121 protein-coding genes, 3 tRNA genes and 14 pseudogenes (2 of these 138 running past the window's edge) are annotated in these 111085 nt (G+C 50.1%); 62 read left to right on the forward strand and 76 right to left on the reverse strand.

Annotation, left to right across the window (positions count from 1 at the left end; translation table 11 throughout):
• The 7 genes from MKQ70_RS18975 to MKQ70_RS19000 form a co-directional block, all read right to left on the reverse strand.
• Window positions 1–234 carry the 5' portion of a Rossmann-fold NAD(P)-binding domain-containing protein gene (locus MKQ70_RS18975; protein ID WP_248073441.1) on the reverse strand. 147 nt of this gene lie to the left of the window's left edge, so only the first 234 of its 381 coding nucleotides appear in the window; its start codon is at window positions 232–234; the stop codon falls past the left edge of the window.
• Window positions 231–809 (reverse strand): Rossmann-fold NAD(P)-binding domain-containing protein, encoded by a 579-nt coding sequence (locus MKQ70_RS18980; RefSeq protein ID WP_248073445.1) that lies wholly within the window; start codon window positions 807–809, stop codon window positions 231–233. The genes MKQ70_RS18975 and MKQ70_RS18980 overlap by 4 nt, the downstream gene beginning before the upstream one ends.
• 43 nt (window positions 810–852) lie before the next feature.
• The gene (locus MKQ70_RS38870) at window positions 853–1146 is read right to left on the reverse strand and encodes an aminotransferase class III-fold pyridoxal phosphate-dependent enzyme (protein WP_308199077.1); all 294 of its coding nucleotides are present in this window, start codon (window positions 1144–1146) and stop codon (window positions 853–855) included.
• On the reverse strand, window positions 1134–1976 hold the full coding sequence (locus tag MKQ70_RS18985; protein WP_282456601.1) for an aspartate aminotransferase family protein: 843 nt from the start codon (window positions 1974–1976) through the stop codon (window positions 1134–1136). Before MKQ70_RS18985 ends, MKQ70_RS38870 begins: the two co-directional genes overlap by 13 nt.
• Before the next feature lie 32 nt (window positions 1977–2008).
• The gene (gene argC, locus MKQ70_RS18990) at window positions 2009–2896 is read right to left on the reverse strand and encodes an N-acetyl-gamma-glutamyl-phosphate reductase (RefSeq protein WP_248073446.1); all 888 of its coding nucleotides are present in this window, start codon (window positions 2894–2896) and stop codon (window positions 2009–2011) included.
• A gap of 128 nt (window positions 2897–3024) precedes the next feature.
• Complete coding sequence (locus MKQ70_RS18995; protein ID WP_248073448.1) at window positions 3025–5028, reverse strand: argininosuccinate synthase; 2004 nt, start codon at window positions 5026–5028, stop codon at window positions 3025–3027.
• 448 nt (window positions 5029–5476) lie between these two features.
• On the reverse strand, window positions 5477–7435 hold the full coding sequence (locus MKQ70_RS19000; RefSeq protein ID WP_248073451.1) for an alpha-L-fucosidase: 1959 nt from the start codon (window positions 7433–7435) through the stop codon (window positions 5477–5479).
• Window positions 7436–7736: 301 nt separating this feature from the next.
• Here MKQ70_RS19000 and MKQ70_RS19005 point away from each other — a divergent pair, with 301 nt between their 5' ends.
• Together MKQ70_RS19005 and MKQ70_RS19010 are read left to right on the forward strand one after the other, a co-directional pair.
• Window positions 7737–7847 (forward strand): twin-arginine translocation signal domain-containing protein, encoded by a 111-nt coding sequence (locus MKQ70_RS19005; protein ID WP_248073455.1) that lies wholly within the window; start codon window positions 7737–7739, stop codon window positions 7845–7847.
• A gap of 58 nt (window positions 7848–7905) precedes the next feature.
• Window positions 7906–9131 (forward strand): annotated as a pseudogene (locus MKQ70_RS19010) (Gfo/Idh/MocA family protein).
• Window positions 9132–9194: 63 nt separating this feature from the next.
• Here the strand turns inward: MKQ70_RS19010 and MKQ70_RS19015 are convergent.
• The 4 genes from MKQ70_RS19015 to MKQ70_RS19030 all read right to left on the reverse strand — a co-directional run bounded on the left by MKQ70_RS19015 (window position 9195) and on the right by MKQ70_RS19030 (window position 12140).
• Window positions 9195–9821 (reverse strand): galactokinase, encoded by a 627-nt coding sequence (locus tag MKQ70_RS19015; RefSeq protein WP_248073459.1) that lies wholly within the window; start codon window positions 9819–9821, stop codon window positions 9195–9197.
• Entirely contained in the window at window positions 9821–10357 is a 537-nt protein-coding gene (locus MKQ70_RS19020) for a galactokinase (RefSeq protein WP_248073460.1), read from the reverse strand. The genes MKQ70_RS19015 and MKQ70_RS19020 overlap by 1 nt, the downstream gene beginning before the upstream one ends.
• Before the next feature lie 461 nt (window positions 10358–10818).
• Window positions 10819–11304, reverse strand: coding sequence for an MFS transporter (locus MKQ70_RS19025; RefSeq protein WP_248073462.1), 486 nt, complete (start codon window positions 11302–11304; stop codon window positions 10819–10821).
• Window positions 11305–11351: 47 nt separating this feature from the next.
• Entirely contained in the window at window positions 11352–12140 is a 789-nt protein-coding gene (locus tag MKQ70_RS19030; RefSeq protein WP_248073464.1) for an MFS transporter, read from the reverse strand.
• A gap of 212 nt (window positions 12141–12352) precedes the next feature.
• Here MKQ70_RS19030 and MKQ70_RS19035 point away from each other — a divergent pair, with 212 nt between their 5' ends.
• The 11 genes and pseudogenes from MKQ70_RS19035 to MKQ70_RS38895 all read left to right on the forward strand — a co-directional run bounded on the left by MKQ70_RS19035 (window position 12353) and on the right by MKQ70_RS38895 (window position 22995).
• Window positions 12353–13777 (forward strand): MFS transporter, encoded by a 1425-nt coding sequence (locus tag MKQ70_RS19035; protein WP_248073466.1) that lies wholly within the window; start codon window positions 12353–12355, stop codon window positions 13775–13777.
• On the forward strand, window positions 13749–14711 hold the full coding sequence (locus MKQ70_RS19040; protein WP_248073468.1) for an ROK family protein: 963 nt from the start codon (window positions 13749–13751) through the stop codon (window positions 14709–14711). The genes MKQ70_RS19035 and MKQ70_RS19040 overlap by 29 nt, the downstream gene beginning before the upstream one ends.
• A gap of 77 nt (window positions 14712–14788) precedes the next feature.
• Window positions 14789–15244 (forward strand): isoaspartyl peptidase/L-asparaginase, encoded by a 456-nt coding sequence (locus MKQ70_RS38875; RefSeq protein ID WP_282456602.1) that lies wholly within the window; start codon window positions 14789–14791, stop codon window positions 15242–15244.
• Window positions 15237–15557: an isoaspartyl peptidase/L-asparaginase gene (locus MKQ70_RS38880; protein ID WP_282456603.1), complete on the forward strand. Its 321-nt coding sequence runs from the start codon at window positions 15237–15239 to the stop codon at window positions 15555–15557. The genes MKQ70_RS38875 and MKQ70_RS38880 overlap by 8 nt, the downstream gene beginning before the upstream one ends.
• A complete protein-coding gene (locus tag MKQ70_RS38885; RefSeq protein WP_308199078.1) occupies window positions 15557–15790 on the forward strand; it encodes a hypothetical protein in 234 nt (77 codons plus the stop codon). The genes MKQ70_RS38880 and MKQ70_RS38885 overlap by 1 nt, the downstream gene beginning before the upstream one ends.
• A pseudogene (locus MKQ70_RS19050) lies at window positions 15787–16538 on the forward strand (copper homeostasis protein CutC). Before MKQ70_RS38885 ends, MKQ70_RS19050 begins: the two are co-directional and overlap by 4 nt.
• Before the next feature lie 147 nt (window positions 16539–16685).
• Entirely contained in the window at window positions 16686–17360 is a 675-nt protein-coding gene (locus MKQ70_RS19055; RefSeq protein ID WP_248073470.1) for an endonuclease/exonuclease/phosphatase family protein, read from the forward strand.
• Window positions 17361–17873: 513 nt separating this feature from the next.
• Window positions 17874–19821, forward strand: a pseudogene (locus tag MKQ70_RS19060) (GH92 family glycosyl hydrolase); the annotation flags it as partial.
• A gap of 87 nt (window positions 19822–19908) precedes the next feature.
• Window positions 19909–20652 carry an FN3 associated domain-containing protein gene (locus MKQ70_RS19065; RefSeq protein WP_282457452.1) on the forward strand — a complete coding sequence of 248 codons (744 nt, stop codon included), beginning with the start codon at window positions 19909–19911 and terminating at the stop codon, window positions 20650–20652.
• An 84-nt stretch (window positions 20653–20736) separates the two neighbouring features.
• Window positions 20737–21590: pseudogene (locus tag MKQ70_RS38890) on the forward strand (beta-N-acetylhexosaminidase).
• Complete coding sequence (locus MKQ70_RS38895; protein ID WP_282457453.1) at window positions 21520–22995, forward strand: glycoside hydrolase family 20 protein; 1476 nt, start codon at window positions 21520–21522, stop codon at window positions 22993–22995. Before MKQ70_RS38890 ends, MKQ70_RS38895 begins: the two are co-directional and overlap by 71 nt.
• A 148-nt stretch (window positions 22996–23143) precedes the next feature.
• Here MKQ70_RS38895 and MKQ70_RS19080 read toward each other — a convergent pair whose 3' ends face one another.
• Complete coding sequence (locus MKQ70_RS19080; protein ID WP_248073471.1) at window positions 23144–23548, reverse strand: hypothetical protein; 405 nt, start codon at window positions 23546–23548, stop codon at window positions 23144–23146.
• 371 nt (window positions 23549–23919) lie between these two features.
• Here MKQ70_RS19080 and nagB point away from each other — a divergent pair.
• From nagB to MKQ70_RS19105, 6 genes and pseudogenes are all read left to right on the forward strand, one after another.
• A pseudogene (gene nagB / locus MKQ70_RS19085) lies at window positions 23920–25844 on the forward strand (glucosamine-6-phosphate deaminase).
• A 159-nt stretch (window positions 25845–26003) separates the two neighbouring features.
• A complete protein-coding gene (locus tag MKQ70_RS19090) occupies window positions 26004–26321 on the forward strand; it encodes a hypothetical protein (protein ID WP_248073473.1) in 318 nt (105 codons plus the stop codon).
• A complete protein-coding gene (gene rmuC / locus MKQ70_RS38900) occupies window positions 26284–26814 on the forward strand; it encodes a DNA recombination protein RmuC (RefSeq protein WP_282456604.1) in 531 nt (176 codons plus the stop codon). Before MKQ70_RS19090 ends, rmuC begins: the two co-directional genes overlap by 38 nt.
• Window positions 26811–27413: a DNA recombination protein RmuC gene (locus MKQ70_RS38905; protein ID WP_308199080.1), complete on the forward strand. Its 603-nt coding sequence runs from the start codon at window positions 26811–26813 to the stop codon at window positions 27411–27413. Before rmuC ends, MKQ70_RS38905 begins: the two co-directional genes overlap by 4 nt.
• Window positions 27414–27415: 2 nt before the next feature.
• Window positions 27416–27712 carry a hypothetical protein gene (locus MKQ70_RS19100; protein WP_248073474.1) on the forward strand — a complete coding sequence of 99 codons (297 nt, stop codon included), beginning with the start codon at window positions 27416–27418 and terminating at the stop codon, window positions 27710–27712.
• Between the two features lie 6 nt (window positions 27713–27718).
• Entirely contained in the window at window positions 27719–28651 is a 933-nt protein-coding gene (locus MKQ70_RS19105) for an NAD-dependent epimerase/dehydratase family protein (RefSeq protein ID WP_248073477.1), read from the forward strand.
• Between the two features lie 21 nt (window positions 28652–28672).
• On the opposite strand, the gene MKQ70_RS19110 is transcribed toward MKQ70_RS19105, so the two are convergent.
• A complete protein-coding gene (locus MKQ70_RS19110) occupies window positions 28673–29752 on the reverse strand; it encodes a fatty acid desaturase family protein (RefSeq protein ID WP_248073479.1) in 1080 nt (359 codons plus the stop codon).
• A gap of 204 nt (window positions 29753–29956) precedes the next feature.
• Here MKQ70_RS19110 and MKQ70_RS19115 point away from each other — a divergent pair, with 204 nt between their 5' ends.
• The 4 genes from MKQ70_RS19115 to MKQ70_RS38910 are packed head-to-tail and all read left to right on the forward strand — an operon-like array spanning window position 29957 to window position 31615.
• Window positions 29957–30478 (forward strand): type 1 glutamine amidotransferase, encoded by a 522-nt coding sequence (locus MKQ70_RS19115; protein WP_248073481.1) that lies wholly within the window; start codon window positions 29957–29959, stop codon window positions 30476–30478.
• Window positions 30456–30644, forward strand: coding sequence for a hypothetical protein (locus MKQ70_RS19120; protein ID WP_248073483.1), 189 nt, complete (start codon window positions 30456–30458; stop codon window positions 30642–30644). Before MKQ70_RS19115 ends, MKQ70_RS19120 begins: the two co-directional genes overlap by 23 nt.
• A gap of 3 nt (window positions 30645–30647) precedes the next feature.
• Window positions 30648–31328 (forward strand): YpdA family putative bacillithiol disulfide reductase, encoded by a 681-nt coding sequence (locus MKQ70_RS19125; RefSeq protein WP_282456605.1) that lies wholly within the window; start codon window positions 30648–30650, stop codon window positions 31326–31328.
• 23 nt (window positions 31329–31351) lie between these two features.
• Entirely contained in the window at window positions 31352–31615 is a 264-nt protein-coding gene (locus MKQ70_RS38910; protein ID WP_308199081.1) for an NAD(P)-binding domain-containing protein, read from the forward strand.
• A 33-nt stretch (window positions 31616–31648) separates the two neighbouring features.
• Here MKQ70_RS38910 and MKQ70_RS41340 read toward each other — a convergent pair whose 3' ends face one another.
• Genes MKQ70_RS41340 through murB form a run of 3 tightly spaced genes read right to left on the reverse strand, consistent with a single transcriptional unit; the run spans window position 31649 to window position 32662 of the window.
• Complete coding sequence (locus tag MKQ70_RS41340) at window positions 31649–31711, reverse strand: hypothetical protein (protein WP_308199499.1); 63 nt, start codon at window positions 31709–31711, stop codon at window positions 31649–31651.
• A 13-nt stretch (window positions 31712–31724) separates the two neighbouring features.
• The gene (locus MKQ70_RS19130) at window positions 31725–32051 is read right to left on the reverse strand and encodes a hypothetical protein (RefSeq protein WP_308199082.1); all 327 of its coding nucleotides are present in this window, start codon (window positions 32049–32051) and stop codon (window positions 31725–31727) included.
• Window positions 32052–32068: 17 nt separating this feature from the next.
• On the reverse strand, window positions 32069–32662 hold the full coding sequence (murB, locus tag MKQ70_RS19135; RefSeq protein WP_248073485.1) for a UDP-N-acetylmuramate dehydrogenase: 594 nt from the start codon (window positions 32660–32662) through the stop codon (window positions 32069–32071).
• 58 nt (window positions 32663–32720) lie between these two features.
• Between murB and MKQ70_RS19140 the strand changes: the two genes are divergently transcribed.
• The 4 genes from MKQ70_RS19140 (at window position 32721) to MKQ70_RS19155 (ending at window position 35405) form a co-directional block, all read left to right on the forward strand.
• Window positions 32721–32984, forward strand: coding sequence for an NAD(P)H-binding protein (locus tag MKQ70_RS19140; RefSeq protein ID WP_248073487.1), 264 nt, complete (start codon window positions 32721–32723; stop codon window positions 32982–32984).
• A gap of 74 nt (window positions 32985–33058) precedes the next feature.
• Window positions 33059–33394 carry a Rossmann-fold NAD(P)-binding domain-containing protein gene (locus tag MKQ70_RS19145; protein WP_248073490.1) on the forward strand — a complete coding sequence of 112 codons (336 nt, stop codon included), beginning with the start codon at window positions 33059–33061 and terminating at the stop codon, window positions 33392–33394.
• A gap of 149 nt (window positions 33395–33543) precedes the next feature.
• Window positions 33544–34098: a DUF3857 domain-containing protein gene (locus MKQ70_RS19150; protein ID WP_248073492.1), complete on the forward strand. Its 555-nt coding sequence runs from the start codon at window positions 33544–33546 to the stop codon at window positions 34096–34098.
• Window positions 34095–35405 carry a hypothetical protein gene (locus MKQ70_RS19155; protein ID WP_248073493.1) on the forward strand — a complete coding sequence of 437 codons (1311 nt, stop codon included), beginning with the start codon at window positions 34095–34097 and terminating at the stop codon, window positions 35403–35405. The genes MKQ70_RS19150 and MKQ70_RS19155 overlap by 4 nt, the downstream gene beginning before the upstream one ends.
• Window positions 35406–35472: 67 nt before the next feature.
• Here MKQ70_RS19155 and priA read toward each other — a convergent pair whose 3' ends face one another.
• The 4 genes from priA to MKQ70_RS19175 are packed head-to-tail and all read right to left on the reverse strand — an operon-like array spanning window position 35473 to window position 38676.
• A complete protein-coding gene (gene priA / locus MKQ70_RS19160) occupies window positions 35473–37632 on the reverse strand; it encodes a replication restart helicase PriA (protein WP_248073495.1) in 2160 nt (719 codons plus the stop codon).
• A complete protein-coding gene (locus MKQ70_RS19165) occupies window positions 37596–37916 on the reverse strand; it encodes a primosomal protein N' family DNA-binding protein (protein WP_248073497.1) in 321 nt (106 codons plus the stop codon). The genes priA and MKQ70_RS19165 overlap by 37 nt, the downstream gene beginning before the upstream one ends.
• Window positions 37913–38353, reverse strand: a complete 441-nt coding sequence (locus MKQ70_RS19170; RefSeq protein WP_248073498.1) for a lysophospholipid acyltransferase family protein — start codon at window positions 38351–38353, stop codon at window positions 37913–37915. Before MKQ70_RS19170 ends, MKQ70_RS19165 begins: the two co-directional genes overlap by 4 nt.
• Entirely contained in the window at window positions 38347–38676 is a 330-nt protein-coding gene (locus MKQ70_RS19175; protein WP_248073500.1) for a lysophospholipid acyltransferase family protein, read from the reverse strand. The genes MKQ70_RS19170 and MKQ70_RS19175 overlap by 7 nt, the downstream gene beginning before the upstream one ends.
• A 114-nt stretch (window positions 38677–38790) precedes the next feature.
• Between MKQ70_RS19175 and MKQ70_RS38915 the strand changes: the two genes are divergently transcribed.
• The 4 genes from MKQ70_RS38915 to MKQ70_RS19190 all read left to right on the forward strand — a co-directional run bounded on the left by MKQ70_RS38915 (window position 38791) and on the right by MKQ70_RS19190 (window position 40423).
• Window positions 38791–39450: a radical SAM protein gene (locus tag MKQ70_RS38915; protein WP_282456606.1), complete on the forward strand. Its 660-nt coding sequence runs from the start codon at window positions 38791–38793 to the stop codon at window positions 39448–39450.
• Entirely contained in the window at window positions 39447–40067 is a 621-nt protein-coding gene (locus MKQ70_RS38920; protein WP_282456607.1) for a radical SAM protein, read from the forward strand. The genes MKQ70_RS38915 and MKQ70_RS38920 overlap by 4 nt, the downstream gene beginning before the upstream one ends.
• A gap of 159 nt (window positions 40068–40226) precedes the next feature.
• A tRNA-Val gene (locus MKQ70_RS19185) sits at window positions 40227–40301 on the forward strand.
• Window positions 40302–40348: 47 nt separating this feature from the next.
• Window positions 40349–40423: transfer RNA gene (locus MKQ70_RS19190), tRNA-Val, on the forward strand.
• A 208-nt stretch (window positions 40424–40631) separates the two neighbouring features.
• Here MKQ70_RS19190 and MKQ70_RS38925 read toward each other — a convergent pair.
• The 4 genes and pseudogenes from MKQ70_RS38925 to MKQ70_RS42405 form a co-directional block, all read right to left on the reverse strand.
• Entirely contained in the window at window positions 40632–41093 is a 462-nt protein-coding gene (locus MKQ70_RS38925) for an aconitase family protein (protein WP_308199083.1), read from the reverse strand.
• Complete coding sequence (locus tag MKQ70_RS38930) at window positions 41069–41962, reverse strand: aconitase family protein (protein WP_282456608.1); 894 nt, start codon at window positions 41960–41962, stop codon at window positions 41069–41071. Before MKQ70_RS38930 ends, MKQ70_RS38925 begins: the two co-directional genes overlap by 25 nt.
• On the reverse strand, window positions 41959–43017 hold the full coding sequence (locus MKQ70_RS19200; RefSeq protein WP_282457459.1) for a 3-isopropylmalate dehydratase large subunit: 1059 nt from the start codon (window positions 43015–43017) through the stop codon (window positions 41959–41961). Before MKQ70_RS19200 ends, MKQ70_RS38930 begins: the two co-directional genes overlap by 4 nt.
• A pseudogene (locus tag MKQ70_RS42405) lies at window positions 43003–43589 on the reverse strand (aconitate B); the annotation flags it as partial. The pseudogene MKQ70_RS42405 and the gene MKQ70_RS19200, both read right to left, overlap by 15 nt.
• On the opposite strand from MKQ70_RS42405, the gene MKQ70_RS19210 reads away from it, so the two are divergent.
• Window positions 43568–43975: a MauE/DoxX family redox-associated membrane protein gene (locus tag MKQ70_RS19210; RefSeq protein ID WP_248073503.1), complete on the forward strand. Its 408-nt coding sequence runs from the start codon at window positions 43568–43570 to the stop codon at window positions 43973–43975. The pseudogene MKQ70_RS42405 and the gene MKQ70_RS19210 sit on opposite strands and share 22 nt — an antisense overlap.
• A gap of 111 nt (window positions 43976–44086) precedes the next feature.
• On the opposite strand, the gene MKQ70_RS19215 is transcribed toward MKQ70_RS19210, so the two are convergent.
• Window positions 44087–46219, reverse strand: a complete 2133-nt coding sequence (locus tag MKQ70_RS19215; RefSeq protein WP_248073506.1) for a cation:proton antiporter — start codon at window positions 46217–46219, stop codon at window positions 44087–44089.
• 154 nt (window positions 46220–46373) lie between these two features.
• On the opposite strand from MKQ70_RS19215, the gene MKQ70_RS19220 reads away from it, so the two are divergent.
• The 3 genes from MKQ70_RS19220 to MKQ70_RS19225 all read left to right on the forward strand — a co-directional run bounded on the left by MKQ70_RS19220 (window position 46374) and on the right by MKQ70_RS19225 (window position 47311).
• Window positions 46374–46682, forward strand: coding sequence for an ATP-dependent Clp protease adaptor ClpS (locus MKQ70_RS19220; protein ID WP_248073507.1), 309 nt, complete (start codon window positions 46374–46376; stop codon window positions 46680–46682).
• 108 nt (window positions 46683–46790) lie between these two features.
• Complete coding sequence (locus MKQ70_RS43815) at window positions 46791–46964, forward strand: hypothetical protein (protein WP_504909761.1); 174 nt, start codon at window positions 46791–46793, stop codon at window positions 46962–46964.
• Window positions 46964–47311: a leucyl/phenylalanyl-tRNA--protein transferase gene (locus MKQ70_RS19225; protein WP_504909763.1), complete on the forward strand. Its 348-nt coding sequence runs from the start codon at window positions 46964–46966 to the stop codon at window positions 47309–47311. Before MKQ70_RS43815 ends, MKQ70_RS19225 begins: the two co-directional genes overlap by 1 nt.
• An 81-nt stretch (window positions 47312–47392) precedes the next feature.
• Here the strand turns inward: MKQ70_RS19225 and MKQ70_RS43295 are convergent, their stop codons facing one another.
• The 3 genes and pseudogenes from MKQ70_RS43295 to icd form a co-directional block, all read right to left on the reverse strand.
• Window positions 47393–47602 (reverse strand): isocitrate/isopropylmalate dehydrogenase family protein, encoded by a 210-nt coding sequence (locus tag MKQ70_RS43295; RefSeq protein WP_248081886.1) that lies wholly within the window; start codon window positions 47600–47602, stop codon window positions 47393–47395.
• Window positions 47551–48603 carry an NADP-dependent isocitrate dehydrogenase gene (locus MKQ70_RS19235; RefSeq protein ID WP_248073509.1) on the reverse strand — a complete coding sequence of 351 codons (1053 nt, stop codon included), beginning with the start codon at window positions 48601–48603 and terminating at the stop codon, window positions 47551–47553. Before MKQ70_RS19235 ends, MKQ70_RS43295 begins: the two co-directional genes overlap by 52 nt.
• Before the next feature lie 151 nt (window positions 48604–48754).
• A pseudogene (gene icd / locus MKQ70_RS19240) lies at window positions 48755–50019 on the reverse strand (NADP-dependent isocitrate dehydrogenase).
• A 149-nt stretch (window positions 50020–50168) separates the two neighbouring features.
• Between icd and MKQ70_RS43820 the strand changes: the two are divergent.
• The 6 genes and pseudogenes from MKQ70_RS43820 (at window position 50169) to MKQ70_RS19275 (ending at window position 54147) form a co-directional block, all read left to right on the forward strand.
• Window positions 50169–50746: pseudogene (locus MKQ70_RS43820) on the forward strand (SGNH/GDSL hydrolase family protein).
• 490 nt (window positions 50747–51236) lie between these two features.
• On the forward strand, window positions 51237–51743 hold the full coding sequence (locus MKQ70_RS42410; RefSeq protein WP_372489997.1) for a LiaF transmembrane domain-containing protein: 507 nt from the start codon (window positions 51237–51239) through the stop codon (window positions 51741–51743).
• A complete protein-coding gene (locus tag MKQ70_RS19260) occupies window positions 51650–51937 on the forward strand; it encodes a LiaF domain-containing protein (protein ID WP_248073521.1) in 288 nt (95 codons plus the stop codon). The genes MKQ70_RS42410 and MKQ70_RS19260 overlap by 94 nt, the downstream gene beginning before the upstream one ends.
• Window positions 51938–51986: 49 nt before the next feature.
• Window positions 51987–52340, forward strand: coding sequence for a DUF4288 domain-containing protein (locus MKQ70_RS19265; protein WP_248073524.1), 354 nt, complete (start codon window positions 51987–51989; stop codon window positions 52338–52340).
• 17 nt (window positions 52341–52357) lie between these two features.
• Complete coding sequence (locus MKQ70_RS19270; RefSeq protein WP_248073528.1) at window positions 52358–53401, forward strand: sensor histidine kinase; 1044 nt, start codon at window positions 52358–52360, stop codon at window positions 53399–53401.
• Entirely contained in the window at window positions 53398–54147 is a 750-nt protein-coding gene (locus tag MKQ70_RS19275; protein WP_248073530.1) for a LytR/AlgR family response regulator transcription factor, read from the forward strand. The genes MKQ70_RS19270 and MKQ70_RS19275 overlap by 4 nt, the downstream gene beginning before the upstream one ends.
• Before the next feature lie 46 nt (window positions 54148–54193).
• Here MKQ70_RS19275 and MKQ70_RS42415 read toward each other — a convergent pair.
• From MKQ70_RS42415 to MKQ70_RS19305, 6 genes and pseudogenes are all read right to left on the reverse strand, one after another.
• Window positions 54194–54538, reverse strand: a pseudogene (locus tag MKQ70_RS42415) (thioesterase family protein); the annotation flags it as partial.
• A 6-nt stretch (window positions 54539–54544) separates the two neighbouring features.
• Entirely contained in the window at window positions 54545–54928 is a 384-nt protein-coding gene (locus MKQ70_RS19280; protein WP_248073532.1) for a universal stress protein, read from the reverse strand.
• Window positions 54850–55146 (reverse strand): hypothetical protein, encoded by a 297-nt coding sequence (locus MKQ70_RS19285; RefSeq protein WP_248073534.1) that lies wholly within the window; start codon window positions 55144–55146, stop codon window positions 54850–54852. The genes MKQ70_RS19280 and MKQ70_RS19285 overlap by 79 nt, the downstream gene beginning before the upstream one ends.
• Before the next feature lie 11 nt (window positions 55147–55157).
• Window positions 55158–56419 (reverse strand): annotated as a pseudogene (locus tag MKQ70_RS42420) (Nramp family divalent metal transporter).
• Window positions 56420–56457: 38 nt separating this feature from the next.
• Window positions 56458–56649 carry a FeoA family protein gene (locus MKQ70_RS19300; protein ID WP_248073539.1) on the reverse strand — a complete coding sequence of 64 codons (192 nt, stop codon included), beginning with the start codon at window positions 56647–56649 and terminating at the stop codon, window positions 56458–56460.
• A complete protein-coding gene (locus MKQ70_RS19305; RefSeq protein ID WP_248073542.1) occupies window positions 56637–57116 on the reverse strand; it encodes a metal-dependent transcriptional regulator in 480 nt (159 codons plus the stop codon). Before MKQ70_RS19305 ends, MKQ70_RS19300 begins: the two co-directional genes overlap by 13 nt.
• A gap of 130 nt (window positions 57117–57246) precedes the next feature.
• On the opposite strand from MKQ70_RS19305, the gene MKQ70_RS19310 reads away from it, so the two are divergent.
• Complete coding sequence (locus MKQ70_RS19310; protein ID WP_248073545.1) at window positions 57247–58299, forward strand: hypothetical protein; 1053 nt, start codon at window positions 57247–57249, stop codon at window positions 58297–58299.
• Here MKQ70_RS19310 and MKQ70_RS19315 read toward each other — a convergent pair.
• The 10 genes and pseudogenes from MKQ70_RS19315 to MKQ70_RS19360 form a co-directional block, all read right to left on the reverse strand.
• Window positions 58234–58611, reverse strand: coding sequence for a L,D-transpeptidase family protein (locus MKQ70_RS19315; RefSeq protein WP_248073548.1), 378 nt, complete (start codon window positions 58609–58611; stop codon window positions 58234–58236). The genes MKQ70_RS19310 and MKQ70_RS19315 overlap by 66 nt on opposite strands.
• A 74-nt stretch (window positions 58612–58685) precedes the next feature.
• Complete coding sequence (locus tag MKQ70_RS19320) at window positions 58686–59111, reverse strand: L,D-transpeptidase family protein (RefSeq protein ID WP_248073550.1); 426 nt, start codon at window positions 59109–59111, stop codon at window positions 58686–58688.
• Window positions 59105–59883 (reverse strand): annotated as a pseudogene (locus MKQ70_RS42425) (L,D-transpeptidase scaffold domain-containing protein). Before MKQ70_RS42425 ends, MKQ70_RS19320 begins: the two are co-directional and overlap by 7 nt.
• Before the next feature lie 230 nt (window positions 59884–60113).
• A complete protein-coding gene (locus MKQ70_RS19335) occupies window positions 60114–60974 on the reverse strand; it encodes a hypothetical protein (protein ID WP_248073554.1) in 861 nt (286 codons plus the stop codon).
• Between the two features lie 9 nt (window positions 60975–60983).
• The gene (locus tag MKQ70_RS19340; RefSeq protein ID WP_248073556.1) at window positions 60984–61523 is read right to left on the reverse strand and encodes a heavy-metal-associated domain-containing protein; all 540 of its coding nucleotides are present in this window, start codon (window positions 61521–61523) and stop codon (window positions 60984–60986) included.
• A gap of 91 nt (window positions 61524–61614) precedes the next feature.
• On the reverse strand, window positions 61615–61764 hold the full coding sequence (locus tag MKQ70_RS43825) for an HYC_CC_PP family protein (RefSeq protein ID WP_504909764.1): 150 nt from the start codon (window positions 61762–61764) through the stop codon (window positions 61615–61617).
• Window positions 61764–62012, reverse strand: a complete 249-nt coding sequence (locus tag MKQ70_RS19345; protein WP_248073557.1) for an HYC_CC_PP family protein — start codon at window positions 62010–62012, stop codon at window positions 61764–61766. The genes MKQ70_RS43825 and MKQ70_RS19345 overlap by 1 nt, the downstream gene beginning before the upstream one ends.
• Before the next feature lie 74 nt (window positions 62013–62086).
• On the reverse strand, window positions 62087–63637 hold the full coding sequence (locus tag MKQ70_RS19350) for a putative porin (protein WP_248073560.1): 1551 nt from the start codon (window positions 63635–63637) through the stop codon (window positions 62087–62089).
• A gap of 8 nt (window positions 63638–63645) precedes the next feature.
• Entirely contained in the window at window positions 63646–64008 is a 363-nt protein-coding gene (locus MKQ70_RS19355) for a hypothetical protein (RefSeq protein ID WP_248073563.1), read from the reverse strand.
• Window positions 64009–64059: 51 nt separating this feature from the next.
• Complete coding sequence (locus MKQ70_RS19360) at window positions 64060–64881, reverse strand: purine-nucleoside phosphorylase (RefSeq protein ID WP_248073566.1); 822 nt, start codon at window positions 64879–64881, stop codon at window positions 64060–64062.
• Window positions 64882–65040: 159 nt separating this feature from the next.
• Here MKQ70_RS19360 and MKQ70_RS38940 point away from each other — a divergent pair, with 159 nt between their 5' ends.
• The 4 genes from MKQ70_RS38940 to MKQ70_RS19375 all read left to right on the forward strand — a co-directional run bounded on the left by MKQ70_RS38940 (window position 65041) and on the right by MKQ70_RS19375 (window position 67425).
• On the forward strand, window positions 65041–65253 hold the full coding sequence (locus MKQ70_RS38940; RefSeq protein WP_282456609.1) for an ATP-grasp domain-containing protein: 213 nt from the start codon (window positions 65041–65043) through the stop codon (window positions 65251–65253).
• 61 nt (window positions 65254–65314) lie between these two features.
• On the forward strand, window positions 65315–65713 hold the full coding sequence (locus MKQ70_RS38945) for an ATP-grasp domain-containing protein (protein ID WP_308199084.1): 399 nt from the start codon (window positions 65315–65317) through the stop codon (window positions 65711–65713).
• Window positions 65710–66252, forward strand: coding sequence for a hypothetical protein (locus MKQ70_RS19370; RefSeq protein ID WP_248073568.1), 543 nt, complete (start codon window positions 65710–65712; stop codon window positions 66250–66252). The genes MKQ70_RS38945 and MKQ70_RS19370 overlap by 4 nt, the downstream gene beginning before the upstream one ends.
• Window positions 66253–66474: 222 nt before the next feature.
• Window positions 66475–67425 (forward strand): DUF4407 domain-containing protein, encoded by a 951-nt coding sequence (locus tag MKQ70_RS19375; protein ID WP_248081497.1) that lies wholly within the window; start codon window positions 66475–66477, stop codon window positions 67423–67425.
• 117 nt (window positions 67426–67542) lie between these two features.
• On the opposite strand, the gene MKQ70_RS19380 is transcribed toward MKQ70_RS19375, so the two are convergent.
• From MKQ70_RS19380 to MKQ70_RS19405, 7 genes are all read right to left on the reverse strand, one after another.
• A complete protein-coding gene (locus MKQ70_RS19380) occupies window positions 67543–68088 on the reverse strand; it encodes a tetratricopeptide repeat protein (protein ID WP_248073571.1) in 546 nt (181 codons plus the stop codon).
• 29 nt (window positions 68089–68117) lie between these two features.
• A complete protein-coding gene (locus tag MKQ70_RS19385; protein ID WP_248073573.1) occupies window positions 68118–68666 on the reverse strand; it encodes a hypothetical protein in 549 nt (182 codons plus the stop codon).
• A 59-nt stretch (window positions 68667–68725) separates the two neighbouring features.
• The gene (locus tag MKQ70_RS19390; protein WP_248073574.1) at window positions 68726–69352 is read right to left on the reverse strand and encodes a SprT-like domain-containing protein; all 627 of its coding nucleotides are present in this window, start codon (window positions 69350–69352) and stop codon (window positions 68726–68728) included.
• A 12-nt stretch (window positions 69353–69364) separates the two neighbouring features.
• Complete coding sequence (locus MKQ70_RS19395) at window positions 69365–69751, reverse strand: hypothetical protein (RefSeq protein WP_248073576.1); 387 nt, start codon at window positions 69749–69751, stop codon at window positions 69365–69367.
• Window positions 69751–69975 carry an AtpZ/AtpI family protein gene (locus tag MKQ70_RS42430; protein ID WP_372490000.1) on the reverse strand — a complete coding sequence of 75 codons (225 nt, stop codon included), beginning with the start codon at window positions 69973–69975 and terminating at the stop codon, window positions 69751–69753. Before MKQ70_RS42430 ends, MKQ70_RS19395 begins: the two co-directional genes overlap by 1 nt.
• On the reverse strand, window positions 69932–70363 hold the full coding sequence (locus tag MKQ70_RS19400) for a bactofilin family protein (RefSeq protein WP_248073578.1): 432 nt from the start codon (window positions 70361–70363) through the stop codon (window positions 69932–69934). The genes MKQ70_RS42430 and MKQ70_RS19400 overlap by 44 nt, the downstream gene beginning before the upstream one ends.
• 175 nt (window positions 70364–70538) lie before the next feature.
• A complete protein-coding gene (locus tag MKQ70_RS19405) occupies window positions 70539–70850 on the reverse strand; it encodes a hypothetical protein (RefSeq protein ID WP_248073580.1) in 312 nt (103 codons plus the stop codon).
• Between the two features lie 232 nt (window positions 70851–71082).
• On the opposite strand from MKQ70_RS19405, the gene MKQ70_RS19410 reads away from it, so the two are divergent.
• From MKQ70_RS19410 to MKQ70_RS38950, 5 genes are all read left to right on the forward strand, one after another.
• A complete protein-coding gene (locus MKQ70_RS19410) occupies window positions 71083–71331 on the forward strand; it encodes a hypothetical protein (RefSeq protein ID WP_248073582.1) in 249 nt (82 codons plus the stop codon).
• Between the two features lie 26 nt (window positions 71332–71357).
• Complete coding sequence (locus tag MKQ70_RS19415; protein ID WP_248073584.1) at window positions 71358–71573, forward strand: hypothetical protein; 216 nt, start codon at window positions 71358–71360, stop codon at window positions 71571–71573.
• Entirely contained in the window at window positions 71543–74023 is a 2481-nt protein-coding gene (gene porW, locus MKQ70_RS19420) for a type IX secretion system periplasmic lipoprotein PorW/SprE (protein ID WP_248073585.1), read from the forward strand. The genes MKQ70_RS19415 and porW overlap by 31 nt, the downstream gene beginning before the upstream one ends.
• A gap of 79 nt (window positions 74024–74102) precedes the next feature.
• Window positions 74103–76031: a transglycosylase domain-containing protein gene (locus MKQ70_RS19425; RefSeq protein ID WP_282456610.1), complete on the forward strand. Its 1929-nt coding sequence runs from the start codon at window positions 74103–74105 to the stop codon at window positions 76029–76031.
• Window positions 75934–76548, forward strand: coding sequence for a penicillin-binding transpeptidase domain-containing protein (locus MKQ70_RS38950; protein WP_308199085.1), 615 nt, complete (start codon window positions 75934–75936; stop codon window positions 76546–76548). The genes MKQ70_RS19425 and MKQ70_RS38950 overlap by 98 nt, the downstream gene beginning before the upstream one ends.
• Window positions 76549–76595: 47 nt before the next feature.
• Here MKQ70_RS38950 and MKQ70_RS19430 read toward each other — a convergent pair.
• The 3 genes and pseudogenes from MKQ70_RS19430 to pyrG all read right to left on the reverse strand — a co-directional run bounded on the left by MKQ70_RS19430 (window position 76596) and on the right by pyrG (window position 81308).
• Window positions 76596–77314, reverse strand: a pseudogene (locus MKQ70_RS19430) (M20/M25/M40 family metallo-hydrolase).
• A complete protein-coding gene (yidC, locus tag MKQ70_RS19440; RefSeq protein ID WP_248073588.1) occupies window positions 77280–79460 on the reverse strand; it encodes a membrane protein insertase YidC in 2181 nt (726 codons plus the stop codon). Before yidC ends, MKQ70_RS19430 begins: the two are co-directional and overlap by 35 nt.
• Before the next feature lie 208 nt (window positions 79461–79668).
• Window positions 79669–81308, reverse strand: a pseudogene (gene pyrG / locus MKQ70_RS19445) (CTP synthase).
• A gap of 332 nt (window positions 81309–81640) precedes the next feature.
• On the opposite strand from pyrG, the gene MKQ70_RS19450 reads away from it, so the two are divergent.
• Window positions 81641–82120 carry an acyl-CoA thioesterase gene (locus MKQ70_RS19450; protein WP_248073589.1) on the forward strand — a complete coding sequence of 160 codons (480 nt, stop codon included), beginning with the start codon at window positions 81641–81643 and terminating at the stop codon, window positions 82118–82120.
• Between the two features lie 69 nt (window positions 82121–82189).
• Here MKQ70_RS19450 and MKQ70_RS19455 read toward each other — a convergent pair whose 3' ends face one another.
• From MKQ70_RS19455 to MKQ70_RS19480, 6 genes are all read right to left on the reverse strand, one after another.
• The gene (locus MKQ70_RS19455) at window positions 82190–82828 is read right to left on the reverse strand and encodes an HD domain-containing protein (protein WP_248073590.1); all 639 of its coding nucleotides are present in this window, start codon (window positions 82826–82828) and stop codon (window positions 82190–82192) included.
• A gap of 129 nt (window positions 82829–82957) precedes the next feature.
• Window positions 82958–83395, reverse strand: coding sequence for a precorrin-2 dehydrogenase/sirohydrochlorin ferrochelatase family protein (locus MKQ70_RS19460; RefSeq protein WP_248073591.1), 438 nt, complete (start codon window positions 83393–83395; stop codon window positions 82958–82960).
• 96 nt (window positions 83396–83491) lie between these two features.
• Window positions 83492–84268 carry a uroporphyrinogen-III C-methyltransferase gene (cobA, locus tag MKQ70_RS19465; RefSeq protein ID WP_248073593.1) on the reverse strand — a complete coding sequence of 259 codons (777 nt, stop codon included), beginning with the start codon at window positions 84266–84268 and terminating at the stop codon, window positions 83492–83494.
• Window positions 84269–84305: 37 nt separating this feature from the next.
• Window positions 84306–85415: a hypothetical protein gene (locus MKQ70_RS19470; protein ID WP_248073595.1), complete on the reverse strand. Its 1110-nt coding sequence runs from the start codon at window positions 85413–85415 to the stop codon at window positions 84306–84308.
• Window positions 85388–85858, reverse strand: coding sequence for a hypothetical protein (locus tag MKQ70_RS19475; protein ID WP_248073599.1), 471 nt, complete (start codon window positions 85856–85858; stop codon window positions 85388–85390). Before MKQ70_RS19475 ends, MKQ70_RS19470 begins: the two co-directional genes overlap by 28 nt.
• Window positions 85855–86424: a ferredoxin-like domain-containing protein gene (locus MKQ70_RS19480; RefSeq protein ID WP_248073601.1), complete on the reverse strand. Its 570-nt coding sequence runs from the start codon at window positions 86422–86424 to the stop codon at window positions 85855–85857. Before MKQ70_RS19480 ends, MKQ70_RS19475 begins: the two co-directional genes overlap by 4 nt.
• A 375-nt stretch (window positions 86425–86799) precedes the next feature.
• Here MKQ70_RS19480 and hxpB point away from each other — a divergent pair, with 375 nt between their 5' ends.
• Window positions 86800–87456 (forward strand): hexitol phosphatase HxpB, encoded by a 657-nt coding sequence (gene hxpB, locus MKQ70_RS19485; protein WP_248073603.1) that lies wholly within the window; start codon window positions 86800–86802, stop codon window positions 87454–87456.
• Between the two features lie 144 nt (window positions 87457–87600).
• Here the strand turns inward: hxpB and rpsA are convergent, their stop codons facing one another.
• Window positions 87601–89490 carry a 30S ribosomal protein S1 gene (rpsA, locus tag MKQ70_RS19490; protein WP_248073605.1) on the reverse strand — a complete coding sequence of 630 codons (1890 nt, stop codon included), beginning with the start codon at window positions 89488–89490 and terminating at the stop codon, window positions 87601–87603.
• Window positions 89491–89710: 220 nt separating this feature from the next.
• Between rpsA and MKQ70_RS19495 the strand changes: the two genes are divergently transcribed.
• The 4 genes from MKQ70_RS19495 (at window position 89711) to MKQ70_RS19505 (ending at window position 93241) form a co-directional block, all read left to right on the forward strand.
• A complete protein-coding gene (locus MKQ70_RS19495) occupies window positions 89711–90619 on the forward strand; it encodes a rhomboid family protein (protein WP_248073608.1) in 909 nt (302 codons plus the stop codon).
• Window positions 90620–90717: 98 nt separating this feature from the next.
• On the forward strand, window positions 90718–91863 hold the full coding sequence (locus tag MKQ70_RS19500; protein WP_248073610.1) for a patatin-like phospholipase family protein: 1146 nt from the start codon (window positions 90718–90720) through the stop codon (window positions 91861–91863).
• A gap of 152 nt (window positions 91864–92015) precedes the next feature.
• Window positions 92016–92372, forward strand: coding sequence for a hypothetical protein (locus MKQ70_RS38960; protein ID WP_282456611.1), 357 nt, complete (start codon window positions 92016–92018; stop codon window positions 92370–92372).
• The gene (locus MKQ70_RS19505; RefSeq protein ID WP_308199086.1) at window positions 92369–93241 is read left to right on the forward strand and encodes a 4-hydroxy-3-methylbut-2-enyl diphosphate reductase; all 873 of its coding nucleotides are present in this window, start codon (window positions 92369–92371) and stop codon (window positions 93239–93241) included. Before MKQ70_RS38960 ends, MKQ70_RS19505 begins: the two co-directional genes overlap by 4 nt.
• 206 nt (window positions 93242–93447) lie before the next feature.
• Here MKQ70_RS19505 and MKQ70_RS19510 read toward each other — a convergent pair whose 3' ends face one another.
• The 12 genes from MKQ70_RS19510 to MKQ70_RS19560 all read right to left on the reverse strand — a co-directional run bounded on the left by MKQ70_RS19510 (window position 93448) and on the right by MKQ70_RS19560 (window position 105048).
• Window positions 93448–93732, reverse strand: coding sequence for a LytR/AlgR family response regulator transcription factor (locus MKQ70_RS19510; protein ID WP_248073613.1), 285 nt, complete (start codon window positions 93730–93732; stop codon window positions 93448–93450).
• Between the two features lie 29 nt (window positions 93733–93761).
• Window positions 93762–94037, reverse strand: coding sequence for a LytR/AlgR family response regulator transcription factor (locus tag MKQ70_RS19515; RefSeq protein ID WP_248073616.1), 276 nt, complete (start codon window positions 94035–94037; stop codon window positions 93762–93764).
• Complete coding sequence (locus MKQ70_RS19520; RefSeq protein WP_248073618.1) at window positions 94007–94213, reverse strand: response regulator; 207 nt, start codon at window positions 94211–94213, stop codon at window positions 94007–94009. The genes MKQ70_RS19515 and MKQ70_RS19520 overlap by 31 nt, the downstream gene beginning before the upstream one ends.
• A gap of 57 nt (window positions 94214–94270) precedes the next feature.
• The gene (locus MKQ70_RS19525; protein ID WP_248073620.1) at window positions 94271–94546 is read right to left on the reverse strand and encodes a hypothetical protein; all 276 of its coding nucleotides are present in this window, start codon (window positions 94544–94546) and stop codon (window positions 94271–94273) included.
• Between the two features lie 103 nt (window positions 94547–94649).
• The gene (locus MKQ70_RS19530; protein ID WP_248073622.1) at window positions 94650–96194 is read right to left on the reverse strand and encodes a tetratricopeptide repeat protein; all 1545 of its coding nucleotides are present in this window, start codon (window positions 96192–96194) and stop codon (window positions 94650–94652) included.
• 638 nt (window positions 96195–96832) lie between these two features.
• Window positions 96833–97414 (reverse strand): (d)CMP kinase, encoded by a 582-nt coding sequence (cmk, locus tag MKQ70_RS19535; RefSeq protein WP_248073624.1) that lies wholly within the window; start codon window positions 97412–97414, stop codon window positions 96833–96835.
• A 213-nt stretch (window positions 97415–97627) separates the two neighbouring features.
• Complete coding sequence (locus MKQ70_RS19540) at window positions 97628–99220, reverse strand: T9SS type A sorting domain-containing protein (RefSeq protein ID WP_248073626.1); 1593 nt, start codon at window positions 99218–99220, stop codon at window positions 97628–97630.
• A 26-nt stretch (window positions 99221–99246) separates the two neighbouring features.
• Window positions 99247–100359 carry a phage tail-like protein gene (locus tag MKQ70_RS19545; RefSeq protein WP_248073629.1) on the reverse strand — a complete coding sequence of 371 codons (1113 nt, stop codon included), beginning with the start codon at window positions 100357–100359 and terminating at the stop codon, window positions 99247–99249.
• Window positions 100360–100444: 85 nt separating this feature from the next.
• Window positions 100445–102184 (reverse strand): phage tail-like protein, encoded by a 1740-nt coding sequence (locus MKQ70_RS19550; RefSeq protein ID WP_248073632.1) that lies wholly within the window; start codon window positions 102182–102184, stop codon window positions 100445–100447.
• Between the two features lie 334 nt (window positions 102185–102518).
• Window positions 102519–102653 (reverse strand): hypothetical protein, encoded by a 135-nt coding sequence (locus MKQ70_RS38965; protein ID WP_282456612.1) that lies wholly within the window; start codon window positions 102651–102653, stop codon window positions 102519–102521.
• Entirely contained in the window at window positions 102635–104335 is a 1701-nt protein-coding gene (locus tag MKQ70_RS19555; RefSeq protein WP_248073635.1) for an ATP-dependent Clp protease ATP-binding subunit, read from the reverse strand. Before MKQ70_RS19555 ends, MKQ70_RS38965 begins: the two co-directional genes overlap by 19 nt.
• A 29-nt stretch (window positions 104336–104364) precedes the next feature.
• Window positions 104365–105048, reverse strand: a complete 684-nt coding sequence (locus MKQ70_RS19560) for a Clp protease N-terminal domain-containing protein (RefSeq protein WP_248073638.1) — start codon at window positions 105046–105048, stop codon at window positions 104365–104367.
• A 244-nt stretch (window positions 105049–105292) separates the two neighbouring features.
• Here MKQ70_RS19560 and MKQ70_RS19565 point away from each other — a divergent pair, with 244 nt between their 5' ends.
• From MKQ70_RS19565 to MKQ70_RS19575, 3 genes are all read left to right on the forward strand, one after another.
• Window positions 105293–105670 (forward strand): STAS domain-containing protein, encoded by a 378-nt coding sequence (locus tag MKQ70_RS19565; RefSeq protein ID WP_248073641.1) that lies wholly within the window; start codon window positions 105293–105295, stop codon window positions 105668–105670.
• A 41-nt stretch (window positions 105671–105711) separates the two neighbouring features.
• Window positions 105712–106620 (forward strand): ribonuclease Z, encoded by a 909-nt coding sequence (locus MKQ70_RS19570; RefSeq protein ID WP_248073643.1) that lies wholly within the window; start codon window positions 105712–105714, stop codon window positions 106618–106620.
• A 309-nt stretch (window positions 106621–106929) separates the two neighbouring features.
• Complete coding sequence (locus MKQ70_RS19575) at window positions 106930–107559, forward strand: hypothetical protein (protein WP_248073646.1); 630 nt, start codon at window positions 106930–106932, stop codon at window positions 107557–107559.
• Between the two features lie 439 nt (window positions 107560–107998).
• Here the strand turns inward: MKQ70_RS19575 and MKQ70_RS19580 are convergent, their stop codons facing one another.
• The 3 genes and pseudogenes from MKQ70_RS19580 to MKQ70_RS19590 form a co-directional block, all read right to left on the reverse strand.
• Entirely contained in the window at window positions 107999–108352 is a 354-nt protein-coding gene (locus MKQ70_RS19580) for a dihydrodipicolinate synthase family protein (RefSeq protein ID WP_248073648.1), read from the reverse strand.
• Window positions 108353–108443: 91 nt separating this feature from the next.
• Window positions 108444–108950: pseudogene (locus MKQ70_RS19585) on the reverse strand (dihydrodipicolinate synthase family protein); the annotation flags it as partial.
• 72 nt (window positions 108951–109022) lie between these two features.
• Window positions 109023–109976, reverse strand: a complete 954-nt coding sequence (locus MKQ70_RS19590) for an acetyl-CoA carboxylase carboxyltransferase subunit alpha (protein ID WP_248073650.1) — start codon at window positions 109974–109976, stop codon at window positions 109023–109025.
• A 138-nt stretch (window positions 109977–110114) separates the two neighbouring features.
• On the opposite strand from MKQ70_RS19590, the gene MKQ70_RS19595 reads away from it, so the two are divergent.
• Together MKQ70_RS19595 and MKQ70_RS19600 are read left to right on the forward strand one after the other, a co-directional pair.
• Window positions 110115–110188: transfer RNA gene (locus MKQ70_RS19595), tRNA-Asp, on the forward strand.
• Between the two features lie 179 nt (window positions 110189–110367).
• Window positions 110368–111085: the 5' portion of an endo-1,4-beta-xylanase gene (locus MKQ70_RS19600; RefSeq protein ID WP_308199087.1), read on the forward strand. 230 nt of this gene lie beyond the right edge of the window; only the first 718 of its 948 coding nucleotides appear in the window; its start codon is at window positions 110368–110370; the stop codon falls past the right edge of the window.

A 111085-nucleotide genomic window follows, 5' to 3' on the forward strand; every position in this document is an offset into this window, starting at 1 on the left:
CTTCGCTTCATTCGTGTTTTTCAGGCGCTCGTTGGTCACCATCCGGGAAGGATCGGAGTTGATGATCTTTCCATATTCTTTGTAGGATGACCAGTTCTTCACATACACGAAATCCGCACCCTCCATGGCCTTCTCCTGGTTGTACTCGATTTTCGCGTTACCGCTGAATTTCGGGTCCAGTTCATAACCTTCGGGATGAGTAATAGTAAAATCCACTTCTCCCCAGGCGTTCATCCACTGTGCAAAAGAGTTGGGAACAGCCTGTGGCAGCGCTTTAACGTGCGGTGCCCGGTCATTACCACCTTTGGTCTGCGGGGCTGCGTCCAGCGTTCTCTGATGGTGATCACATCGGTAAGGCTCTGCAAAGGATGCAGGGTAGCGCTTTCCAGGCTCACCACCGGAACACCGGCGTATTTAATGAACTGGTTGATATATTTTTCGGAATAGTCTTCCTCTTTGTCTTTCAGCCCGGGAAACGTACGGATCGCCATGATGTCGAAGTACTGCCCCATTACCGCTGCGGCCTCTTTCACGTGCTCCGAAGTGCTGCCATTCATGATCGCACCATCGTTCATTTCCAGCTGCCAGCCTTCTTTATCGATATTGAACACCACTACCTCCATGCCCGGGTTCCGCGCGGCGACCTGTGTGCTGAGACGGGTACGTAAACTGGGATTCAGGAAAATCATTCCCAGTGTTTTATTTTCACCTAAACCTTTATCCTTATGCGGATTCTTTTTGTAATCCAGGGCGATGTCCACTAACCGCGGGACACACGGAACATCTGCAGTTGAAATGAACTGTTTCATGCTGATTTCAATGTTAAGACCTTTCGGCCTGCGCGTTTGATAATTAAGCTAATTCTTGTTTCAATGCTGACAAAAACTGGTCGGCATGTTCCTGTGTAAGCGCCAGTGAAGGCAGCAGCCTGATAACATTAGGCTTTGCTTCCCCGGTAAATATTTTATGTTTCGCCAGCAGGTTTTTCCGCACGTGGCTCAGCTCTTCCGGCAAATCAATGCCGATCATCAATCCCCTGCCCCTTACTTCTTTAATTTTCGGGAGTGATTTTAATTCATTGATGAGGTAGTTGCCGATCTTCTCCGCGTTCGCGATCAGGTTATCTTGTTCGATCACTTCCAGCACGGCCAGTGCAGCCGCACAAGCAAGGTGATTACCACCGAAAGTGGTGCCCAGCAGGCCATACGATGCCGGAACTTAGGCGCGATGCTGATGCCGCCGATCGGGAAACCATTACCCATACCTTTTGCCATGGTGTAAATATCTGCGCTCACACCGGCCCAGTCGTGGGAATAGAATTTACCGCTCCTGCCGTAACCGCACTGCACGGAATCCGCGATGAATACCGCGTTGTTCGCATCACACAGCGTCCTTATCTTCTTGAGAAAGCTATCGCTGGCCACGTTAATGCCACCTACGCCCTGAATGCCTTCGATAATTACCGACGACACTTCATACTGCTGAAAAGCCTGTTCCAGCGCGGCTTCGTCTTCCCATGGAAGAAATACCACGTTATCGGTTTCGTTCACCGGCGCCACGATCTTCGGATTGTCCGTAGCCGCCACTGCCAGTGATGTTCTGCCGTGAAACGCTTTTTTAAAAGCAATGATTTTTTTCCTTCCGTTATAAAAAGAAGCAAGTTTCAGTGCATTCTCGTTCGCCTCGGCGCCGGAGTTGCAAAGAAACAGTTGATAATCGGTTTTGCCCGATACTTTACCCAGCTTCTCCGCCAGTTCTACCTGTAAAGGAATCTTAACAGAGTTGGAATAGAAGCCTACTTTATGCAGCTGCTCCGTGAGCCTTTTCACATAGTGCGGATGGGTATGACCGATGGAAATTACAGCGTGACCGCCGTACATATCGAGGTACTGAGTGCCTTTATCGTCCCAAACATTGGAGCCGAGGGCTTTTTCTATTGTTATATCGTTGATCGGATAAACGTCGAACAGTTTCATTGTGCTTTGTGATTACCGGTTTGCACCGTGATTTAAAATACGATGGATTTCAGTTTCAATCCTGCGGTTTCCTCCAGTCCAAACATCAGGTTCATGTTCTGCACCGCCTGTCCGGACGCGCCTTTCAGGAGATTGTCCTCAATCGAATGGATCACCAGTTTGTTACCGGTTTTTTCCAGTTGAATGAGCACTTTGTTGGTGTTCACTACCTGTTTCAGATCGATCTGCTTTTCGCTTACGTGTGTGAACGCGGCGTCGGCATAGTAATCTTTATACAGTTTGATGGCATCTTCCAGGGAAAGGTCGCAGGAAAGATAAGAGGTGATCCAGATGCCGCGCGGATAGTCGCCGCGAACGGGCACGAAATTGATCTCCCCGCCAAATGCAGGCTGTATGGCCTGCAGTGTTCGTCGTATTTCTTTCAGGTGCTGGTGGTTCAGCACTTTATACGTTGATACGTTATTCGCTCTCCAGGTAAAGTGGCTGGTCGACTGTAAACTCTGACCCGCGCCTGTAGAGCCGGTAATGCCCGTGGTATGCACTTCGTTCAGCAAACCGGCCTGCGCCAGCGGCAGCAAACCTAACTGAATGGCAGTGGCAAAACAACCGGGGTTGGCAATGTTACCTGCCTGTTTAATAGCTTCCCTGTTGGCTTCCGGCAAACCATACACGAATTCCCTTCCCGCCACGCTTTCGCCTAAACGAAAGTCCTGGCTGAGGTCGATGATTTTCGTGGTGGCCGCGATCGGCGTAGCCTCCGGGAACTTTTTAGATTCTCCATGGCCGAGGCAGAGGAACAATACGTCCGCTTCCTGCATTTCGCCTGTGAAGGTAAGTTCAGTTTCGCCCAGCAAATCGGCGTGTACCGCGTACAGCGGGTTGCCGGCGTTACTGCGGCTATGCACAAAGCTCAGTTCCACGTTCGGGTGGTTCAGTAATAACCGGATTGTTTCCCCCGGTATACCCTGCACCGCCAATGATGCCGGCCTTAACTTTGTTATGTTGAGTCTGTTCTTTCATCTTTATAAAAAGGGAACCTGTATTCCGCTTATTTGCCACCTTCCAGTGATTCCTTCACCTGGTGCCAGATCATTGTTTGGTTACCGAATATTTTGGTGAAGCCCCTTACGTCTTCGCCACTCCAGCCCTGGTTCATTTCACCATACTTGCCGAATTTGCTGCTCATCAGGTCGTAATCGGATTTGATACCGGTTACCTGGAAGCGGTATGGCAGCAGGCTTACGTATACCTCGCCCGTTACATTCTCCTGGCTGTGGGTCAGGAACGCTTCGATGTCGCGCATTACCGGATCGAGGATCTGACCTTCGTGCATCCAGTTTCCGTAGAACTGCGACAACTGGTCTTTCCAGCTCAGCTGCCATTTGGTGAGTACATGTTTTTCCAAAGCATGGTGCGCTTTGATGATCACCATCGGCGCAGCAGCTTCAAAACCTACGCGGCCTTTAATACCAATGATGGTATCGCCTACGTGGATGTCGCGGCCAATCGCGAACGGACCGGCAAGTGTTTGCAGGTAGGTGATCGCGTCGGTCGGGTGATCGAATGTTTTATCATTGATGCCGGTAAGTTCGCCTTTATTGAAAATGAGTTTTACCTGCTCGGGATCGTTCTTTGTTAATTGTGTAGGCCACGCTGCTTCCGGCAAAAAGCCGTCTGAAGTCAGGGTTTCTTTACCACCTACGGAAGTACCCCAGATGCCTTTGTTGATAGAGTACATCGCCTTGTCAAAGTTCATCTGCACACCTTTGCTTTTCAGGTAGCTGATTTCTTCTTCGCGGCTCAGCTTCATATCACGGATCGGGGTAATAATTTCCACACCCGGGATCAGGATGTTGAAGATCATATCGAAACGCACCTGGTCGTTACCGGCGCCGGTAGACCCGTGTGCCACCGCATCTGCTTTCAGCTCGCGGGCATATTCACCGATGGCGATGGCCTGGCTCATACGCTCTGCGCTTACGCTCAGCGGGTAAGTATTGTTTTTAAGAATGTTACCATATACCAGGTAACGGATCACCTTGTCGTAGTAAGATTTAACAGCGTCAACTGCTTTGTGGGTTTTTACGCCCAGGCTGTAAGCGCGTTTCTCGATCTCCTGCAGCTCTTCTGCAGAAAAACCACCGGTGTTAACAATAACAGAGTGTACTTCATATCCTTTCTCTTCCGTAAGATATTTTACGCAGTATGAAGTGTCCAATCCACCGCTAAAACCCAGAACTACTTTTTTCATGGTGATCCTATGTATGTTGTTTAAAAAATGATTGCAAAAATAATTACCAGCTGAACAGGAAAAAGCGTTTTTACTTACGACAGCACCGCCTTCTTTGCGGAATTTCAGCAACACAAATCTTTTGTAGCGTAACCAGCGCTCGAACAGCTTAAAGTTGGTCTTAAAACTTCTTTTCCGGCGCTGCCCCGCTGTTTCCGTTCCGTTAAATTTCACCATGTCGCCCACTTCCGATTCCGCCAGCTTCGGCTGCTCCTTTTCCTTATCGGCAGGATCGTACAGCATGGCTGTACACAGGCAGTTCTTACGGTTTTTGGCAGTGAGAATATCAAAGTTGATACAGCTGCGGCAACCTTTCCAGAACTCCTCGTCGTCGGTAAGCTCCGAGTACGTTACCGGCTCATACCCCAGTTCGGAGTTGATCTTCATAACGGCCAGACCGGTAGTCAGACCAAATATTTTGGCATCGGGGTATTTCTCCCGCGACAATTCGAATATTCTTTTCTTGATTGATTTGGCCACACCGTGCCCCCTGAACGCAGGATTAACGATGAGACCGGAGTTGGCGACAAACTTTTCGTGGCCCCAGGCTTCGATATAACAAAACCCTGCCCATTCGCCGGCTGCGCTCAGCGCTATAACTGCCTTTCCCTCATCCATCTTCAGCTTGATATAGTCGGGGGAACGTTTGGCAATGCCAGTACCCCTGGCCTTCGCGGAAGATTCCATTTCGTCCGTGATGGTTGTGGCATATTCGTGATCGTCAGCTGTTGCAACCCTGACGATAATCTCCTGATTTTCCAATTTCTTCTGAATTGAAAACGTTAACGATAAATAAATAAACTTGAGTGGTGTCCATTACTGGATTTACTTCCCCTCCATCAAAGGAGCGACAGAAGGGGGATAGCCAAAACACAAATCGCGCCAGCTATCAAATGCGGGGTCTTCGGGCAAGATATCTAAATACATTGTTCCCAATAGTATACAAGCCTTCTGAGAGAGAAGGATGGAAAGGTGAGATCTTATGGGACTCAAAGTTTTTCAACTTCAGTTAAGCATTAAATTGTGATAAATCTTGTGGCCTTTAGTTTTAGAATACCCGCAAAGTTATAACAATAATTATTATAAGGCACATTTTTTTATGTTAAAAATTCAGCGCTCCGCCCGGGCCCACAGGGGATTACATATTAAATAAAAAGAGAAGAGATGCTACCACCCCTTCTCTTTTTATCGTTCGTTTTTTTATTCAGAATCATTTGGTTATGACGCCTAACTCAGCGATTGCCGCCCATGGCTGCTGTTCGTTAGCGCCGCGCAGGGCTACGAAACGGATATACCGGGCGCCCGCTGTTTTAGGCAACAGCACGTCCTGCCGCACCGGGTTGTTGCGGATATTGGCGAAAGTGCCCTGTTGCTGCAGCTCCCAGTTTTTACCATCGGCGCTCGTGTAAAAGGCATATTCTTCAATCACCCCATTACCCGCCGGAATGTAGGTAAAGCCCTTCAGCTGCAGCGTTTCGCCAAGATCCACCTGTATTTCGTGCGGAAAAGTCCGGCCGCTGCCGGGTGTTGACCGGGAAGTGTGCAGGTTAACGTCGATCGCCATTTCGGCCCGCTGCCTTGCTGTATCGGCATAGGTTACACGCCATTTCGCAGGCGATACGTCATATTTCGCCGTGATGGTGGCCCCGGCGCGCTTTCCTTTGTCTACAAAAGCCTTTGCCTTTACCACACCGCCCGCTGCAAACGCCACAGGCGCCGTGTAACGCGGCGATTTGTAAGTCGGCTCACTGCCATCCAGCGTGTAGCGCAGTTCGGCATCTTCCGACGCAGAAGTGAGTATCACCTCGCCCTGCTTGTTGCGGTTGATTTCCGCGTCGGCCAGCAACTCCGGCGCCTTAAATAATGCAACCTCCGTGATCAGTGCAGGCGCCTTGGCGTCGATGATCGTCAGGCGCAGTTTGCTGGCGGTTACCGCCGGCAAACGCAGGATGCGCTTGTAACCAATGGTGGTTTCGTTCGCAATTTCTTTATACGCCCCGTTCTCGAACGCTTCTACTTTAAACTTGCGCACCCGTTGCCCGTAAGCAATCGCCTCCTGCACCTGGAAGCGGTTAAAGGTTACCGGTTTCTTAAAAGCCAGCTCCAGCACCGCATGCTGTGCGGTCGGCGCCGTCCAGAACGTAGTGGTTTTACCGTCGTTGGCAGCCGTGTTGCCCAGCGCCAGGTTGTTTTTGAACGTTGCATCCAGCTGTTTGCGCAACTCCATCAACCTTAAGGAATCATTTTTAGGAATAAGACCGCGGCGATCTACAGGTACGTTCAGCAACAGGTTGGCGTTACGGCCAACGGAACCGTAGTAGATGTCCAGCAGCTCGGCGAGCGATTTAACTTTATCGTCTGTAGCGGGACTGTAAAACCATCCCGGTCGGATAGACACATCCGCTTCACCCGGCACCCAATGCGTACCGTTTTCCTGTCCTTCATTCAATATCTTCTCAATACCGCCCATACCCGGACGAAATTCGTCGCGATTGAGGCCACTCCACATCGTGGTGCCTGCAATGCCGCGCTCATTACCGATCCAGCGGCAACCGGGGCCGGCGTCGCTGAAGATGATGGCATTGGGGTGGTATTTATATACAGTACCGTTGAACAGGTTCCAGTCATACACCTGCTTTTTGCCATTGGGCCCTTCGCCGTTCGCGCCATCGAACCACTGCTCAAACACGTCGCCGTATTTGGTGTGTACTTCGGTGAGTGTATTTACGAACGTCTGGTTGTATTTTTCGGTGCCATAGTCGGGATGGTTGCGGTCCCACGGCGACAGGTACACGCCGAATTTGAGGCCATACGCTTTACAGGCGGCCGATAACTCCGCCAGCACATCCCCCTTACCGTTTTTCCAGTTGCTTTCGCGCACGGTGTGTTTACTGTACGCGCTTGGCCATAAACAGAAGCCATCGTGGTGTTTGGCGGTGATGATGATCCCTTTCATCCCGGCAGCTTTGGCCGTACGCGCCCATTGGCGGGCATCGAGCTGCGTGGGATTAAAAACTTTCGGATCTTCGTCGCCATGCCCCCACTCCTTATCGGTAAACGTATTTACGCCAAAGTGAATGAACATATAGTATTCCATCTGCTGCCACGCCAGTTGCGCTTTGGACGGAATAGCGCCCACATGCGTCTGCGCTTTCGCGCTTCCCAGCATCAGGGAAAAAGAGAAAAGAGTAAGGTTGCTTTCTTCATAGTGCGGAAATCAATGACTTGGTATCAGCTAAAAGTAGTTCGTTCGCCCGTAATTTAGTGCGGCAGCTGAAAAAACGCACATGGTATGCTAAAATACTATGCTAACCGTTTATCCCCCGCTTTCCTTGTACTACCACCGATTACCAACCCAACTATCACATTAATGTCACAAAAAAAAAAGAAGGTTGTTGCATTTACCCTTTCTATTTAGCTATTTTTATTCCGTCTATGTTCAAATCTATCAATCATTTCTAACTATCATTATGAATAAGCATCTGCATCGCAGGAGTTTCCTGAAGAACACGGCAGCGGCAGGTATTGGCCTGTCATTGCTGAACACCCCGGCCCAATTGTTCGCAGCTCAAAAAAGATAAGGTACGCGTAGCCCTCATTGGCGTAGGTGCCCGCGGCTCCGGTCACCTCGATCTGTGCCTGAAGCGCAGCGACGTGGACGTAGTGGCCATTGCTGATCCGGACACCGAAAGGGCCATTCCACAATGCCGTAAGATGATCGAAAAAGCTTATGGTACTAAAAAGAAAGTAGCGGAGTACACCAAAGGCCCCGAAGATTACCTGAACATGCTGAAACGCGGCGACATCGACGCGGTGATCATTGCTACTCCCTGGGAATGGCATACACCGCAGGCGGTGGCCTGCATGAAAGCCGGCATTACGCCCGCGGTGGAGGTTTGTGGCGCCAGCGATGTACAGGAATGCTGGGACCTTGTAAACACCAGCGAAGCCACGCGCATCCCGGTATTTGCCATGGAGAACGTTTGTTACCGCCGCGATGTAATGGCGGTACTGAACATGGCGCGCCAAGGCCTGTTCGGCGAATTGCTGCACCTCCAGGGCGGCTACCAGCACGATCTGCGTAACGTGAAATTCAACGACGGCAAACAGATTTATGGCGGCGGTGTAGAATTCGGCGAGAAAGCTATTTCGGAAGCACGCTGGAGGACCAATCACTCCGTACACCGCAACGGTGACCTGTATCCTACGCACGGCCTCGGCCCTGTTGGCACCATGATCGACCTGAACCGCGGCAACCGCCTCGTATCACTAACCTCGGTGGCTACCAAAGCACGCGGTCTGCATAAATATATCGTGGAAGGCCCCAATGGCGGCGCCAACCATCCCAACGCCAAGGTAGAATTCAAACTGGGCGATATCGTCAGCTCACTGATCAAAACCACCAATGGTGAAACGATCATGCTCAGCCATGACACCAACCTGCCCCGCCCCTACTCGCTGAACTTCCGCGTGCAGGGCACCAACGGCCTGTGGATGGACGATTTCGATTCTATCCACATTGAAGGCAAAAGCAAGCCGCATACCTGGGAAAAAACAGGCGATCCGAAAGAAGCGGACAGCTACTTCGCAAAGTACGAACACCCGCTTTGGGCAAAGTACGCGAACGATGCTTCCGGCGCCGGTCATGGCGGCATGGACTGGTTCGTGATCAACTCATTTATAGAGTCGATCAAACGCGGCACCCCTACCAGCTGGACGTATACGATCTCGCTACCTGGTACGCAATCACTCCGCTGAGTGAGCAGTCGATCGCAGAAGGCGGCTCCGTACAGTACATCCCCGACTTTACCCGCGGCAATTGGATGAACCGTAAACCAATTTTTGCATTGAACGGCGATTATTAATCTTACTTATAAAAAAGCCCCGGCCACCTGGTGACCGGGGCTTTTTACATATATCCCAAAACGTTAGTGTACCGGTTCCTCCTGGAACACTGTAACACCCGCTTCAATACTCGTTACATACACTTCCATCACCTCATCGAACTTCTCGCTATACAACTTTTTCATGCTGGCGACAAACGCATCAACCTTTGCTGATTTCACGAGATTAATGGTGCAACCTCCAAAGCCGCCGCCCATCATACGCGCGCCGGCTACATCCGGATTATTGCGCACACAGTCCACCAGGAAATCCAGTTCGGGACAGCTTACCTCGTACAGCTTGCTCAAACCGTCGTGGGAGCCGTACATCAATTTGCCCAACCCTTCCAGGTCGCCGTCCTGCAACAGTTTAGTGGCTTTTACCACGCGCTCGTTTTCCTGTGTAACATACAGGCAGCGGTCGTAAATTTTACCGGGCAGGTGTTCTTTATATTGTTCTACCTGAGCGGCCGTAACGTCGCGCAGGCTGTTGATGCCGGGAATAAATGCTTTTAAAATTTCCACGCCTTTTTCACACTGCTCGCGGCGAACGTTGTACTCCGACGTTGCCAGGGAGTGATGCACCATGGAATTACACAGCACGATATTGTACGTATCCGAAAACTTAAACGGGAAATACTGGTACTCCAGGCTGCGGCAATCGAGCAGCATTACCGGTCTTTACGGCCGTGCAGGTTCGCGAACTGGTCCATGATACCGCATTTCACGCCAGGAAAGGTGTGTTCCGCGATCTGGCCTATTTTCGCCATTTCCATCCGCTCCAGACCAAAACCCAGTAACGTATCCAGGGATGCTACCAGCCCGCCTTCCACTGCTGCGGAAGAGGAAAGACCCGCGCCTACCGGGATATCGCCATGTACCACACAATCAAAACCTTTCACGTCGTATCCCCGCTGCTGCAGGTGGTATACAACGCCCATCAGGTAATTGATCCAGCCGGGTGAAGGCTTTATATTTTTCAGCGAAAAAGATTGCTTTTCGCCGGTGAAGGTGGCATAAGCATTTACCGTATCGGTGCCGTTAAGCGCAACCGCGTACACAATTTTTTTATCGATCGCGGCGGGCAACACATAGCCTTCGTTGTAGTCGGTATGCTCTCCAATCAGATTGATCCTGCCGGGTGAAGTGACGATGAGTGGCGTTTTTCCATATAATTCGTGGAACCGCAGTTTTGCTTCGTGGATCATAAAAACAGTAATAAACGTATTTTGTACACCTAAAAATAGGAAAAGAGTTTGAACTTTCATCCAAACCCAAAAAATTTTCCGGCATTTTAACAAAATTCCTTTGGGACCAACAGTTTTCCCCTCCTCAGCCCCTGTTGTGTCACATCCTTCGACTATAGTAGCGCTCTCTGCCATCGTTTAAGGATCCTTCGATGATCCTTCGTTGATCTTACGTTTAAGCTAGGTTCAAAATAGGTTCGTGAACCTAGCTCGAACCTAATTTGAACCTAGGATGAACCTAGGATGAACCTAGTATCGCTAAAAGATGGTCTAGTCCTGGAATAGGTTTGCACCATGTTAATAATCCGGGTTGAGGTTTACACCTGTTGTGGTTAATCCGTGTAAAGGTTTACAGGATAAAACAGCGCAATAAAAAAGGCCCTACCGTAAGGTAGAGCCTCCTATAATGGCAATAAATGTTGCTAAGCTTTTGCTTTTCCCACCCTGTATCCGGCAACTGCGTAATAAAGGATATACAGGTAACACGGCACCATACAATACAGGAATGCGTGGCGGAAGTCTACCGAATCAGCATGAAGGAAGGAAAATAGTGCGCCATGCTCAAACAGGCCGGTGTAAATCTGCGGCAGTACCGCGCCGCCAAAAATACCCATCACGAGCAAGGCGGAGGCCAACTTGGTATATTTACCCAATCCATCGATCGCGAGCGGGAAAATAGCAGGCCACATCAGTGCATTGGCGAGGCCAAGCAGCGCAATGAACGTCACTGCGCCGTATCCTTCCGAAAGGAAAGCGCCTATGGTAAATGCCACGCCCAACAGCGAAGAAATACGCAGCGCCAGCGACTGGCTGATGAATTTAGGAATCGTGAAAATGCCGATAATATAGCCCACGAGCATGGCAAGCATGGTGAAGGTGGTGAAGTATTTGGTCTGATCTAGGCTCATACCGAGCTTTTTGCCGTAAGTCCCGATTACGTCGCCTGCCATTACTTCTACGCCCACATACACGAACAGGCAAAGTACGCCCAGCCAGAGGTGCGGGTAAGCGCCCAGTCCTTTTTAGTACCGGTGCTGCCTGTGCCGGCTTCTTCCGGGGCGGTTTCGATGTTAGGCAGCGATGAGCGGCTGATGAACAGGGCGAAAGCCACGAGCAATACCGCGATAACAATGTAGGGGCCAATTACACGGGATGCCAGTGTATCGAGCAAACCGGCTTTGGTGGCAGCGTCGGTCGTGACAGCCACCTGTGCTTCCAGCGACTCCGCGTTCTTCAACACGATGGTGCTCAGGATCAGCGGACTGATAGCGCCCGCGGCTTTATTACAAATGCCCATGATACTGATGCGTTGCGCGGCGCTTTCGATGGGACCAATAATACTTACATATGGATTAACGGCGGCGGTTTGCAGCAATGCTAACCCCGCACCCTGTACGAAAAGACCGGTGAGGAACATGCCGAAACTGCGGGAATTAGCGGCCGGAATAAACACCAGCGAACCCAGCGCCATCACGCATAAACCTACAGCCATCCCGTTTTTGAATCCTGTCTTCTCCAGAATAAAAGAAGAAGGCAACGAGAGGAACAAGTACGCCATGTAAAATGCAAAAGTTACCAGCAGCGACTGCGAATCCGTAAGCTGGCAGGCTAATTTGAGGAAAGGAATAAGGGCGCCGTTTAACCAGGTAACGAAGCCGAAAATAAAATAGAACATCCCCATTATGAGCATAGCCTGCACAAATCCCGTCCGGGGAGCAGCCAGCGTGGCCGTTTTACTTGTCATAGATCCCAATTTGGTTAATAAAATGAAAAAATCACTGCAAGCTGCTAACTTACCTAACAAAAACTGATTTTCATAGTTATTTTCGCTAAAACGTTTTTGCATTAAGAAAATAAGGTATTACATTTGAGTTTTCCACTTTTTTCGTCAAAAGTTTTTATACATTTATTGCCACAAATTTCACTAATACTAACATTCACAGGACTATGTCTTCGATGCAACAAGCAAAACGGGGTACTTCTCCGTCTTTCTTTGTGCTGGTAATGGTGTTCTTCTTTTGGGGCTTCGTTGCCGCCTCAAACGACATCTTGATTCCACTGTTCAAAGAAAAATTCAACATCCACGGCTGGCAGGCGCAATTAGTTGGCTTTGCCTTTTATGTAGCGTACTTTGTAGGCGCAGTAATTTACTTCCTCGTTTCCAGTGCTATTAAACAGGATCCGCTTAACCGGATAGGGTACAAAAACGGGATTATTTACGGTCTCATATTCTCGGGCCTGGGTACCCTTATCTTTTATCCCGCAGCGGAACTGCATTCGTTTCCGCTGATGCTCACCGGCCTGTTCGTAGTGGCGCTCGGGTTCGCACTGCAACAAATCGCTGCAAACCCTTTCGCGATCGCGCTTGGCGATCCGGCAGATGGCGCCAAACGCCTGAACCTTGCGGGCGGTATTAATAACTTCGGCGCCACCCTTGGCCCTGTTGTCGTAAGTGCAGCCATCTTCGGTAGTATTGGTCCCGACGCAGCAAAAAATGCTTCCATTAACGATGTAAAAATACCTTACCTGGTACTGGGTGCGTTATTCGTACTGGTGGCCATCTTCTTCAAAATATCCAAACTGCCGGCTATCCGTAATAACGAGGCAGTGGAGAAAGGATTGGGCGCATTGAAGTATCCGCAGCTCACACTGGGCATGTTGGCCATCTTCACGTATGTGGGTGTGGAAGTAACCATCGCCGCTAACCTCGGCGACTACCTGCGACACACACAGCAGCTCGACTCCGCGAACATCTCACAATATGTTTCCCTCTTCTGGGGCAGTATGATGATTGGTCGCTGGACGGCTGGTTCAAGTGCATTTAATCCTTCTCCGAACCTGAAGAAAGTACTGACGGTGATTATTCCGTTCGTGGCATTCGCCGTGTTCCTGGGTATCAATATGGCGCGTGGCACCGATGTGTCCGACCTGTACATCTACGCTGTTTGCATCGTTGCATTGATCGTAGCGTTCTTCCTCAGCGAGGACAAACCTGCAAAACAACTGCTGATCTTCGCCAGCTTTGGGGTGATCGCTATGCTGATAGGCCTGTTTTCTACCGGAAAAGTAGCCCTGTTCGCCTTTATCAGCGGCGGTTTATTCTGCTCGGTAATGTGGCCTTGTATCTTCACGCTGGCAACTGCCGGTTTGGGTAAATACACCAGCCAGGGTTCAGCCTTCCTCGTTATGATGATTCTCGGCGGCGCCGTAATCCCTGTATTACAAAGCCTGCTTGGTGGTGTGGAATGGATCGGCATTCACCACTCTTACTGGTTACCGGTAGCATGTTTTGCTTACCTCGCATTCTTCGCAATTAAAGTTAAATCTATACTAAAATCTCAAGGCATCGATTATGAGTCAGCAATTAGCGGTGGGCATTGATATTGGCGGCACCAATACTAAATTCGGCATTGTAGATCGCCGCGGTAACATTATTTCTGATGGCAGGATGCTCACCGGTGCACACCCGGAAGTATCGATGTTTATAGATGAACTCTATGGCCACCTGACTAAACTCATAGATGAAGCAGGTGGTATGTCGCAGATCAAAGGCATTGGCGTGGGAGCACCCAATGGTAACTACTACACAGGCAATATTGAATATGCACCAAACCTTCGCTGGCACGGCGTTATTCCTTTGGCGAAATTACTCAGCGAAAAATTCGGTATTCCTACCCGGCTTACCAACGACGCCAACGCGGCGGCCATAGGTGAAATGCAATACGGCGCAGCCCGTGGTATGAAAGATATTATCATGATCACCCTGGGCACAGGCGTAGGCAGCGGTATCATCGCCAACGGGCAGATGATCTACGGCCACGACGGTTTTGCCGGTGAACTCGGTCACTGTATCGTAGTACCCGGCGGCAGACTGCACCCGGGAACAGGCATGCGCGGCTCCACGGAGTCTTACGCTTCTGCAACCGGCGTTACCAACACAGCGATCGAATTCCTGACAGAACGTACGGAAGACAGCCTGTTACGTAAATATGCCAAAGAAGAAATCAACTCAAAGATCATTTTTGATGCAGCCATGGCGGGCGACCACCTGGCGCAGGAAGTGTATGCTTTTACCGGTAAAATTCTCGGTGAAGCACTGGCTAATTTCGTGATGTTCTCCAGCCCTGAAGCGATCATCCTGTTCGGCGGTCTTACTAAAGCCGGCGACCTGATCATGAAACCGGTAAGGGAGCATATGGAGAAAAACCTGCTGCCTATTTTCCAGAATAAAGTGAAGCTGATGTTCTCTGAATTGAGAGAAAGTGATGCGGCAATTCTCGGAGCAAGCGGCCTGGTTTGGGAGATACATGAATAGAACCGATGTTAATATGCAAAACAGACGTAAATTTTTAAGCAGCGCCCCTGGTTGGCGCTGCTGCTTTTTCACTGGGTATGCCCGCAGCGGATGCGCAGGACAAAAAGAAAAAGAAACGCTCCGGTAAAGCATCCGGGCCAATTGTGATCTCCACCTGGGACTTCGGTCGCGCCGCTAACCGCGCCGCCTGGGATGTACTGAAAAACGGCGGTCGTGCGCTCGACGCGGTAGAAGCCGGTGTTAAGATACCAGAAGCTGATCCCAACAACCACACCGTGGGTTACAGCGGTTTCCCTGACCGCGACGGGCGTGTTACGCTCGATGCCTGCATCATGGATGAAAAGGGCAACTGCGGTTCCGTAGCCGCACTGGAACACATCGTGCACCCTATCTCCGTAGCCCGCAGGGTGATGGAAAAAACACCGCACGTAATGCTCGTCGGTGATGGCGCATTACAGTTCGCACTGTCGCAAGGGTTGAAAAAACAAACCTGCTTACACCGGAATCCGAAAAGGCCTGGAAAGAATGGCTGAAAACAGCGGAATACAACCGGTCATCAACATCGAAAACAAATCGTACGAAGATACTAAAGGTGCCACCGCGTTTAATCCACTGATGCTGCCGGGCAATGTGTACAACCACGACACCATCGGTATGGTGGCGCTGGACGCAAACGGCAACCTCTCCGGCGCCTGTACCACCAGCGGCATGGCATTTAAGATGCACGGCCGTGTGGGCGACTCGCCCATCATTGGCGCGGGTCTTTATGTAGATAACGAAGTAGGCGCAGCTACTTCCACCGGTCTCGGGGAAGAAGTGATCCGCGTGGTAGGTAGCTTCTGGTAGTGGAACTGATGCGCCAGGGGTACTCTCCCGAAGCGGCCTGCAAAGAAGCGGTTACCCGCATCGTGAAGAAAAACCCGGAGCGGGCGAAAGGCATCCAGATCGGCTTCCTCGCGCTCAACAAGCAAGGCGAACACGGAGCTTACTGCCTGCAGAAAGGCTTCAGCTACGCTGTTTGTACGGGCGATACCGAAGATAAAAACATCCTCATCAACGGGAAACAATACTTCTCATGAAGATCACACTTGAAATATGCGCTGCGTCCGTAGCTTCCTGCGTAGCCGCGCAGGAAGGCGGCGCGGCACGCATAGAACTGTGCGATAACCTGCTGGAAGGCGGCACCACCCCCAGTTATGCCACCATTTCCCTCGCCAGGGAAAAAGTAAACATCGCGCTGTACCCTATTATCCGTCCCCGTGGCGGCGATTTCCTGTACAGCGACCGGAGTTCGAGACCATGAAGCGCGACATCATCATGTGCAAACAATTGGGTTGCGATGGCGTGGTGATCGGGATTTTAACGCCGGAAGGCAAAGTAGATATTCCCCGTAACAAAGCGCTGGTGGAGCTGGCCTGGCCCATGGGCGTTACGTTTCACCGCGCGTTTGACATGACCGACGATCCTATCCAGGCATTGGAAGATGTGATCGCCACCGGCTGCGAACGCATCCTGACCTCCGGGCACCGCAATACCGCGGTGGAAGGCGCCGCACTGATCGCGGAGCTGGTACAAAAAGCAGGCGGCAGGATCGCTATCATGGCAGGTTCCGGCGTACGCAGCACTAACATTGCCAGCCTTATACAAGCCACCGGCGCACAGGAGTTTCATACCACCGCCAAAGCGTACACGGAAAGCGGTATGATTTACCGCAACCCGAACGTGAGCATGGGCGGCATTCCCGGCGTACCGGAATACGGCATTTCTCAAACGCAGGTAGCCGAAGTAAAACACATCCTCGAAATAGCCACGCAAACCGTGGTGTAACCCTACTGATGCTCACCCTTTTACGTAAATCCTGCCTGTTTGGTAAGGTAATTGCAACGTATACATTCACAAAGAAATAAAGTGGCGGGCCGGACGGATTGTTTAAATTTAGCGGACAGGCCCATCCGGCTATATAAAACCGACTATATGAAACAGCTGCTTCTGCTTTTCACTTTCGCTACCTCCGCGGCTCAGGCGCAACAACACATTAAGGTGCTCACGTACAATATCCATCACGGCGAAAACGTGAAAGGAGAACAACAACTGCAAGGCATCGCCAATGTAATATTAGCTACGGACCCCGACCTTGTCGCATTACAGGAAGTAGACAGCATGACACAGCGAACTGGAAAAACCGATCAGTTGAAAGAGCTGGCCGCACAAACCGGCATGTACATATACTTCGGCAAAGCCATGAACTACGATGGCGGCGGTTATGGCACCGGTATTCTTTCTAAATTCCCGATTAAAACGCAATACAGCATAGCCTTACCTCCCAACGGAGCCGGCAGCGAGCCCCGTGTAGCCGCCGTAGTAACAGTACGTGTACCCGGCCGCGACAGCATCCTGCAATTTGTGAGCACCCACCTCGACCACCTCGATGCGCCGGCAGGCCGCCTGCAACAGGTAAGCATGCTGTTACAGCAATTCCAGCCGCAATTCCCGGCCATTGTAGCAGGCGATTTTAACGCCGTTCCCGACACAAAAGAAATCGGGTTGATGACAGCCCATTTTATTGATGCCACGCAGTCGCTTGGCGCCACTGGCCTTCAGAAAAGCCGGAGAAAAACTGGATTACATCTTCTTATCCGGAAAACATAAATGGGAAGTGAAGAATGCGAGTGTTATCGGCGAAGCAGTGGCTTCAGACCACCGCCCGGTACTGACGGAACTGGAATTAAAGTAAATTATTTTGAAAAAAGACGGTGGCGCTATATTAACAAGCGGTAACATCCCGCTAAAAAACCTACCTTGCTTTAGCAGCTAAGATATAATTCATAATCAGGCAAATACAGTGAACAAATGCAAACTTGTGCAATTCCGCGTAAAAACGGGAATGGTACTATCTTCTCCCCGTGCGACTCGTCAAGGAAAACGCAGGCAGTCCACCGTTTTAGCTTGATTTATGTAACACATGCAATCTTTATCTTAGCCAAATTATTAATAACCAATAAGCTTCATTCGGGGTAAAACTTTGTTAAGATGAAAAAATGGCTGGTCGCGCTAACCCTCGGGTTAACGGCTGTTGCGCAGGCGCAGGAAAAAGATTATTCCACGATCGTAAATCCCTTTATCGGCACCGGTGGTCACGGGCACACCTATCCCGGTCCCAGCATGCCTTTCGGCATGGTTCAATTAAGTCCGGACACGCGCCTGAAAGGCTGGGACGGCTGTTCGGGTTATCACTACTCCGATTCCATTATCTATGGCTTTTCTCACACGCATTTAAGCGGCACCGGCATCGAGGATTATTGCGATATCCTTTTAATGCCGACCACCGGTAAATACGAGTGGAACAATGAAAAATACGCCTCTCCCTTTTCGCATAAAAATGAAAAAGCGCATGCCGGTTTTTACAGTGTAAAACTGGACAAATACAATGTGCTGGCGTCTTTAACGGCGACGAAACGCGTAGGCCTGCATAAATATGAATTTGCATCCGGCGCTAAAGAAGGCAACGTGTTGCTGGATTTATATCACCGCGACATCGTAAAAGATCCCGCTTGAAAATTCTGAACGACTCCACCATCGTGGGTATGCGCCGCTCTACCAGCTGGGCGCAGGACCAGGTGGTGTACTTCGCGCTGAAGTTTTCCAAACCGTTTAAGCAGCATGCAGTAGCGCTGAACGATGCGGAGAAAGGCGCGCTGAAAGAGGCGCAGGGACTGAATATTAAAAGCTATTTCACCTTTGCGCTGGATGGTGCACCACTGTATACAAAAGTGGCTATCTCCGGTGTGAGTGAAGAAGGCGCTATGCGCAACCTGGACGCGGAACTGCCAGACTACAACTTTAACAAAGTAGTAGCCGATGCTAAAACCGCCTGGAACGAAGAACTGGGTAAAATCGAGATCAAAGGCGGCACCGCCGATCAGCAGGTAATTTTCTACAGCGCATTGTACCACGCCTGCCTGAATCCTAACCTGTACATGGATGTTGACGGCCAGTACCTCGGCACCGATAAAAAAGTGCACAAGGCCGAAGGCTTCGAGAACTATAGTGTGTTCTCCCTCTGGGATACGCACCGCGGCTTGCATCCGCTGATGACTATTATTGATCCGAAACGTACGAACGACTGGATCAATACTTTCCTTGTACAATATAAATACGGCGGCATGCTGCCCGTATGGGAACTCTCTGCGAACGAAACGTTCTGCATGATCGGCTACCACGCCGTTCCTGTTATCGCAGACGCTTACCAGAAAGGCATTCGCGGTTATGATGTGAACTACGCACTGGAATCCATGCGCAGCTGGGCAGAGAGCGACCGCTTTGGTATACAGGATTACATCCGCCAGGGCTATTTAAATACAGAAACACAGGCGGAATCGGTATCGCGCACCCTGGAATACGCTTATGACGACTGGTGCATTGCACAGATGGCGAAAGGCATGGGGCAGCAGGATGTATACGAACGTTACATCCGCCGCGCGCAGTCTTACAAAAACCTGTTTGATAAGTCGACCGGCTTTATGCGTGGGAAGACAGGCGGCCGTTGGTATTCGCCCTTCAATCCTACTGAAGTAAATAACTTTTTCACAGAGGCAAACAGCTGGCAGTACAGCTTTGCAGTGCAGCAGGACGTGAGCGGCCTGATGAAACTGCAGGGGGCAAACTGCCATTCACCGCCAAACTGAATAAACTGTTTACCACCAACGAAAAACTATCCGGCCGCGAACAATCGGACATCACCGGTTTGATCGGCCAGTATGCACATGGCAACGAACCAAGCCACCACATCGCCTATTTGTTCAACTATGTAGGGCAGCCCTGGCGTACGCAGCAGCTGATACATGAAGTACTGACCACGCTGTACCATAACAATCCCGATGGCCTGAGCGGCAACGAGGACTGCGGACAAATGAGCGCATGGTACGTATTAAGCTCCATGGGCTTCTATTCCGTAACGCCGGGCAGCGGCATCTACGCGATCGGCACACCGCTATTCGACGAGGTGAAAATTCATCTTGAAAACGGGAAAACATTTACCGTAAAAGCGAACAACCGTACAGCGAATAACTACTACATCGCATCTGCCAAACTGAATGGCGCCAATCATAACAAGGGCTACTTCCAACATACCGATATCACGAACGGCGGCACACTGGAATTTAACATGAGCGCCACGCCGAACAAACTTTGGGGCGCCATGGATGTGCCGGTGAGCGCGATTACCGAGCACCTCATCGTGCCGGTGCCATACGTAACCGCTACCTCTGATCGTTTCAAAACCGCTATGCCGGTGATACTGACAGCACCGGAAGCAGGCAGCACCATCTACTACACGCTCGATGGCAGTCAGCCTACGAACGCATCGAAGAAATACAGCGCACCAATCGCTGTAACGCAATCCTGCACCCTGAAAACGGTGGCTTACAAAAACGGCCAGTACAGCCAGGTAACGGAGAACGAGTTTCATCGCATTCCGACCGATAAAAACATCACCATTTTAAGCAAAATCCACCCGCAATACACCGGTGGCGGCAACGATGCCCTGATCGACGGCATCCGCGGCAAAAGCGACTTCCGCCTGGGTGGCTGGCAGAGCCATTACCCGGGGAACCTGGAGGCCATCGTGGACTTGAAAGCACCGCGTAAAGTGAATAAAATAAGCCTGAGCGTGTTGCAGGACCTGGCCGTTTGGATTTGGTATCCTACGCAGGTAGAATTCTTCAGTTCTGCAGACGGTAAAAACTTTACCTCGTTAGGGGTGGTGAAAAATACCTTTTCCGACAAAGAATACGGATCGCACCTGCAGGTGTTAAGTTTGCCCGTAAACCTCAGCACCCGCTACATCAAAGTAGTGGCGCAGAACCACGGTATCATTCCCGACTGGCATCCTGGCAAAGGCGAGGCCGGGCACATATTTGCAGATGAAATCATTATAGAGTAGATTGTACATTCCACGTACATCAACCAAACAATAACAATACGTACTATGAAACTAAACACCATTTTTAAAGCCGGCATGCTGGCCATGGCGATCGGCGCAGCCGCCTGTAACACCGGCGGTGACAAAACGCCGAAAGGTACGCTGGCGGTCATTCCGCTGCCTGCCTCGCTGAAGGCTACAGCCGATTCTTTCCTGATTGACAAGCAAACCGTGATCGTAGCCACTACGGCGGAAGACAAGCAAACCGCCGCGCTCTTCAATTCCTGGTTGCATGAATTAACCGGCTATGATCTTAAAATAGCGGACAGTGGTGAGAAAAATGCCATCATCCTGAAAACCGGCAATGACACCACTGCTGCCGAAGGCTACAACCTGAGCGTGAAAAACGACCAGGTAGCTATTACCGGTAACAGCGCAGCCGGCACCTTTTATGGTATTCAGACGCTGATACAGCTGCTGCCCGTAGAAAAAGGCAGTTCGCTGCTGGTACCCGGCGCCGACATCAAAGACCAGCCCCGCTTCGCTTACCGCGGTATGCACCTGGACGTAGGCCGTCACTTTTTCCCGGTAGCATTCATCAAAAAATATATCGACCTGCTGGCGATGCATAAGATGAATACCTTCCACTGGCACCTCACAGATGACCAGGGCTGGCGCATTGAGATCAAAAGTATCCACGCCTGCAGGAGATCGCGTCCAAACGTAAAGAAACCATGGAAGGTCACTATAACGACCAGCAATATGATGGCAAACCTTACGGTGGCTTCTACACACAGGAAGAAGTGAAAGACGTGGTGAAATACGCGGCCGAACGTTTTGTAACCGTAATCCCGGAAATAGAAATGCCTGGTCACGCCCCTGGCGGCGCTGGCGGCTTATCCCAACCTGGGATGTACGGGCGGTCCGTACGAAGTAGGCACCCGCTGGGGTGTTTATGATGACGTGTTCTGCGCGGGAAACGACTCTGTATTTCTGCTGCTGCAGGACGTGATCGATGAAATACTGCCGTTGTTCCCGAGCAAATACATTCACGTAGGCGGCGACGAGAGCCCGAAAGTACGTTGGGAGAAATGCCCGAAATGCCAGAAGCGTATTAAGGACGAGCACCTGAAAGACGAACACGCGTTACAGAGCTACTTTATCCAGCGCATGGAAAAGTACATCAACAGTAAAGGCCGCCGCATTATCGGCTGGGACGAGATCCTGGAGGGCGGTCTGGCCCCGGATGCGACCGTAATGAGCTGGAGAGGCACCGAAGGCGGTATCGCAGCGGCGCAGCAGGACCACGATGTGATCATGACGCCGGGCAGTTTTGTTTACTTCGACTACTATCAGTCTAAAGGAAAAAATGAACCGGTAGCGATAGGCGGTTACCTGCCCGTGGAAAAAGTGTACAGCTTTGACCCGGTGCCCGACGCCAAACTGCTGGACCCTGCCAAAGCGAAATACATCATTGGCGCACAGGCAAACCTGTGGACGGAATATATCAAAACACCCGAGCACGTGGAATACATGGTGTATCCCCGCGCCTGCGCACTGGCGGAAGTACAGTGGACACAACCGGCTCAGAAGAATTATGAAGACTTCCTGAACAGGCTGAAAGTACACCTCAAGCGCACGGACCTTAAAAAAGTAAACTACGCGAAACATATTTTTATGGTAAAAGGCGAGGTGGAACACGATAACCAAGGCAATATGTCGGTGAAGCTGAGCAGCCAACTGGATGGCGGCAAACTGATATATACACTGGACAGCAGCGCCCCTACCGCTTCTTCACCTGAATATACCGGTCCGGTAGCCATTACGAAAAGCGGTACTTTCCGGGGTGTGGTATTGCAGGACGGTAAAGCCTTTGGCGACGAATTTGAGCAGACGTTCACATTTAACAAAGCCACCGGCAAAACCGTTACCCTGAAAACACCGCCGCACGAGAAATACAATCCGGGCAGCCCGTTCTCTCTTGTAAACGGCATCCGGGGCGTGGAGAAGTTTAATGATAACCAGTGGACCGCGTTCCAGGGCGACTTCGAAGCTACGGTAGACCTGGGCGACAGCATCGCCATCAACAAACTGGGCCTGAGCATCCTGAAATACAATGACCAGTGGATTTACGAACCGAAGGAAATCGTGTTCGCTGTTTCAAACGATGGTAAAACCTGGAAGGAAGTAGCGAAAACCAACACGTTCACGGCGAAAGGCATCAACAAGGTGCGTTTGAATGTAAGCAATGTATCGGCCCGTTACGTAAAAGTGGTGGCCAAACATTTCGGCAGGATCCCGAAAGGTGCACAGGGCGAGGGTAACCCGGCCTGGCTGTTCGTGGATGAAATCGTGGTGGAATAACTCCGTTGAGCAGTTAATATAAAGGGAGGCTGGCCATTGCGCCGGCCTTTTCTTTTCAGGTTGCTAACAAAAAGGCCGGCCCTTTCGGCCGGCCAATACCCACTTTGCGAATCAGTTAACGGGTACTATGAATCCACTCGTACAGTGACTATTTGTTTACCCACAGGGTCCATTTAGCGTCGAATTTATACCATTCGCCTTTAGGACCTTCCCATTTCCACTCGGGCACTTCGCTCCAGTTTTTACCCTGGTCGGCGCTCCACCACAGTTTACCATCGCCGATTTTCAGCCATTTGCCTTCTTTATCGGCCCACATGCCGTTTTCTACGGCTGCCCATTTCTTACCGTCGGTGCTCCACCACAGTTTCGCGCTCTTATCGAGTTTGTACCAGTAGGTTTTACCGTCCATTTTGCCTTCCCAGATACCGTTCGGGCTTTTCTTAAAATCCGCCACTGAAGCTGTTTTAACAATAGAAGTTACAGCGGCGCTGGTGGTTACATTTATAGCAAGGAGCATGCAGATCGCTGAAGCAGCGAAAAACAACTTTTTCATTGGATGCAGAATTTTAAAATAGATGAATAAAAATGATGCGTAGGAGTAACGGTGCAATCCGGAATATTGGAACGTTACAGCCTGAGTCTTTTCTCCGTAAACTGCCAGGTTTCCGGTCTGGCAGCCAGTACATGCATGTTTTCTGTGGGAGGTACTTTAATTAACGAATTATAAAAGAACTTGGATTTGCAAAACACTTCATCAATGTTTTAGCGCTGCGGTCGATCTTATTCAAACAATTGCCATTCTTGTTAATTATTTTCGAAGTATATCGATTGAAATTAAATAAAGTGAAATTTACTTAGAGAATAGCGGCAAATTCTTTAATTTTCCGGCTCGTTTTTTCAAACGCATATCAAAAATAATACGTCATGACCATCAATCACCAGGAAATTGAACTGATAGACAGTTTTGAACAGATTGCCGTGGAGATTCACCCTACCGCCAAAGAGGGCTCCAAAGCTGTTGCAGCTGAAATTGCGGCGCTGATCCGCCAAAAGCAGACAGCGGGCGAGCCTTGTGTACTGGGCCTCGCAACCGGCTCCACACCGAAGTACCTTTATGCTGAGCTGGTACGCCTGCATAAAGAAGAAGGACTCAGTTTTAAAAACGTTGTTACGTTTAACCTGGACGAGTATTACCCGATTGAGCCGGATGCGCTGCAAAGCTATAACCGCTTTATGAAAGAGCAGTTGTTCAATCACATCGACATTCCTGAGTCGCAATACCACATTCCGGACGGCACCCTGCCGAAGGAAAAGATGAAAGCCTATTGCGAAGAATACGAGCGCAAAATTGAAGCTGCCGGCGGTCTGGACGTCCAGATCCCGGGTATCGGTAACAATGGTCACATTGGCTTTAACGAGCCGGGATCGAGCATTAACTCGCACACCCGCCTCATTACGCTGGACAATTCCACCCGTTTGGCCAACGCCTACGACTTCCCGAACATGAGCCAGGTGCCACGTTTGGCTATCACCATGGGCATCAGCACCATTCTGAAGGCAAAGAAGGTAATCCTGCTGGCCTGGGGATCTCACAAAGCGAAAATCGTACGCCGTTCTGTAGAAGGCCATAGCTCCGACCAGGTGCCGGCTTCCCTGCTGCAACAGCACCCTAATACCAAGTTCGTGATTGACGAGCAGGCAGCCCACGACCTGACCAGGAACAAAGAACCCTGGCTTACAGGCGACTGCGAATGGACACCGGCCCTGATCCGCAAAGCGGTTACCGGCCTGGCCCTGAAGCTGAATAAGGCCATTCTCATGCTCACCGACAAGGATTATAATGAAAATGGCCTGAACGACTGGTAGTACAATATGGTTCGGCTTATGAACTGAACATCAAAGAATTTAACTCCATCCGCGATACCATTACCGGCTGGCCCGGCGGTAAACCCGGCGCACAGCTGCCGAACCACCCCGAACGCTCAGAACCGGCCCGCAAACGCGCGCTGATCTTCTCCCCGCACCCGGACGATGATATCATCTCCATGGGCGGCACCTTTATCCGCCTGCACGAACAAGGTCATGACGTGCACGTGGCGTACCAGACTTCCGGCAACATCGCGGTAACCGACGAGTTCGTGCTCCGCTTTATCGATTTCGCCGTAGGTTTTGAAGGGATGTTCGATATCAGCAACAAGAAAAGTAACGAGATACTGGAAGAGGCAAAAGCCTTCATCAGAAGCAAAAAAACCAGCCAGAAAGACACCCCGGAGATCCGCGCCATCAAAGGCCTGATCCGCCGTTGTGAAGCGAAAGCAACTTGCCGTTACGTAGGTTTGCCAGACGAAAACGCACACTTCATGAACCTGCCATTTTACGAAACCGGCCTGGTAGAGAAAAAACCAATGGGGCCAGAAGACGTGAAACTGACCGTAGAGCTGCTGCGCAAACTGAAACCGCAACAGATTTACTGTGCAGGCGACCTCGCCGATCCGCATGGCACCCACAAAGTTTGCCTGGACGTGATCTTTGCCGCACTGGAAGAGGTAAAACACGAAGATTGGGCGAAGGATTGTTGGGTATGGCTGTACAAAGGGGCATGGCAGGAATGGGATATCCACGAAATTGAAATGGCGGTGCCGATGAGCCCCGACCAGATCGTACAGAAACGCACGGGTATCTTCATTCACCAAAGCCAGAAGGACGTAGTACCTTTCCAGGGAACCGACCTGCGCGAGTTCTGGCAACGTGCGGAAGACCGCAACGCCAATACCGCGGATACTTACGACAGGCTCGGCCTGCAGAAATATGCAGCCATCGAGGCTTTTGTAAGATATCACTTCATGTAATCACCTTATTGGTATACAACACATCAACGCCGCTGCATCGCAGGGGCGTTTTTGTTTATCCCCACCCCGGCAATAATGTGCATTATTTCCGCGTTGCACTATCATCGCATTGGTTAACTTTGAAATGCTTATTACACCCGTTAAACACCACACAATACTATGGAAGTGAATCTCCTTACGACGCTTGTGGCCGGGCTGGTGGCCGGTGGCCTTGCCGGCTACTTCATTCTGCGCAATCTTTTACTGAAACATTATACCCCCAAATCGGAACTGGAACAACTGCGCCTCGCCATGGCCCAGCGCCTGACCCGGGAACAGGTGGAAGAACGATATGTGTCGCGCGAATTATACGGCAGCCTCCAGGCCGGCCTGCGCGAAAAAGAGAAGGAACTCTTTGATGTGAAAAACATCATCGCAGAAAGACAACCAGATACTGGAGTTGAGCCGCCAACAGACCGCCCTGGCCAAAACGAATGAACACCTCGAAGACAAGCTCGATAACGCGAAAAAGGAACTGGACACGCTGCTGCTCAATTCCCGCGAGCAGTTTAAAGTACTGGCGGAAGAAATCGTAAAGGAAAAAGGAAAGGATTTGTCCGACGCCAACCGCATTACGCTCGACGCATTGTTAAATCCCCTTAAATCCGATATCAACAACTTTAAAAAGACAATAGAAGACACGCGCAAGGAGGATATACAGGATATCACATCGCTTAAAAAAGAAATAGAAAACCTGCAGAAGATGAATACACGTTTGAGCGAAGACGCCCGCCAGCTGGCCGGCGCGCTGCGCTCCGACGTAAAGGTGCAGGGCAACTGGGGCGAAGATCGTTTAAAGTTGATATTGGAATCGGAAGGGCTGCAGAATTACATCGACTTCACCAACCAGGGTACGTACAGGGATGAGGAGGAAGACCGTAACCGTCGCCCCGACTGTATTTTAAGGCTGCCCGATGGCAAACACCGGTGATTGACAGCAAGGTGTCGCTGAACGCTTACGTGGAGTATTTTAACGCCGCGGACCCCGCGCAAAAAAAGGAGTCGCTGAAACAACTCGTGCGCAACATCAACGACCACATCGACCTGCTGGCGAATAAAAATTACCAGTCACTCGCTGGCTTACACACGCCGGATTTCGTATTCATGTTCATGCATTTTGAATCTGCGCTTACGTTGGCGATGAACGAAAATCCGGACATCTTTAACCGGGCATTGCAGCGCAAAATCGTGATCATTACGCCTACCACGCTGGTGGCCACGATGAAGGTGGTAAAACTGCTCTGGCAAAAAGAAAACCGCGTCAAAAACGTGGAGGAGATCTTCCGCCAGTGCGGCCTGTTATACGATAAATTCGTACTCTTCACCGAAGAAATGCAAAAGGTAGGTAAAAGCATTACAGATGCCGGCCGCGCCTATCACGATGCGATGAACCGCCTCCGCGACGGCGCCCGTAAAAGCGATACCATCATCGGCAAATTCCAGCTCATTCAAAGCCTGGAAGCGAAAACCAACCGCAAGTTGCCTGATAGTATTCTAAATGAAATTTCGCTGCTCGACAATAACGAATAACCATGCACGAACAAGGATTTGCGATTATCCCGGATATCTATACTGCCGCCGAGGTGCAGGCGATGCTGCATATTATTTCGCAGGCAGATACCAGCCGCCCTACTTTCCGTAAAACAGCCGGTTTATTCGCCGTAAGACAGGCGTTGAAGGAAATGCCCGCACTTACCCCGATCCTCTTTAATAAGCGCCTGAAAAGCCTTATAAACGACCATTTCGGCGAAGACTACCGCTCCCCTTACAGTGGTCCGAAAAAACAGCTATCGCATAAAGTGTGCATACCTTATCTTTATAGAAAATAAAGAAAGATGCAAACGATACTTGGCGCAAATGGAATAATAGGAAAACTTTCGAAAGCCCTTCTCCCCTACGCGTCCGTTATCCGCCAGGTAAGCCGTAACCCGAAGAAAGTGAATGCGACAGACGAGCTGATGGCGGCGGATCTTGCAGATTATAAACAAACCGTTAAAGCAGTGGAAGGTTCGTCGGTAACCTACCTGACGGCAGGACTCCCCTACCGCACCAAAATATGGCAGCGCCAGTGGCCCGTTATCGTACAAAACGTGATCAACGCCTGTAAGATCGCAGGTTCCAAACTGGTCTTTTTCGACAATGTATACATGTACGGCAAAGTAAACGGCTGGATGACCGAAGAAACGCCCTACCGCCCTGCCAGTAAAAAAGGCAAGGTGCGTACAGAGATCGCGCAGATGCTGCACGACGAAATGCAACGTGGCGCTTTACCCGTTCTGATTGCCCGTTCTGCCGACTTTTACGGCCCCGGCGCCAATAATTCGATCCCGAATATCCCGGTGCTCGATAACCTCGCAAAAGGAGCCAAACCGCAATGGATAGGTAATGCTGCCATGCGCCACTCTTTTACTTATACGCCCGATGCTGGCAGAGCGACCGCATTGCTCGGCAATACGCCATCAGCCTATAACCAGGTATGGCATTTGCCAACCGACAAAAACGCGCTTACCGGCAAAGAATTTATCCGCACAGCCTGCGAGATCTTCGAAAAAGGAGATGCAAAATATTCCGTGTTGCCGAACTGGATGCTGCGCCTGGGCGGAATATTTAAACAGGAACTGGGGGAACTGGTGGAAATGATGTACCAATACGATTACGAATATCTGTTTGACAGTACGAAGTTTGAAAAGGCTTTTCATTTTAAGCCCACATCGTATAGGTCGGGGTTGGTGGAAACGATCGCGATCATGAAAAAGCAAAAAGGCTGACCAATGGTCAGCCTTTCTTTATTAAGCTAATGCCGGCTTCTTCCCCAGCATCCGGATAACCTTGAAGTGGGAGATGACCGCACTGGTCATCGTAGGCATGCAATGATAAGTGAGGTTATGTTTCCGGCATTCCTCGGCTACGATTTTGCTGAGCGCGGGATAATGTATGTGGGCAATGCGCGGGAACAGGTGGTGTTCTACCTGGTAATTCAGGCCGCCTACATACCAGGAAATAATTTTGTTGTCCGGTGCAAAGTTAGAAGTGGTTTTGATTTGGTGCACCGCCCATTCGCTTTCAATCTGCGTAGGTTCGATGCCTGCCACTTCAAACTCCGTTTCTTCCACCACGTGTGCCAGTTGGAACACCACCGCCAGCGTAAAGCCGAGGGTAATGTGCATGGCCGCGAAGCCTACCAGCCAGGCCTGCCAGCTTACAAACAGTAAAGGCACCACGATGTAAAACGCCACGTACAGCAATTTACTCAGCCAGAACACCACGTGATCGGTGGTAGACATTGTCTTCAGCGGCGTAGTGTTCACTTTGCGGGCAAAATATTTCTGAAAGTCGTTCCCAAATACCCAGGCGAAAGAACTGATGGCATACATGAACGGCACATACAGGTGCTGTATCCTGTGCATAGGCACCCAGCGCTGCGTTTGACAGTGACGCATGAGCGGACTTTTGGCGATGTCGTCGTCTACGCCGTCTACATTCGTGTAAGTATGGTGAATGATGTTGTGTTTGTGTTTCCAGATGAAGGAATTGCCACCCAGCGCATTGAGCGTAAGGCCCAGGGTTTCGTTTACCCAGTTTCGGGTCGAGTAGCTTCCGTGGCAGGCGTCGTGCATAACGTTGAAGCCAATGCTCGCCAGGATCAGTCCGAGCATGGCGCACAGCCCGATAGCCAGTAAAGGCGGCATGCTTACCGTAAGCACCGACACGTAAATGGCCAGCGCCGCCGGAATAAGTACAGCGGTTTTGTGATACAACTTCCAGTTGCCGGTCTTCCGCTGTTTAGTTTCCGCAAAATATGCATCTACCGAAGCTTTCAGCGATTGAAAAAATACTGCGTTTTTGTTGTTGAAGGTAACTTTTGACATTAGTAACAGTTAACCGGGCAGCTACATGTTTGCTCCGGCATTATAGAATAAGGTTTGGTTTAGTTCCAGTTTATAACAGCGCAATCGTTTATAAACGTTAAAGATAGGCTTTTCAGGGGGATTGCGGCCTATTTGTACCTGAATTATGACGAATTTAACACGGTATCTCAATATCTTTGAAGAAGGACTAAACAGACTGGCCATATGAATATCCATTATTTTCAGCATGTTCCTTTTGAAGGGCTTGGTTGTATTGCAGACTGGATTGACCGGAAGGGGCACCAGGTGAGCGTAACCCGCTGGTATGCAGGCGATGCACCGCCTCCTCACGACCAAACAGACTGGCTCATTATTATGGGCGGCCCCATGGGTGTATATGACGCGGCGCAATACCCCTGGCTGGAAACGGAGAAAGCGTACATCCGGGAGGCCATACAGCAGGGCAAACGCGTGTTGGGCATCTGCCTGGGAGCGCAACTGATTGCCGCGGCGCTGGGCGCTAAAGTGTATCCCAACCGCGAAAAGGAAATCGGCTGGTTCCCCGTGCATTTCGAGAAGGCTACTGCCCTGGTGGATTTTTTTGCCTGTTACCGAAACCGTTTTTCACTGGCACGGCGACACCTTCGACTTACCCGAAAACGCCGTCCGATTCGCTTCAACCCCGGCCTGCCGGAACCAGGCTTATGTTTATGGCGAGCGAACCGTGGGACTTCAATTTCACTTTGAAGCTACGGCAGCTTCGGTAGCCGGGATGATCGAACACGGCCGGGACGAACTGATCGCAGACACTTATATCCAGCGCGAAGTGGAAATACGAGCCGGTAACGGCCACATCGCCATCAATAACCAACTGATGTATACTTTACTCGACAGGATGGAAAAATTAATATAGCTTATGAACGTACAGTTACTGATCGTAGGCGGAGGCCCAATTGGACTGGCCTGCGGCCTTGCAGCGCAAAAAGCGGGGATTGATTATGTGATTATTGAGAAGGGCTGCCTGGTGAACTCGCTGTACCACTACCCGTTGAACATGACGTTCTTTTCCACCTCGGAACGGCTGGAAATAGGCGGCATCCCCTTCGTATCCATCAACCCGAAACCTACGCGGCCCGAAGCCATGGAATACTACCGCCGCGTGGCCACTTCGAAGGAACTAAATGTGCATCTTTTTGAAGAGGTGAAAGGGATCGTACACCACGACAACGGATATACGGTAAGTACGGCCAAAGATAATTACGAAGCCCAATTCGTCATTATCGCCACCGGTTTTTATGATATTCCGAACCTGCTGAACATCCCCGGCGAAGAGCTGCCAAAAGTAACGCACTACTATAAAGAACCGCACTTTTACGCCATGCAGCACGTGCTGGTGGTAGGCGCCAATAACTCCTCCGTGGACGCCGCCCTGGAAACTTACCGCAAAGGCGCCAACGTAACCATGGTGATCCGCGAAGGCGAAATCGGCAAACGGGTGAAATACTGGGTAAAACCGGATATCGAAAACCGCATTGCCGAAGGCTCCATCACCGCATACTTCCACTCGCGGCTGTCCGCCGTGCGTGACCGGAAGTAGATATCGAGACCCCAAACGGCATCGTGACCATCAAAAATGATTATGTATTGGCGATGACAGGTTACCAGCCCAACTTTGCCTTCCTGGAAAAATGCGGGGTGCTGTTATCTCCGGATGCTAAAAAGCATCCCAAATATAATAGTGAAACGATGGAAACCAACCTGGATAACATTTACCTGGCCGGTGTGGTGTGTGGCGGCATGGATACGCATGTTTGGTTTATTGAAAACTCACGGGAACATGCGGACCGGATCGTAGCCGATGTGGCAAAGAAACTCGGTAAATAAATAAGAGCGCGGCCTTCCCGACCGCGCTCTTATTTATATAATGTTTACTTCTCTTTCCAGGTCTACCCCAAACTTACCATGCACTGTTTCCAGCACATGCGTTGATAAATCATAGATTTCCTGCCCCGTAGCCCCTCCATTTCACCAACACCGGGGCCTGGCGGGCGTGTACCCCCGCATCTCCTTTTCGGTAACCTTTTAATCCGCACTGCTCAATGAGCCAGCCTGCCGCCAGCTTATATTTGCCATTCGCCAGCGGATACGCCACCAGCTCCGGGAATGCCGCCTTTAACGAAATATACTGCGCCTCACCGATTTCCGGGTTTTTAAAGAAACTGCCCGCATTCCCGATTTCCGCGGGATTCGGCAGTTTGGAACTGCGGATATTGATCACCGCCTGGCTGATGGCCTGTAAGGATAAATCGGTTACGCCCATGTGCGCTAGTTCCTGTTCTATCGCCCCGTAAGAGGTGTTAAAACGATGTTTTTATTGAGCCGGTAAATCACCGATAAAATCGCGAACTGCCCTTTATACTGGCGTTTAAACACGCTTTCGCGGTAACCGAAGTCGCAGGCTTCATTGTTAAAATTCACCGTGGCATGATCGTTCATATGGTAAGCGGACAGCTCATAAAACGTGTCCTTGATTTCCACGCCATATGCCCCGATGTTCTGCATCGGGCTGGCGCCCACGTTACCGGGGATCAGCGACAGGTTTTCCAGTCCCGAGAGGTTTTGAGCGATGCAATACTGCACAAAGCTGTGCCAGTTCTCTCCCGCCCCCGCCTGTACGTAAACGTGATCGTCGTCTTCTTTTACCGTATGAATGCCTTTGATCTCATTTTTCAGGACCAGTCCGTCGAAATCTTTAGTGAGCAGCACGTTGCTGCCCCCACCAAGGATCATATGGGGCACGTTTTTCCACGCGTCGCTTTCAAGTATTTCGCGCAGTGTTTCTTTGGAGTCGAAAGCCGCGAACCAGCGCGCTTTGGCGTCGAGGCCAAAAGTATTGTAAGGTTTCAGTGAAACATTTTGAGATATCGTCATAAAGGCAGGTTCAAATGTGCTATCTTTAATAAACCGGACAAAGATAATTAACAAAACTATGTCTCAAACAGCCATTGTAATAGGCGCCACCGGTCTCACCGGCAGTAGCCTGGTCTCCGCGCTGCTGAACGACCCGGGCTTTTCCGCTGTAAAGGCGGTAGGTCGCAAGCCGCTGGCGCTGCAACATGCCAAACTGGAAAACATCACGCTTTCGATGACGGATACCCGGGCGCTGCAGGCGGCTTTGCAGGGCGATGTAATATTCTGCTGCATCGGTACCACCATCAAAAAGCGGGCAGCCAGAAGGCCTTTATCGAAGTAGATAAAGATATTCCCGTAAGGTGCGCAGAAATCGCGCACCAGAACGGGGTAAGGCAATTCCTGCTCATTTCTGCCGTGGGCGCCAATGCCGCGGCACGCAATTTTTACCTGCGTATAAAAGGACAGGTAGAAAAAGAAGTGGCGCGGACAGGCTTCGAAGGGATGCACATCTTCCGCCCCTCCATCATTTTGGGAGAACGGCCGGAGTTCAGGTTGGGCGAAAAGATAGGCGCCGCCATCATGTTTGGCATCCGCTTTTTGCTACAGGGCAAATTGAAAAAATACCGCGGTATAGCTGCCGATACCATTGCCGATGCGATGCGACATATTGCCAAACAGCAAATACGCGGTACGCATATTTACGAATCTGATGAAATACAGGCCATTGCGGATAATGCGGCCGCCAGCTGATTTTTACTTTATTAGATGTTTTCGATTTTGATATGAACAAACTTATCCGAAGCCTTGCCAGCGTCCTATGCCCTGGTGTTGCCCATTACAATACATGCTCAGATCAACCGGCATTTGCCCGGCTCCGGAACGATAAACCCGTTGCACCCGTGGCCGATCCGTCGCTGTTCCGCGATGACTTCACCATGATCAGTCATAACCTGGTATACAACTTTGTGCTTTCTGCGGCTGAAGAGGAAAGTGGCGCCACGTTCGCCCGTTACGTGCATCGCCGCATCCGCGTGAACACGCAAAAGGGCAGCGACAGCCTCACACACATCATACTGCCGCTACGCCCCACCGAAGCGATATCGTTCATGCGTGCACGCATCGTACAGCCCGATGGCTCGTCGTTGCAGCTGTCCGGCCAGCTCGAATACATGGGCACCGCGAAAGAGCCGAAAGCCGTACTCTCCATTCCACCTGTGCCCGTGGGTGGTGAACTGGAGTATGAGACAGAAGGACTGGTGAAAAACGACTTCGCAGGCGCAGAGTATTTTCAATGGGAATATCCCACGCTGGAAACACATTTCAAAATCATCTACCCGAAAAAATATTTCATTCGTACCACCAGCCGCAACGGTTATCCGCAGGCCACTTCATACACGAAACCCGAGGGCAATGTACTGGAAGTTAAAACCGGAATTATCCAGGCAAAAAAGTGACCAGCAACAGCTATTACATGCCGCAGCTGGCGGGCATCGAGTTTTCACTATACAAGTTTATTGCTGACACGGACAAACGTAAAAACGATACGCTGCAGTACAACTGGAATAGTTACGGTGAAGAACAGTTTGTGGGCTATTTCTATCTTGACAAAACAGAATTTGCCCGGCTGCAGAAGGAGATGGATACCTGGGCCTTCCTGAAACAGCAAAAGCCTTTGCCGCTGATGATTTACCAGATAGAGCATTTCATCAAACATAAATACAAGCTGAATAATTGGGGCAACCCGAACGAGATATACGATCTTTCTTCGATCCTGCGCACGCAAAGAACGAACGAAGCAGGACTCGCACGGCTCATGGCCGCTGTGTTTTATATCATGCGCATCCGCTGCCAGCTGATGCTGGTGAATGACCGCGACCAGTATCCGCTGGACAGCAATATCGTAAAACCAGGCGCAGCCAGCAATATACTGCTCTATTTCCCGGACCTGCACCAGGCCCTGGCCCCTACAGAGGTAAACTATCAGCTGCCGTACTATCCGCCTGCATGGGCCGGCATCCCTGCCCTGGTGGCCAGCGATACTTTGGTAGATGGCATTACCCGTGTGAAAACACATTTTGCCAACACGCCTATGCCGGATTACACCTCCAACGGCATGCGCAACGAAACCGAAATTTGGGTGAGCGACACCGCTACCAGGGCTACGTTGCAAGGTTACCAGGAATTTGCCGGTTACGCCGATGCACAAATTAAAATGGCATTGCAGGCAATGACCATCGATCCGAAAACTACTTACAATGGGGTGCTGCTGTTGAAGCCCGACCGTAACGACATTATCGACGTAAAGGCAGAAAATGTGGAATGGTCGCCGGTACGTGCCAACGCTCCGTTTACCCTACGCGGCAAATACACGATGCCGGACTTTGCACGGGCAAGCGGCCGCGAACTGCGCGTGGCTACCGGCTCACTGCTGGCTTACCAGTACAGTCCCATCAAGCGCCTCGCGCCTTCGCAGGAAACCATCGATCTGCCCTACCCTTGTTACTTCGAGAAAAAGGTGATCGTGCATCTGCCCAAAGGCTATCGCCTGAAAAATAAAAACGAGTTCAATATCGATTTGTCCAATATCGATCCTCTGGTGGGTTTACGGGTAAATGCGCGCGAAGACGCAGGCACCGTTGTACTTTTCATGACGGAATGGTACAAACAACCGCTCCTGCAAGGCGCTTCCCGTGCAGCCTACGATCGTATGCAGGCAGTTATTGAAAACCTGGAAAAAACAGATTTAGTACTGGAGAAATAAATTAATGGGGGTAGCCTCAACAAGTTCCTCAGCCGCCGCGGTGTCACTCCATCCGGCGGCTGTTTTTTTATACATAATCCACGTCCGGAATAATCACCACCGACCGGAACTGCTTTTCGGTCTGCAGCTTGATGAAATATTCCTTCAGCATATCTTTCGTCCGCGCAATCACCTGCGTATCACGCGGCAGTTTAATCATCATCTCCTGTAAATAATTATTACGTACCCGGCTTACGATCGGCGTGGCAGGCCCTACCAGCTGCTGTCCCAGTTGCGGCTGCAGCCAGTTGCCCAATACCTTCGCAGCACGTTCCACCGTTTGCTCATTTTTATGCCGCAGCGTAATCCGCAGCATGCGCACGAACGGCGGGTAACCGAAGTACTGGCGCTCCGCGATTTCCGTATCGTACATCGCGCGGTAGTTGTGGTCGATTACATATTGCAACACCGGGTGCCTGGTATTACTCGCCTGTATCAACACCCGTCCTTTGCCATGTTTACGGCCACTTCGTCCGCTCACCTGCTCCATCAGCTGGTATGCGCGCTCATTCACACGAAAATCCGGGTAACTGAGTAAACTATCCGCACTTAAAACGCCCACCAGGTCGACATTTTCGAAGTCGAGTCCTTTCACCACCATCTGCGTACCCACGAGGATGTCTATATTCTGCTGCTCCAGTTCCCGGATCATCTTATTATGACTATCCTTGTTACGCACCGAATCCATGTCCATCCGCGCAATGCGGGCGTTGGGGAATACCGTATGCAGGTCATCTTCCACCTTCTCTGTACCAAAACTCTTCGGCAGTAAAGTCTGGCTGCCACAGGCCGTACAAGTATGAATGATCGGGTAACGCGTACCGCAGTAGTGGCAATGGAGCTTATCCGCCTGCCGGTGATAGGTAAGCGATACGTCGCATTGTTTACAATGAGGAATCCAGCCGCAGGTGGTGCAAAGCAGGAAAGGCGCATAACCGCGGCGGTTCTGGAACAGGATCACCTGTTTCTTATTCGCGATCGTTTCCCGGATCGCGTCTTCCAGCGCGGCGGTCAGGTTGCCTTTCATCTTTTTGGCGGCGAGTTCGGGTTTAACGTCTACCACTTCAATAGCCGGCATTTCGATACCGCCATAACGTTCGCCGAGATATACCAAACCGTACTTGCCCTGCTGCGCATTAAAGTAAGTTTCTATCGCGGGTGTGGCAGAGCCGAGCAACACTTTCGCTTTAAACAATCCGGCGTAATAAATCGCCGCATCGCGGGCATGATAGCGGGGTGCGGGCTCCTGTTGTTTAAAAGAACCGTCATGTTCCTCGTCCAGGATAATGAGGCCGAGATCGCGGAAAGGCAGCAGCAGGCTGGAGCGGGCGCCCAGTACAATGTTTATCTCGCCGCTTTTTACTTTGTTCCAGATTTCCACGCGTTCGTTGTTGTTAAAACGCGAATGGTAAATCCCGATCTTGCCGGCGAAGTGTTTCTGCAAACGGCGGATAATCTGCGCGGTGAGCGCTATTTCCGGCAACAGGTATAATACCTGTTTGTTCCGTTGCAGGCAGTCTTCGATCAGCTTTATATAGATTTGTGTTTTACCGCTGGAGGTTACACCATGCAGCAAAGTCACCTGTTTTTCTTCGAAACACTGGTAAACTTCCAGCAAGGCTTTGGCCTGGGCAGTGCTTAGTTCAAAGTCCACCGTAATGTCGCCCTTACCCATCCGGATACGATCGACCGTACGTTTCTCCACCCAAAGAATATCCTTATCCACCAACCCTTTGAGCTGGGCAGCACTGGCGCCGGATTTCTTCAGCAGGTCGCTTTGCAACACATCGCCCTGGGTTTTGGAAAAATGAAGATAGGCCAGCAGCAATTCCATTTGTTTGGGTGCGCGCGCCAGCTCATTGAACAACGGGGCCATGGCTTCATCCGTGGCGTAGGCCGGGTTCAGCTGTATATAGTTTTCTTTCTTTTCGCGATAGGCTTCTTTCAACTCCTCGTACACCAGGCACACCCGCTTTTCGATCAGTTGTTTGATCACGGAATACACATCGGCTTTATCCGGGATCATCTGTATTTCCCCGATCCGCAGCTCCTTGCGGATCTGCAAGGCTTCGGCGAGCAGGTATTCATCGTCCGACAGCATCGTATAATCATCGCCGAATGCTTCATTGTACTGGAGCACCGTTTCGCTGCTCAGTTTGAGGTGTGCCGGCAGCGCGGCGTTGAGCACCTCCCCTCGGTACACATGTAATACGAAGCCAGCCAGCTCCAGAAAGCGGTTTGCGTGGGATATACGACCGGCTCCTTATCCAGCAGGTCCATGATGGGCTTACACTTATAAGCACCCGGCGCCTGGCCGTGGATCGCCTTTACGATGCCGGCGTATTTCTTTTGCTTACCCAGCTGTACGGCCACGCGGCTGCCCACCTGCAGTGTCCCTTCCATATGTTCGGGCACCGCATAGGTGTAATTCCTGGGCAAAGCCAGTGGTATTATGACATCGGCAAACTTCATGCAGGCTGTAAACTCGGGTAGTTATGGTATTTTCTTAATTCGGTGTCCATCATGTCGTACACCTGTTTTTTCAGGGCCGGGAGGTCCGCCAGGGTTAAACCTTTTACGGATACTTTGGGCAGCCACACCACGCGGTTAATACCGGGGGTGAGCGACAGCAGTCCTTTTGCGCGCAGGCGGTGGTTGCTGTCTACATATAAAACGGGACGAATATCTGTTTCCATTTCAATGGCCATACGGAACGCCCCGTCGTGGAAGTGGCGGAGCGGCTGGCCGGTGTAGTTGGTCGTACCTTCGGGGAACACCAGCATGGATACACCTTCTTTAAGCGTAGCCTTCATGGTACGCACGCTCTGGGCGCGGGCGCGGGCGTCTTTACGGTCTACCAGTACCACCGACTGGCGGTAAATGAAACCGAAGGCGGGGATTTTCACCATTTCAATTTTGCCCGGGGGCGGAATGGGAGTCGCATCACCTTTACCGCGATGGCGGCATCGAGGTAAGAAAGGTGGTTGGCCACGTAAATCACGGGTTCTTTGTCTTCTGCTTCGTAACGGATGCGCTTGAACCAGATGCCTACCAGCGGAAACCAGGTATGAGCCCAGAACCGGAGGAAGTAAAATACCATGTTGCCACCGCGGATCTTACCGAACAGCGACACCAGGAAAATGCCGGGTAAAATCAGGAACATGATGGCTATGAACCAGATAGCGGCGTGAATATTGTAAAGGGCCAGGAAAAAATTCCGGATAAAACGCATAGTTAAACGCTCAAGTGTTGTGTAAAATGCGAAAATAAAGAATTTATAGGCCGATCCCTACCCTTTTCCATATTACCATGCCATGACATAAAAGTTCCTACCTTTGCCATCCTTATGACACAGGCTAAAACAGTAGCATTTCATACACTGGGCTGTAAGCTGAACTTTTCAGAAACCTCCACTATTGGCAGGATGCTGGAAAACGACGGCTTCGTGAAAAAAGACTTTGACGACAAAGCCGATGTGTACGTGATCAACACCTGCTCGGTAACCGAAAATGCCGACAAAGAGTGCCGGCAGCTGGTGCGCCGCATACAGCGCCGTGCGCCGGAAAGTCTTGTGGTAATTACCGGCTGTTATGCGCAGCTGAAGCCGCAGGAAATTGCCAGCATCGAAGGAGTTGACCTGGTGCTGGGCGCCGCCGAGAAGTTCAATATCGTAGATCATATCAAGGAACTGACCAAAGGCGACAGCGCTAAAATCTGTTCCTGCGATATTGAAGATGTAAATACGTTCCATTCGTCTTATTCCGTAAACGACCGCACCCGTACTTTCCTGAAGGTGCAGGACGGCTGCGATTACGGCTGTACTTTTTGTACCATTCCCATGGCACGCGGGATCAGCCGTAGCGACAGTGTGGCCAACGTGGTGGAAAACGCCCGTGAACTGGCTGCCAATGGGGTAAAGGAAATTGTACTCACCGGCGTAAACCTGGGCGACTTCGGCAAAGGTTTCGGTGGTGGTAAAAACGCGAAGAGAGCTTTTTTGAGTTGATCCGGGAGCTGGATAAGGTAGAAGGTATCGAGCGTTACCGCATTTCTTCCATCGAGCCCAACCTGCTGAGCAATGAGATCATAGAGTTTGTGGCGAACAGCCGCAAGTTCATGCCGCATTTTCATATCCCGCTGCAAAGCGGGAGCAATGAGATACTTGGTCTCATGCGCCGCCGTTACCGCCGCGATCTGTATGCCGAAAAAGTAGCGCTCATCAAACAGTTCATGCCGCATGCCTGCATCGGTGTGGACGTGATCGTAGGTTTCCCGGCAGAAAGCGACACGCACTTTAAAGAAACGTACGACTTTTTGCACGACCTCGATATCTCTTACCTGCACGTATTTACCTATTCTGAAAGGGAGAATACGGTTGCGCTGGAGATCAAACCCGTGGTACCTGTAAACATCCGCCACGAACGGAATAAAGCGTTACGTAACCTGAGCCACAAAAAGATGCAGTACTTTACCGAACAACACATCGGCGAAACCCGAAAGGTGCTGTTCGAAGGACATGGAAAGGAAGGAATGATGGAAGGTTATACCGATAACTACATCAAGGTAACAACACCTTTCAGAACCGAGTGGGTGAACAATCTTATAGATTGGGAACTTCGCTAGAAGTGGCTACAGCCCAGCTTTTGAAAAGATAAGTAGATCAAAGCCAAAAGATTATTTCTGAAGAATTTGAAAAAATATTTGGCAGCATAAAATAAATTTCTACCTTTGCAATCCCATCGAACGAAAAGCGATCGAAACAAAAAAGGGAAAAGAAATTTTGGGAGTTTAGCTCAGCTGGTTCAGAGCATCTGCCTTACAAGCAGAGGGTCGGCGGTTCGAACCCGTCAACTCCCACAAAAATCCGATTCGGGTTTTGTTCTTAGAAAATAGAAAATTGGTTAGGGAGTTTAGCTCAGCTGGTTCAGAGCATCTGCCTTACAAGCAGAGGGTCGGCGGTTCGAACCCGTCAACTCCCACAACGAAAAGGAAGTACATCATGTACTTCCTTTTTTTTGTTTATAGCACTTCCGTTAAAGGTGCCTGCAAGCTCTAAGTATAAGCAGCTGACAGATGAGCTCAACACGCATAGCATACTGTCTCCATAAGGCTAAAAACAGCTATAGCTGAATAAAAAATCCCGGTTGCCAATGACAACCGGGATTTTTTATTTAGACTAATTAAATACTAGTAAGAAACGGCGTCGGTACGCACAGCCGAAGTTAAGTTCTTCAGCGGAGGCGCAAATTTAGTCAGATCGATACCTACTACTGCCGCCTTGTATTCATCCATGTTAGGGATTCTGCCAAGGATCGCAGACAGTACTACTACCGGTGTAGAAGCCAGCAGCGATTCCCCTTTTTTACGCTCGGAGTCTTCTACTACCCTACCCTGGAAAAGACGGGTGGAAGTGGCCATTACCGTATCGCCTTTCGCTGCTTTTTCCTGGTTGCCCATACACAGGTTACAACCCGGGCGCTCGAGGTACATCATGTTCTGGTATTCGGTACGTGCTGCGGCTTTGGGCGCATAGTCGTTGAACTCGAAACCGGAATACTTCTGCAGGATTTCCCAATCGCCTTCTGCCTGTAGTTCATCAATGATATTGTAAGTTGGCGCTGCCACTACGAGCGGTGCGCGGAACTCCACTTTACCCTGTTGTTCTTCCAGGTTTTCAGCATCTGGGATACGATCTTCAGATCGCCTTTGTGCACCATGCACGATCCAACAAAACCAAGGTCCACTTTTTTACCGCCACCGTAATAAGAAAGCTCACGGATGGTATCGTGTGTATAGCGTTTGGAAACGTCTTCGTTATTCACATCGGGGTCAGCGATCATCGGCTCAACGATCGCATCCAGGTCGATCACTACCTCGGCATAGTATTTAGCATTTTCATCGGGTGTCAACGCCGGTTTTTCACCGGATTTAATTTCCGCGATGCGCTTGTCGGCCCTGTTGATCAATCCCTGCAATACCTGGCGGGCGTTATCCATGCCTTTATCGATCATGATCTGGATCCTGCCTTTCGCAATTTCCAGCGACTGGATCAGCGTATCATCTTCTGAAATACAGATAGATGCTTTTGCTTTCATTTCGGCAGTCCAGTCGGTAAAGGTGAAGGCCTGGTCAGCAGGAAGCGTTCCGATATGCACTTCAATGATACGGCCCTGGAATACGTTCTCACCGCCAAACTTCTGCAACATCTGCGCCTGTGTAGCGTGCACCACGTCGCGGAAGTCCATGTGCTCCTTCATTTCTCCCTTAAAGGTTACTTTCACTGATTCCGGGATGGGCATCGATGCCTCACCGGTAGCCAGTGCCAGCGCAACGGTACCTGAGTCAGCGCCAAAGGCAACACCCTTTGACATCCTGGTATGAGAGTCACCGCCGATGATGATTGCCCACTCGTCCACCGTAATATCATTCAGCACCTTGTGAATTACGTCCGTCATGGAATGATAGCTGGCTTTCGGGTCACGCGCGGTGATCAGTCCGAAGTCGTTCATGAACTTCATGAGTTTCGGAATGTTCGCCTGTGCCTTCTTATCCCATACCGAAGCCGTGTGGCAACCAGACTGGTATGCGCCATCAACGATGGGGAAATTACGGTAGCCGCCATTGACTCCAGTTCCTGCGCGGTCATCAGACCGGTAGTATCCTGCGAGCCTACGATGTTCACTTCTACACGAACATCCGAACCTGCGTGCAATATTTTGCCGGGCGTGATGCCTACGGCGTTCCTGTTAAAGATTTTTTCTACTGCAGTCAGGCCCTGCCCTTCAACAGAAATTTCTTTAGAAGGAGCAAATACCGGAAGACTGTCAACGCCGAGTATTTTGGCTGCAATGGTCTGGATCTTTTTACCAAACACGATCGCGTAGGAGCCACCGGCTTTGATGAATTCCATTTTCTGCGGCGTCAGTGCTTTCGAAATATCGATCAGCTCACGGTCGCCGTTATAAAGTTTCTTTGTTTTTGTGTTGATGGTCAGCACTGTACCGGTAGCAACAGAATACACTTCCTCGAGGACCGGTTCGCCATTTTCATTGCGAACGATCTTGCCGTTTTCATCTGTCTTCTTTACCCAGTTCTTCAGATCGATGCCAATACCACCGGTAACGTCTACGGTCGTGAGGAAGATGGGAGAAATGCCATTGGTACCGCCTACGATGGGTGCAATGTTCACGAACGGCACATAAGGGCTGGCTTGTTTGCCCGTCCACAGCGCCACGTTGTTTACACCGGACATCCTGGATGAACCTACACCCATGGTGCCTTTCTCAGCAATCAGCATTACGCTCTTATCGGGATGTTGCGCTTGCAACGCCCTGATTTCGGCCTGTGCCTGGGGAGTGATCATGCATTTACCATGCAGCTCACGGTCGGAGCGCGAGTGTGCCTGGTTGCCCGGGGAGAGCAGGTCAGTTGAAATATCGCCTTCGCCGGCAATAAAAGTTACGACCTGGATTTCTTCGGGTACGTCGGGCAGTTTCGTGAAAAACTCGGCCCGTGCGTAGCTCTCCAGAATATCTTTAGCTATTGGATTTTCGTTTTTGAACGCCTCTTTCAGGCGGTCGGTATCGGCATCATATAGGAAAACCTGTGTTTTCAGCACTTTTGCAGCTTCCTGCGCGATGGCTGCGTCTTCACCCAGCGCGAGGTCCAGCAATACCGCAATGGAAGGTCCGCCCTTCATATGCGATAACAGCTCAAAAGCAAAAGCAGGTGTAATTTCGGGTACTGTAGCCGTACCGAGGATGATTTCCTTAAAAAGGCTGCTTTTACGCCGGCAGCACTGGTAGTTCCCGGCAACACATTATAAATAAAGAAATTAAGTGCGTCTTTTCTGTGTACATTGTCAGTATCTCTAATTTGTACGATGATCTCACTTAACAGCTCGGCCCCATCTATAGGTTTGGGATGCAGTTCCTGGCCCCTTCTCTCTTCGATTTCCTTCAGATATTCATTATAAAGCTCCATATACGATTTGTTCCTTTTTTCTAATCTGCAAATATAAGCAATGTGCTTAATATCACATAGGAAACGGCCGCGTTTTACCCTACTTTCCACGGAAATGGCAGCATATTTGCTGCCGGGTGGACTTACACACACCCTGCAACATGAACCATCGCTACCTCGCATTCGCCCTGGCCCGCATCACACTCGGTATCAATTTCTTAGTACATGGATTGGTCAGACTCCCAAAACTGGAGGCATTCCGCACCGGTATGGTCAAAGGATTTGAAGGTACTATGATGCCTGGTGCGCTTGTGGCGCCATTTGCCACGGTACTTCCTTTTATTGAATTTGCGATAGGCTTGTTCCTGATTATAGGATTGTTCACCAAACAATCGCTGACCGCCTGCGCGTTGCTGATGATGGCGCTGTTACTCGGCACCGGTTTAAAAGAAGACTGGGGAGCGGCGGGATCGCAGATGGTATATGCGCTTTATATTGCGCTGCTGCTGTTCAACCTCGATTATAATGCTATTGCGGTAGATACGCGAAAGAAACCAACAAGTTATTAAAACGGGGCTGACCAAAATTAATGGTCAGCCCTAATTTATTCGGGTACCTGATGGACACCTGTTATCGTTTATGCGATTCTCAAAGCTTCATTTTACTTTTTGGCCAGTCACTTATTGCTCCTGTGGCGGATTCCGGAAAATCCTTTTCACCACCTTTCCTATCCTGTTCAGGTTGGTCAATTGTTCCTGTATAGGCGTTAGCGTGAGATCCTGCGCCTGCACGCCCGGCTCGTTGATTTCCAGTTCCGTTTGTTCCGGATAGATCAGTAACAGGTTACTGTTTTTGAAGTGTTTCTCCAGCTTCGCAGGCAGGTTTTCCATGTAGGCGCTGTAAGACAGCGTGCCCTTTCGCGCAGACACGACTACCAGCAAATCGTCGCGGGATATACTACGGGCCAGTACAAGGAAATCCTCCATCTGTTCAAAAGCGTGAAAAGCAATTTCCATGGAAGATTTGTTGCGCTGCATCAGCTCGTGTACGGCATCTTTTGTACTATTGGAGCAGTACACCTGCAAACGTGCACCCACCTGCCGGGAGAGCAACATCATCTTTTGCATGTAATGTGCAAATCCTAGCTCATATTCGGCGTTTTGTGGCAGCATAAGTATCAGCCTGCGCGAAGTGTTTAAAGGATACAAAAAGCGGCAGATATACGTGGTTTCCCAAACGACCTGCAGCACGTTCTCCATCGTGGTGCCGAACAGCGTGCCGAACAGGCGGTCGGTGGTCGTGTTTTTATCGCTCCAGGCCATGACCACATCGCTGATACCGATTTCTTTTACGCTGCGCGATATGCCGTCCGGAACGTTCAGGTCTACACGCGCCACCAGTTTAATGTTCGCTTCCGTAGCTGCGGCGCTCACCAGCGCTTTTTCCATCAATTTATTACTGAGGAAGATCTTTTCTTTGGCTTCTTCGTCATCCTTCACCACCACTAAAGGATGGATGGGACTTGGCTGTCCCGGGCTCCGCATCAACATGGAGAAATCGAGCAGCGGCTCCAGTTTGTCGAAGTTGGCTACCGGGATGAGTGTGCGCTCCGGACCCGCAGGCATTTCAGGCATTTTCTCCGCTTCCACGAGGGCGAGTTTGCGGCCGGCGTTCTGGGTAACGAAAGAGCCAACCATGCAGGTAACGAGAATGAGTATCACCGTACCATTCAACACATGCTCATCGATAATACCCATGTTATAACCAATCAGGATTACCGCGATGGTAGCAGCCGCGTGCGAACTGCTTAACCCGAAAATCACATTGCGCTGCGCCGGCGTATACTTAAAAGACAACTGTGTAAAAAAGGCGGCCAGCCATTTGCTGAAGAGCGCTATCGTGGTAAGTACCCCCGCGATGATCAATGCATCCGGACCTTTCAACAATACGCGCAGGTCTACGATCATGCCCACGGAAATCAAAAAGAAAGGAATGAATAAAGCGTTACCTACGAACTCCACGCGGTTCATCAGCGACGACGTATGCGGGATCAGCTGGTTCAATGCCAGCCCCGCGAGGAAGGCACCAATAATGCCCTCCACCCCGGCCAGTTCGGCCAGGAACGCGCCGAGGAATACCAGCGCCAGTACGAATATGAAGTGAGATGTTTTATCATCTTTTATCTTCTTAAAAAACCAACGCCCTATCATAGGAAACACCCACAGGATAATTGCTGCAAACACAACTACAGACACGCTTAACCTGATCCAGAAAGCGGTATTCAGGTTACCCTGCTGTGCCCCCGTGATCACCGCGAGGATGAGCAGTACTGCCGTATCGGTAATGATCGCACCTACGGCCACGGTCACCGCTTCGTTTTTAGTAATGCCTAACCGGCTCGCCAGCGGATACGCCACCAGCGTATGGGTAGCGAACATACTGGATACCAGCAGCGACGCCATGAAATTGAAGTGCAGGAAGTAAGTGCACACCAAGTATCCCAGGATCAGCGGGAGAAAAAACGTGAATGCGCCAAAGACCAGGCTGCGATGCCTGTTTTTCCTGAACTCCGTCATATCCAGCTCCAGTCCCGCCAGGAACATGATGTACAGCAAACCGGCCTTTCCGAATAAATCGATACTACCTTTTTCGATGATGTGAAACCCGTGATCGCCAATGGCCATACCGGCCAGTATCAGCCCGATGATGCTGGGAATCCGGAACTTACGCAGGATGATCGGCGCCAGCAGGATGATAAATAGTACCAGTGAAAATATTGGAATAGGGTCCTTCAGCGGTAATTGAAAATTCATAAGTAGTACACTTCCCGTCATAACTCGATATATTTCTGTCGACTGTATTTCGCAACTTACAAAATTTCCTTCGCCCGGAATGACACAAAAATTTCACACCTCCCCCTTAAACCCTCCGAATTATGTTTAATTTTGTGTAAAATACCGGTAAGCAATGGATCATCAAACACAAACAGGTGGAAAAGTGAGAGAATGGGAAGATGTAATGGTCGCGGAGGATGAAGAATTCCCATACAGCCTTGTCGTGTGGAACGATGAAGTAAATTCCTTTGACTGGGTCATCAAGTCTTTGATAGAAGTATGCGGCCATTCTGAAGAACAGGCCGAACAATGCGCCATCATCATTCACCACAACGGCAAATACGCCGTAAAGTCGGGCAGTTACAGAGAACTGAGCCCCATGTGCGAAGCCCTGTTGGACAGAGGTATCACCGCCACCCTCGAAGAAACCGTTCCTTCCTGAGATGCCGGTTTTTCAGCTTGACAAAGCCCTTCTTTTCCCCCGGTACACCTGGCCGAACCCGATGGCCTGCTGGCCTATGGCGGCGACCTGAGTCCGGAAAGACTGCTGCTGGCCTACCGTTCCGGCATTTTCCCCTGGTACAGCGAACCGCCGATCCTCTGGTGGAGCCCCAACCCACGTTTTGTACTGCATCCTTCTGAATTAAAAGTATCTGCCAGTATGAAGCAGGTGCTGAAAAAGGCCTCTTCGAGATCACCATCAACAAAGACTTCCGTGGCGTAATCAGCAACTGTGGGCGCATCACGCGTCCCGGCCAGGATGGCACGTGGATTACCCGCCAGATGCAGAAAGCCTATGAAAAGCTGCATGAACTGGGTCACGCCGTATCTGCGGAATGCTGGCAGGACGGGCAGCTCGTTGGCGGACTGTACGGCATTCGCATGGGCCGCTGCTTCTTTGGCGAGTCGATGTTCGCGAAGGTGAGCAATGCATCCAAGGCGGCGTTCATTACGTTCGTTCGCCAACTCGAAACCGAAGGTGTTGTGCTGATAGACTGCCAGGTGCATACCGAGCACCGGAATCATTGGGGGCGAGGTTTATGGATAGGGAGGCGTTTATGGGAATCCTGAAGAAATATCTATAGAAAAAGCCCCACCTTAACGGCAGGGCTTCTCCCACTAATTATATCGCAAATTACTGTAGTTTCGCTTTCAGTGCTTTGTCCAGCTCTTCCAGGAATTCTTCCGTGTACAGGAAGTGCTTGCCATGTTCCACTTTGTTACCGTGGATACAAACAGCCGGTCTTTCGTCATCTTGCCGCTTTCAACGGTTTCGATACAAACCTGCTCCAGTGTCTGGCAGAAGTTGATCAGCTCCTGGTTGTTGTCCGGCGGCCGCGGAATTCCAGACCACGGGTCCATGCGAAGATGGAAGCGATCGGGTTGGTAGATGTCGGTTTACCGGCCTGGTGGTCGCGGTAGTGGCGGGTAACGGTACCGTGAGCCGCTTCTGCTTCCATGGTTTTGCCATCCGGCGTAACCAGGGTGGAAGTCATCAGGCCCAGGGAGCCAAAACCTTGCGCTACGGTGTCGGACTGTACGTCGCCATCGTAGTTTTTACAAGCCCATACGAAGTTACCGTTCCATTTCAGGGCAGAAGCCACCATGTCATCGATCAGGCGGTGTTCATACACCAGGCCATTCTTGTCGAACTCGGCTTTAAACTCTTGCTGGTAGATCTCTTCGAAGATATCTTTGAAACGCCCATCATATTTTTTCAGGATGGTGTTTTTGGTGCTCAGGTACAAAGGCCATTTTTTGATCAGCGCCTGGTTGAAACAAGCACGGGCAAAGCCTTTAATAGATTCGTCAGTATTGTACATCGCCAGTGCAACGCCGTCGCCTTTAAACTGGTACACTTCATGTTCAATAACGGTACCGTCTTCACCTTCAAATTTGATAGTGAGTTTACCTTTACCTTTTACCACGAAGTCAGTCGCACGGTACTGGTCGCCAAATGCGTGGCGGCCAATACAGATGGGAGCAGTCCAGTTGGGAACGAGGCGCGGTACGTTGGTCATCACGATAGGCTCGCGGAACACGGTACCGTCCAGGATATTGCGGATAGTGCCGTTGGGGCTCTTCCACATTTGTTTCAGTTTAAATTCTTCTACACGTGCTTCGTCAGGCGTGATGGTGGCGCATTTGATGCCTACACCGTACTGTCTGATGGCGTTAGCCGCATCCACAGTCACCTGGTCGTTCGTCTGGTCGCGGTATTCCACACCCAGATCATAGTATTTAATATCGAGTTCCAGATAAGGCAGGATCAGTTTGTCTTTGATAAACTTCCAGATGATGCGTGTCATCTCGTCTCCATCCAGCTCTACCACCGGATTTGCAACTTTGATTTTTTGAGACATTGTTTACAGTTTCAGGTTTTTATAAAGGTGATATAAGTAACGGGAACATAGTGCGCAGGCATGCGAACCATGTTCCCGAATTGGCTAAAGTACAAACTTTCTACTTATCCTTCATAACCAATTAATTGCTTAACCGGTTAATCTTCACATTTTACATATGTTTGATAATCTCGTCGGCGAACTCGCTGCATTTCACGAGCGTGGCATCGTCCATCAGCTTGTAGAAGTCGATGGTTACACGTTTGCGCATGATAGCAGTGCTGAGGCCGTGCACGATGATATCCGCCGCTTCTTTCCAGCCCATGTATTCCAGCATCATTACGCCGGAGAGGATCACGGAAGAGGGGTTCATGGTATCTGTATTGGCGAAACGCGGTGCAGTACCGTGTGTGGCTTCGAATACCGCATGACCGGTAGCATAGTTGATGTTGGCGCCCGGTGCAATACCGATACCGCCCACAGCCGCTGCCAGTGCATCGGATATGTAGTCGCCATTGAGGTTCAGGGTAGCGATCACAGAATAATCCTGCGGCGCCAGTAATATCTGCTGGAGGAAGTTGTCCGCGATCACATCGTTGATGAGGATTTTCTTATGGGCCAGTTCGATTTTCATCTCTTTGTTGGCCTCGTCTTCTCCTTTTTCTTTCTTGGTTGCTTCCCACTTTTCCCAGGTGTACACTTTGTCACCAAACTCACGAACGGCCAGTTCATAAGCCCAGTTTTTGAAACCACCTTCGGTGAATTTCATTATGTTGCCTTTGTGTACAATGCTTACAGAAGGTTTGTTATGGTCTACGGCGTACTGGATCGCAGCGCGCACCAGCCTTTCGGTACCCTGGCGGCTCACCGGTTTAATACCGAAGGAAGAAGTTTCCGGGAAACGGATTTTCTTTACACCCAGTTCTTCCGTCAGGAATTTCAGCAGTTTGTCTGCTTCGGGCGTACCATACATATATTCGATACCGGCATAGATGTCTTCCGTGTTTTCGCGGAAAATCACCATATCCACTTTCTCAGGATGTTTAACGGGAGAAGGCACTTTGTTGAACCAACGAACCGGGCGTACACAGGCGTACAGGTCCAGTTCCTGGCGCATAGCCACGTTCAGGGAGCGGATACCGCCGCCAACAGGGGTGCTGAGGGGACCTTTAATCGATACCGGTACTCCTTCAGGTCGCGAAGGGTATCTGCCGGCAGCCACTCACCGGTTTGCCGGAAGCTCTTTTCACCTGCCAACACTTCTTTCCATTCGATCTTACGACCCTGTCCATAGGCCTTTTCAATGGCAGTGTCGAACACACGTACACTTGCGCGCCAGATATCGGGACCAATACCATCACCTTCAATAAAAGGAATGATAGGGTGGTTCGGGACCTGGATCTGTCCATTGCTCATCGTTATTTTTTCTGCCGGCATAAAATCAGTTTATTGATGCGTTACGAATATTAATCAGCAGCGCAAAGGTAAGGCATTATGCGCGGCCCCGGACATAAAAATTTGGTAAATATGGCCCATTTCATGTTAATTTCGGCTTTGATTTTAGCAACTTTTAAACCATTAAAAAAGTGGATTTTACCTACCTCGCCCTGGGCGATAGCTATACCATCGGAGAAGCCGTACCCGCCGAAGAACGCTTCCCGGCCAGGCTGGCCTCCCTCCTGCAAACCGGTGAACCAAAGATCGTAGCCGTTACCGGCTGGACCACCGACGAACTGACCGCAGGCATCGAAGCAGCGCAAATCACCGGTACATACGACCTCGTGACCCTGCTGATCGGCGTTAACAACCAGTACCGCGGCCGCCCCTCGAAGAATACCGTACCCAGTTCACCGCCCTGCTCGAACAGTCTATTGGTTTTGCCGGCAACGAGCCGTCTCACGTGATCGTGGTATCCATCCCCGATTGGGGCGTAACGGCATTCGCCGCTAACCGCGACAGGTCGCAGATCGCCAGGGAAATAGATGCGTTTAATGCTGCCAATAAAGAGATTGCCCTGGCTCATAAAGCCCAGTGGATAGATATTACGCACTTTACCCGCGAAGCCGCTACGGACCCGGCGCTGGTTGCCAGCGACGGACTGCACCCTTCGGGAAAGGATTATGCCCGCTGGGCCGCGGCAATTGCTCCACTGGTAAAAAGATAAGAAAGGGACCGGCTGACCAGCCGGTCTTTTAGTTTAGCGTCCGTGGTAAAGAGACTGCGTTAATTGAGATCCCGAAAAACGGCACTCCTGTTTAGATAGTATCATCATCGACCTAAAAAAGTAGGCTTTAAACGCTAAAAACGACAATTAACTTATTGATAATCAATATAGTTCTATTATGTTCTACATTTCAACCAATTGATTGTCAAGGCAAAACCCGATCAAGTCCGGGTCAAGTCCGCCTTAACTCCGCCTCAAGTCCACCTTAACACCGTCTACCCTGGTGTTATATTGGCCTGTTATCCCCTAGTTACCCTATAGTTATCTGCATGTTTATCCAATGTTAACCCGATATTTCACCGGCACAACGTTTACCCGTTCCCTTTTCACCGGCAATTTTCCCCATTTCACCGCCCATCCGCCACGGCCCGCCTAAACCGCATTGCCTGCCCGCAGTTTCTGAAATATTTTTGAGTCACAATTAAAATATATGAACAACTATAATCGTCATCAAGAAAGAAAGAGCAGTTTATGGGGTGGCCTTATCCTGCTGGTAGTCGGTGTATTTCTGCTCATGAAAAAGCTGGACCTGCACATTCCTCATTGGATCTTTTCATGGGAAACAATCCTGATCGCCATCGGTCTTATCACGGGCGCCAAAAGGAACTTTACAGGAGCAGGCTGGATTATCCTAATATGTATCGGTGGTATTTTCCTGATCGACGATATTTTTAACTGGGGCGTAAACATGTCACGTTTTATCTGGCCGCTTGTCTTTATATGTGCCGGCATTTTCCTGGTAGTACAGTCTACTGAAAGAAGACGCCGTGAAATCATCCTGCAGCCGGGTGAGAACGCAGAGGACTACATTGCGAACACCTCGCTGTTCGGTGGTAGCAAAAAGTGGTATTCTCTAAAAACTTCCGGGGAGGTTACATTTCAGACACCTTCGGGGGCTCGGAAATCAACCTTTCGCAGGCCGACTTTAACGGTGTAGCCATCCTGGACGTACAATGCCTGTTCGGCGGCTCGGAGATTACAGTGCCGCCCCATTGGGAAGTGCGCATCAACGTGAACGCGATTTTTGGTGGTGTGGACGATGCCCGCATACAGCCGGTGACCATCAACCCTGACAAGATCCTGATCATCAAAGGCTCCTGCACCTTTGGCGGCGTGAGTGTGAAGAACTAACAGCAGCGCAGGCTGCGCTTATTGTGACAAATTATTAAAAAGTATAGTTATGAATTGGTTCGTTGCGAAAATCGTTTACCAGATCATCTGCGGACAAGGTGTACATCAACCGCAGTTCGACGAGCAATTGCGCCTCATCAGCGCGGGCACCAAACAGGAAGCCTGGCAGAAAGCGGCTTCCATCGGGCAACAGGAGCAATATTCTTTCCTGAACCAGAAAAAGGAACTGGTGGAATGGCGCTTCATTAATGTGCCCGAATTGTATGCCCTGGAAGATCTGAAGGATGGGATGGAAATCTATTCCCGCGTGGAAGAACCCGAAAATGAGTCGTCTTACGTGGCGCTTTTGCAGATGAAAGCATCGCAGTTGCAGTCACAAAAGGTTTTTGAGCTTAACTTGTAGGAAATTTTCTCCCGTAGATGGCAAAACCATTATCAACGCAACCCACTTTTCGCCTTACGTTCGTAATCTCCTGGACCGCCGGGGTACTTGCCCTCACCGCACTGATCTACTACTGGTTCGGATTCGGCTGGCTGCCCGCCCTGGTCGACGGATGGCTGAGTGTGTCGCTGCTGGCCCTCGACGCCCTGCTCATCGTGCACAACCTGGCCTATTACCGGCCCACGAGCGGCCGCTACCTGTTCATCCTTGCCGTTAATGCTACACTCGCCGCCGCCTGTTTGTACTTCGGGTATTACATCTGCGGCCTGTTATTCAAAGATCAACCGCTGTATCTCGATTGGCTGAAAGCCTCACTGCCCGTACGTTTCCTGGTTGCATGGATCTTCCTGTCCGCCATTAGCCTGTTAAGTTTCTTTTGGTATGAAATAAAAGCGCAACAGGAAACGATCGAGCGTAAAGAAACAGCGGAAAAACTCGCAACCGAGGCCGAACTGTTTAAGCTGCGGCACCAGTTGCAACCACACTTCCTGTTCAACAGCCTTAATTCCATCAACGCCCTCATCAGTCTGCGGCCGGAAGAGGCGCGGCAAATGGTGCAGAAGTTATCCGATTTTCTCAGGGGCACGCTCAAAAAAGAAGACCAGGCTTCCACCAGTTTAAAAGAAGAAATACAATACCTGCAATGGTATCTTGATATAGAAAAAGTAAGGTTCCGCCACCGCCTGAGCACGGAGATTAATTGCAGTGAAGAAAGCCTGAACGCCCAGCTGCCGCCACTCCTGTTGCAACCGGTGGTAGAAAATGCCATCAAGTTCGGACTATACGATACGATCGGCGATATCACCATCCGCATTAAGGCATGGACAGCCGACAACACCCTGTTCATCAGCGTGGAAAATCCGTTCGACCCGGAATTGCAGCATTCGACCAAAGGCACCGGCTTCGGCCTGTCTTCGATCCGGCGGCGACTGTTCCTGCTGTTTGGCCGGAGCGACTTACTGGACACACAAACTGACAACACGCTTTTCACGACGCTTATAAAAGTACCGCAACCACAATGATTAAAGCCGTAATCATAGACGATGAACCGCTGGCCCGCGAACTGGTGCTGGAGTATCTCCGCAACTGGCCGCAGGTAAGTGTTGCACAGGAATGCAACGATGGTTTCGAAGGATTAAAAGCCATCCAGCAACATCAGCCCGAACTTATTTTCCTCGACATACAAATGCCGAAGATCAATGGCTTCGAAATGCTGGAGCTGGTGGAAAAAATGCCGGCCGTTATCTTCACCACCGCTTTTGAAGAATATGCTTTACGCGCGTTTGAAGTAAGCGCCGCCGATTACCTGCTGAAGCCATTTTCACGCGAACGTTTCGATAAGGCCATGCAGAAGCTCTGCGAAAAACTGGAGAACAACACGCCTGCTGTTGCACCGGTGCAGGACGTACTGGAAGCCGCTTCGCGCGAAATGCCGGCACAGCACAACCGTGTGGTGGTAAAGATCAATGGCAAGATAAAAATCATTCCCATGGCCGATATTCATTACACGGAGGCCGCGGATGATTATGTAAAAATCGTTACCCAGGAAGGGTCCTTCCTGAAAAACAAAACCATGGCGTTTTTTGAGAAAACGCTCGACCCGCAGCATTTCATCCGCGTGCACCGCAGCTACATGTTAAACATTGGGCAGATCTCCCGGCTGGAGCCCTACGAGAAGGAAACGTATCTCGCGATCCTGCGATCGGGAAGTAAAATACAGGTAAGTAAAACAGGATACCCGAAACTGAAAGAGGTACTGGGTTTATAATATCAAAGGCTGGAGAACAAACGCTCCAGCTTTTCTTTTTCAATATCTTCTGCCCCTGCTCCCCGCTGGCTACGAGGCGGCCATTACACCAGGCTTCGTAAGTACAAATTATTTCATGCTGATGAACAGCCGCGATGGTAGCGGTAAATTCCACCGTACTGCCCATCAATGCCGGCGCGTGATGAGCAACCGTCAGCTTTGTGCCGATCCCCTCTTCATCGGCTTCTTTCATTTCCAGCACAAACAAACGGCAGCACCATTCCGCATCGCGGGCCAGCGCAAACGTGGCGTACACCGGGTGTACCTGCCCGCTGTCAAATGTTGCACAGTCTTCCTGCCGCACCTGCCGCGTAAACTGCCGGACGTCGCCGGGTTGAAACAATTGCTTCATAAATGTTTATTGAACGACCAGTACAGGAATGCTTACATAATGCCGCACGTAATTCACGGTTTCGCCATACAGCCAGTCCTTCAGCCCCTTGTGGCCATGACCGCCGAGAATCAGCAAATCGGCCTGCTGCTCGCGCACTATTTTTACAATGGATTTCGCACGATGGCGATAGCCAAGTATGCCCTGTGCTTTAATATTTTTATCTTTCAGCAGGGAGATATACATATCCATCTGCTCCTGGTCCTGCTGTGTTTCGTGGTCATCCGACTGGTTGCCGAAGTAGCTAGCCGACGGACTTTCCACGATGTGAATCAATACATATTCTGTTTCCGGATTGCCCTGCGCCAGCGCATTGGCCAGTACTTTTTCATCCCTGCTGCTGAAGTCCAATGCCAGCGCGATTTTTTGTACATCGGCCGGTCGAGGTTGCCCAGCGTGAGTTTTGGCGTATGCATGTTTACAGTAGCCTCGCGGTTACGGTAACCAAGCAGCGGGTAAATGATGGAGATCACGAGCAGTGTCAGGAAACCCGCACACAGCGTCATTACCAGCGCCGGCACCCACCAGCTGCCTGAATTCGTAACTAATCCGATCACCTCATCCAACACCAACCTTATGTTCAGGTATACCAGGATAGCTGTAATGATCCAGGCGGCGATCTTGGTCCGGTACCGATAGCAAACGTACCCATCGTTTTTTTATCACTTACAAAATGGATCAACGGGATTACCGCGAAACCGAGTTGCAGGCTGAGTAGTACCTGGCTGAATACGAGCAGCTCTCCTATTTTGCTTTCCCCATATATGATGATGACCACCAATGCCGGTACGATTGCCAGCAGCCGGGTGAGCAGGCGGCGTAACCACGGATTGATGCGCAATCTTAAATATCCTTCCATCACTATCTGGCCCGCCAGGGTACCGGTAACGGTGGAACTTTGTCCCGCCGCGATCAGGGCCACCGCGAACAGGATGGGCGCGAGTTTGCTGCCCAGCAGCCCTTCCAGCATCTGGTGCGCCTGGCTAATGTCGGCCACCTCTGTATGTCCGCCTTTGTGAAACACGGTAGCAGCCAGGATCAATATCGCAGCATTCACGAAAAAGGCCATATTTAAAGCGATGGCGCTGTCCGCGAAGTTCATCTTTAAAGCATGGCGGATACCGGCTTCATCTTTTTTGATCTTTCTTGTTTGTACGAGTGCGGAGTGCAGGTACAGTTATGCGGCATCACGGTAGCGCCGATGATACCGATAGCAATATACAGCGCAGTTTCATCCGGCAAGGTGGGTATAAAACCTTTCGCCACTTCACTCATCTGTGGCTTCGATATAATTAGTTCCACCAGGAAAGACGTACCTACAATAGCTACCAGTGCAATGATGAATGCTTCCATTTTGCGGATGCCGTAGCGTTGCAGCACGAGCAGCAGGAAGGTATCCAGTACCGTTAAACCCACTCCCCACATTAATGGAATGCCGGTAAGCAGCTGCAGGCCAATGGCCATACCCAGTACTTCGGCCAGATCGGTAGCTGCAATGGCGATTTCGGCAAGGATGTACAACAGAAAATTAACAATGGGCGGATACGTTTCACGGTTGGCCTGTGCGAGGTCGCGGTTGCGGACAATACCGAGGCGCGCGCTGAGACTTTGCAGCAGCAAGGCCATGAGGTTACTCATCAACAATACCCAAATAAGTGCATATCCATATCTGCTACCGCCGGCGAGATCAGTGGCCCAGTTGCCGGGGTCCATGTAACCTACGCTCACGAGGTATGCCGGCCCGAAAAACGCCAGTATCCTTCGCCATCCGGGTCGGGACCTGGTCGTATCCACACTCTGGTGCACTTCACTCAAAGAGGCCGTGTTCTGTATCCTGCTCATAATGATCTTTCGTTTAACCGGGTATATTCAGCCATGCGCTACAGCGGCCTTACCAGTATATTTTTAGACACCTGCTCACTGATCGTAAAAGCAGGCTGGTTTTTTATTTTGATTTCTACGGAGTTATCGAATTCGTACCGCTCTATCACTTCTATCTGCGTGCCAAGTTTGATGCCCTTGGCGTTCAGGAATTCCAGCAGCGCAGTGCTCTGATCATTTACTGCCGCCACTTCCAGGCGTTTGGCGGTGGCTTTGTCCGGGGATGATGCGGCCGTACTTTATTCATTTTACCCTGCGCGTCCGGGATCGGATCACCATGGGGATCGGTAGTAGGATTGCCGAGGAAATCGCTCAGGCGGCTGGTCAGTTTTTCACTGCGAACATGCTCCAGCTCCTCCGCCAGTTCATGTACCTCTTCCCAGCTGAAAGCCAGTTTATCCACCAGGAAACACTCCCATAACCGGTGGCGGCGAATGATCTGCAAAGCGATCTTACGACCATCGGCGGTTAATGTGATGCCGTGGTATTTTTCATAATCGATCAGTTTCTTCTCTTTTAGTTTCTTCGCCATATCCGTCACCGAGGCGGGTTTAGTATCCAGTTCGTACGCGATCGCGTTGGTCGAAACGGACTCCTGCCCCTCCTGCAGTTTAAAGATCGATTTGACATAATTCTCTTCCGCAATCGTCAAGTTCATACTATCTAAAATAAAATTTAGGTAAATCTAAATATTTTTAGAGAGTAATCCAACATCAGCCGGTATTTTTACGGGAAGAAGTAAGAATGAAAAAGAATAATGTTACTTTTCGGGCCAATTAGAGCACATTATGAGCAGAATCAGCATCCTGTTAGTGGTATTGGCGGGCTTTTTTATGTCCGCCTGTAAGGATAAGAAGAAAAATCCCGCAGATGAAGACCGTCCGTTGACCTTTACGGAGTTTAGCGAATTGTTTCCCAAGGCGGCATTACCCTATAAAATATCGCCCGGGCTGTTGAAATCGAAAACCGGCGACTCTGCGGCATTTAAGCCTAAGGTAGCCGCCCAGTTCCTGCCGGATACCTTATTGAGCGCAGCTTTCCAGAAAGAAAAACCGCGCATCGTTCCACTGGCTTATTTCAAATCTTCTGACCTGCATTACGTGCTGGTGAAAGCCGCTGGCAAATCCACCACACAGGCTTACATCTGTTTGTACACGCCGAAAGGCCAGTTCCTGAACCGCCTCCTGGCCGGCGAAACCAAACCGGGTAGCGCGAAGGAAATTACGTCGACCATCGACAGCCGCTTCAATATTAAGGTCAGTACATCCGAGAAGCGCAGCGCCAGTTATACCGCCCTGCGCGAAGACACTTACGGCGCTTATGCCGATGGCAGCATTGCACTGATCATGACCAATTCCAGCGAACCAGTGTCCAATGGACTCTACAACCCGATCGATACCTTCCCGCACAAACATAAATTTTCCGGCGACTACCTCGCAGGAGAAAACAATATTGTATCTGTCCGCGACGGCGAGGCGGGTAAAGAGTTTTTATTCTTTATCTCTTTATCGAAAGATAAAGGCGCCTGCCACGGCGAACTGGACGGCACGGCACGTATCACGGGCGCTAATACCGCGCAGTACCGCGACAAGAACAGCGAATGCATCCCGGAATTCAAGTTCAGTACGGGTAAAGTAACGATCAGTGAAACAGGTTGCGGGGCTTACCGGGGCATTAAGTGTATGTTTGATGGAAGTTTTGTCAAGAAGAAAGAAGTAAAGAAAAAGAAAGCAGCAAAAAAGAAGGCTGCCCGAACGGAACGGACAGCCTTCTTTTTACTTATATCCAAGATACTTTCTCATCACCTTATCCTCCCCATAAATATCATCGTAAAACTGTAGCTTGCCCTCTACACCTTCCGCGGTAAAATAGCGGATGTAAATCGGCATCCGCGTCCCCAGCGATACCACTTTCTTATCACCGCGGTTCAGCCAGGTCCTTAGGCTGTCGTACGACTTCGGTTCGTTACGCACCAGGTAATGCGCCAGGCTATCCCATTGCTGTACGCGTACGCAGCCGTGGCTCAGGGAGCGAAAGGCATTGTTGAACAGGCGGCGGTTATTGGTATCGTGCAGGTATACACTGTACTTGTTGGCAAAGTTAAATTTCATAATGCCGAGCGAGTTATCCAGGCCGTCCATCTGGCGCAGCACATAAGGGAAATTCCCCTTGCCGTATTTGCTCCAGTTGATGGAATCCGGATTTACGACCTGGTTGTCTTTATCTACTACCTCCGGTTTTTAGCGGCCAGGTAACCCACATCTTTTTTGATGGCGGGCAACATCTCCTTAAACACAATACTATACGGCACGCGCCAGTAAGGATACAACACAAAGTTGGTCATCGTGCTGTTCAGGATCGGCGTACGGGTACGCGGCGTACCAACAATTACGCGCGACGAAAACTGCAATGTATCGTTCTCCACAACGTCCATCCGGTAGCCGGGAATGTTTACCCAGATATAGCGGCGCGTCATGGTATCGGGCAGTTTACGCCAGCGGTCGAGATTTACGGCCGCCTGTACTTCCCAGTCCGCCATGCTGCGGTTCAACGCCTGCACCGTACGCTTGCCGGCCACGCCGTCCGGGTAGATATTAAACTCTTTCTGGAATGCTTTTACCGCAGTTTTGACCAGGTTCGTATCTACTACCACCCCGGTCGTGTCCAGTGCCCGGACTGCACCAGCCGGTTTATGAGTTGGGTACGGAAGCCGGCGGTATCTGTGTACGTTTGCGGCAGGGTATCCCAGGTGCGGCTGCTGTACTGTGCTTTGAAGCTAAGTAACGCTTCTTTCAGTGCTACATAACCGGCGTGTTTAGGTTCCGGGCCATGCAATACGGTGAGTACGCGTTTTTCGGCCAGTGCGATGCTTAACAGGTCCACCAGCACCGTATCCGAAAAAGTGGAGTCGGTGCGAAACGTAACACTGTCACGCGGCGCTACACCGAAATGCAGATCGCCGGCCAGTTTAAGAAAAGCGTCGGAAAGCATCACGTCCATACGGGCCCATAGCGCCGCGTCTTTGCGGGCTTCTTTGCCGGATTTCAGTTGCTCGTAACCTTCCAGTAGTGTTCTTGCATGATAACGTTCGGGAGCAGGCCATACTCGTCGGCCTTGCGGAGTAAAGCAATCAATGAATCCATGTTACTGCTCGCGGCGCCGCTTTTTGACCATTGGGGTGCGTTGCCGGTGCGGCTGTACGTCATTTGCAGGGCCGCTACACTTCGTACCGGTACGCTGTCTTCCATCTGTCCGTCATTCCCGGCAATATAGTCCAGCCGTTCGGTGATGTTTTCCCTTATGACTTCTCCCAGCTCCCTTTCGTTCACTACGATCTGTTTTTCCCTGGGCGGGGTCTTTTTACCTCCGCAGGCAGTTATCAACAGGACCAAAAGCAGGGGTAAGTGTCTGATGATTTTTTCCATTTCAGTTAACAGCTGTATAGTTGGGCTGCTAAAGTAGCATATTTGCAAATACCATGCTGTTGCGTATATGTTATTTTACGTTAATACAACTAAAATGCGCCGGCGTAAGTTTACACCGGCGCATTGTTGGCCTTTAAGGAGTATTGCTTATAATACTTACTTACAACAGTTCTTTTTCACGAACAGCGAACCGATAAATTTCAGCACGCTCATCATCACTTTAGCCATTTTTATTTGTGTTTAAAAGCATTAAATATATTATGCTCTATTCTAACGGTAAAACTACTGGGCATGTTGCGCACCATATTGCCCGCTAACTCCCACCGGTACGAGAGATCCAGCCGTGTGGTGCTATTGAAAATGAACTGGATGGCAGGTGCGATGTCCACGTAATTCCCCTTCACGCCATTGTCCACGTTTGCCTTACCGAGCAACTCCACGTACAGGTTCAGGTTCGTTTGTTCGTAACTTTTATACGTTACCGGTAACGTCAGGTATCCGAACGACAGGCTGTAATTCAGCATATTACGGGAGAAGTTAGCTGTTAAATCGTTTTTGATGTTATTCGTAAAACGATTGTATGCCAACGTACCCGAAACTGCCATCTTGTGCACCAGTTTTGTGGCGATAATACCACCGGAAATACCCGAGTTGTTGCCTTCCAGGTCTGCTTCGTTATTGGCGTAATTCAGCTCATTATGTTCACCGTCCGGCGCCGGGGTAAAGGGGTTATCGATAATCGAGCCCTTTACATAGGCCGCCATGCGGAAATGCGCATGCGGTTCGTCCTGCGACAGGAAACGGTACTTGGCGTATATGGAGCCCCCTTCGAAGCGCGTGCCCGGCTGCATGGCATTGGCCATATAGCCTGTTACGTGCACCATAAACCGGCGATTAATCCCAAACATTACCTCCGGCTCAAAACGGAAAGCGGTACGACCATCATGCTCCATTTTGAAGAACTTATTGGTCATACGCAGGCCCACCGACCTTGCAGGCATATTGCTGGCGGGTTCGGAGGATACGTACAACTCCTGGGCCTGTGCCGGAAAGGCCGCACAGGTAAACAGCGCGATTAAAACTTTCTTCATGTAAGCCGATTAAATAGTTACATGGATCACGCGTTTGGAAGCTGCGCCGGATTTGCAGCAATCGGCCATAGTGCCGGTTTTGTAGCAGGGCATTTTCACCTGGCTGCTGTATTTCTTATAAACGGACGCCGATACGAAAGCCTTGTCTATCACCGTAATATCTTTTTCGCCCTGTAACACCTGGTCTTTTACGTTTACAAAGTGGAGGGTCTGGCCGGCAAACGGCACATGCGCGTCGTTGCTCACTTTCACTTTATCGAAATCGGCCGTCACCGTCAGTTTCGCCACAAAGAAGCCCGCATCTTCCACCTTTTTGCCGATGGCGTCGAGATCCACAGCCGCATTGGGTTTAAAACTGAGGATAAAGGAAGTGGTATTCAGGTCGGTGTCGATTTTATCTACGAAAGGCAGGGTTTCCAGCGACTTCAAAGTAGCGCGGGAACACATGGCGCAGGTAAGGCCGGATGCCTGTACGACTGCTTTTTTATATTGGGCCTGGGCGCCAAAAGCGATGGCGATAAATGCAATAAGCGCGATGAATCTTTTCATGACTGATCTTTTTGATGATTTTTAATACAAGCAGGTTGATACGATTGCGCGCAGCCGAAGCCGTCAACGCATTACAGGTGTTGCCTTAAAATCAGATCAGGAATACGCAGTTACGTATAAAAAGAGGGGCCGTGGGAAGGTCTGGCGGCGCATGCAGCTGGTAGTTAAACTGCGCGGCATGGCTGCCCGGGATGGCTGGTATTTGAAGCACCGCGACCGGCAGGGCCAGGTCGAGCGGCATCACCTCCGGGTGAAGAAGATTTTGGCGGCCTGGTGCGACTGATCCACTTTCAGGAACTTATGCACATCTTTACAGCAGTCACCGCCACCCTTCGCGCCGGGTTTGCCGCATTTGTTGCAGGCATCATCGTCGGCGTTATGGAATTTTACTGATGCGATCTCGCCCATGCAATAATGCACGTTCACCGTGAAGCCACTGGTAATGGCCACGTACAAAACGGCAATAAATATGGTGAGCAATTTCTTCATCTGTTACAAATGTAGGCATTTTCGCACAAATGCGACCCGCAGCCGGATGAACCCGCCTTTTGCGCGGATGGACCTTAGTTTACGAACCACCACCGGATACCCAGGCGGAACGAGAAGTTGTTACGCGGGTACAGCGGCGACGACATGTTATTCGTCCAAAGGAAGGTATTCAGGTTTTCGCCCCGCACAAATGCGTTAAACGACTTAATGCGGAAGTGTACGAAGGCATGCACGTCCGGGTAGTTGCTGACGCGTTGCTGGTTCTGGTAAAAGAACTGGCCCACCAGCGGAGAATATCCGTCTGCGTTGTAATCTGTATTATAGCTGGCTTCCAGGCCGGTTACCAGGTTCAGGTTTTTATAGAGCACATCTTCATAAGTGAAGCGGTGGCGTGTCCATATGGTCGGCAATTGTACGGGCGAGTTGCCATGCAGCTGCTGGAACGCCAGGTCGGCATACCAGTGCAGGTTCCTTGCCGAAAAACGTTTGCTGAACACGATCTGCAGCATGTTAAACAGGGAGTTGAACTGTTTGGCGCCGGTATAGTTATCGAAATATGCAAAATTGTTGAATACGTAATAGTTGGCCACCAGGTTATACTGCAGGCGGTCGTTTTTCGCCGCGAACTGGAACAGGGTGATGTTTTCCTTATTCAGCCCCGTGTTCGTGATCAGCGTTCCCTGGTTGGTGCCAAAATAGCGGTAAGCGTACGATGGCTCGCGGTTCACATTGCGGAAAGTCAGCGCCACATTGCCCAACGCCGGGTTGAAGTAGCGGCTCAATGTACCGCTCACGTTGTAGTCGCCGGCATTTTCCCCTACGAGGTACAATTCGCCCTTTGCCGACAGGTCCCACTTCTGGTTTTTGGTCTTATTACGATATTCGCCGTGTATACTCAGGTTCTGAAACGTAATGTTATAGGCCGTGTCCGGGAACTCCCCTATCGTATTATCGAACCGCGCGCCCACACTGATAAAGTGCCCGAGATTCCCGCGGATCGGGAACTGGATGAGCGAGAGGTCGTTCGAGATCGTGCGCCAGGTGTGCCGGGTACGCAGGGTATCAGTATCGGCGATGCCAAAACCATAGAACTGGCGGTAATACGTACTGTCTACCTGCTCGTCGATAAACTCATAACGGGAATTGGTGTACGTTAACGTATGCTGCACCCGGAAGAAAGGATCGTACTGCCACACATCTGTAGTATCGTTGATGTGCAGGCTGTCGCCTTTACCCCAGTCGTAATGGTGCAGGAAACGTATGCTCATTTCCCGCGACATATTTTTAGTAGGAATGCTATTATTAAAGAACGAGAAGGATCCACCTCCCTCACCGCCAAGTCGTACCGGGATCAGGCGGCGGCGGTTGTAATCGGGATTTACCAGGAAGGTATCGCTGGTGATACCGCCGTTTTCGCCACCCGTGAGCTTATTATTATAAAAGCTCAGGAAAGCGTGATAGCGCTTGTCTTTGCTGTTGTAACGGGCGGTGAGCCTTGCATTATTATGGTCCGTATTCTGGTTTTTGAAGAAACCGGGAGAACTGATCTTGCGGAACTCAAAATTAAAGTTGAAACGCTCCGTGCGGTTTTGCGTGTGCTGCGCCTGGATCATCTGCTCCTGCATATTGCCGATCAGGTAACCCAGTTCCGTATACGGACGGTTGGTATAAAAAAACGCGCATCATCATGCGTAAACTTATAAATATCGTAAGCATGAAAACCGGGGTCAAAGCCGGCGGTCATCCGGGGCGTAAAGATTAAGTTACGGGCGGGAGCGCCGTTGTTGCCGAGCGTAACAAAACTGTTAGGCACACGCAGGTACGTGCGGTACCAGTCGTTCAGCGAAGAGTCGAGGGTAAAATCGGTAGGCTCTCCCAGGAAGCGATAGCGGATCGTGAGTGTGTCCAGTTCATGCTCGTGCTTCGTTGTATCGCGCGTCATGGTGCCGCCTGCCCCTCCCATGCCGGAGAAGCGGCCGCCGTTAAACTGGGCCATTAGCGTGTGGCTGCAAAGCGTCAAAAAAGTATAATCCCTAGTTGCCTCATCCTAAAGTTGTGCTATCAATTCCCTGAATATCAATGTTAATTTAGGCTCTGCCGCCTTCGCTGCCTCCAGTACTTCTTCGTGTGTAATGGTGTTTTCTTCCTCACGGATGCCCAGGTCGGTGATCACGCTCATGGCAAATACCTTTAATCCGGCATGCGCTGCCACGATCACTTCCGGCACAGTGCTCATTCCTACGGCGTCGCCACCGATGATGTGCATGAACTTATATTCAGCCCTGGTTTCGAAGGTGGGGCCCTGCACGCCTACATATACGCCGGTGTGCACGGGAATATTGTTCGCCGCCGCAATTGTACGGGCTTTGGCAACGAGGGATTTAGCATAAGGCTCGCTCATATCCGGGAAACGCGGCCCGAGGGCGTTGTTGTTCGGTCCTCTCAGGGGATGCTCAGGCTGCAGGTTAATATGATCGGTGATGATCATAAGATCGCCCACTGCAAAGGCGGCATTCATGCCGCCTGCGGCATTGCTCACCAGCAACGTACCAACACCCAGCGCTTTCATCACCCTTACCGGGAAAGTCACCTGCTGCATGCTGAACCCTTCATAATAATGAAACCTACCGGCCATCACTACTACCGGCCGCCCCATGATCGTACCCAGGATCAGTTTACCATGATGCCCTTCTACGGTAGATACGGGAAAGTGCGGAATATCGCCGTAAGGGATTTCCTTACGGTCGCTGATGTCATTAATAAGATTACCCAGGCCGCTGCCCAGGATAATGCCGGTTTCCGGCGCCTGCACGGCAAACTGCCTGATGTAGCCGGCCGATTCCTGAATTTGCTGTTGTAATCCGATCATATACGGGTTGACACTAATTTAACATTCCGGCGGAGGTAAACGTCCCGGCCGGCATGCCGGCAAAGTTAATCCTATAAACCATACTAAAAATCCTAAATCAGAAATATGCCTCTGAATTTCGGCGATAATAGCCTATTTTAGCACCCAAAATTTAGTCCGATGAACTTACACGAGTACCAGGCGAAAGAACTGTTGAAAAAATATAATGTACCGGTACAGGAAGGTATTCCTGTCGATACTCCGGAAGCAGCGGCAGAAGCTTACAAGCAATTGAAAGTGCAGTTCGGTAACGAATTTGCGGTAGTAAAGCCCAGATCCACGCCGGTGGCCGTGGTAAAGGTAAGATTAGAGGTTCAGAACAGCGTGGTGTAGCGGTAGGTAAAAGTTCCGAAGATATTAAAACGATCGCAGGCAAGATCTGGGCGGCACCCTGGTGACCATCCAGACCGGCGAAGCGGGTAAATTGGTAAACAAAGTACTGGTTGCACAGGACGTTTACTATCCCGGCGCAAACCCGGTTAAAGAGTTCTACCTCTCTATCCTGCTGGACAGAGCAAATGGTCAGAACGTAATCATGTATTCTACCGAAGGTGGTATGGACATTGAAGAAGTGGCCCACAACACACCCGACAAAATATTCAAAGAGCTGGTTCACCCCGGTGGTCCGCTGCAAGGTTTCCAGGCGCGGAAAATCGCTTTCAACTTCGGTTTGAGCGGCGAAGCCTTCAAAAACATGGTGAAGTTCGTAACCAACCTGTATAATGCATACGTTGGCCTGGATTGCGCGATGCTCGAAATCAACCCCTGTTCAAAACGTCCGATGAGAAAGTGATCGCAGTGGATTGTAAAATGAACCTGGACGACAACTCCCTGATGCGTCACCCCGACCTCGAGGCTATGCGCGACATCAACGAGGAAGATCCTACGGAAGTTGAAGCCAGCAAATTCAACCTGAACTACGTGAAACTGGACGGTAACGTAGGTTGTATGGTAAATGGCGCTGGACTGGCGATGGCTACCATGGACATGATCAAACTGAGCGGCGGCGAACCTGCCAACTTCCCGGACGTAGGCGGTACCGCTAACGCACAAACTGTAGAAGCTGGTTTCCGCATCATCCTGAAAGATCCGAAAGTAAAAGCGATCCTCATCAACATCTTCGGCGGTATCGTTCGTTGCGACCGTGTTGCCCAGGGTGTGATCGACGCTTACCAGTCTATCGGTAACATCGAAGTACCTATCATCGTTCGACTGCAGGGTACCAACGCCGCAGAAGCGAAAGCACTGATCGAACAGAGCGGCCTGAAGGTACAGTCTGCCATCCTCCTGAGCGAGGCAGCTGCACTGGTAAACAAAGCTGTAAGCGCGTAATTTTACGCCAAGATAAAACGAACGCCGTGGGAGCCATCCCACGGCGTTTTTGTTTATACGAAAATTGCCGAATGCTGCGTTTTTAAGTAATTTCGATCCATCCATCCTGCCTTTTTATTTACTGTTTTATTTTTAGTTAGATGCAACGCATTCGCAGCTTCTTTTGTTCTGCTCCGGCGCCCACATCCCTATGCTTGAGCGCGCACCGGTAGAAACCAACAAATACGCAGGTATTGGTGGCACCATCTTTTCACGGGACTTCTTGCCGCACTCTCGGGCGGCTACGCGCTATGGACCGTTTTCAGCCAGTGGTGGGCCGCACTGTTGTTCGGCGCAGTATGGGGACTCATGATCTTTAACCTGGACCGGTACATCGTGTCCAGCATGAAAAAGAGAGATAACATTGGCGGAGAATTCCTGATGGCCCTCCCTCGTTTAGTCCTGGCCGTAATTATCGCCATGGTGATTTCCAAACCGCTGGAACTGAAAATCTTTGATAAAGAGATCCAGGCGGAACTCATTATCATGGAACAGAAAACGTTTAAGGAACAGGAGGATAAAGTGAAAGCCCGTTATACCGACCGCATCGCCGGGTTAAACGCCGCTATCGACAAAGCCAAGGGCGAAGTAGTAGCCCAAGGCGCCCGCCGCGATACGCTGATGCTTCTCGCCCAGCAGGAAGCCGATGGAACGGGCGGTTCCCGCATCCGGAACCTCGGCCCTATCTATAAAGCAAAAAAGACCGATGCCGATATCGCCGCCGGGGCTTATGATACGCTCAGCGCACATAACAACGCCCTCATCGCCGGCTACCTGCAGGAAATTTCGGCCACCGACTCCACCATTAAAGCCACCATCACCGATTTAAAACGTGGCCACCTCGACGGGTTCGCATCACGCATGGACGCTTTAGGACATCTGACGGACAACTCCGCACCTATCCGCTACGCCAACTGGTTTATCATTTTGCTTTTTATTGCGATTGAAACCGCGCCCGTGTTTGTGAAACTGATCTCTCCGCGCGGCCCATATGACGAATTGCTCGAACAACATGAGTATGCGTTCATCATGCATAAAAAAGAGAGGAAGGCCATGCTGACGATGGAAACCGATGAACGACTGACGATTGCACAGGCAGCGCGTGAAAAGCGGGTGAAAGAGTTTACGGAATAAAATGCCTCCTCCTCCGGAACAACGAAGCATATGAATAGGAATCAACCCATGCTAAGTATGCACAATAAAATTGAACTTAAAAAAAAGAAGCGGAGGTCGTAAGGCCTCCGCTTCTTTTTAAAGATCTGCATATTTGTAAGGTCGCTTGCGCTTACCCGAACGTACTTCATTGATGATCGTTTTCAGCCGCTGGTTAATTTCATCCACCGGCGACACCTGCAACGCGGTAGTAATCTGCGCCAGCGCTTCTTCCACTTCTCCGTTGATAAGATAACAGAGCGCCAGGTTGCCCATCAACCCGGCGTTACCACGATCGAGTAACAACGCATGTCGTGCGGCTGCCACCGCCTCTTCGCCCATGCCCAGGTTACAACACTCAATCGCCAGTTCCCTTGCCACGTCCGGGTTTTCCTGGTTATAATGAAACGATTGCTGAAACGCGTCGTACGCTTTTTTAGACTCGTCGAGCACCTGGTAGGCCTTGCCTTTCAGCCAGTGTGTAGCAAAATTATCCGGTGCAATGCTGATGGCTTTATCCAGCATCGCGATCGCATCGCGGATTTGTTTCGGTTTTACGGCTTCTTCCTCACGACCATGCAACATCATCGCAGGATGCAGGATATCTGCCGCCTTTTTGAACAGCTCCGCCGGATCGTCCGGCAACTGTTCCTTCTTCTTAAAAAAGAAAGCATCTATTGATCTTTTTTCTTTTTGACGAAAAGCTTTTCCAGTGTACGCGAGTACTGCGTATTGGCATCCACGCGGGTGATATCGTCGAGCGAAATCATAATGTATTTCCGGTCCAGCGACAGCTTCGTTCCAAACTCGTACAATACCAGCGTTTCGTTATCCAGTTCGTGTATTTCACCAACAAAAAACACATCGTCGTTTACGTCCTGCACGTGCACAGAAATGGAGCCGTAGCGGTCGTTGAAGTAACGCAGCATTTCTTCCATGGAGCCTACGGCTAACTCGTCGCTTTCTTCGCGCTGCGTGGTATCGATCAATTTGGTGATGCTTGCTATTTCGTTGCCGCCCCAGCGCACGCGGGACACACGATCACGCAGCAGCAGGCTGTAACCGTCGTACATGCCGGTGCCGTCAAAGCGTTCTATCAGTAAAAATTCTTCGTTGAAATCTACCACGTAACCGAAATCGAAATCGTCGTAACGGTCGATGGTGATGTCTACCAAAGTCTGATAGTGTTTAAGCTTGCCGAGGTATTTGGTCTCTAAGCTCATAGTCTTGCAATTTTCAGGTATAAGGAATCCTCTAAAGTTTACAGTAGTATATTCGGTGGTTATTCGTTTTCGGATGGTATCTCCACCTCGTATACGGGGCTGAAAAGATACATTTTCTTCGTCGCCACTTCTTCGCATTTAAATCGTTTTCTCACCTTCTCTCCACGGCGGAAAATGCGGCCATCTTTCGTACGGAAGAGTTGATTCAATGACAATTGTTCTATAAGATAATGATTTTCTTTCTTCCGATCGTAATTCCTTAACACGCGCATTAAATTTTCATCTGCGCAGGAGCTTGCTGCTAAGTCGTGCAAACTACTGCGGAGCGCGGCTTCCACGTCGGCCGGCATAAATTTGCGGCCCAGGAACTGGCGAAGGATAACAGCGAATTCATGCTTCCATTCTTTGCCGTGTGCGGGCACGGAATGAGCATATAAATTGAACGTAACGAGGTGGGCCAGTTCGTGCAGTAAAGTGATGAGGAAAGCGTATTTATTTAGGTTGCCATTCACGCTGATGCGATGCCCCTTTCCCTGGAAAGGGTGCCTGTAATCGCCGAGTACGCTGGCGCGTTCGCGGGTGAGCGTAAGATGAACTTTATATTCCTCCAGGTAAGCCACTACCTGCTCGAAGGTTCCTTCGGGCAGGTAGGCGGCCAACGCATTCAAGGGATGCTCCTTTTTCACTTCTCCAGTCCTTTATTGCTTACGCCGCAGTAATTTCTGCAGGCTAACGGTCTCAAAAACAGTATAAACAAAGTAAAAGCCCATCAACATAAAGATGGTCGTTTTGCTGACATTTTTCCGGTTCACCAGCACATAAATACCGATGCCCACCAGGCTCAACATCAGCTTGGCAAGCGTGGAAGCATAAACGCTGCGCACGAACGCCAGGTTGTTGTCCTGCGATACACCCCTGCGGGTGATGTTGTAAGAAAATGCTGACACAGCTGCCAGTAACGCATTACCCGCGGCCAGTACCCATATGTTATTCCCTCCGCTCTCCAAAGCGCCTTTAAACCCAAAGATCAAAGCGTTGAGGATGGCGAAGATGGAAATCAAATTCCAAAAAAATCTATCGGTCATTATTTGCTGGTATCTTTTACAATTCGCCACAAAAGTAGCGCTATTGCCAGTAAAGACAAAACGATCATAAACAGTGGGAACCGCATATGGGCCCACTGATCAATTTTATAGCCAACAAAAAGTGCCAGACCGATCATGGCAATGAGCTGGAAACCCAGCCCAATGTAACGCAGGTAAGCGTTATACGGTTTCTTGCTGGACTTCTGTGACGCGGGATCTTCCATTTTTATTTTCCTTGTTGTCTGCGGGCGCCTCACTAGCCTCCATGTAGCAGCGGCCGTTAAACTTGGCCGTTGGCTCCATTTCGAAATGCAGGGTGTAAATGTCGCCCTTGATTAATGCATTGCCTTTCAGGAACAGCAGGTCTTCTACTTTAATGATGCCGGTAACTTTACCGAGAATATCCGCGCTGTTGCAGATCAAATCACCCACGATTTCGCCTTCGGGTCCTACCACGATTTTTGCTTTGGTGGAAACGAGTCCATTTACCTGCCCGTCGATACGGATATCGCCATCGCAGTCGATGTCGCCGTTAATGGTAGTGCCATGGCCGATGATGTTGATGTTGGAGGAAGGCACTGCACCTTCGCTTTTTGTGTTACGGTTAAACATAGGTCTCAAAGGTTTTTCTGGTTAAAATATTGATTCGCTGTTAAGATAGTAATTTTTTCTAACATATAAAGAGAGATTAGTTCTGTTTGGCATCAATAGGTACTGTTGTCCACTTTGGGCAATTTCAACATGTTGGTATCCAGTTTCATAGGTACATTGCCGTTAATCACTTGTTTCATATTATCCGGTATTGGTCCCGGGCGATCACGGCCTTTTGCAGGGAGTCGGTTTTTATTTTCAGTTGCATGAACTCTTTGCGCTGCTTCAGATCGCCATACCCCGGAATGTAGTAGCGTAATGGTGTAAAAACCACTGTGGCTACCGTAACCGCTACCAGGAGTACGAAAATTGTACTCATGGCTACGTATACACTCATCCTGGATAAACGGAATGCTGTTACCTCTTCGTATGTATCATCATTCATGATTACCAGGCGGTATTTGTGCTTGAGCCGCTCAAAGTTTCTTTTGTTATCTGCCGCAGGCATATTTTTTTCTGATGTGGTTAAATCCGGGGAATTTACCCGGGCGGATAAAGTTAAACAATTAATCCGGCGCGAAGTAAAGAAAAAAATTATCCTATCTTTAAAATATTTATCCATCATATTTAGTTAAATATATTAGCTTTTATATTTCGCCCTTAGCATACATGAATTGCTACAAATCTCTATTCTTACGCGCCTGCATCGCCGGCTTCGTTTTAACAGGCACCGGCTTCCGGTGGTGAATGCTCAAAACCAGACCGGGAAAAGCACCCCCAAGCCGGACGACCGCCGTACACCGGCTGAAAAACTGGCCGCCAAAAAGTTCGATTTCCGTCGTAAAGTGTACCAGAACCTGGTTACACGGTACAACTATTATTATAATGCTAAACTGAAGCTGGAAAATACCCTCAAGGGCATCCAGCAACAGCAGCAGGAAAATTATAATAAACTCCTTCCCTTTACCCGTACACCATCGAATCGCTGAACCTCAACGACGGCGAGCTGGACTCGGTGATCCAGAAAGGATCGCTGGCCGTACAACTGCACGACCCGCGCGGTAAATGGATCGATGACTGCTACCTGCTCATCGGCAAAGCGTATTATTATAAACGCGATTGGGAAAACGCTACCGCCACTTTCAAATTCATCAACACTGTTTTTGCTCCTAAAAGAGAAAGGAGAAAGACCTGGAAACCGTGGTGGGCAAACAGCAGGACGACCGGATGACCATTGCCTCCCGCGAGAAAAGGAAAGGATTCTTCGGCCGCTTCAAACACAAGCTGGCCCGCAACGACGCCTTCATGTGGCAGATCAAAACTTACCTCGAAGAAGAAAAATATGACGAGGCGCAAGCCCTGTTCAACGTACTGGAAGCAGACCCTAACTTTCCGAAACGCCTGCAGCCATTGATGCACGAAATCAAGGCCTACGGTTTATACAAGCGTGAAATGTATGCCGAATCGGTGGACCCGCTCAAATTGGCGATCGAGGGCAGTCATGATAAAACACAAAAGGCCCGCATGTCGTACATCCTGGGCCAGTTGTACCTGAACCAGCGCAAAGCCGATTCCTCCATCGCTTATTTCCGCGACGTGATCCGCCTGAAACCGGACCCGATGATGGACTTTCATGCCCGCCTGGAAATTGCCCGTGCCAATATCGCGGCCAGCGGCGGCACAGTGGAAGAAAGCATCGCCGCGTTACAGCGTATGTTGAGGAAAGAGAATTTTATTCCTTACCGGGATGTGATTTATTATACCATGGGCGCCATCGCTTCGGGCAGCAACCCGGAAGCTGCGGTCGACTTCTGGCAGAAAGGCCTGAAAGTGGAAAGCACCAACCTGATGCAGCGCACCCTTACTTATAAAGCCATTGCCGACCTGCAGTACAAACAGCGCAACTACACGGAAGCCAGGCGCTGGTACGACAGCACAGCCGCCATTATGGGCGAAAGCTTTGCCGATGCCGAAGAAGTAAACGCCCGTAAAGATGTATTGGGCGACATTGCCGCTAAAATTGCACTGATCCATAAAGAAGACAGCCTGCAGCAAATTGCCGCACTGCCAGAAGCCGAGCGCAATGCGCTGCTGGAAAGGAAGGTGAAAGAATTACAACTCGCCGCCGCACGTCAGAAACAGCAGGAAAAGAACGAGGAGTTGCGCAGTGCTTCCAATCAACCCTTCAACCCGAACCTGAACCGCTTTAATAACTCCGGACTTGTACCGGGCCAGGAAGGCTCCGGCGACTGGTATTTTTACAACCCGGCCTCCAAAGCCAGCGGTTATGCGGAATTCCGCCGCCGCTGGGGAAACCGTAAACCAACGGATAACTGGCGCCGGGCCCAAACCGGTGTAGTGCCCGATGTAGCGCAGGTACCCAACAGCCCGGATTCTACCGCCACCGAAGGCGAACGAGCCGCCGCGGCCATCGACCGCCTGCCGGCCGACAGTCTTACCGCCGACATCCTGCGTACCGCCCTGCCGCTCACGCCGGCCCTGGTGGCGCAATCCCGCGAGCGCCAGATGGACGCCTGGTACGACCTGGGCAAACTGTACCACGACCGCCTCGACAACTACCCGGATGCGATTACCGCGTACGACACGCTGCTGATGCGCTATCCCAATCATCCGAAACGCGCGGAGATCGCGTATTCGTTGTATGTATGGAATAATAGAATTAACCGCGCCGATAGAAGCACGCCTTACAAAAACATTGTACTCAACGAATTCCCGAATACCAATTTTGCGGCAATGATCCGCAGCGGTGGTGCCATCAACGACGCATCGGCCGAAACCCGCAAAGCTGTAGCCAAACTGTACGGCGAGGCTTATGAAGCCTTCCAGGCGGGACGCTATGAGGATGTAACCGCCAAAAAACACCTGGCGGATTCGGTATACGGATTCAACTACCTCCGGGGCAAATTTGACCTGCTGATGGCGATGACGACCATTAAAACCGGCACCGAAGAACAAGGCAAAGCCGCTATACAGGACGTGATCAATAAATATCCTTCGGATGATGCACTGCTGTCGCAGGCCACGGCTATACAAGGCGTATTGAACCGCAAACAGGAGATCGTCGGGTACCTGAGCAACCTGCAAACCACGGTGAGCAGGGATTCCACCGGTAAAATAGACGAGAACATCAGTATCCGCTATCCCTGGCAGACCCCGCAGCCGAACCTGGTAGACAGCGCCGCCATCAAAAAGGCGAAAGCGGACTCCCTGGCCGCCGCCGCTAAATTAAATGTACCACCGCCCGCTCCGGCCAAACCCGTTACGCCGTATAAGCTGACGGACGAAAAATCGGCTACCAGTACCCCACATTTTGTAGTCATGACCTTTAAAAGAGTAGATAAAACGCTGCTCGATGAAGCTTTGGCACAATTTGCGCGGTATAATGCCGAGAAACACGCGGCCGATAAAATTGAGGCCAGCAGCTTTGTACTGACGCCGACAGAATTAATGTTGATTTTCAGGCTGTTCCCCGGAGAAGAGCCCGCATTTAAATACTACGATGAAGTCCGCAAAGATGCAGCAACCACAATTGTACCGCGTATCAGGCCAACAGAGTATTCCTTCTTTATCATTTCAAGGGAAAACTTCATCTTATTGAATAGTACGAAGGACCTCGAAGGGTACCTGAAATTCTTTAAGGAAAGCTACTATACAGAATAAGCTTTAACAGCGTTTTAGTAGTAATAAGTGATATTTTTCAATAGTTTTGCGGAACTGTTGCACTAAATTTTATTTTAATATGAGTAAATCCTTGAAACCGACGGTGGATAAGGTGAAGAAGAATGCAGTCCGGATTTTGTGGTATACCGTTTTTGGCGGTATCGGCCTGGTAGTGCTGCTGGTACTGCTGATCAACTTCCGGATTATCGGGAATATGCCCTCTATTGACGATCTCGAGAACCCGCGCGCGGCACTCGCCTCGGTAGTACTGGCCGACGATGGCTTTGTACTGGGTAAGTATTACGAAGTAGACCGCTCCAACAGCGAGTATAAAGATATTTCTCCCAATGTGATCAAAGCCTTGATCGCTACGGAGGAAACCCGTTTTTACGAGAACTCCGGCATTGATGCGAAAGCTACTTTCGCGATCCCCTTCTATTTATTGATGGGCGAAAAACGTGGTTCCAGTACTATTACACAGCAGCTGGCCCTGAACCTCCGCAACGACCGCCTGAATACCGACCGTGCGCGAAACATTTTCGCCCGTGGTTTTGAGAAACTGGAAGAATGGATCGTAGCCGTAAAACTGGAAAGGAATTTTACCAAAGAAGAAATCCTGACCCTCTACCTGAACACGGTAGGCTTCGGCGATAATGTATATGGCATCGAAAACGGCGCCCGCACATTCTTTTCCAAAAGTGCCGCTACGCTTACGGTAGAAGAAGCCGCCGTACTGGTGGGCATGCTGAAAGGCAATACCCTTTATAACCCGAAGCGTAACCCGCGGAACGCGCTCCAGCGCCGTAACACGGTGATCGACAACATGCTGAAGGAAAACAAGATCACCGCCGCCGAAGCTGCTACCGCCAAAAGCAAACCGATCGTACTCCGCTACAATAAAATAGATCACAATAAAGGTTATGCGCCTTACTTCCGTGAAGTACTGCGCGATGAGCTGAAAACCTGGTGTAAAAATCATACAAAGGCCGACGGCAGCAATTATAACCTGTATCGCGATGGCCTGCGCATCTACACCACCATCAATCCCCGTATGCAGCTGTATGCGGAAGAAGCGGTGGCCCATCACCTGAAAGATCTGCAGAAGATATTTTACCAGCAGTCCAACATCAAATCCGGCAGCGTCTGGAAAAAATGGGATAAGGAATTACAGAAACTGGTGAAACAAACCGACCGCTATCGCAACATGAAGGCAGAAGATGCTTCTGACGAAGACATCGCAAAAGCTTTCAACACCAAAACGGATATGAAGATCTTTTCCTGGAAAGATATCCGTAACTCCGAAGCCAACGAAATGGATACGGTAATGACGCCACTCGACTCGCTGAAATACATGCGTGCCGTGCTGCAGGCCGGCTTCATGGCCATGGACCCGGAAAGTGGCGAGGTAAAAGCCTGGGTCGGCGGACCGAACTTCTTTTATTTTAAAAATGATCACGTTAAAAATATGCAACGCCAGGTGGGTTCTACTTTTAAACCCTTCCTTTACACCTTCGCGATCATGAACGGGATGTCGCCCAACACGATGTTGCCAAACGAACCGATCGCAATCGGCAACTGGCGTCCGAAAAACTCCGAAGGCAGCACTGGTGGCAGCATTACCATGGCCGGCGCACTGGCCAAATCGTTGAACCTCGTATCAGCGTACCTGATCCGCGAACTGACCGCAAAAGCCTTTGCAGACTTTGCACAAAACAAGATAGGCTTCAAAAGTAAAATTCCCGAAGTGCCTTCCATCGCACTCGGTTCTGCGGATATTTCTTTATTTGAAATGTTGCAGGCATACACCATGTTCCCAGGCCGCGGTTTTAATACCAGGCCGATTTACATGACCCGCATCGAAGACCGTAACGGCAACATCCTCGGAAACTTTTGCCAGCGAAAAACGCGAGGTGATCAGCGAAACAGAAGCCTATACCATGGTGAAAATGATGCAGGGTGTGGTAGATTATGGTACAGCAGCACGTGTGCGCAACCGCTTTGGCATTAAAGGCGAGGTAGCGGGTAAAACCGGCACCACCAACGATAACACCGATGGCTGGTTCATTGGCTACACGCCACAGCTGCTCGCTGGCGCATGGGTAGGTTGCGAAAACAACTTTATTCATTTCTCCTCGACCGCAAACGGCCAGGGCGCCAATACCGGTCTGCCCATATGGGCTTACTTCTTCCAGAAAGTGTATGAAGATAAAACCCTCGGTATCGATCCGAATTCTACCTTCCCCATTCCGCCGAATATGCGCAGTGACCTGTACCTGAATTACGAATCGAACGTTGAATCGGGCGCAGAAGCAGAAGATGTGGGCAATGGCGGCGCTACCGATTACGGCTACCCGGCAGAAGATAATCCGTACGACGATCAGCCGGCGCCGGCTACCAAACCCGCCGAGAAACCGGTGCAGCCTGCTAATCCGGCCCCGAAACCGGCACAACCGCAGCAACAACCGGCTACAACGCCACAAACACCCAAGGCGACTTATCCGCCTAAACCGGGAAAAGGAAATTAATTATCTGCATAAAGAAAAAGCCCGCTACAGCAACGTAGTGGGCTTTTTTATTTTGATTCGCCAACATACGTCAGCTTCTTATATCTCATCGCATTGTCGAGCAACTGCAATCCCAACCGGATAATCGCCGCTTCCTCATTGGCTTTCAGCTTCTCTACATCGTCGGTGGGTTTGTGATAATCATCGTGCCCGCCCGTGTGAAAGAACATCACTGGTACACCAGCCACGAAGAAACTACCGTGGTCGGAGCCACCCTTCCCGGCCGCATCCGTAAAGAATTTAATTCCCTCTTCTTTTACATCTTTGAAGATAGCAGGCCATTCCTGCGCACTGCCATATCCGCCAATGCCTATGCCGCGTTCTTCGTTGTAACGACCGATCATATCCATGTTCAGCATAAAATGTACTTTATCCAACGCCATCGTGGGATGCGCTACATAATACTTTGAACCTTGCAGTCCCAGCTCTTCGCCGCCAAAGGAAATGAACAGGAAGTTGAAGGGTTCTTTTACGCCGTTTTTCACGTAGTAGCGGGCGAATTCAGGAGGCCGGCTACACCGGAAGCATTATCGTCCGCCCCATTGTGGATCTGCCCAACCGGGTACTTACCATCGAATAAACCCGCGGTGCCCAGGTGATCGTAGTGCGCGCCAATGATAATCGTATAGGCAGCACCGTTATCAAGGTAGCCCAGCACGTTGCGGCTCGGAATATCTTTATGGCTGTTCTTATCAAATGTAAAATCCTCGGAAGTAACTACCGGCATTGCCCGGCTGTAAACCCAGGGCTTTAAACTGTTTGGCTACCCAGGCCGATGCCTTGCGGCTGCCTTTTTCCGCCGTGCCCCTGCCCTTCAGCTTCTCCGAAGCCAGGTAGGTTACATGCGATTTGATCCGCTGGGCGGAAGGCTGGTAGTCCTGCCCGAAAGCGGCGCCGGTGTACATGGCCGCCAGCAGCAGGGCAAATCCTGTCTTTCTTAACATAATCACTGTTTTTCTGATCCTGTAAAAATAAAGAAGGCTCCCGTTAAAGGAGCCTTCTTCAAAATAAATGTGGTAATTATTTTTGCGTTGCTGTTGCTGTTGCGCTTTTTGCATTTCAGCCAGCTTTTCCGCCCATTTGCTTTGTGTTTTCGGCTTCTTCTTGTTCTCCTCGATCTGTGCGTGGATTTTCGCGTGGTTGATCACGAATTTCTGCAACGAGAACTGCAGCAGGATGCTGATCACGTTGGAGAGGAAGTAGTAGAAGGTAAGCGCCGCGGCCAGTTTGTTAAAGATACCGAGCAGCATGATAGGGAACACGTACGGCATGTATTTCATTACCGGGTTGCTCTGATCCGTCATACCCCTGTTGTAGAACGCCAGGATCAAACTCGTGATCGTCATCAGCAGGGTGAACAGGCTCACGTGATCGCCATACAAAGGAATCTGGAAACCAATGTTCAGGATCGAATCGTAAGTGGAAAGGTCTTTTGCCCACAGGAAACTTTCCTGGCGCAGTTCGATGGAGGACGGGAAGAAGCTGTACATCGCCACCAGGATCGGCAGCTGCAATAGGGCCGGCAAACATCCGCCAAGCGGACTAACACCCGCACTGCGGAATAGGTTCATTTGCTCCATACCAAACTTCTGCTGGTCATCCGCGTATTTGGCGCGGAGCTCGTCCAGTTCAGGTTTCAGCACTTTCATTTTAGCCTGCGATACATAACTCTGATAAGTGAAAGGCAGGATAAGCAGGCGGATAAACAACGTGAGCAGGATAATGATCAGGCCATAATTGCCGATAGAGCCGCTCAGGAAGTTAAACACCGGGATGATCACCCATTTGTTCACATACTTTACGAACGCGAAAATGCCGGAGCCCAGGGGAATAATGCTCTCCAGGCCGTTGTCGAACGATTTCAGCGTTTTATAGTGGTTAGGACCGTAGTAGATATCGATCGGGAAAGAGTACTCGGCAGCATGGTCGTAAGGCAGCGACAAAGTGCTCATCTGCTCGCCCACTACATTCGCGCTCTGCGGCACCGAGGTGGTGATATCCGCTGCTGCGAACTCTTTCTTCGGCATCAGGGTGATGTTGAAGAACTGCTGTTTAAAGCTGATCCACTGAAGTTTATCCAGTTTCTCGTGGCTTTTGTTCTGCAGGGTAAAGTAATCATGAGATTTATCGGTGGTGCGGTAGTGCACCTGGTTGTTCATCCGCTCAGACTGCATATCGTGCTCCTGTTTGGTCATGCGGCTGTTCCATTGCAGGGGAATCGTGTTACCCGCAATCAGTTGCTGCATGCCCACGGCGCGAATGTTGAAATTCACCACGTAGCTGTCTTTCGGCAATGTATAGATATACTCGAGATATTGCGCGGGGTTGGTGGTATTGAGGCGGTAAGTAACTACCTGGCTGCCATTTGCATCGGTGCTGATCTGGCTGCCTGCAAAATACAGGTCGCCCGTATTCACCGGTTTGCCATTTAATGGCAGGGTGAGTGACAGGCGGTTGTAACTGCCAGACTGCAAATCCAACGGCTGGCCGTCAGAGGACAGGAATTGTTTGGTCGCTTTAACGCCTTCGCCCTTAAAAGACTTTACCCTTACCAGTTTCGGCTGACCGCCTTTGTTGGTCAGTTCGATTCTTACCAGTTCGTTTTCCAGCACCTGTACCTGTTCGGTACCTACAGCTGCATTGGCCAGTACGCCAAAATCGGCTGCCAGCGCGGCAGAATCAGCGGCAACAACGTGCCCGGCAGAGTCAACTACGGTTTGGGCTTTTACTTCTTTCGGTCTGTTCAGCGCTTCTATAGAATCCTTGCGGTGTTTTTCTTTTTGCGCTGCAACCTGGGTCTTATTGTTGTAAACAATGTACCCTACCAGCAGTGCGCCCAAAAGCAAAAACCCGATGATCGAATTTCTGTCCATGAAATGCAATTAAAATTTAGGCAGCAAAGGTAACGAATAAGGCAGGAAAAGGCGAACGACGGGGTAGAAAAAAGGGGGATTTAAGCGGATTTAACGTTTCGGCCGGGAATTCTTCCTATCTATTTAAAAATCAATCAAATAAAAAGGGAGAAAAGATATGATCCTTTCTCCCTTTTATTATTTTGACGGTGTGATTAACCGTGATGTACTATTTTTCGTCCGTAATGGCCAGTTTTTCGTTGCGCGCTTCCGCTGTTTGCTTGGCCGCTTTAACAAAGCTGACGAAGATCGGGGCAGGCGCTTCCACGGTGCTTTTCAGTTCGGGGTGGAACTGGCAGCCCACAAAGAAGGGGTGACCGGGGATCTCGATCATTTCTACCAGGCCGCTTTCGGGGTTGCGACCGGAGAGTACCAGTCCGGCGGATTCAAACTGACCAATGAAGTCGTTGTTGAACTCGTAACGGTGACGGTGACGCTCGGTGATAGCGGTAGAAGCATAAATTTCAGCAGCTTTTGAACCTGGTTTCAGGTCGCAGGCGTAAGCGCCAAGGCGCATGGTACCGCCTTTCGCTGTTACTTTCTTCTGCTCTTCCATCAGGTTTACCACTGGGAACGCCGTTTCCGGGTTCATTTCCACGGAATGCGCATCTTTTAAGCCTACTACGTTGCGGGCGTATTCTACCACGGCCATTTGCATACCCAGACAGATACCGAAGAACGGCAGCTGGTTTTCGCGGGCATACTGGATGGCGGTAATTTTACCTTCGATACCGCGGTGACCGAAGCCCGGTGCTACCAGCAAACCATCGAGGTTCTTCAATTTTTCCGCTACGTTTTCCGGCGTGATGTGCTCGGAGTGAATATTTTGTACCACCACTTTGCACTCGTTCATAGCACCTGCGTGGATGAATGATTCCAGGATGGATTTATAAGCATCCTGCAACTCCACGTATTTGCCGATGAGGCCAATGGTTACTTTCGATTTCGGGTATTTCAGCTTATCGAGGAACTCGCGCCATTTTACCAGTTCCGGCTCCTTTTCTACCGGCAGGTGCAGGCGTTGCAGTACGGTAACGTCCAGTTTTTCGCGCATCATCTCGAGGGGAACTTCGTAAATGGTGCTTACGTCGTTCATTTCGATTACTGCTTCGATCTTTACGTTACAGAACAGTGCGATCTTCTTTTTCAGATCGCGGTACATCGGCTCTTCGGTACGGCAAACGATGATGTCCGCATGTACGCCGTACTCGCTCAGCAACCTTACGGAGTGCTGTGTAGGCTTGGTTTTCAGCTCTTTTGCAGCGCGCAGGTAAGGGATGAGGGTAAGGTGGATCACCGGGCAATCTTCTTCGCCCAGTTCCCATTGGAGCTGACGAACCGCCTCAATATAAGGCAGCGATTCAATATCGCCCACGGTACCACCCAGTTCGGTGATGATGATGTCGAATTTATTGTCTTTGCCCGGAGCAGGATCCTGCGCTTTATTTCGTCGGTGATGTGCGGAATTACCTGTACCGTTTTACCCAGGTAAGCGCCTTCGCGCTCTTTGTTGATAACGGTCTGGTAAATACGGCCGGTGGTAACGTTGTTGGCCTGGGAAGTAGGTGTGTTGAGGAAACGCTCGTAGTGACCGAGGTCCAGGTCGGTTTCAGCGCCGTCTTCTGTTACAAAACATTCCCCGTGTTCGTAGGGGTTGAGTGTTCCCGGATCCACGTTGATATATGGATCAAATTTCTGAATTGTCACTTTTAAACCGCGCGCCTGCAATAGTTTTGCCAGCGAGGCAGCTAAAATTCCTTTACCCAATGAGGAAGTAACACCTCCCGTAACGAAGATATATTTTGCCATAAAATAATTGTTCCCGAAAAAATACTTGACCTAAAGAGGAAGCTGGACTGAATTGGTGTTTTGTCAAGTACATTTACTTCCGCAGGTCATGCAAAGTTACAATAATTTGCTGTTCAGCCAAGCGGGGTTTTCATAAAGGTGTTGAAACGCATTTCCCGATCGGCTACCATGGCCGCTTTCCGGTCACTCATTTGTTAATAACTTATATAAAGCGATTTTACTGGGCACCCGGCGCAGCGGGAATTTCCATTTCCTTAACGTAATTTCGCCCCCGAAATATATACCAAACAATGACGCTTTCGCCGAAAACCGCACAGCAATCACTTATTCAAATGACGGAACTCGTGCTTCCGAACGATACCAACACTTTTGGCAACCTCATGGGCGGGCGTTTAATGTACTGGATGGACATTGCCGCGGCCCTCTCCTGCATGAAACACTGCGCAGCCCCGGTAGTGACTGCTTCTGTAGATAATATTTCTTTCGAAAATCCCATTAAGCTGGGCAACGTGGTACATATAGAGGCGAAAGTGAGCCGCGCCTTCAATACTTCCATGGAAGTGCATATGAAAGTATGGGGCGAAGATCCTGTGCAGCAATACCGTTATAAATCCAACGAAGCGTTTATGACCTTCGTGGCGCTGGACCCGAACGGCAACTCCCGCCCGGTACCGCCTATCCAGGCTCAAACAGAGGATGAGATAAAATTATTCGATGGTGCGCTCCGCCGCAGGCAGTTACGCCTGATCCTGGGTGGTAAAATGAAACCGGCAGATGCGGCCGAACTGCGCGCCCTGTTCACGGAACCATAATTAAAGGACCAACCGCGGAAGTGTGCGCAACGGCGGCTGAAACGCGGTTCCAAAGCTGATTTCCCCATCTTATTCCTGCCCATCCCACTCCTGGTAAAACCGGTCGAGGAACTGTTGCATAAACTGATGCCGCTCCTCCGCCATGGCTTTGCCGGTTGGCGTATTCATACGGTCCTTTAACAGGAGCAGTTTTTCGTAAAAGTGATTGATCGTTGGCGCGGTGCTACTCTTATACTGCGCTTTCGTCATGTTCAGATCGGGCGCTATGGCCGGATCATACAAAGCACGGTTCTTAAAACCGCCATAGTTAAAGGCCCTCGCGATACCAATCGCGCCAATCGCGTCCAGGCGGTCGGCATCCTGCACCGCGCTCAGCTCCGGCGAGCTGAAAGTGGCCGCTTCTTTCCCTCCTTTAAAAGAGATGTGGCGGATGATGTTTTCCACGTGGTCCACCACGGCAGGCTCTACCGACAGTTGCAACAAAAACGCGCGGGCCTTTGCCGGTCCCACTTCGTCGTCGCCGCCATGAAACTTGGAATCGGCAATATCATGCAGCAGCGCGCCCAGCTCAACCACAAAAATGTCCGCCCCTTCTTTTTCAGCGATCTGTTTCGCCGCCTTCCATACCCGGTAGTGCCACCAGTCATGCCCGCCTTCCGCGCCGGCCAGTTCCTGTTTAACGTATGCGATGGTTTGTTCGATGATCATAGCCGGCAAAATAATACAAAAAAGCCGCCCCGGATAACCGGGACGGCCTATCATAAACCTTTAAGCGAAAATATTATTGTTCCGAAGGCTTTTCTTTAACCAACACCGAAGTGATGCGGTTCAACTCCTTCACCTTTTCGTTGAAGTCGCCTTTGAGCCGGTCACGCAGCAGATGCAGCTTTTGCAACACCTCTTCCAGCGCGTCGGGCAATGCCTCTGGAATACTTCTTTTAATCTTTTAGCGACGGTGGGCGATTTGCCATTGGTACTGATCGCAATTTTCAGGTTGCCCTTGCGGACAATGGAACCGAGGTAAAAATCGCAAAGTTCCGGCGTATCGGCCACGTTGATCAGTATGCGGGCGGCTTTCGCCTTTTCCCAGATGCAGTGATTCAGTTCGCGGTCATTCGTAGCGGCAATCACGAGGTCTTTGCCAAACACATCGCCGCAGGAAAAGGCTTTTTGCACCAGCTCCACATCCGGGTAATGCTTCACGAGCTCCTCGAGTTCGTTGCTGAACCAGGTGGCCACCACCGTAATGCGGGCGCGCGGACTGTTCGTCAGCATCGCAAACACTTTTTCGTGGCCAATATTCCCCCTCCCACTACTAACACCTGTAGCTGGTCTAACTAAAAAACACCGGGAATAACTGATTCTCTTCCATTATACTGCTAGTTTATAATCTTCCGCCAGTTTGTTCTGCAGCGCCTGGAACGCCTCGTGGAACCTCACCACTTCGCCGATTACGACGATCGCGGGATTGGTCAGCTGGTGTTCGAAGGCTATTTTAGGCAGGTCGGCCGCAATGCCTACACCAATTTTCTGCGTAGGTAAGGTACCATTCTGGATAATAGCCGCCGGTACCGATCCGTGACCAGCCGCTTCGTATATACCTGCGATCTGTTCCAGTTTTTTCATGCCCATCAACACCACCACCGTTGTATTCGCCTGTATCGCATACTCCAGGTCGCGGCTTAGTTTGCCGTCCTGCGTGGTGCCGGTAATGACCCAGAAACCTTCGCTCACATTGCGGGCGGTTACCGGGATATTATTAATACCGGGAACCGAAATCGCACTGCTGATACACGGAATCACTTCCGTTTTGATGTCGTATTGCTGTGCATAGGCAATTTCTTCCGAGCCGCGGCCAAACACGAAGGAGTCGCCTCCTTTCAGCCGTACCACGTTACCGAAAGTTAATGCATATTTTACAATCATCCTGTTGATTTCCGACTGTGTATACACATGCATTCCTGCGCGCTTACCTACAAAGCGTTTCAGGCAGTTGGGCGAAGCGTGTTCCAGCAGTTCGTTGTTAGAAAGGGCGTCGTAGAGGATCACCTTTGCCTGCTGAATGGCTTTCAGTCCTTTCACGGTAATCAGTTCCGGGTCGCCGGGACCGGCGCCTACTAATGTCAATTTGGGCTGAATCGGTAACATGTGTTGGTCGTTTTACAGGTGGATAATTGATAATTGTTTAGACAGTAGCCCCGGCAGTCGCTTCGGTTTTAGCCTGGCGATACTGCTGTACTTGTTTATAGAACGCCTGGGCCTGTGCAAAGTATTGTTTCGCAAAGCTTTCGGTGGGTTCATGTTGATTGATCTGCAGCACCAGTGTTTTAAAGTTGCCGATGCTGATTTTGCCGGTTTCCACGAAATGTTTTTCAAAGTCGTTGATGATGCCGTGCTGCGTGTTACAGTTAATATTCTCGTCCAGCAGCAAAGCTTTCGCAGCCTGTACGAAGGAAGAATAAGTGTGGTAAATACCGTCAGCCCACTGGCTGTTGCCAAACGCTTCCAGCGCCAGTTCGTGCTTTTCTTCGGCTTCGAACAGCAGGGTCGCGATCAGGTCGATCACCACGCCGGCACACTCGCCCACACCGATCGCGGTAGCGAATGTCTGCGCCTGTCCCCAATCCACGAAGTCGTCGTCTTTCACAGCGCCCAGGTCGGCCAAAGGCTTCAGCAGGTCGTAGAAGTAACGTTCGCCTTTGCGGTCGAAGTAAGCGTTAAACAGTTCACCTTTTTCGCCGTTGGCTTCGTAGTCGTGCAGCAGGCTGCGGAGTACATCGGGACCACGGCGGCTTGGTACTTTAATTACCTTATCGGCTACACGACCTTCGCCGTCGCCGACAACACCACCGCCAAGTAGTACCTGCAGCGCGGGCAGTACCTTCCCAGCGGCTTTCATAGAACTGCCATGGAAGCCGATCTGCGCCATACTGTGCTGACCGCAGGAGTTCATGCAACCGCTGATTTTTATTTTGATATCGTTGTTGTACACTAAATCCGGGAACTCGTTTGCGATCACATCCTCCAGTGCCGCGGCAATGCCGGTGCTGCTGGAAATGGCGAGGTTACAGGTGTCTGTACCGGGACAGGCCGTAATATCCGCAATGGAGTCAAAACCGGCAGCAGCCAGGTTATGCTCGTCCAGTACAGCAAACACATAAGGCAGGTGCTCGGGTTTGATGAACTTCAGCAACAGGCCCTGGTTCACGGTTACACGGGTATCATCTGAAACGACCGGGCGCAGTTGCTCAATGAGCGCGCGGGAAGTTACAGAGCTGATGTTACCGAGCGGCACACGGATATAAGCGCCATAATACCCTTTCTGTTTTTGCTCGAAAGTGTTCGTCGCTTTCCATGCTTCGTATTTTTCGGATCACGAACGGTGTACGCAGGCACCACGGCGTCGGCCGCGGGCAGCGCAGCGTCGGGCCATGCCTCCGCATCTACATGAACAGATTTATGCTTAATCGCTTTGTATTCTTCTTTCACCAGGCGATCAAATTCCTCGAAACCAATTTTCTGGATCAGGAATTTAATACGCGCCTTATGGCGGCTGGCCCTTTCACCATGACGGTCGAAAACACGCAGTACGCTTTCAATATAAGGAATCAGCTCATCTGCTTCCGGGAACTCGAAGCCCACTTTCGCCAGCATCGGTTGTGCGCCCAAACCGCCTGCCACCATCACTTTAAAGCCTCTTACTTCTTTACCGTCCACGATGCGGATCTTCGGGATCACGCCCGGTCGTGCATAAACGCAAACGCGGTATCACGGTCGCTGGAGGAAAAAGACATCTTGAATTTACGGCCCATGTCCCGGCAAATCGGGTTGCGCAGGAAGTAACGGAACGTTGCATCGGCATAAGGCGTAATGTCGAACGGCTCTTCCGGATCAATACCGGCCTTGTCGGAAGCCGTAATGTTACGTACCGTGTTGCCGCAGGCCTCACGGATGGTGATATCGTCCAGTTCCAGCTTAGACCACAGTTCCGGGGTACGTTCCAGGCTCACGAAGTGGATCTGGACGTCCTGGCGGGTAGTCAGGTGCAGGTTGCCGGTGGAGTATTCGTCAGAAATATCGGAAATGCGTTTCCACTGTTGCAAAGTCATTTTACCATACGGCAGTTTGATGCGCACCATCTGCACACCTGGCTGGCGCTGGCCATATACACCACGGGCCAGTCGGAGACTCCGAAACTTTTCGTCGGGAATTTGTCCCTCACGGAACTGGCGGATCTTCTTTTCCAGTTCAATGATGTCTCGTTCGACTAGCGGATTTTCCAGTTCTGTTCTGAAGCTTTGCATTGATAATGAGTTTTTGCGTCTACAATTGAAAATTCACAACGTTTCGTGGTCTGCCGTGGTAATAAAAAACCTCCGCGTGTAACACCGGAGGTTTCTGCTATTAAAGGCTATAATTTGTATAATTATCAGAAAAACCTCCCTACTCTGTTGATTTCCAACAGTTGCACATATATGTTGCTGTATTATTAATACCCATTTCCTATCTGTTTAGTAGAGTAATACAAAGATAGCCATGTAGGGAAGAATTCCAAAAATATTTTCCCTGAATCGTGATAAAAAATAAGAATGCTCCATAACTAAAAGTTATGATGACAATAGCGTGTGGTTGTTGCGGGCAAAGCGGCGTATCTTTGCGGCGCAAAAAAGAACGCAATTATGATCAATTCGGTGATTTTCGATATGGATGGGCTGCTGGTGGATTCGGAGCCGTTGTGGGGGCTGGCAATACATGAAGTGTTTGATACAGTGGGTGTTAGCCTAACCCCGGAGCTGACTTCGCGGACAACGGGCTTACGCACCAGGGAGGTAGTAGAGTACTGGCACGATCATTTTAAGTGGGATGGCAAAAGTACCGAGCAGGTTACTTCCGAGATCATCGAAAGCGTTACGTCCAAAATCCTTCACAGGGGTGAAGCGATGGAGGGACTCTCCTACATCCTCGAATTTTTTAAAGACCGCGGCTTTAATATTGGCCTGGCGTCGTCTTCCAATATGAGCATCATTTCTTCGGTACTCGATTACCTGCAGATCCGTCCTTACTTTAAGGCGATCATTTCCGCTGAGTTCGAGCCTTATGGCAAGCCGCACCCGGCCGTGTACCTGTCTGCCGCCCGCGAACTGGGCGTTAGTCCGCTTCATTGCATCGCCTTTGAGGATTCGGTAACGGGCATGACGGCCGCCAAAGCCGCGCGCATGAAGGTGGTAGTGGTACCGGAGCATCATAACCGCAACGATAAACGATATGCGCTGGCCGACGTACAGTTGAAATCCCTGCTGGACTTCAACGACCACGAACTGGGCAAGTTAAGATAGTTATTTACTCGCTTTCTGAATATTCTTCAGCCGCCGATGTGGTCAACACTTCGGCGGTTTTTTCTTTACTCCCCCTGGCATACCCGCAAAAAAATCCCCGGCTTTCGCCAGGGGAGTCCTTATGTTTTAGACAATACTTAAAGACTACTCAGCTTTCTTTTCTTCGCCGCCTTCAGATTGTTTGAGTTTTTCTCTCAGTTCAGCCAGTGCGCCCAGGTCGCCCAGAGTAGCTTTTTCTACTTTAGACTGGATGGTTTTCACAGCTTTACGGGTTTTGTCAGCGTCAGCACGTTTTTCTTTAACGATCGCTTCTTTTTCTTCTACTTTAGTTTGTTCCCAAACTTTAGTGTGTGAAACGAGAATGCGTTTTTCGTTGCGGTCAAACTCGATGATCATGAAAGTTTTCACGTCTTCTACTGCAACTGGTTTTTCGTCTTCTGTACGCAGATGACGGGCAGGAGCGTAAGCTTCCAGGCCATATTGCAGCTGAACGGTAGCACCTTTCTCATCTTTCTTCACGATGGTACCTTCGTGGGTAGAACCGATCGGGAAGATAGTTTCGAAGGTGTTCCATGGATCTTCTTCGATTTGTTTGTGGCCGAGGCTCAGTTTGCGGTTATCTTTATCGATACCCAGGATCACCACGTCGATTTCGCTACCAACTTTGGTGTACTCGCTCGGGTGGTTGAAACGTTTGATCCAGCTCAGATCGGAGATGTGGATCATACCGCCGATACCTGTTTCCAGCTCAACAAACACACCGTACGGAGTGATGTTTTTAACGATGCCTTTGTGACGGCTATCCAGCGGGAATTTAGTTTCGATAGTAGACCATGGATCTTCGGTCAGTTGCTTGATAGACAGGCTCATTTTGCGCTCGTCTTTGCTCAGCGTAACTACCACTGCTTCGTACTCCTCGCCCAGTTTGAAGAACTCTTTTGCGTTGATCGGAGTAGATGCCCATGAAATCTCGGATACGTGAACCAGACCTTCTACACCAGGCAGAATTTCCAGGAATGCGCCGTAATCTTCGATGTTCACTACTTTGCCTTTTACTTTTGCACCTTCGGTGATGGTTGCAGGCAAAGTATCCCACGGATGCGGGGTCAGTTGCTTGTAACCTAAGCTGATACGTTTCTTCTCGTCGTCGAAGTCCAGTACCACCACGTTGATCTTCTGATCCATCTGCAGTACTTCGCTTGGGTGAGAGATACGACCCCAGCTGATGTCGGTGATGTAGAGCAGGCCGTCCAGACCACCCAGATCGATGAAAGCACCGAAGTCTGTGATGTTCTTGATCGTACCTTCCAGCACACGGCCTTTCTCCAGTTTGGAGATGATGTCCACACGCTGTTGCTCGATATCGCTTTCGATAAGCGCTTTGTGAGATACCACGGCGTTTTTGATGGCTTCGTTAACTTTCACCACTTTGAACTCCATAGTTTTACCCACGAACTGATCGTAGTCAGTAACAGGCTTCACGTCGATCTGAGAACCTGGCAGGAACGTTTCCATACCATAAACGTCCACGATCAGGCCGCCTTTGGTTTTGCTGGTAACAGTACCAGTAACCACTTCGCCGGTTTTGTAAACTTCCACGATTTTCTCCCATGCACGTTGCATACGAGCCTGTTTACGGCTCAGGTGCAGGTTACCATCGCGGTCTTCTTTCTCAACTACCAGTACCTCTACTTCGTCACCAATCTTGATGCCCTGCAGGTCACGGAATTCGTTAAGAGAGATCAAACCATCGGATTTGAAACCGATGTTGATAACTACGTCGGTTTTAGTAATACCAACGATAGTACCGCTCAGCAGACCATTCTCTTCGATCACTTTGAAAGTGCTGTCGTAAGTCTGATCGTACTTCGCTTTTTCTTCCCGGGAATAGGAAGACACGTTACGTTTGTCTACGCTCCAGTCGAAATCGTCGTGAGCGGTCGCAACGGCAACAGGCGCATTTTGTGTCGCTGTTTCAGCCGGGGCTGCCTGTTGTTCAGCGTTTTGTTCGTTAATAATGTTGTTTTCTGACATAAAAATATTTAAGGTTGCAAAGATACGATAATTCTTACGATTGTGAACATAAAAATCAGCCACCCACATCCGGCTCGTTTCAACATCTATTTGTTTAAAATTCATCCAGTTAGGTAAAAAAACGCGCTAAGCCCCCGTAATAGGCCCTTTTTAAAAAACTGGCCGTTTTATACGCTAAAAGCAATAATTTTAGCAAAGGAAATCCTTATTTATTTTTTTCATGAACGGCACTTCACTGAGAACAGATGTACGCAACTGGCTTAACCAGGATAACACAGTAAACCACCTCATATTATGGAATACGATCATATTCCTGGTCATCGGCATATTACGCCTGGCCGCCCTGGGCAGCAATGCCGCCGGGTTTGCCAGCTTGTTCCTGTACGATAATCTTGCCCTCCACTCCCAACCTTCCGTACTCGCCACCAAACCATGGGGCTTTATTACCTACATGTTTACCCACCAGGGCGTGTTTCACTTCCTGTTCAACATGCTCAATCTCTACTTCTTTGGCAATCTCTTCCGCTCCGATGTCGGTAAAAGCCGCGTGCTGCCGGTATACCTCATCAGCAGCGTGTTTGCCGGGCTTGTATATGTACTGGTATATAATATCTTCCCAAGGTTCGCCGGCATCGACGGCACCCTGATCGGCGCCTCCGCCTCGGTGATGTGTTTTATTACCGCCACCGCCATGAGCCTGCCCAACATGGAGCTCAACATCTTTTTCGCCACCGTGCGCCTTAAATGGATCGCCATCGCAGTAGTCGTGATCGATGTGATTTCCATCCCTGACGGTAACGCCGGCGGCGTAGCAGCCCACCTCGGCGGCGCCCTCTTCGGCGTACTCTACGTGCTGGCGCTGCGCGGCGGCACCGAACTCGCAAAACCACTCATCTGGCTCTTCGATAAATTCAGCAACATCAGCTTTAAGCGTGCTCCGGCCCCCAAAAGCGGCTTCAAAAATTTCAAACCGAAAAAGTCACCTTTAAAAGTGGTGAAACGGTCCAATGAAGAGAACCGGCAGCAAAAACTGGACATACTGCTCGATAAGATCAACGAAAAGGGATACAATAGCCTCACCAGCGAAGAAAAGTCATGGCTGGACAAATACAGCAGCGATAAAGGCTGATCTGCCCGCGTCTTTTACTCCACATTTAGCATTCCGCCATCGAACTGATGTCGCGGAAGCGGTATTTTATTGATTACTCACCCCAAACCCCAAAGGTTATGAGCAACCTCAATTACCTGTTCAATGACCCCATTGTGCAGCACAAGATCGAACAACTGAAGTCGCAGGATCTGCACATCTCGGACATTGTAGACGATGCCGGCCACCAGTACGTAGACATTGTACTCGAAGGCGGCGGCACCCTGGGCATGGCGCTGCTCGGCTATTTATACACCCTCGAACAGCTGAACGTCCGCTTCCTCTGTATCGGCGGCGCCTCCGCCGGGGCCATCGCCGCCCTCCTGCTCGCCGCCGGCCCCATCGACGAGGCCAAAACGGAATGGATCATCAGCAAAGTGGCCAACAAGGACTTCTATGATTTTGTAGATGGCGACGGCGATGCCCGCAATTTCATCGACAACCTTCTGAAACACCGCCACGACGATCCCTCCGTGTTCGACACGTTACGACGCGCATGGTATTTTACGTGCATCATCGATAATCTCTCCAGCAACAAGAAAGGTCTCAACCCCGGCACCAAATTTCATGAATGGGTAAAGGAACTGCTGCAGGAGCGGCACATCAGCACCTACGGACAAATGCGCGCCATGCGCATGCAACGGCCGCCGGGACTTCGCAACCGCGTTACCGGTGAGGTGATCGACGATGAGTTTACAGAGGAATATATTGAACTGGGCATCGTAGCCGCCGACATTACCACCGAAACCCGCGTGGTATTTCCGCGCATGGCGGGTTTGTACTACCAGGACATCGACAATGCCCATCCGGCAGATTTTGTACGCGCGTCCATGTCTATACCCCTCTTTTTCCGTCCGTTTGAACTGGGTAATATTCCGGCACAAACCGGGCAGCAGGACGCCTGGCGCAATAACTGCAACTTTTACGGCAACATCCCGGACAAGGTGATGTTCGTGGACGGTGGCATCCTGTCCAACTTCCCGATCGACATTTTCCACAACTATCGCAAAATCCCCTCCTCGCCTACTTTTGGCGTAAAAATCGGGTACGACCGTACGCACAGCAACAACACGAACAGCTTCTGGACTACATCGGCGCCATTTTCTGGTCGTCTGCCCACAGCTGGACAACGAGTTTATTCACCGCAACCCGGATTTCAAGCAGCTGGTATCGTTCATCGACTACAATACGAAACGCTTCAGCTGGCTGGATTTCTCCCTGGATGAGGATGAAAAACTGGAGCTCTTTAAACGCGGCGTGGATACGGCCGCCTTCTTTATCAGCAATTTCGACTGGGAAAAGTACAAGCAGTCGCGGAAAGTAGTGGAAGGTTGAGCAGCGGAAATCGCTATCTTTGCGACTACTGGAAGCTACAGCAATGAAAACATTCAACGTTCCGATTATATACCGCAGTCCGCTGATCAGCGCTATCAAACAACAACGCAAGCAGCAGGACAAGATGAAGAAAGACTTTACGCCGACGCAACTGGATTTTGGCCCGGTAAAAATATTGCTGGCCCGTCACTTTGGTTTTTGCTACGGGGTGGAAAATGCGATCGAGATCGCTTTCCGTACGGTAGACGAAAACGAGGGCAAACGTATCTTCTTGTTAAGTGAGATGATTCACAACCCACAGGTGAACAGCGATCTGCTGTCCCGCGGCGTGCGTTTTATCATGGATACCGGCGGCAGGCAGCTCATTCCTGGGAAGACCTCACCGCGGAAGATATCGTGATCATCCCCGCATTCGGCACCACCCTGGAAATCGAAGCGCGACTCACCGCTATGGGCATCACACCACTGCAATACAATACCACCTGCCCTTTCGTGGAAAGGGTATGGAACAAGGCAGACCAGATTGGCCAGAAGCAATACTCGGTAATTATACACGGCAAACCCAAACACGAAGAAACCCGCGCCACGTTTTCGCATAGCCAGTCGGTTACGCCCACCGTGGTTGTGAAAGATATTCATGAAGCCGAACAGCTGGCCGCCTACATTCGTGGCGAACTGCCGGCCGAGAGCTTTTATGAGACCTTCAAAGGCCAGCACTCGCCGGGCTTTGACGTTACCAAAGACCTCCAGCGCGTGGGCGTGGTGAACCAAACCACCATGCTGGCCTCCGAAACACAAGCCATTGCCGACTACATCCGCGGCGTGATGCAACAGCATTACCAGCTGGCAGATGCGCAGGTGGGCGAACGTTTTGCAGATACCCGCGACACCCTCTGCTACGCTACGAACGACAACCAGAGCGCCGTAACGGGAATGCTGGCCGAACAGGCGGACCTCGCCATCGTGGTGGGCGGTTACAACAGCTCCAACACCTCGCACCTCGTAGAACTGTGCGAAGAGAAGCTGCCTACCTTCTTTATTTCATCAGAAGAAAAATTGATATCCCGGGAAACGATCAGTCACTGGGACTTCCACCACAGCCGCGAGCTGCAAAGCAGCAATTACCTGCCCGAACAGCCGCAGGTAACCATTATGCTGACCAGCGGCGCCTCCTGTCCCGACGCGATCGTCGAAGGGGTGATCCGGAAACTGCTGTCGTTTTGGGGGCTGGAAGACGAGGTAGAAAAGATGAGCGTTACTTTCAACTGACACATAATAAAAAAGACACCGTCCGGTGTCTTTTTTCTTTGGGGCTAATCAAACGCTAGTAATGCAGAGAAAATCTTTATATAACAAAACAGTTTATTTCCAATTGTGTACCTCAAAATTAGTGGAATGCTTCACGGCCTGCAACCATAAATTAGTATCCGGTACGATCTAACAGATAACTGGTATCCAAAAGGCAAAAATTGGCGTTAGAACTGTACCGCCTTTTTCAGAAAGTCTGACTTCCTTCTCCGGCTCACCTCTACCTGCGTACCATCACTCATCAATGCAAACCCGCCTTCGCCCCGGATATACGATTCCATTTGCTGCAAATTGATCAGGTGAGAGTTATGTACGCGGAAGAAATCGATATCTGTGAGCAGTTCTTCGAACTCCTTCAATGGTTTAGACACGAGCAGCTGTTTGCGGTCGGTGAAAAATATCTTGGTATAGTTGCCGGTCGATTCGCAGCGCACAATACTCTGCACCGGCATAAACACCAGTCCGTTCAGCGTTGGCAGCGCTATTTTCTTATTGAGTGCTGCATTGTTTTCATGTTCTGCAGGAACATTTCCAGCGGCGCCACCACACCCGGCTGCTCGTTTTTAACGGCTTTGCGGGCACTGTACTTCTGCAGCGCATCCTGTAAATCTGAAATCCCAAAAGGTTTCAGGAGGTAATCCAGTGCATTGAACTTGATGGCTTTGAGCGCATATTGTTCGTAAGCCGTAGTGAATATCACATCGAAGTTCACCTTATCGAACAGTTTCAGTAACTCGAAACCATTCTGATAAGGCATTTCCACGTCCAGAATACCAGGTCGGGCCGGAGCTCATCGATCAATACCTTGGCCTCCTGCACACTGCTGGCCCCTCCGAGTACCGTCACGTCCGGGAACTTCTTTTGCAACATGGTTTTTAAGGCATCTACGCAGTGCTGCTCATCGTCTACGATGACTGCTTTAATTTCGCTCATGTTAACGTTTATTATGGTTGTCATGGGCAGGCATGCTGCATTATATGCTTCCCTGCATTAAAATAAAAATTCGGCGGGCAGTACAATGGTCACTTTAGTTCCTTCCGGTTGCCCTTTATTATCTTCAAGGTCGGTTATTTCAACATTCGCATCCTTGGTGTTATTGATTTTGCGGATCAGCGCAATGCGCCCCTCGGTTACTTTCATACCCATCGAATTATGGGTCTTATTCTTCTTCTCCTTGATTTCCATGGCCATTTTGCGGCCAATACCGTTATCCGTTACAATACATTCCAGCACTTTTCCTTTCAGGTGGATAGCTATATCCAGCAAACCCTTTGTTTGCGATGCACTAATCCGTGCCAGATGGCATTTTCCACGTAGGGCTGAATAATCATGGGCGGAATCATCACCTCTTCATCGTTAATATTGTCGCTCAGCAATATGCGGTACTCAAACAAGTTATTACAACGCAGCACTTCCAGGTCCGGTACAAACGGAGCGATTCTAATTCTTTATTCAGGGGGATGAATGTATGCTGACTGTTATCCGGGATCATCCGCATCAATTTGGAAAATTTGGTCAGGTATTCCGATGCCTCTTCCTGGTTATTGCTCCAAATATAGCGGTGAATAGAACTTAATGAGTTGAAAATAAAATGCGGATTCATCTGTGCACGCAGGCTGCGCAGCTCCAGTTGCAACGACTGCCGGTTGGCTTCCAGGTTACGGTGACGGATGTAAAAGAAGCCGCCCACGATCAACATGAATAAAATAACCCCCAGTGAAATAGCGACCGCAAGGTTGCGGCGTACCCGGAGTTTTTCGTTATCCTGCGCCTGGTGCAGGCTTTTAATTTCCGCATCTTTCCGGCTCACGTTATAGCGGGTTTCCGACTGGGAAGCCACGAGATCATTCTTTTCCGTCTGGATGCTGTCGTTGTAAGCGATGAGGCTATCCATATACGGCAGTGCGCGGTCGTATTGTTTCGACTCGCGCAGGCTGTGCGCCATACCCTTGTAAGCATCCAGCAGGGTGGACTTAAAACCCCAACGGCGGCCGAGTTCTATCGCTTTGCCATACCATAGCCGGGCACTGTCCCGGATGTTTTGCTCATCGAACAATTTACCGATGCTCAGGTAATTGTCAGCCACGTGGATCTGGTCGTCTACCTTGCCATTTACCGCCAGGGCCTTCAGCATATAGCTTTTTGCCGTAGCGTAATCTTTTTTGTCCTGGTACACGGCGCCCAGGCAGGTGTAGCAGATGGAAATACCGGTGTTACTGTTGATGCTTTTGTTCGCTTCAAGCGAGCGCTTAAAGAATTCGATAGACATATCCAGCTTACCGAGGCCCTGGTAAGCGTATCCGATGTTTCCCAGGTTGATGGCTACGCCCAGCTCGTTACCAGCGGCTTGTTCCAGCTGCAACGCCTTGTTGAAGTGCTGGAGTGCCTCTTCATATTTTTTATTGGAAAGATGGATGTTGCCGATACTGTTGGTCGCCACGCAGATGTTACGTACATCGTTGGTCTTTTCGGCAATGGCCAGTGCATTGGCATGCGCTTCAAAGGCCTTGTCCAATTTGTCGAGGCGGCGGTAATCCACGCCCACGTTGTTGGAGGAAAAACTGATGAGCCGGTCGTCTTTAGCAAGCTGCGCCTGCCTGAGCGCCTTTTCGTGATAATCTACGGCCGGGATGTATAATGACTTATTCCGTTTAGCCGTGCCGATGTCGTTATAGATTTCGGCAAGCGCTTTATAATCGCGGAGATTTTCGGCGAGTGAGATGGCTTCCTTATAAAAGAGATTGTCGGTATTGCGGTTGTCGAAGTAGCGGTTAAAGGAGCGGCCACGTTGGGATAATTGGTGCACTTTCAGCGTATCGTCTTTCAGGGAACGAAGCGAGTCCAGCGTGCGAAATACCAGGACAGAGTCTTGCGCGGCAGCGCCGGCTACCCATCCGAGGCACAGGAGGACCATGAAAGTGAGACATTTTCGTAACATGTTGCAGGGGTGACAATTATCCATCACAAGTTAGAAATTTTATTTCAATGTTACACGCCTGCTTAACAGCCTGGTATTCAGTTGGTTTAAAAAATGAAGGGGCGAAAGAATTCGCCCCTTTCCTATTAACCGAATACACCTACTGAAAATATGAAACAAGGCCATTGGCCCATTTCACATTGCTTTTACAACAACCAGCCCTGGTGTTGGGCCGGAGGTTTAATTTTATGTAGTGTTAGTTTAATAAACGGTTAATAGTTTGGTCTTTTCTAGAATACAGTCGGGATATGGCCTTCAAAATCTTTATAGAACAAATGATCTATACTCAAATTCATTCAACACAGTCCATTCAACCGCTGATCTCTTCACAAAATGTTTTCCGTAAGGTTTTGACTCATAGCCAAAGGGACAACGGGTTTAAACATCCATTTAGGGGATGCCTTTGCGGGTTAAAGCAATGACATGCACGTAAATGTATCATTTACAACACTATGACTTACCGTAATAAAGCAGGAATTTCTGAGGATTGGCAAAAATATCTATATGGTGCGTGGAACAGGATGTTATCCCGTAACTATGACAAATGTAATAACACTTTTTTAATAAAAAAAAATTCAAGAAGAATGTGCCATTATCGCATCTTCTACCCATTGCGAAACCAATCCGAGTTGCTCGTCCATCGTTAACTGACTGTTATCCAATATGATAGCATCATCGGCACGGCGAAGGGGGCTGATTTCGCGGTTGGCGTCTATATAATCGCGCAATTCGAGGTTTTCTTTTACTTCGTGGAGCGTGATGTTCGGATTTTTAGCGTACAGTTCTTTATACCGGCGTTCCACGCGTACGGCGGGATCCGCGGTCATGAATATTTTTAATTCGGCGTTCGGGAATACCACGGTACCAATGTCGCGGCCGTCCATCACAATACCTTTGCGGGCGCCCATTTTTTGTTGCTGGGCCACGGCAAAAGTGCGAACGGCACCGATGGCCGCCACTTCACTCACCTTTTCGGCAACGATCATTTCACGAATGAGGTGCTCCACGTTCTCATCGTTCAGGTGCATTTCTACCTGGTTAGACGACGGGTTAAATACAAATTCAAGGTGCACATCGTTCAGGGCGCTTTTCACTTCCTCTTCATCACGAAAGTTAACATCCTGGCGGATAAAGTACAGGGTCACCGCCCGGTACATCGCCCCGCTATCGATGTATATATAGTCAAGTTTTTCGCCAGCTGCTTAGCCAGCGTGCTCTTTCCACATGAAGAGTACCCGTCGATCGTGATGATTATTTTTTCAAGCCCTGATAAGATTCTCCCCAAAGTTAAGGCTAAAAATGAAAACGCAAAAACGGGATGCAGTGCACGCACTACATCCCGTTTCGTATGCTAACATTTCCCAGAAAAACTACCGGTCAATAACGATCACTTTTTCACTTCGCATTAACCGGTGAGTGCCTTTATCATAGAACACCACGATGTAGGTGCCTTTGCTCAGATTTTTTACCGCCACTGTTGCCTGGCCGTTGAGTTCGTATTGATGCAGTACCTGCCCCATCATGTTCGTGATTTGTACGATTACCGGGCCGGTGTTCCCCTGCACGCGCAACTGGAATTCGCCCCGGTTCGGATTGGGCCAGATGTTTACTTCCGGGAAGGGCGGCACCGCTTTGATTTCCGAATAACTGGAGCGACCGTTCTTCGATACGGATTTTATGCGGTAGTAACTCCAGCCGGGATATTGATTCGGATCGGGATACCTGTAATCGATTTTACTGGTACTGTTGCCGTTGTGCGCCAGGCTGCTCAGTGTACCCACTTTAACAAACCCGGTGTCTGTATCGTAACGGCGTTCAATTTCAAAACGCGCGTTGTTCAGTTCACGGGTAGTGGTCCACTCCAGCTGTGCGAAGTAACGCGACAGGCGCCAGGCATTGAAATAAAGGAAAATAGCGGGCGAATAAGGGCCGTAAATCACCGATGCTTTGGCGAAGTATTCGTTCTGCGTTATACCATCGCTGAAGCGTCGTGTTTGCATGGTCGCATTCCTGAGCGCCGCACCCGAAGTGAGTGCACCCGCCACAGGTAAATACTCAGGGTTATCTATATAATCCCAGGCATTATTTGCAAAGCGGCTGATGTAACTGTTGGAACGATAGTTTATATATTCCGCGCCTTCTTCTGCATCCATGTGTTGCAGCGTAATATCGGTACTGGCAGCTTGCGCGCCATGGCCAACGTTCCAGGTTTTATTCGTAAAATCTTTTCTATTTGATGGACCTGTGGTAGCGTACTGGTAAACACTGTCAAATACCCTTACGCGGAAGTCTTCCACGGTTCCCGCAAATTTCACGGAAGCCGGCGCATAGGTGGCAATGCTGGTACCCACCGGGAATACCACCTCTCCCGAAGCACTGCTCACCTGTTCGCGGTACAGGAAGCCACCGGCGATATCGGGACCGGTCACGATAAAAGACTTGTCGCTGTAACCGCTGATGGTGCCGGGTTGTTTATCGCCTACCACCAGGTTCCAGCCGTTAAGGAACAGGTGGCCGTTTTTGAAACTCAGTCCGTGGCGTATTTTCAGATCGCTGAGATCTGCGATACGCACACCAAGCGAATTATCTATTTCAAGATTGGGGAACGTAACGCCGGTTTTACCGGCCGCGCTGTATCCGCCATAAATGCTCTGCATACCGGTATTGCTGTAACGCGGATTATTGCCGACAAAGCGGAATAAGCCGCCTGTACCGCTTAACCCATCAATGCTTTCATCGAGCAATCGGGAACCTGCCACATTATTCCAGAACTTGCCATAAAAGTTGATCACGGAATTGGGTCTGGTAACAATGGCGCCTTCATTTACCACATTGCTGTAAATGGATACAGGATCGCCGGTAAGCACGCCGATCGTTGACACAGCGGGCACGAAAACCGTGTCCTGTGCCGATGCGGCGATGCCGAGCAGGCAGCTCATGAATATGGTAAGAATGTATTTCATTCTAATTTTCAGTTTAAGGTAAACTGCTAGTTGCCGATCAGGTACCAGCGGGTACCGTCGGACTGGAAGGTCATCGACCTGTAGGATGCATTGTTATTACCTGTTGCGCCCTGGTACGTTGCAGTGGCGCCTGTAATCGTGGTAGGCCCGGCAGCGCGCTCGAAGTTGGCAACTGTCAGACTGGTCACGTTGATCGTCCGGTTTACTGTTTTCTTGATGACGATAATACGGCCGTCATTGGCTGTAGGGTCGGGCAGTCTGACGTTGATAGCGGTAGTACCGGTGGTTGGACTAATAATAACAGTATAATCTGTCGCAGCGATGTCGATCGGTGTCGTATTGGTTGTCACCGTTCTTATCCCCATTCGGGCAGCACCGGTTACTGCAAGACTTTCCGTCGTAAGATCTCCTACAACACCGGCATTACCGGCCACGGTAAGCGTCCTGTTCGGCGCCGCCGTACCTATACCCAGCCTGCCATTCGTATTATCCCAGAAGAACTTTGTATTATCCTGCGTTACCACGCCACTCGCCCCCGCAAACAACACAGCCCCCTGTGTAAGCGTAGCAGCGGATTTTAAAAAGTCCGGCGTCCAGTTAGACCAGCTACCGGCGTTATATCGAAGCAATTGGTTATTAGCAGGAGTTGCTATGGCCACATCGCCTAAAAGATCCAGGTTGTAGTCGGCTTCCGCGGCGGTAACCGCGCCTTTGCGCGTGTTAAAAGAGAATACGCCGTCGTTGATGATCTGGGTGCCCGATAAACTCATGGCAGTACCAGCTGTTAAACTAACCGCTCCTGTTGCACCGTTGACCGATGTTACCGTACTTGGCGGCGCATCGTCCGAAGCGAGCAATTGTTTCCAGGAAGCGCTTTTCCGCACAAACAAACTATTTTGATCGGTAACGAAAACCATCAGGCCGTTAGCCGCAGTATCGAGGGGGTGTGTGGTGAGGGCCGCCGAATTAACACGGGGAAGTAAAAGCCCTTGCTTGGTGGAATTCAGTTCCAGTAAGGCGTCGCCACGCATAGTACCCGGCGCTGCGCCACCCATTTTTACCTGGGCGCTGGCCGCCTGTTGCAATAGCAGGCAGGCGATAAGTGTAAATCCCGCTTTAATAAAAGCTTCAGGTTTCATAGGAAGTAGTTAAATAGGGTGCCGACAGATATGGCAGAGAAACATGGAACGGCCCTCTAAGCCGTTCCATGTAATATGGTAAATATTAGTTCCTTCTCAGGATATACCACTGACCACCACTGGATTGTACAGAGATGGAAGAATAAGGTACGAACATCGTGGTGGACGGACCACTTTCGATATCGCCACCATCAGCAGTATTGATGGTAATTACGTTTTCATCAGGAGTTGCAGCATTGGTAGGCACTTTCTTGATGTTGTAAATCCTGCCCGGGCAAGATGAAGCGGCTGGCAGGGTCACCGTATTTACAGCGGCGCCTTTCGCGATCAGCGTATAATCTGTTGCGAGCAGTGTGTAGTCACCTACCACTTCCCTGATCGCTGCAGAGAATGAACCTTTAACATCCAGTGTGGAAGTAGGCAGCAGGTTAGCACCTACCGTCATGTCATTCTCGAAACGTTTTCTACCAGCCAGGATCTGGTCAGCGTTAGAGATCAAACCACGAACAACGGTGGTGCTGTTAGCTTCCGGAATCTGGATTTTCTGAATTTTAGGATCGGTACCGTCCGCAACAACAGCGGGTGTAGTTACAGAAGCAGCCAGCGGATAAGCGTCCAGTGTTAAAGTGATCGCACCTTTTTCGCCGTTGAAAGTCGCTACGCCAGGCGTCAGAGACTCCGGATCAATGTCCAGTTGTTTGATACCTGAACCGTCAGAAGCAGAATACAGGATCTGGTAGTTAGCACCGGTTACCGGGGCTGTGGCAGCTGGTAAATCGGGCATCAATACGCTACCGCCGACAGTCGAAATAGAGGTAGCAGCACCCATTGTTACGTTACCGCTCAATGTTGCATCGCCGGTTACCGTCAGGGTCTGGTTAACCGCTACTGCATTTTTGAATTCTTTATCACCACGGAACGACTGGTTCTGGATGCTCATGATACCAGGCATGGCGTCATCCGCGAAAGCCAGTTTCAGCTCATATTTTCCGGTAGTTGAATTGTAAGCCAGGGTAGCGCCTTTCTGATCGCTGGTAGCATCAGCAGCAGCGGCATCAGCCAGGGCAATCCTGTCGGCAGCCGTCAATGCATCGTAGTCTGCTTTGGTCAGGAAACCGTAGGTAGCGGCGCCACCAACAGACAGCAACGGTGTATTAAAAGTTAAAGTTTTAGTGGTACCGTCGGCAGCAATACCGAAAGCAGTGTGGGTAGTTGCGGCGTTGGTCGAGAAAATTACACCACCGTCTACATCTACACCACCGGATGTGATTTTAGTCACCACCGGACCAAATGCATTTTCGCTGATGGTACGTTTGATTACATCACCATTGGTATTGATCATCAGTACGTCCAGGTCGGTAGCTGCACCCGCTGTAGGTTGTACGCCAAATTGGAACTGACCATCAGATTTAATAGTGAGCCGGCTCATGTCATTGGTTAAGAACGACAGGTTAGCGCCGGATTTAAGACCGAGTGACTGGTCGCCGGTTACGTTATTTCCACCCATCTTCCAGAAAGAGGTCTGAATGATCTCGTCGGAAGCCATGCGGTGCCAGGTGCCATCCTGCATTACATATAAACCAGGATTAGTTGCATCTGCCAGGTAAATGATCATACCATTAGCCACGCCGGTAGTACCGATATTTGTCAGGGCCGGAATGTTTGGCAGCAACAGACCTTTGGTGCTGCTTTCAAGATGCAGCAAAGCCTTAGGATCTATGGTATTGGGATTGCTACCGATTTTTAACTGGGCTTTTGTACTGCTGTAAGACAATGACAGCAGTCCTACCAGCGCGAGGCTGGCAATACGAAACGTGTATTTCATAGGATAAAAGGTTAAAAAAGTGTTCGGTTTTTAGTTATATGCGTTTTAAGGTGTTTCCAGGTTTTTCACTTAAAAAAGATCTTGTTCGCGGTACAATATTACATATATAAATTGATTTTATACATCACACATGCAATATTTTTTTAAATTAATATCCACACCTTGGGTGGATTAACCTATAGACAAATTTGGCTTGAAAAGGAAGGAGTTAGCACGCCTTGCTCTGGACAGCATCATAAAATACATAATATATATAATATATAAAATTGGAATTTATATAAAAAGAAAGGCCCCCTTTGTGAAAAGGAGGCCTTTTGTATATCAGTAAAACTGATTAAGCTTCTGATTTTTCAGATTTGCTGGTAGATGCATCTTTCAACGTAAATACCAACTTCTGATTTTCGCCGTCGAGATCTGCTACGAGTACATCCCCATTGTGAATGTTCATATTCAGGATCTCTTCTGCCAAAGGATCTTCCGGTATTTCTGGATAGCCCTGTGCAGCGGACGTGCGCCAAACTGCTGGTCGTAACCTTTGTCTGCCAGGAAGCCTTTCGCCGCTTCTGTCAGTTCCAGGCTGAAGCCCAGGTTTTGGAGGCGTTTCAGTACACCCTGCATAGTGATATCGATGATGGTGTAGATGTGCTCTTTAGACAGTGCGTTAAAGATGATCACATCATCGATACGGTTCAGGAACTCGGGAGAGAAGGTCCGCTTCAGTGCTTTTTCAATTACTGATTTGGTGTTTTCTTCTTCCGCTGCTACCCTGGTGGCCGTGGTGAAACCTACACCCGCGCCGAAGTCTTTCAACTGGCGAACACCGATGTTAGAAGTCATGATGATGAGGGTATTTTTGAAATCCACCTTACGGCCTAAACCGTCGGTAAGAATACCATCATCCAGTACCTGCAGCAGGATGTTATAAATATCCGGGTGTGCTTTCTCGATTTCGTCCAGCAGGATTACAGAGTAAGGTTTGCGGCGAACTTTTTCCGTCAGCTGGCCACCTTCTTCATAACCTACATAGCCCGGAGGCGCGCCGATTAAGCGGCTTACAGAGAATTTCTCCATGTATTCGCTCATATCGATGCGGATCAGCGCATCTTCAGAATCGAACATATAACGGGCGAGTGATTTTGCCAGCTCTGTTTTACCAACACCGGTAGGACCGAGGAAGATGAAGGTACCGATTGGTTTCTTCGGATCTTTCAGGCCAACGCGGTTACGCTGGATCGCTTTGGTTACTTTGCTGATGGCTTCGTCCTGTCCTACTACCGCACCTTTGAGGTCGTCGGTCATGCGGCGGAGTTTCTCCGTTTCGGCCTGCACCATGCGTTTAACAGGAATACCTGTCATCATGCTCACCACTTCTGCAATCGCCTCTTCATCGATCGGGTAGCGTTTGTGTTTCACTTCCTCTTCCCAGATCGCTTTTGCTTTTTCGAGGTCCTCACCCAGTTTCTTTTCCGTATCGCGCAAAGCTGCAGCCTCTTCGAAGCGCTGGCTTTTCACGACCTTATTTTTTTCCTGCTTGATGTCTTCGATCTGTTTTTCAAGATCGAGGATGTTCTGCGGCACGTTGATGTTTTTCAGGTGCACACGGGCGCCTACCTCATCGAGCACGTCGATTGCCTTGTCGGGCAGCAAACGGTCGGTCATGTAACGGTCGCTCAGTTTCACGCAGGCCTGGATGGCTTCGTCGTTATAGCTTACATTATGATATTCTTCATAACGCGGTTTAATGTTGTTGAGGATCTGGATCGTTTCGTCCACAGTGGGCGGATCTACCATTACTTTCTGGAAACGACGGTCAAGTGCGCCGTCTTTCTCGATGTACATGCGGTATTCGTCCAGGGTGGAAGCGCCGATGCACTGGAGCTCACCTCTTGCCAGGGCCGGTTTAAAGATGTTGGAAGCATCCAGCGAGCCGGAGGCGCCACCAGCACCAACGATGGTGTGGATCTCGTCGATGAACAGGATCACGTCGCGGTTTTTCTCCAGCTCGTTCATGATCGCTTTCATTCTTTCCTCGAACTGGCCACGGTATTTGGTACCGGCTACCAGCGCTGCGAGGTCGAGGCTCACCACGCGTTTATCGAACAGCACGCGGCTTACCTTACGCTGCACGATGCGCAGTGCCAGGCCTTCCACGATAGCGGTTTTACCCACACCCGGTTCACCTATGAGGATCGGGTTGTTCTTTTACGGCGGGAAAGTATTTGAGACACCCTTTCGATTTCTGCTTCACGGCCTACGATCGGGTCGAGGCTGCCGCTTTCGGCGAGTTTAGTAATATCGCGTCCGAAGTTATCGAGAACGGGTGTTTTTGATTTTGCATTGGCTTGCTTCGACTTGGAAGCGTAGCTCTTTCTTTCGTCTTCGAATTCTTCTTCTCCCGGGTCATCGAATTCTGCCTTGGGATCTGTTGATTTTACGAAGCCGAGCTCATTTTTAAAAGTATCGTAATCCACGTCAAACTGTTGAAGAATCTGAGTACAAACGTTTTCTTTATTCTTAAGGATGGATAACATCAGGTGCTCTGTTTCCACGGTGGGACTTTTAAGCGCCTTTGCTTCCAGTACGGTAACACGGATCACCTTTTCGGCCTGGCGCGTGAGCGGCAGACTGTTGATGTTCGCGATGTTCTTACCGGTCTTATCCTTGATAGCCAGTTCCACCTCTTTGCGCAGCTCATAAAGATCTACGTTCAGAGCCTGTAAAATTTTTACAGCTGTGCCCTCACCTTCCCGAATAATACCTAACAGCAGGTGTTCCGTACCGATGAAATCATTCCCCAAGCGTAAAGCCTCCTCCCTGCTGAATGAAATGATTTCCTTTACTTGCGGTGAAAAATTCTGGTCCATTGTGAGATTATTTATTGATTAAAACCCTTACGGGGGCGTGCCTATACAATATTAGCGAAATAATTTGATTTACCTTTTTGTCCTTGCAATTTTATACATAACATTTACTTTTGCTGTGTGGAAGGCCTGAGGTGTAATAATATCTACGAGAATAGGGATGTTTGTGGCTGGGATTTCGTAGCGATTTTTACAGATGGTTTTCCTTGATTCCTTTTTTTATCTGTTATAACTAACATCCGGACCCATGGAGTTCAAAATTGATACCAAAGAAAAAATACTGATTTTTAGTCCGGAAGGCGATGCACTGGATGCCAATTTGGCCGCCTCGTTTGTGACGGGCATTACTCACTACGATGATCTGCCGGGACGCAATCTCATACTGGATATGGCCGGCATCCAAAATACAGATGCCAAGGGGAAAGAAGCCATTTTAGCAGTGTACCGGCATATGTATGACAATGGTCAATCCTGCGCACTGGCACGCCTTAACAGCGACTTAACAGCTTTTTTCACCCAAAACCATCCGGAAGTGCTTAATCTTGCCCCCACCCTGGCAGAAGCCATAGACCTGGTGATGATGGAGGAACTGGAACGCGAAATCGGCAGCGGGGAGTGGGACTGATCCCCTTCTTTTTGAAATCAACCACGACGACTCTTACATACATGTTTGCGGTAACAATTCTGGGCAATAATTCCGCCCTTCCGACCCCGGAAAGACATCCAACAGCGCAGGTAGTGACCTGTAACGATCAGCTGGTGCTGATCGATTGCGGCGAAGGTACACAGGTACAGCTGGTGAAATATAAAGTTCGCCGCAGCCGCATTAAACACATTGTGATCAGCCACTTGCACGGCGATCATTATTTCGGACTGATAGGATTGCTCAACACACTGAGCATGCTTGGCCGCACAGAGCCACTGTTCCTGTATGCGCCGCCGGAACTGCAGCAGATCATTCAGCTGCAGCTGGATTGTGGCGCTTCCGTACTCAACTACCCATTTACCTTTGTGCCCTTGCTGCCGGAAAATACCGGCGTCATTATCCGCGAAAAGGACTTTGAAGTGAGCTACTTCCCCACCCGGCACCGTATTCCCTGTTATGGCTTTGCTTTTAACATGCAGCGCCGCAAGCGGAAGCTCGTACCCGAACAGGCTGTAGCCTACGGGATTCCGGCCGCGTTTTACTCCAGGTTGCAGGAAGGCGAGGACTACCAGCAAAAAGACGGATCCATCGTGCGCAACGACTGGGTTACCCTGCCGCCAGCGCCCGGAAAGCGGTATGTATACTGCGCCGACACCGTTTACCATGAAGAGATCATTCCCCAAATACAGAATGCAGACCTCATTTACCACGAGACCACTTACCTGCACGACCAGGTAATAAAGGCCACCGAAAGGTTTCACAGCACGAGCGTACAGGCGGCTACCCTCGCTAAGATGGCCAATGTAAAACGGCTGCTGGTAGGTCACTTTTCGAGCAAATACACTGAGTTACAGCCCTTCCTCGACGAATGTCGCCCCGTTTTCCCCAATACCGACCTGGCGGAAGAAGGAGTATCTTATATAATATGAAATTGTAAAATACTTACTTTTGGCGATTGCGTAAGGAAATATCAATCATTACCTTTACGCATAAATTATAAAACCTATACTGTATGAAAAAACGCCATTCCACTACCTGGCGGCTCTATGCCTTGCCATGAGCGCCGCTACGGCTCGTGCGCAGGAAGTCGACACCGTAATCGTGGAAACCACTTCCCTTTCCCATGTTGAAGTGGAAGAAGAAACACCCGCTTCCTCCAAAAGTTCTATTACAAGAATAACGTTAAATTTGGCCTGAGCCCAATACTGCTGGGCAACTACAGCCTTACCTACGAGCGCGTGCTGAACAACTTTATCTCAGTTTCCGGCGGCTATCGCTATATGCCTAAAACTGCGATAAACGGTACTCCCCTTACCGCTAACGTGATTGACGCCATTACCGAAGAAGGCGATGAAATCGGCGAACAGCTGGGCAACGCGAAAATGTCCGGCTCGGCCATTACTGCGGAAGTCCGCTTTTATACCGGCTCCCGCAAACCGGGCGCACGCGGCTTTTACGGCGGTGTATACGGCCGGTACTCCAACCTGAAATACGATTTCCCTTACGACTTTGAAGCGCCGGATGCCGGGGTTACTAAAAAAGTGCCTTTCCTGGGTGATACCAAAGGCATTGGTGGTGGCGTACTGTTAGGTGTGCAGTGGCAGATTAAACGTGTAACCATCGACTTTACGATACTGGGCGCGCATTGGGGCAAAATGACCGGCAATGTGGACGGCAAAACCGACCTGAGCGACCTGAGCGAGCAAGACCGCGCCGACCTGAAGACCGACCTGGAAGACCTGGTAAACTTCGCCGGCGAAAAGAAATATATCACCGCGCAGGTGAACAATGATGGCATCAAGGGAAAAATTGACGCGCCATTTGCGGGCATCCGCGGACTGAACCTGAGCATCGGGTTTAACTTCTAATCATTCATTAAGTTGATATTGGGGCAAAGGAGCGACCGCTTCTTTGCCCTTTTTCGTGCCCTACGGAAAGGGCAGGGAAAGGGCGGTTAAAGGGCAGGCAAAGGGCCCAGGTGCCTTCCAGCCTGCTTTCAGGTGGCTTCATTTCTCGTAGATGCCTGCTTTTACTATGGTTTCAGGAGGGTTTAATTATCCTTATAGCATCCTTCGTTGATAGTACGTTTATCCTTCGTTTATCTAAGGTTCAAGATAGGTTCGCGAACCTATCTCGAACCTAGGTTGAACCTACCTTGAACCTAGGATAAACCTAGGATGCTTAAAACATGGTTACAGGATACAATGTCCTGAAATAGGTTTACACCTCGGGTGTAGCAAGATGATCATTAGCGGTTTTTCGTTGAAGGGAGTGACAACGGGGGCTGAGGAGGGGAAATAAAGCTGGCTAAATAAAAAAAGCCATCTCCTTTCGGAAATGGCTTTTTGACGTATGTTTCGGGCGCCTATTTGTAAGCAGCCGGTATTTATTGATTTTGTCGTGCAACTCGCTGGAAACGGGCACAACGGGCAGGCGGAAGTAGTTTTCGACGATACCTGCGTAGGCCAGGAACGCCTTAACGCCGGCCGGGTTGTTTTCGGCGAACATCAGGTCGTACCCTTCGAGCATATTGTAATGCAGGCGGCGGGCTTCTTCGAAGTTGTTTGCCAGCGCGGCTTTCACCATCGCAGAGAAATCTTTTGCAAAGAAGTTGGCAGCCACGGAGATTACACCGTCCATCCCACAGGCAATCTGGGGCATGGCCACGGCATCGTCGCCGGAGATCACCGGGGAAGTCTTTCGGCTTGCTGCGCACAATTTCCATGCACTGTACCATATCGCCGGAAGCCTCTTTCATGGCAATAACGTTGGGCACCTCGTTAGCAATGCGCAACGTGGTAGCCGCGGTCATATTACGACCCGTACGACCGGGAACGTTATAAAGGATGATCGGCTTGGGGGAAGCGGCGGCAATGGCCTTATAATGCTGAAAAATACCTTCCTGCGAAGGTTTGCTGTAGTAAGGCGCCACGGAAAGAACAGCGGCGGCTTCGTCGAGCGGGCAGGATTGCAGACGTTTTACCACATCCTGCGTATTATAATCGCCGATGCCCACTACTACCGGTACGCGCTTATTTACCTTTTCGAATGTAAACTTTATCAGGTCCAGCTTTTCTTCGGAAGACAGCGTAGGTGTTTCGCCTGTAGTTCCGAGCGTGACTACATAATTAACGCCACCGTTAATGACGTGATCGATCAGCTTTTCAAGGGCGTTCCAGTCGATGGCGCCGTTGGCTGAAAAGGGCGTTACCAGTGCTACGCCGGTACCCCTCAGTTGTTGCTGTAACATAGTTTGCATTCAAAAAGTTTCAAATTCCCCATTTACGGAGTGCAAAGATGAAAATTTGAAACCGTATCTCTTAGAAAATATTTAACGTTCTTCGAAAAAACCCATAGAAGAGAATTTTTCTATTCTTTGCTGGATCCTTGTTTCCGGGTCGATCTGCTTCAATTCGGCCAGGGTGGCCTTGATCGACTTCTTCAGGATGTCGGCCATTTCGTCGTGGTTGGAATGTGCACCGCCGAGTGGTTCTTTGATGATACCGTCTACCAATCCAAAATTGCTCATTTGTTCGGAGGTAAGGCGCAGTTCTTCGGCTGCTTTTTCCTTATAGTTCCAGCTGCGCCAGAGGATGGTGGAGCAGTTTTCGGGAGAAATTACAGTATACCAGCTGTTTTCAAGCATGAAGATGCGGTCACCAATACCGATGCCGAGTGCGCCACCGGAAGCACCTTCGCCGATGATGATGCAAATAACAGGCACTTTCAGCTTCACCATTTCGAACAGGTTGCGGGCAATTGCCTCGCCCTGCCCGCGCTCTTCCGCTTCGAGACCGGGATATGCACCAGGCGTATCGATGAGCGTAACGATAGGCTTGTTGAACTTTTCGGCCAGTTTCATAAGGCGAAGTGCCTTACGGTAACCTTCCGGGTTAGCCATACCGAAGTTGCGGACCTGGCGCATTTTAGTGTTGATACCTTTCTGCTGACCGATGAACATGACAGTTTCACCATCGAGGTCGGCAAAACCGCCTACCATGGCTTTATCGTCTTTTACATTACGGTCGCCGTGCATTTCCACGAAGTTGGTCACCATGCGTTCGAGGTACGCGAGGGTGTACGGACGGTCGGGGTGGCGGCTAAGCTGCACCCTTTGCCAGGCTGTAAGGTTGGCATATATATCTTTGCGCGTCTGGGCAATTTTTTGTTCGTATTCGTTTACGGTGGCGGAAACGTCTACGCCAGACTTATCGCCATTCTCTTTGAGTTTATCGAGCTGCTCGTACAGTTCGGCAATAGGTTTTTCAAAATCCGGGAATTGCATAATCAGATTATAAAAAAGTTAAAGAGCGTGTAAAGGTAAGGTTTGATTTTTTTTTAAAAAAGATTTGCGCAATTGATTTTTTTGTTGCTATCTTTGCAATCCCAAAACGGAAGAGCGGTTGCTCGGAAGTTACTGGAAGGATCGGTAGTTCAGTCGGTTAGAATGCCGCCCTGTCACGGCGGAGGTCGCGGGTTCGAGTCCCGTCCGGTCCGCGAAAAAGGCTTGCCAGAGATGGCGAGCCTTTTTTGTTTTCATAGCATTCCACTACAATTTAAAGTTCCGCATATCCTGTCGATTTCCCGGCGCACCTTTCCTGGCATGCCATTCACCACAGTTGCAGCTTTTATATTGTGTCAAACATTCGTATTTTACCCGTCAACAACTAAAAAATATGAACAAACTCCTGCTCACCATCACGCTCTCCATTCTCTCCCTCACCACCCATGCCCAACAAACACTCAAAGATCACTACAAATCCTACTTCCCCATCGGCGTAGCCGTCACCCCCGGCCAACTGCAGGACTCCGCCCAACGCGCCCTCATCCTCACCCAATTCAACAGCCTTACCGCCGAAAACGCCATGAAAATGGAGCCCATTCATCCGGAACAGCACCGCTATAACTGGAAAGGAGCCGACGCCATCGTGGACTTCGCCACCGCGAATAAGATGAAAGTACGCGGCCACACGCTCTGCTGGCACAACCAGGCACCTAAATGGATGTTCCATACGGCCGAAGGTGCCCTTGTCAGCAAAGACACGTTGCTAAAAAGGCTACGGGATCATATACACGAAGTTGTAGGCCGCTACAAAGGCAAAATATACGCATGGGACGTTGTGAACGAAGCCGTTTCAGATGCCCCGGGAGAATTTCTGCGTAATTCGTTATGGTACCAGATATGCGGCGAAGACTTCATCGCACAGGCATTTATATACGCGCATGAGGCAGATCCCAATGCTGTGCTGTTTTACAACGACTACAACACCGAAAATCCCGGCAAGAGAGAAAAAATCTATCGCCTGCTGAAACAGTTGCGCGACGCCAATGTACCCGTACATGCTGTGGGACTTCAGGCGCATTGGTCGATTAAAAATCCATCAGAGCAGGAAT

The organism is Chitinophaga sedimenti (genome assembly GCF_023156195.1).
Classification (GTDB): Bacteria; Bacteroidota; Bacteroidia; order Chitinophagales; family Chitinophagaceae; genus Chitinophaga; species Chitinophaga sedimenti.

What these genes read in the sequence shown, in the direction of transcription:
- MKQ70_RS18980 (WP_248073445.1), bottom strand. Translation starts at nt 809, where the DNA reads ATGAAACAGTTCATTTCAACTGCAGATGTTCCGTGTGTCCCGCGGTTA.
- MKQ70_RS18985 (WP_282456601.1), bottom strand. Translation starts at nt 1,976, where the DNA reads ATGAAACTGTTCGACGTTTATCCGATCAACGATATAACAATAGAAAAA.
- MKQ70_RS19000 (WP_248073451.1), bottom strand. Translation starts at nt 7,435, where the DNA reads ATGCTGGGAAGCGCGAAAGCGCAGACGCATGTGGGCGCTATTCCGTCC.
- MKQ70_RS19005 (WP_248073455.1), top strand. Translation starts at nt 7,737, where the DNA reads ATGAATAAGCATCTGCATCGCAGGAGTTTCCTGAAGAACACGGCAGCG.
- MKQ70_RS19015 (WP_248073459.1), bottom strand. Translation starts at nt 9,821, where the DNA reads ATGCTGCTCGATTGCCGCAGCCTGGAGTACCAGTATTTCCCGTTTAAG.
- MKQ70_RS19020 (WP_248073460.1), bottom strand. Translation starts at nt 10,357, where the DNA reads ATGATCCACGAAGCAAAACTGCGGTTCCACGAATTATATGGAAAAACG.
- MKQ70_RS19025 (WP_248073462.1), bottom strand. Translation starts at nt 11,304, where the DNA reads ATGAGCCTAGATCAGACCAAATACTTCACCACCTTCACCATGCTTGCC.
- MKQ70_RS19030 (WP_248073464.1), bottom strand. Translation starts at nt 12,140, where the DNA reads ATGACAAGTAAAACGGCCACGCTGGCTGCTCCCCGGACGGGATTTGTG.
- MKQ70_RS19035 (WP_248073466.1), top strand. Translation starts at nt 12,353, where the DNA reads ATGCAACAAGCAAAACGGGGTACTTCTCCGTCTTTCTTTGTGCTGGTA.
- MKQ70_RS19040 (WP_248073468.1), top strand. Translation starts at nt 13,749, where the DNA reads ATGAGTCAGCAATTAGCGGTGGGCATTGATATTGGCGGCACCAATACT.
- MKQ70_RS38875 (WP_282456602.1), top strand. Translation starts at nt 14,789, where the DNA reads ATGCCCGCAGCGGATGCGCAGGACAAAAAGAAAAAGAAACGCTCCGGT.
- MKQ70_RS38880 (WP_282456603.1), top strand. Translation starts at nt 15,237, where the DNA reads ATGGCTGAAAACAGCGGAATACAACCGGTCATCAACATCGAAAACAAA.
- MKQ70_RS19055 (WP_248073470.1), top strand. Translation starts at nt 16,686, where the DNA reads ATGAAACAGCTGCTTCTGCTTTTCACTTTCGCTACCTCCGCGGCTCAG.
- MKQ70_RS19065 (WP_282457452.1), top strand. Translation starts at nt 19,909, where the DNA reads ATGGATGTGCCGGTGAGCGCGATTACCGAGCACCTCATCGTGCCGGTG.
- MKQ70_RS19080 (WP_248073471.1), bottom strand. Translation starts at nt 23,548, where the DNA reads ATGAAAAAGTTGTTTTTCGCTGCTTCAGCGATCTGCATGCTCCTTGCT.
- MKQ70_RS19090 (WP_248073473.1), top strand. Translation starts at nt 26,004, where the DNA reads ATGGAAGTGAATCTCCTTACGACGCTTGTGGCCGGGCTGGTGGCCGGT.
- MKQ70_RS19100 (WP_248073474.1), top strand. Translation starts at nt 27,416, where the DNA reads ATGCACGAACAAGGATTTGCGATTATCCCGGATATCTATACTGCCGCC.
- MKQ70_RS19105 (WP_248073477.1), top strand. Translation starts at nt 27,719, where the DNA reads ATGCAAACGATACTTGGCGCAAATGGAATAATAGGAAAACTTTCGAAA.
- MKQ70_RS19110 (WP_248073479.1), bottom strand. Translation starts at nt 29,752, where the DNA reads ATGTCAAAAGTTACCTTCAACAACAAAAACGCAGTATTTTTTCAATCG.
- MKQ70_RS19115 (WP_248073481.1), top strand. Translation starts at nt 29,957, where the DNA reads ATGAATATCCATTATTTTCAGCATGTTCCTTTTGAAGGGCTTGGTTGT.
- MKQ70_RS19125 (WP_282456605.1), top strand. Translation starts at nt 30,648, where the DNA reads ATGAACGTACAGTTACTGATCGTAGGCGGAGGCCCAATTGGACTGGCC.
- MKQ70_RS19130 (WP_308199082.1), bottom strand. Translation starts at nt 32,051, where the DNA reads ATGGGCGTAACCGATTTATCCTTACAGGCCATCAGCCAGGCGGTGATC.
- murB (WP_248073485.1), bottom strand. Translation starts at nt 32,662, where the DNA reads ATGACGATATCTCAAAATGTTTCACTGAAACCTTACAATACTTTTGGC.
- MKQ70_RS19140 (WP_248073487.1), top strand. Translation starts at nt 32,721, where the DNA reads ATGTCTCAAACAGCCATTGTAATAGGCGCCACCGGTCTCACCGGCAGT.
- MKQ70_RS19165 (WP_248073497.1), bottom strand. Translation starts at nt 37,916, where the DNA reads ATGAAGTTTGCCGATGTCATAATACCACTGGCTTTGCCCAGGAATTAC.
- MKQ70_RS19170 (WP_248073498.1), bottom strand. Translation starts at nt 38,353, where the DNA reads ATGGTGAAAATCCCCGCCTTCGGTTTCATTTACCGCCAGTCGGTGGTA.
- MKQ70_RS19175 (WP_248073500.1), bottom strand. Translation starts at nt 38,676, where the DNA reads ATGCGTTTTATCCGGAATTTTTTCCTGGCCCTTTACAATATTCACGCC.
- MKQ70_RS38915 (WP_282456606.1), top strand. Translation starts at nt 38,791, where the DNA reads ATGACACAGGCTAAAACAGTAGCATTTCATACACTGGGCTGTAAGCTG.
- MKQ70_RS38930 (WP_282456608.1), bottom strand. Translation starts at nt 41,962, where the DNA reads ATGAAGTTCATGAACGACTTCGGACTGATCACCGCGCGTGACCCGAAA.
- MKQ70_RS19210 (WP_248073503.1), top strand. Translation starts at nt 43,568, where the DNA reads ATGAACCATCGCTACCTCGCATTCGCCCTGGCCCGCATCACACTCGGT.
- MKQ70_RS19215 (WP_248073506.1), bottom strand. Translation starts at nt 46,219, where the DNA reads ATGAATTTTCAATTACCGCTGAAGGACCCTATTCCAATATTTTCACTG.
- MKQ70_RS19220 (WP_248073507.1), top strand. Translation starts at nt 46,374, where the DNA reads ATGGATCATCAAACACAAACAGGTGGAAAAGTGAGAGAATGGGAAGAT.
- MKQ70_RS43295 (WP_248081886.1), bottom strand. Translation starts at nt 47,602, where the DNA reads ATGGACCCGTGGTCTGGAATTCCGCGGCCGCCGGACAACAACCAGGAG.
- MKQ70_RS19235 (WP_248073509.1), bottom strand. Translation starts at nt 48,603, where the DNA reads ATGTCTCAAAAAATCAAAGTTGCAAATCCGGTGGTAGAGCTGGATGGA.
- MKQ70_RS42410 (WP_372489997.1), top strand. Translation starts at nt 51,237, where the DNA reads ATGAACAACTATAATCGTCATCAAGAAAGAAAGAGCAGTTTATGGGGT.
- MKQ70_RS19265 (WP_248073524.1), top strand. Translation starts at nt 51,987, where the DNA reads ATGAATTGGTTCGTTGCGAAAATCGTTTACCAGATCATCTGCGGACAA.
- MKQ70_RS19270 (WP_248073528.1), top strand. Translation starts at nt 52,358, where the DNA reads ATGGCAAAACCATTATCAACGCAACCCACTTTTCGCCTTACGTTCGTA.
- MKQ70_RS19275 (WP_248073530.1), top strand. Translation starts at nt 53,398, where the DNA reads ATGATTAAAGCCGTAATCATAGACGATGAACCGCTGGCCCGCGAACTG.
- MKQ70_RS19305 (WP_248073542.1), bottom strand. Translation starts at nt 57,116, where the DNA reads ATGAACTTGACGATTGCGGAAGAGAATTATGTCAAATCGATCTTTAAA.
- MKQ70_RS19310 (WP_248073545.1), top strand. Translation starts at nt 57,247, where the DNA reads ATGAGCAGAATCAGCATCCTGTTAGTGGTATTGGCGGGCTTTTTTATG.
- MKQ70_RS19335 (WP_248073554.1), bottom strand. Translation starts at nt 60,974, where the DNA reads ATGAAGAAAGTTTTAATCGCGCTGTTTACCTGTGCGGCCTTTCCGGCA.
- MKQ70_RS19340 (WP_248073556.1), bottom strand. Translation starts at nt 61,523, where the DNA reads ATGAAAAGATTCATCGCGCTTATTGCATTTATCGCCATCGCTTTTGGC.
- MKQ70_RS43825 (WP_504909764.1), bottom strand. Translation starts at nt 61,764, where the DNA reads ATGCCGCTCGACCTGGCCCTGCCGGTCGCGGTGCTTCAAATACCAGCC.
- MKQ70_RS19345 (WP_248073557.1), bottom strand. Translation starts at nt 62,012, where the DNA reads ATGAAGAAATTGCTCACCATATTTATTGCCGTTTTGTACGTGGCCATT.
- MKQ70_RS19350 (WP_248073560.1), bottom strand. Translation starts at nt 63,637, where the DNA reads ATGCAGGAGCAGATGATCCAGGCGCAGCACACGCAAAACCGCACGGAG.
- MKQ70_RS19355 (WP_248073563.1), bottom strand. Translation starts at nt 64,008, where the DNA reads ATGGCCCAGTTTAACGGCGGCCGCTTCTCCGGCATGGGAGGGGCAGGC.
- MKQ70_RS19360 (WP_248073566.1), bottom strand. Translation starts at nt 64,881, where the DNA reads ATGATCGGATTACAACAGCAAATTCAGGAATCGGCCGGCTACATCAGG.
- MKQ70_RS38940 (WP_282456609.1), top strand. Translation starts at nt 65,041, where the DNA reads ATGAACTTACACGAGTACCAGGCGAAAGAACTGTTGAAAAAATATAAT.
- MKQ70_RS19385 (WP_248073573.1), bottom strand. Translation starts at nt 68,666, where the DNA reads ATGAGCTTAGAGACCAAATACCTCGGCAAGCTTAAACACTATCAGACT.
- MKQ70_RS19395 (WP_248073576.1), bottom strand. Translation starts at nt 69,751, where the DNA reads ATGACCGATAGATTTTTTTGGAATTTGATTTCCATCTTCGCCATCCTC.
- MKQ70_RS42430 (WP_372490000.1), bottom strand. Translation starts at nt 69,975, where the DNA reads ATGGAAGATCCCGCGTCACAGAAGTCCAGCAAGAAACCGTATAACGCT.
- MKQ70_RS19400 (WP_248073578.1), bottom strand. Translation starts at nt 70,363, where the DNA reads ATGTTTAACCGTAACACAAAAAGCGAAGGTGCAGTGCCTTCCTCCAAC.
- MKQ70_RS19405 (WP_248073580.1), bottom strand. Translation starts at nt 70,850, where the DNA reads ATGCCTGCGGCAGATAACAAAAGAAACTTTGAGCGGCTCAAGCACAAA.
- MKQ70_RS19425 (WP_282456610.1), top strand. Translation starts at nt 74,103, where the DNA reads ATGAGTAAATCCTTGAAACCGACGGTGGATAAGGTGAAGAAGAATGCA.
- yidC (WP_248073588.1), bottom strand. Translation starts at nt 79,460, where the DNA reads ATGGACAGAAATTCGATCATCGGGTTTTTGCTTTTGGGCGCACTGCTG.
- MKQ70_RS19450 (WP_248073589.1), top strand. Translation starts at nt 81,641, where the DNA reads ATGACGGAACTCGTGCTTCCGAACGATACCAACACTTTTGGCAACCTC.
- MKQ70_RS19455 (WP_248073590.1), bottom strand. Translation starts at nt 82,828, where the DNA reads ATGATCATCGAACAAACCATCGCATACGTTAAACAGGAACTGGCCGGC.
- MKQ70_RS19460 (WP_248073591.1), bottom strand. Translation starts at nt 83,395, where the DNA reads ATGCTGACGAACAGTCCGCGCGCCCGCATTACGGTGGTGGCCACCTGG.
- cobA (WP_248073593.1), bottom strand. Translation starts at nt 84,268, where the DNA reads ATGTTACCGATTCAGCCCAAATTGACATTAGTAGGCGCCGGTCCCGGC.
- MKQ70_RS19480 (WP_248073601.1), bottom strand. Translation starts at nt 86,424, where the DNA reads ATGCAAAGCTTCAGAACAGAACTGGAAAATCCGCTAGTCGAACGAGAC.
- hxpB (WP_248073603.1), top strand. Translation starts at nt 86,800, where the DNA reads ATGATCAATTCGGTGATTTTCGATATGGATGGGCTGCTGGTGGATTCG.
- rpsA (WP_248073605.1), bottom strand. Translation starts at nt 89,490, where the DNA reads ATGTCAGAAAACAACATTATTAACGAACAAAACGCTGAACAACAGGCA.
- MKQ70_RS19495 (WP_248073608.1), top strand. Translation starts at nt 89,711, where the DNA reads ATGAACGGCACTTCACTGAGAACAGATGTACGCAACTGGCTTAACCAG.
- MKQ70_RS19500 (WP_248073610.1), top strand. Translation starts at nt 90,718, where the DNA reads ATGAGCAACCTCAATTACCTGTTCAATGACCCCATTGTGCAGCACAAG.
- MKQ70_RS38960 (WP_282456611.1), top strand. Translation starts at nt 92,016, where the DNA reads ATGAAAACATTCAACGTTCCGATTATATACCGCAGTCCGCTGATCAGC.
- MKQ70_RS19510 (WP_248073613.1), bottom strand. Translation starts at nt 93,732, where the DNA reads ATGCCGGTGCAGAGTATTGTGCGCTGCGAATCGACCGGCAACTATACC.
- MKQ70_RS19515 (WP_248073616.1), bottom strand. Translation starts at nt 94,037, where the DNA reads ATGCCTTATCAGAATGGTTTCGAGTTACTGAAACTGTTCGATAAGGTG.
- MKQ70_RS19520 (WP_248073618.1), bottom strand. Translation starts at nt 94,213, where the DNA reads ATGAGCGAAATTAAAGCAGTCATCGTAGACGATGAGCAGCACTGCGTA.
- MKQ70_RS19530 (WP_248073622.1), bottom strand. Translation starts at nt 96,194, where the DNA reads ATGGTCCTCCTGTGCCTCGGATGGGTAGCCGGCGCTGCCGCGCAAGAC.
- cmk (WP_248073624.1), bottom strand. Translation starts at nt 97,414, where the DNA reads ATGTACCGGGCGGTGACCCTGTACTTTATCCGCCAGGATGTTAACTTT.
- MKQ70_RS19540 (WP_248073626.1), bottom strand. Translation starts at nt 99,220, where the DNA reads ATGAAATACATTCTTACCATATTCATGAGCTGCCTGCTCGGCATCGCC.
- MKQ70_RS19545 (WP_248073629.1), bottom strand. Translation starts at nt 100,359, where the DNA reads ATGAAACCTGAAGCTTTTATTAAAGCGGGATTTACACTTATCGCCTGC.
- MKQ70_RS19550 (WP_248073632.1), bottom strand. Translation starts at nt 102,184, where the DNA reads ATGAAATACACGTTTCGTATTGCCAGCCTCGCGCTGGTAGGACTGCTG.
- MKQ70_RS19560 (WP_248073638.1), bottom strand. Translation starts at nt 105,048, where the DNA reads ATGGACCAGAATTTTTCACCGCAAGTAAAGGAAATCATTTCATTCAGC.
- MKQ70_RS19565 (WP_248073641.1), top strand. Translation starts at nt 105,293, where the DNA reads ATGGAGTTCAAAATTGATACCAAAGAAAAAATACTGATTTTTAGTCCG.
- MKQ70_RS19570 (WP_248073643.1), top strand. Translation starts at nt 105,712, where the DNA reads ATGTTTGCGGTAACAATTCTGGGCAATAATTCCGCCCTTCCGACCCCG.
- MKQ70_RS19580 (WP_248073648.1), bottom strand. Translation starts at nt 108,352, where the DNA reads ATGCCCCAGATTGCCTGTGGGATGGACGGTGTAATCTCCGTGGCTGCC.
- MKQ70_RS19590 (WP_248073650.1), bottom strand. Translation starts at nt 109,976, where the DNA reads ATGCAATTCCCGGATTTTGAAAAACCTATTGCCGAACTGTACGAGCAG.